The sequence below is a fragment of the Lentzea sokolovensis genome, assembly GCF_033949975.1.
Taxonomy (GTDB): Bacteria; Actinomycetota; Actinomycetes; order Mycobacteriales; family Pseudonocardiaceae; genus Lentzea; species Lentzea sokolovensis.
Genome location: NZ_JAXAVU010000001.1, coordinates 228,645 through 343,273, shown reverse-complemented (window position 1 = coordinate 343,273; position 114,629 = coordinate 228,645). Strand labels below are relative to the sequence as shown.

Below are 114,629 nucleotides of genomic sequence, written 5' to 3'. Positions count from 1 at the left end.
TGGTTCTTCCGCTTTGTACCGGATCGCGATGGCGTCGATCGTGGTCTTGAGCGCCGGGCCTTCCAGCAGTGCCGTTCCCGGCAGCCAGGACTCGTCCGGGCGGCCGACGTCGAGCGCGAAGAACGGGTTGATTCCGCGCACCCGGCGGAGTGCTTCGAGGACCTCGGCGAACTCAGACACAGAAGTTCACGCTACCGGGTGTCCATGCAGGACAGATCACGTCCAACGCCTGGGACAGATGCGACCGCGGTGTGGACGGGGGTCGCCGGGATGGGAGGATGTCGTGCCGTGAAGACCTTCGATTCCCTGTTCGCTGAACTGACCGAACGAGCCGCCACCAAGCCGGAAGGTTCCGGCACCGTCGCCGCGCTCGAGGCCGGGGTCCATGCGCAGGGCAAGAAGGTCCTGGAGGAGGCCGGCGAGGTCTGGATCGCCGCCGAGTACGAGTCCGACGAGAAGCTCTCCGAAGAGATCTCGCAGCTGCTCTACCGCCTCCAGGTGCTCATGCTGGGCCGTGGGCTCACCCTCGAAGACGTCTACAAGTACCTCTGACGGAAGACTTTCACATGCTGCGCGTTGCAGTCCCGAACAAGGGCGCGCTCGCCGAACGCGCCTCCGCCATGCTCACCGAGGCCGGCTACCGGCAGAGGCACGAGCCCCGCGACCTGACCGTGCTCGACAACAACAACGAAGTCGAGTTCTTCTTCCTTCGCCCCAAGGACATCGCGATCTACGTGGCGTCCGGCGACCTGGACCTCGGCATCACCGGCCGCGACCTGGCCGCCGACTCGGGCGCCGACGACAACGGCAACTCCGTCGAGGAGCTGCTGGCGCTGGGCTTCGGCTCGTCGACCTTCCGCTACGCGGGGCCTCGCGGCACCGACTGGAAGGTCTCCGACCTCGAAGGCAAGCGCCTCGCCACCGCGTACCCGAGGCTGGTGGGCCGTGACCTCAAGGCCCGAGGCATCACCGCGAAGGTGATCCGGCTCGACGGCGCCGTGGAGATCTCGATCCAGCTGGGCGTGGCCGACCTGATCGCCGACGTGGTGGGCTCCGGCCGCACCCTGCGCCAGCACGACCTGGTGCCGTTCGGCGAGCCGATCTGCGAGTCCGAGGCGGTCCTGATCCACCGCCACGGCTCGGAGCTCACGGCTGCCAAGAAGCAGCTGACGGCCCGCATCCAGGGTGTCGTGTTCGCGCAGCAGTACCTGATGCTCGACTACGACTGCCCGCGTTCGATCCTCGACGACGCGATCGCGCTGACTCCGGGTCTGGAGTCGCCGACCGTCGCGCCGCTGGCCAACCCCGACTGGGCGGCCGTGCGGGCGATGGTGTCGCGCAAGGAGGCGAACAAGGTGATGGACGAGCTGGCCGCAATCGGTGCCAAGGCCGTGCTGGCCTCGGACATCAGGTTCTGCCGGCTGTGATCACGGAGCACGCCCTGCTGGACGTGCTGCCGGGTTCGGCCGAGGAGTTCGAGTGGGCGTTCGGCGAGGCGCGGGAGCTGATCTCCGCCTCGCCGGGCTTCCGCGGTCTCGAACTGCTGCGGTGCCTGGAGACGCCGTCGCGCTACCTGCTGCTCGTGCGCTGGGACTCGGTCGAATCGCACACGGTCGGCTTCCGGCAGGGGCCTGACTACGCGAAGTGGTCGGCTCTGCTGCACCGCTTCTACTCGCCGTTCCCCGTGGTGGAGCACTACGAGAGCGCGCTGAGCACCTCTTCGTCCGTGGTCTGATCGAAGGTCTCGTACCAGCGGCTGACCGCGCCGAAGCGGCGCGGGAGAAGGATCGCGATCACCGGCGTCGTGAACGTGGCCAGCGATTCTCTGGCAGCCACCGGGACGGCGAGGGTCGTGGTCCGCGGTTCGTGCCGGGCGATCCAGTGCAGCGCCGCCCTGGCCGTGACGCCGGTGGCCAGGCCGTCGTCCACGAGGATCACGTCACGGTCCTTGAGGGTGAGCGACTTGTCCCCGCGGTAGAGGGCCGTGCGTCTTCTGGCTTCTTCGCGTTCCTCGTCGCAGGTGGGGCCCAGTTGCTCCTCGGTGAGGTTCAGGGCTCGCAGCACTCTCGGGTCGTAGATGGGCTCGCTGTCGGCGGTGACGGCGCCGACGCCGTATTCGGGGTGGCCCGGGGCGCCGATCTTGCGCGCCACGACGACGTCGAGTTCGGCGTTGAGGTGCTGGGCGACTTCTTTGGCGACCGGGACGCCGCCTCGGGGGAGGCCCAGGACCAGCGGGTCGTGCCACGGGAGGTCCGCGAGTCGCGCGGCAAGGGCGCGGCCCGCTTCCTGCCGGTTCGCGAACCTCTTCACAGTCCCGTTGACGCTACGCGACTCCGGACTCAGTCGAACAGACCGGCGACGTCGGTGGTCATCGAGATGAAGCCCGAGCAGGTGGCGACGATGGTGAGCCAGAACAGGACGTTGGCGTGTGCGGGCTCGGGGGCCGGGCGTTCGGCTCTCGACGCCGTGGTGCGGACCTGGAGGCGTTCGTGCCGGCCGAAGTGCGCCCAGAACTTGATCCAGGTGTGGCGGCTGCAGCCGAACAGGACGCCATTTGCCGTGTTGCGGCACGGCAAGCCCTGCCTCGTGGTCACCGCGCAACTGACCGGGTAGAGCACGGCGATGATCCAGCAGGCCGTCGCGATGGCGAACGAGCCGGTCCACACGGCTCGCCAGTAGTTCTCGTAGTGGATCGCGACCACGCAGCCGATCGCTAGAGCCGCGACGAGCAGAAGGTAGAAGGTCTTTCTCTGCCTGCGGGTCTTCTTCCCCATCGTGTTCCCTCCCCGCTCCTACCCTGGCTGCCCGCACGTGTGCGGCGGTAGAGCCCGGCAGAGGGACGAGGGATCGCGGGGCGTCGCGATCACTGGGGTTGCTGGTGACGCTGCGGCTCCCGTTGTGTCCTGTGAGGTATCAGCGCTCGCGCACGAACAGCGCCTGCGCCGTCGTGCCCACCGGCCCCTCCTCGTCGTGCACCACGCTGGTCGCGAGCCCTGCCCCGTCCGGCCCGATGGTCGTCCGCGCGTCCATGCCCACCCACTCGCCGACGGGACGGCGGTGCAGGTGGACCGTCAGGTCGGTGTTGATGGCATACCACTTGCGAATGTCCACACGGGACGAAACGCCGCTGGCCGAGTCCACGACGGAGAACAGCCGCTCTTCCGGTGAGGGTTCGAAGCCCTCGACCACGGCCACGCGGGGACGGGCCCACACCTGGGCGTCGCCCGGTGTGAAGATGCCGCCCGACACGGAAAGCCACTCGACGGCGGCGAGGTAGCCGCCGCCCCAGAAGTCCGGGATCTCCATCGGTGCGGCGGAAGCGGGCGGTGCCATCGCGGGGACGTCGCCTCCCGCTACGGCCGTGGTGTCCGAGTCGACGATGCGCCACGCACGCGCCGTCAGCACCGCACGGCCTTCGTGCGACAGCGAAGCCGCGTGCAGTTCTACCGAGCGACCCGGGCGTTCGACCGAAGTGGACACCGTGAGGTCGGCCACCGGGACCGGGCCGAGCACCTCGAACGTCACGCGGGCCAGCGAGGACGACGGGTTGCCCAGTGCGAGCAGCGAGCGCACCAGCAACGCCGAGGGTGGGCCGAGGTGCTGGCTGTCCGGGCCCCACGGGCCGACGGTGTGCTCGGTGGAGCGGAACGTGTCGTTGCCCAGCGGCTGGTAGAAGGCCGTCATCAGTCGCGGTCCTGGAGGGTCTCGGTGTCGTCGGGCTCCGGCCAGCCGGGGTAGGGCGGCGGGGTGCCGTCGAACGCCGGGCAGAAGGCCTTGTGGTCGCAGTAGTCGCACAGGCGGCTGGGGTTCGGGCGGAAGTCGCCCGTCGGGGCCGCGCGCATGATGGCCTGCCAGATCGCGTCGAGGGTGCGTTCGAAGCGGGCCAGTTCGGACTCGTCCGGGGTGTAGGCGAGGGCCTGGCGGTCGGCCAGGTACATCAGGCGCAGCTGGCGGGGGACGACGCCGCGCAGCTTCCACAGGACCAGCGCGTAGAACTTCATCTGGAACAACGCCTTCGCCTCGCCCACCTCGCGGGGGGCGGCGCCGGTCTTGTAGTCCACGACGCGGATCTCACCTGTCGGGGCCACGTCCACGCGGTCGATGTAGCCGCGCAGCAGCACGCCGGACGGCAGCTCGGACTCCACCAGGAGCTCGCGCGACTCCGGTTCCAGGCGCCGGGGGTCTTCGAGGCCGAAGTAGCCGTCGAGCAGCTTCGTGGCGGACGCCAGCCACTCCGCCTCCTCCTCGCTGCCCTCGACCTCGAACAGCGTCGAGAACTCCGGGCGCTCGGCCTTCACTCGCTCCCAGGCCGGCGTGATCATCGAACGCGCGCGGTCGGGCACGCGGTCGGCGGCGGGCAGGGCGAACAGGTCTTCCAGCACCGCGTGCACCACCGTGCCGCGCACCTGCGCCTTCGTCGGCCTCTCCGGCAGCCGGTCGACCGCGCGGAACCGGTAGAGCAGCGGGCACTGCTTGAAGTCCCCTGCCCGGGAAGGCGAGAGCGCGGGCCTGCGCAACGTGGTGCTCATGGTTCGCACCCTAGGACAGAGGTCTGACAATTCTGTTTTCGCCACCATGACACTCCCTTGCCCGAGGCCGGCGAGGGACGGGCTCGGGGAGGCTCCCACTCAGGCGTACCGCCCTCATCGACTTCGGGAGCACCACCGAACCGCGGGATCACACCCGGAGCCCTACAGTTCACCCGTGGCCGCGCGGATCAGTGAACGAGAGGGCGGCCTGCTGCTGTTCCGGGTGGCGGGCATCCCGGTGGTCCTCGCGCCGTCGTGGTGGATCGGCTCGGCGATCGTGGTGGCCTTCTACGCGCCGCTCGTCGACGATCTCGCCCCTGGCACGCCGCCGGGAATCGGCCTGCTGCTCGCAGCGCTCTTCGCGATCTTCCTCGGCCTGAGCGTGCTGGCTCACGAACTCGGCCACTGCGTCGCGGCACTGCGGCTCGGCCTGCCGGTCAGGAGACTGCGGCTGTACCTGCTGGGCGGCCTGTCCGAGATCATGCGCACGCCCGGCAAACCCAGCCACGAAGGCGTGGTGGCGGGTGCGGGCCCGATCGTGTCCGTGGCGCTGGCGGCGATCTTCGGCCTCGGCGCGCTGGTCATGGAGCCGGGCGACGTCGTGTGGGTGCTGGTCTTCCAGATCGCCGCCGCGAACGTCGCCGTCGCCGTCTTCAACCTCCTGCCCGGCCTGCCGCTCGACGGCGGCCGGATCGTGAGGGCCGGCGTGTGGGCCATGACGGGGCAACGGGCGATGGGCACGCGTGTCGCCGTGGTCGGTGGTTTCGCCGTGGCCATCGCATTGGTGGCGTGGGCGCTGTACGGCGTCGCGGAAGGCGCGGAAGACCGTTGGTTGCGTTTCGGCGTGTGCGTGCTGACGGCGTGGGTCGTCGTCGCCGGCGCGAGGAGTGAACTCGCGAGCGAACGCCGCCGCACGTGGCCCGCCGGTGTCACCCTCAGCGACCTGATCCTGCCGGTGCTCCAGCTGCCGGCCGAGAGCCCCGTCGCGGACGCGCTGAGCACGTCGGCGGGCCGGGGCGTGGTGCTGGTGCGGGCCGACGGCGTGGCGGCCGGTCTGCTCGACACCGAACTGGCGCGAAAGCTCGCCGCCGCAAGTCCTTTCGCACCCGCGGAGCAGGCCGCCGAGCCGATCCTGCCCGAGACCGTGCTGCTCGCGGACGAGCCCGGCGAGGAGATCGTCGAACGCGTCCAGGGCACCGCCGCGTGGCAGTTCCTGGTCGTCGACCTGGAGGGCCGCCCGGCGGGCGTGCTGCGCAGGGAGGACCTGCGTGCGGCCATTGAGAAGGGCGTTTGACACCATTGCGCGGTGATTAGCGCAAGTGGACCGTTCCAGCCGGGTGACCGGGTACAGCTGACCGACCCCAAGGGCCGGCACTACACGGTCGTTCTCGAACCCGGCAAGGAGTACCACACCCACCGCGGCGCCATCCCGCACGACAAGCTGATCGGCCAGCCCGAGGGCTCGGTCGTGGCGTCGGTGGGCGGCACGAACTTCCTGGCACTGCGGCCGCTGCTGCCCGACTACGTGCTGTCGATGCCGCGCGGCGCGCAGGTCATCTACCCGAAGGACGCCGCGCAGATCTGCATGTACGGCGACATCTTCCCGGGCGCGCGCGTCCTGGAGGCGGGCGCGGGCTCCGGCGCGTTGTCGTGCTCGCTGCTGCGCGCGGTGGGGGAGAAGGGCAGCGTCCAGTCCTACGAGGTGCGCGAGGACCACGCGGTGCACGCCATCCGCAACGTGGAGACGTTCTTCGGCGAGCGCCCCGGCAACTGGTCGATCACCGTCGACGACGTGAAGAACCACGAGGGCGAGGTCGACCGCGTCATCCTCGACATGCTCTCCCCGTGGGAGGTGCTGCCCACGATCTCGAAGAACCTCATCCCCGGCGGCGTTCTGGTCGTCTACGTCGCCACCACCACGCAGCTCTCCGTCGTCACCGAGGCGCTGCGCGAGATGACGTGCTTCACCGAGCCCCACGCGTGGGAGACGCTCGTCCGCCCGTGGCACGTCGTCGGCCTGGCCGTGCGGCCGGAGCACCGGATGATCGGGCACACGGCGTTCCTGCTGACCACGCGCAAGCTCGCGGACGGCGTGACGGCACCGCGGCCGCAGCGCCGCCCCAGCAAGGGCTGATCCTGTCCGCTTCCGGACAGAAGGCATCGTTCGGTCCTGTTGATGATCGCGGTGGTTTCTGCCGCCGTGGTGGTGTTGTCGGCGCACGTCGCGGAGGCCTCGCCGCCGCCGGGTTGTCAGGCGGCGTGCGAAAGCTACGACCAGGAGCGTCAGGCGGGTTACGGCCGGTCCGAGGGCAACTCGGGGATCCAGCGGCTCGTCTTGTCCTGCATCGATCCGTACACCCTGTTCACGTACGCGAGGTACGGCTCGTGGGTCGCGTCGTACCAGCAGCCCACCGCGTACTGCGCTGTCGGCCACAGTGCGTTCGGCGCTGACGTTCAGCGCTGATCCGGACACGGCGAGAGGCCCGCACTTCGGTGACGTGCGGGCCTCTCGTCATGTCGTACCGGTCGGCGACTACCGGGTCGGCGTCGGGATCTTGATGTCCTTGGCCAGCATGCAGACCTTCCACTTGCCCGACACCTTCTTGAACTTCGTGTCGGAGTCGATGGTCTGGGTCTGGCCGCCGTAGTCCGCGGTCACGGTGATCTTGACGTTCGCCTCGTTGCCGGAGACGGTCGCGCTCTTGTAGACCATCTTGGGCACCGGGAGCTTCTTCATCTCCTCGGCGAGCTTCTTCTGCTCGGGGGTGGCCTTCCTCTCGGCCTCCGCGGCCTCGTCGAGCATCTCCTGGCAGGCCATCGACTTGGCCTTGCTCTCGTTCTTCGAGGTCGCCGCCGCGATGTACTCCTCGGCGGCCTTCTTGACGTCGGCCTCGTCGGAGCTGCCGCTGTTGCCGTTGTCACTCGAACCGGAGTCCGGCGACGAACTGCTGGAGTTGCTGGAGCTGTTGCTCGTGAGCATGACGGCGGCGGTGATGCCGCCGCCGACGAGCACCAGCACGCCGATGACGACGCCGATGATCAGACCGGTGTTGCTCTTCTTGGGAGGCGGAGGGCCGCCGAACCCGCCGGGCTGGCCGTACGGCTGCTGACCGTAGGGCTGCTGGCCGTACTGACCGGGCTGGCCGTACTGGCCCTGCTGCTGGAAGCCGCCGCTGGGCGGTCCCTGCTGGCCGAACGGGTCCTGCTGCGGCTGGCCGTACTGACCCGGCTGCTGGCCGGGCTGCTGCCCGTATCCCGGTGGCGGCTGCTGGCCGTAGCCGGGCGGGGGCTGCTGGCCGTACCCCGGCTGCTGCGGCGGCTGCTGCCCGTACGGACCTCCGGGCGGCGGCGGCTGCTGCCCGTACGGGCCGGGCTGCTGCGGCGGGTAGGTCATGAAACTCCCCCGATGCGGATGAGGTGATCTTTCGTGGACATTGTCGTACTTCGCCGGACAACTCGCGGGCGAATGGGGTCTATCGACACGCACGAGTGGTTATGCACACGCCCTGTACCCGCGATCTGGCCGCGCAAAGGTCGTGTCTGATAACGATTGTGGCAACTCCACCGGGATTTGAGCGCGATGCTCTGCGCTGTCGGGGTGGTGCGCCGGTCGCGTCGGCGAAACCACCCGGTTGGCCGCACGCCCTCCGGAGGCATCGGAGCCTCGCTCGCGCGGGTGCTCCGACGGGCACGAACGGAGTGGGTTGCGGTGCGTGACCGCCGATCGGACCAACGGCTGGTCCACCTGGTGGGACGGTGGCGGATTGCCGCCCGTCGACGGGTCGTGGCCCATACCAGGTGTGCTCGTGATCGTCCGAGGGTGGTCGCAGACCGTAGGGGCCGGGTGCCCGCACAGGTGCTCCCATGACCCTCTCCTCGGACTTCTCGCAGGTCGTCTGGCGTGTCGCGGCGCGAAACGCCGGTAGTGGTTTCTGAGACGCACCGTAGCGGTTGGACGGTCGGACCGGACACCGAGATGGAGCAGTTGACCTCACTTGGAGGGTTCACCGTTGCACCACACGAGCGAAGATGATGTTGTGAGTACCCCATTTTGTCGGTGATCGCCGGTACCGTAATCGGTACGAACACGGGAGGAGGGTGCCGACATGCAGCACGGTCATCCCGGCAGCCAACCCGATGAGGGTGGCGAGCTGAACCAGGGCAACATTTCTGCTGAGCTGACTGCGCAGATCAGGTTCCTCGAGGACGAGATCGCGTCGTTGCGTCGCAAGCTGACCGAGTCGCCGCGGCACACGCGGTTGCTCGAGCAGCGCTTGGCTGAGGCGACAGAGCGCGTCAGCCAGCTGACCGAGCGAAACACGAAGCTCATAGACACCCTCCGCGAAGCACGAAGCCAGCTGCTCGCGCTGCGTGAGGAAGTCGACCGGCTGGCGCAACCGCCCAGCGGGTACGGCGTCTTCATGGCACGTTTCGACGACGGGACCGTGGACGTCTTCACGTCCGGCCGCAGGATGCGCGTAGCCGTGTCCCCCGCGGTCGAGCCGGAGAAGATCGCCTACGGCCAGTCCGTGCGTCTCAACGAGGCGCTGACGGTCGTCGAGGCCGGCGGGTTCGAGCGTTCCGGTGAGGTCTGCTCTCTGCGGGAGGTGCTGACCGACGACGACGGTCTGGACACCATTTCCCGCGCGCTGGTCGTCGGCCACGCGGACGAGGAGAGGGTGGTCTGGCTCGCCCAGCCACTGCTCGACTCGCCGCTGAAGCCCGGCGACTCGCTGCTGGTCGACTCGAAGGCGGGTTTCGCCTACGAACGGGTCCCCAAGGCCGAGGTCGAGGACCTCGTGCTCGAGGAGGTCCCGGACATCGACTACAGCGACATCGGTGGCCTCTCCCGGCAGATCGAGCAGATCCGCGACGCCGTGGAGTTGCCGTTCCTGCACGCCGACCTGTTCCGCGAGTACGAGCTGCGCCCGCCCAAGGGCGTGCTGCTCTACGGCCCTCCCGGTTGCGGCAAGACGCTCATCGCCAAGGCGGTGGCGAACTCCCTGGCCAAGAAGGTGCGGGAGATCCGCGGCGAGACCGACAAGCAGGCCAAGTCCTACTTCCTCAACATCAAGGGCCCCGAGCTCCTCAACAAGTTCGTCGGTGAGACCGAGCGGCACATCCGCCTGATCTTCCAGCGAGCTCGTGAGAAGGCGTCCGACGGCACCCCCGTGATCGTGTTCTTCGACGAGATGGACTCGATCTTCCGCACCCGTGGTTCGGGTGTGTCGTCCGACGTCGAGACGACGATCGTGCCCCAGCTCCTCGCCGAGATCGACGGCGTCGAGGGCCTGGAGAACGTCATCGTCATCGGCGCCTCCAACCGTGAAGACATGATCGACCCGGCGATCCTCCGCCCCGGCCGACTCGACGTGAAGATCAAGATCGAGCGACCGGACGCCGAGGGCGCGAAGGACATCTTCAACAAGTACCTGACGCCCAACCTCCCGCTGCACGCCGACGACCTCGCCGAGTTCGGCGGGGACCCGAAGGCCTGCATCGAGGGCATGGTGCAGCACACCGTGGAGCGCATGTACGAGGAGTCCGAGGACAACCGGTTCCTGGAGGTCACCTACGCCAACGGTGACAAGGAGGTCCTGTACTTCCGGGACTTCAACTCCGGCGCCATGATCCAGAACATCGTCGACAGGGCGAAGAAGGCGGCGATCAAGTCGCTGCTGGACACCAAGCAGCCCGGACTCTCCGTCCGGCACCTGCAGGCCGCCATCCTCGACGAGTTCGCCGAGAACGAGGACCTGCCGAACACGACGAACCCGGACGACTGGGCTCGCATCTCGGGCAAGAAGGGCGAGCGGATCGTCTACATCCGCACGCTCGTCACCGGGAAGAACCAGGACGCCGGCCGCGCGATCGACACGGCCACGAACACCGGCACGTACCTGTAGCACCGCTTCACCGAACCGCCCCGGTCGCTGCACGCGGCCGGGGCGGTTCGGCGTTTCAGACCAGGCCCGACTCGTAGGCCGCGATCACCAGCTGGGCGCGGTCGCGGGCGTGCAGCTTCGCCAGCAGGTTCCCGATGTGCGTCTTCACCGTGCCGGGGCTGACGTGCAGCTCGGCCATGATCTCCGCGTTGGACCGGCCGCGGGCGATCAGCAGCAGGACCTCCTTCTCCCGTTCGGTCACGCGGTCCAGCCCGCGCACCACGGGCGAGGCGGGCCGCCGGACGAACTCGGAGATCAGCCGGCGCGTGACCGTCGGCGACAGCAGCGACTCACCGGACGCCACGACCCTGACGGCCGCCAGCAGTTCGGCGGGCGGCGTGTCCTTGAGCAGGAATCCCGAGGCACCGGCCCGCAACGCGCCGAAGACGTACTCGTCCAGGTCGAACGTGGTCAGCACCAGCACGCGCGGGCCGTCCAGCAGCCGCGTGGCCTCGATGCCGTCCATCTCGGGCATGCGGATGTCCATCAGCACGACGTCCGGCTTCACCTCGGACGCCAGCGCGACGGCCTCGGCGCCGGTGCCGGCCTCGCCGACCACGGTCAGGTCCGGTTCGTTGTCGACGAGCATTCGGAAGCTGGCGCGCAGCAACGCCTGGTCGTCGGCGATCAGCACGCGGATCATCGGTGCGGCAGTTCCGCGACGACCCGGAAACCGCCGGACTCACCGGGGCCCGCGCTGAACGTGCCGCCGTACACGGCCACGCGTTCGCGCATGCCGATCAACCCGTGTCCCACTCCGAGCTCCCTCACCCCAGGCCCGTCGTCCGCCACGTCGACGCGGACGGCTTCCGGTGTCACCTCTACCAGCACCGTGCACGACGCGGGCGCCGCGTGCTTCACGACGTTCGTCAGCGCCTCCTGCACGATCCGGTACACCGACAGCCCGACCCCCTCCGGCACGACGGCATCGCCTCGCACGTCCAGCGTGACGCGCACGCCGGCCAGCGACGCGCGGTCGGCGAGGCCGGCCAGCCCGTCGAGGCCGGGAGAGGGCGCGAGATCGGCGTCGGACCGCAGCACGCCCAGCAGCCCGCGCATCTCGGTCAGCGCCGCGCGACTCGTCTCGGAGATCACTTCCAGCGCCTGGTAGGCGTGCTCGGGTGAGCGCACATGTGCGGCGTTACCGGCCTGCACGGCGATGAGAGACAGGTTGTGCGCCACCACGTCGTGCAGTTCGCGGGCGATGCGCAGGCGTTCGTCGGCCAGAGCCTGTTCGGCCAGCTGTGCCGTCTCCCGGTCGAGCATCGACCGGCGCAGCCGCGTGGTGTAGCCGATCACCCACACCGCGCCGAGCACTGCCAGGCCGACCAGCAGGGTCTCGGGTTCTCCGCCCGACACACCGGAGGTGGCGATGACGGTGGCCACGAGCCCGGCCAGCGACCAGGTCAGGGTGCGTTCGACCGCCACGGTGTAGAGCGCGAAGCAGATCGCGCCGACCGGGGCTCCGAGGGCCTGGACCGGCAGCAGCTGGCCGATCACCACCGCCACCGTCGCCAGCGTTGTGATCACCAGGGTGGTCACCGGCCACAGGCGGCGCACCGCGACCGGCAGCGCGACGAGCGCGGCGCCCGGCAGGACCAGCCACCACGGCTTGTCCTGGTTCTCCACCATGGCGTAGCCGACGAGCACACCGATGACGACGGCGGCGGCCAGGTCGACCAGGTAGAGGTGCAGTTTGGCGATCACGCCCTCGACGGTAACGAGCCAGGGGGAGGCACGCCTCGGACCACGGTCCGATTCCCGGGATCGGAGCACGGGCCGATCCGCGGAAGGCCTCCGGGAGCCACCCTCTTCCACATGATCGAGGTGCGGAACCTGACGAAGAGATATGGCGACACGACGGCGGTCGAGGACCTGTCGTTCACCGTCCATCCTGGACTGGTGACGGGCTTCCTCGGCCCGAACGGCGCCGGCAAGTCCACGGCGATGCGGATGATCCTCGGCCTGGACCGGCCCACGGGCGGCCAGGCCCTGATCGCCGGCAAGCGCTACCAGGACCTCGACGAGCCGCTGCGACACGTGGGCGCGTTGCTCGATCCCGCCGCCGTGCACCACGGCCGCAGGGCGCTCGACCACCTGCGCTGGATCGCCGCGAGCAACGGCATCGGTCAGAAGCGCGCGGTCGAACTGCTGGAGCAGGTCGGCCTGGGAGGCGTGCGGCACAAGCGGATCAGGGCGTTGTCGCTCGGCATGAAGCAACGGCTCGGCGTCGCGGCGGCGTTGCTGGGCGACCCCGGGGTGCTGATGTTCGACGAACCGGTCAACGGCCTCGACCCCGAGGGCGTGCGGTGGATCCGCGACCTGATGCGCGGGCTCGCGAAGGAGGGTCGCACGGTCTTCGTCTCCAGCCACCTGATGAGCGAGATGGCGCTGACCGCCGACCACGTGGTGATCGTCGCAAGAGGACAGCTGGTCAAGGAGACGCCGATGGAGGCGTTGACCCGCAACGGATCGCTGGAGGACGCCTACCTCGAACTCACCTCCGGGAGGGGGCTGTGAAGAACGCGCTCGTCGCGGAGTGGCTGAAGCTCCGCACCGTCCGCTCGTCGTACGGGCTGATCATCACCGTCGGCCTGATGGTGGTCGCGGGCGCGCTGCTGTCGTGGCTGATCGTCCAGGACTACGACACGTCGCCGGCCGCGGAACAGGCGAAGTTCGCCTCCGCCGACAGCAGTGTGGTGATCACCCCGGTCGTCCAGTTCCTCGTCGCCGCGCTCGGCGCCCTGGTCGCGACCTCCGACCCGAGGCTGACCGCGCTGACCGCCGTGCCGGACCGGAAACGCTTGCTGGCGGCCAAAAGCGTGCTCGTCGCCACCACGGCCGTGGTGGTCGGTGCCGTCGCACTCGCGCTGAGCGTCGGATCGAGCTGGCTGATCATGGGGGACCGGCCGCCGCCCATCGCGCCGTGGGACGGCATCGGCGACGTGCTGCCGTGGGCGGGCGCGGCCGTGCTGTCGATCCTGGTGACAGGACTGACCGGCCTCGGGATCGGTCTCGCGGTGAGGTCGACGGCCGTCACGATCGTGGTGGTGGGCGTGCTGCTGTGGGGTCTGCCCGCCATCACGCCGATGCTGCCGGAGCCCTGGAACATGGACGCGTCCGCGGTGATGGTGCCGTACCTGGTGTGGGAGGTCGCCGGGATCGTGAACGACGCGCCCCTGGGTCCATTGGCCGCCGTTGCAGTTTTGGTCATTTACGTACTGGTGACGCTGGGTGCCGGAACGGTGACTCTTCTGCGACGAGACGCTTGACTCGCTCTTGGGGCGGCCCTATGGTCATCTATACCTTTAACGGTAAGGAAACTTACCTAACTAATCCGCCGCCGGCATCCGAGAGGAGACCCCGTATGTCCTGGCAGAAGTCTGTGGTGGCGTTCGCCGCGGCAGTCGTGCTCCCGCTGACCGGTGCGATGGCGGGAAGTTCCGTCGCCGCTCCCGAGGGCACCTTCGCCGCTGCCGCGCTGCCGCCGGGTTCGCCCGCGGCGGTCAACGGTCAGCTCAAGGTGTGCGGCGTGAAGCTGTGCAACAAGAACGGCAAGCAGATCCAGTTGCGCGGCATGAGCACGCACGGCATCCAGTGGTACTCCCAGTGCGTCAAGACCGCGTCCCTGGACGCGCTCGCCAACGACTGGAAGGCGGACGTCCTCCGCATCTCGATGTACATCCAGGAAGGTGGCTACGAGACCAACCCTCGCAAGTTCACCGACATGGTGCACGGCTACATCGAGGAGGCCACGAAGCGCGGCCTGTACGCGCTGGTCGACTGGCACCAGCTCTCGCCGGGCGACCCGAACGCCAACACCACGCGCGCCAAGACCTTCTTCAAGGAGATCGCGCAGCGGCACAAGGACAAGACGAACATCATCTACGACATCGCCAACGAGCCGAACGGCGTGACGTGGGCGAAGGTCAAGTCCTACGCGGAGGCCGTCATCCCGACGATCCGCGCGGAGGACCCGGACAGCCTCGTGCTCGTCGGCACGCACGGCTGGTCGACGTTCGGCCTGTCCGACGGCCGCAACATCAACGAGGTCAGCCAGAACAAGGTCAACGCCTCGAACCTGATGTACACGTTCCACTTCTACGCGAAGGACCACAGGGACAGCTATCTCAACGCCCTGAAGACGGTCTCGAGCCAGGTGCCGGTCTTCGTCACCGAGTTCGGTTCGCAGGAGGCCTCCGGTGACGGTCCCAACGACTTCACCATGGCGAACAAGTTCATCACGTTCATGAAGGACGCGAAGATCTCCTGGACCAACTGGAACTTCTCCGACGACAACCGGACGGGCGCGGTGTTCAAGAGCGGCACGTGCTCCGGCAGCGGCTTCACCGGTGAAGGTCCCCTGAAGGACGCCGGCAAGTGGGTGCGCAACCACATCCGCACCGCCGACGACTTCTGATCCACCCGATCGACCGGCCCCGGCGGGTCACGTGAGCGGCGGTCCTCCGGGGCCGCCGTTTACCGTTGTCGGCATGGCTCAACTCGCGCTCGGTCTCGCCTCGCTCGGTCGTCCCGCCTACATCAACCTCGGCCGTGAGGACGCGTTGCCCGCCGTGCGCGACGTCGAGTCCATGCGCGCGCAGTGCCATCTCGTGCTCGACACGGCCTACGAACTGGGCATCCGGTGGGTCGACGCGGCCCGTTCGTACGGGCTGTCCGAGGACTTCCTGTCGTCGTGGCTGCCCGGTCATGACGACGTGACGGTCTCCAGCAAGTGGGGCTACGCCTACACCGCGGACTGGCGGCCCGACGCCGAGGTGCACGAGGTCAAGGAGCACTCGCTCGACCGTTTCACCCGGCAGTGGCAGGAGACCACGGCTCTGCTGCCCCGAGTCGATCTCTACCAGGTGCACTCGCTGACGGCCGACAGCCCGTTGTTCGACGATCGCGCGCTGCAGGACGCGATGGCCGGGATCGGGGCGCCCTTGGGTTTCTCGACGTCCGGGCCGCGGCAGGCCGACGCCATCCGCAAGGCACTGGAACTCGGCATCTTCCGGTCCGTCCAGTCCACCTGGAACGTTCTGGAGACCTCGGCGGGGGAGGCCCTGCGGGAGGCGCACGACGCCGGGTTGCGCGTGATCATCAAGGAGGGCGTGGCGAACGGACGGCTCGTCGTGGAGCCTCCGCAAGCGGTTGCGGCGCAGGCGAAAGAGCTCGGCGTCGGGCCGGACGCGGTCGCGCTGGCGGCGATCGCGCGCCAGCCGTGGGTGGACGTCGTGCTCTCCGGTGCGGCGAGCCCGGACCAGCTGCGGTCCAATGTGGACGCCCTGCGGATCGACGCGGACCTGCCGGACCTGGCCGAGCCCGCCGAGCAGTACTGGAAAATCCGTTCTCAGCTCAGCTGGAACTAGTTACGGTGGCGCCGTGAGCGATGCGCCCGTCGAGGCTTTCGAACCCCCTTACTACGCGGTCGTCTTCACCACCGTGCGGACGCAGGAGCAGAGCGGCTACCGCGACACCAACGCGCGCATGGAAGAACTGGTGAAGGACGTCCCCGGATATCTCGGGATGGACCACGCGCAGAACCCCGGCGGGCTCGGCATCACCGTCGCGTACTTCAGCGACGCCGAAGCCCTCACGCGGTGGCGCACCAACGCCGAGCATCAGGCGGCGCAGCGGCGCGGCCGCGCCGAGTGGTACGACAGCTACACGATCCACATCGCGAAGGTGGAGCGCAGCCACACCTTCAAGCGCGCCTAGAGCTTCAGCCACTCCCGGCCGATCGCGCGGCCGTCCGGCACGAGAGGCCAGCCGGGGTCCTCGATCTTGCCCCGCAGCTCGTCGGCGTTCATCCACCCGCCCCAGGCGACCTCCTCGGGCTGGTGGACGAACGGACCGTCGCTGCGCGTCTCGTAGACCCACGCGTGATAGCGCGTCAGCTCGTCGACGTAGGTGGTCCGGAATAGCGGCGTGAGCGGAGCCTCGACGCCGAGCTCCTCGCGCAGCTCGCGGACCGCCGCCTCGTCCGGCGTCTCGCCCGCGTCGATCACACCGCCCGCCGCGTAGTCGTACAGGCCGGGATAGATGTCCTTGGTGTCCGTGCGGCGGTGCACGTAGATCCGTTCGCCGTCGAGCGAGAACACGACGGTCAGGACGCAACCGTGCCAGAGGTTCTCGGCGCGCATGCGGGCGCGGGTCACCTCGCCGACCACGTTCGCGTCCTCGTCGTAGAGGTTGATCATCCCGGTGTCCTCCTGTGGTCGTACGCGAGCTTGCTACCCCAGTCCGACGCCCGCTGATCGCCTTCCTTCCTACCTTCGTGAACGTCAGACGTCACCGAGGAGGATTCGTGTCCACTTCCCTGCGGCTCGGCGTCGCCGAGTTCCGCGCCCGGCCGGGCCGCGCGCTGCTGCCCGGCGTCGCGCTCGTCGTCGGCGTCGCCTGCCTGCTGGCCGCCCTCGTGCTGAGCGACGCGCTCACCAGGTCGGTCGACGAGGGCGCGCCCCTCACACCGTCGTCGGTGAGCCACGTGGTGGACACCAAACCCGTCGAGTACGACGCGGCCGTCACCGAGGCGAACCGACCGACGCTCGACGACGCGTTGCTCGCGAAGCTCTCCTCCGTCGGCAGGGCCGTGCCGGTGCAGATCGCCCAGGCCGACCTCCTCGACGGCAACGGCCGGGCGGGGGAGCACCGCGCCGAGGTGCACGTCCAGCAGCCCGACCTGGTGCGCTGGCCGCTGGCCGAGGGGAAGGCCCCGGCGTCCGACGGCGAGGTCGCCGTCGACAAGATCACCGCGTACGAACGCGGCCTCAAGCCCGGCGACAGGATCGAGCTCGCCGCCGCGGACGGCAGGCCGGTCGAGGTGACCGTCAGCGGGGTCATGAAGAAGGGCGGGATGGACTCGCGGCCGATCCTGGTCGCGGGACCCGATCTCGCGAAGAAGCTCGACCCGCAGCCGTTCACCAAGGAGATCTGGGTGATCGGCGGGGCCAGGGACGCCGTCGCCAGCGCGGCGGGCGCCGCCTACGTCGTGTGGGATCCGGCGCCGGACGCGGACAGCATCGGCAACGAACTGACGTTCCTCCTGTTGCCGTTCAGCGTGCTCGCGCTGGCCACGGCGGTGTTCGTCGCGGCGGCCACGTTCCGGGCGGTCTACGCGCAGCGGCAGCGGCAGACGGCGTTGCTGCGGTGCATCGGAGCCCAGCGAGGGCCGTTGGTGCGCAGGAGCCTGTTCGAGGCGTTCGTGACGGGTGCGCTGGCGGGTGTCGCGGGTGCGTTGCTGGGCGGGCCGATGGCGTGGCTGCTGGCCAGGACGTTCGACGTCACCGGCATCTCCGTGTTGTTCGGCGCGGTGCAGCTCAGCCCGGAACTGCTGCCGTCGCTCGGGTACGTGATCCTCGGAGTCGTCGTCGCCGCGCTGTTGAGCGTGATGGCGGCTGTCCGTCCCGCGATCAACGCCGCGCGCGTCTCGCCGTTGGCCGCTCTGCGTGACGCGGAGAACGAGGTGCCACCTCGCGCCGTGCGTCGCCTTCGGTGGGTGTTCGGCGTGCTGTTCACTGGTGGTGCCGCGCTGCTCGCGATGGCGGCGATCGCCGCCAAGGGCACGTCCGCCGCGCCACTGGCCGTCACGTTCTCCGCGATCGCCGCGGTGACCGGCCTGTTCTGGATCCTCGGCCCGGTCACGGTCCCGCTCATCGCGAGGCTCTTCGGCAGGATCGGTGGCACGCAGTGGAAGCTCGCGGGCGCCGAGGTGCGCAGGATGCCGCAGCGGTCGGCCTCGGTGGCGCTGCCGTTGCTGCTGGCGAGCTCGATGGTGACCTTCTTCCTGGTCGTGCTGGGCGGGGCGGAGGAGCTGACGTTCCAGTACGCCAACGAGGAACGTCCGGACGCGACCGTGGTGGACGCGGGCGACCGGCCGCTGCCGGAGATCCCCGCCCAGCCGGGCGTGGCCGCGAGCGTCGTGCTGCACAAGACCGGTGACGGCGCCGCGAGCGTGGACCCCGAGCAGTTCAGGACCTGGCTCAGGGCGCAGAACGTGTCCGGTGCCGACCAGCTCGTCGCCGGCACCGCGATCGTGCCGCCGCACTGGGAGGACCGGCCGTTCGTCGAGGCCGACGGCAAGCAGTACGAGGTCGTCGGCACGATTCCGGGCAGCATCACCGGCTACACGCCGATCATCGCCGGTGCCACGTCGGGACCGGCGGAGAAGGTGCTGGTCGCGTTGAAACCCGGCGTCGACCCCGCGCAGTTCCGCTCGCAGCTGCAGTCCGCGCTGCCGAACAACCCGACCGTCATCGTGCGGACGGACGCGGACGAACGGGCCGAGGCGGCCCGGTACATGCACCTCGGCACCGTGCTGATGATGGTGCTGCTCGGACTGTCCGTGGCGGTCGCCGTGACCGGCATCGGCACCGCGCTGACCATCTCCGTCCAGGAACGCCGCAAGGAGCTCGCGCTCAGGCGCGCCTTGGGCGTCACTCAGGGCGGACTGCAGGGCGGAGTCATCGCTGAAGCGATCATGCTGGCCCTGGTCGGGGTGATCGGTGGAGGCGTGCTCGGGTTCGTCTACGCGGAGGTCGCGTTTCTCTCGATCGGCGTCCCGCTGACACTGCCCGCTCTCAAGGTGGTGTTGCCGCTGGTCACAGGCGCGGTGATCGTCGTTCTGCTCGCCGTGGCCGCCGCTTTCGGGCCTTCTCGCGGCGCGTCCCGCATTCGTCCTGCCGCCGGACTGGCGTCCGGGTGAATAGGGTGAGGGGAGCTTCAACGCGAAGCTCCCCTCACGCTTGGTGTCGGGGTGAGGTCATAAGGTGTGAGCTATGCGGCGGATCATGGGAACCGAGGTCGAGTACGGCATCGCGGTGCCGGGCGACGCGACCGCGAACCCGGTGCTCACTTCGACACAGGTGGTGCTCGCGTACGCGGCGGCGGCGGACATACCGCGCGCCAGGCGGGCGCGCTGGGACTACGAGGTGGAGTCGCCGTTGCGCGACGCGCGCGGGTTCGACCTGGGCAGCCCCGGTGGCCACCCCGCCGACTCCGACGTCGAGGACCTGGGCGCGGCGAACGTCATCCTCACCAACGGCGCGCGGCTCTACGTCGACCACGCGCACCCCGAGTACTCGGCTCCCGAGGTCACCAACGCGCGTGACGCGGTGATCTGGGACAAGGCGGGGGAGAGGGTGATGGAGGAGGCCGCGATCAAGGCCGCCTCCGTGCCCGGCCAGCCCCGTCTGCAGCTGTACAAGAACAACGTCGACGGCAAGGGCGCGTCGTACGGCACGCACGAGAACTACCTGATGCAGCGCTCGACGCCGTTCACGGCCGTCATCGCGGGCCTCACGCCGTTCTTCGCGTCGCGCCAGGTCATCACGGGGTCGGGCCGCGTGGGCATCGGGCAGTCCGGCGAGGAGGCCGGCTACCAGCTCTCGCAGCGCTCCGACTACATCGAGGTCGAGGTCGGCCTGGAGACGACGCTCAAGCGCGGCATCATCAACACGCGCGACGAGCCGCACGCGGACGCGGACAAGTACCGCCGCCTGCACGTCATCATCGGCGACGCGAACCTGGCCGAGTACTCCACGTTCCTCAAGGTCGGCACCACGTCCCTGGTGCTCGACATGATCGAGGCCGGGCAGCGGTTCGACGACCTGCGCATGGTCGACCCGGTGCGCGCGGTGCACCAGATCAGCCACGACCCGACCCTGAAGTTCAAGGTCGAGATGACCGGTGGCCGCAAGTTCACCGGCCTCGACGTGCAGTTCGCCTACCACGAGCGCGCGATGGCGTTCGTCGAGAAGGAGGGCGTCGGCGACCGCGACGTCCTGCGGATCTGGGGCGAGGTGCTCGACGCGCTGGCCCGCGACCCGTCCGAGTGCGCGGACCGGCTCGACTGGGTCGCCAAGCTGCGGCTGCTGGAGGGCTACCGCCAGCGTGACGGCCTGGAGTGGGGTGCGGCCAGGCTGAACCTGGTCGACCTGCAGTACTCCGACGTCCGCCTGGACAAGGGCCTCTACAACCGCCTCGTCGCGCGTGGCTCGATGAAGCGCCTGGTGAGCGAGGAGGAGGTCCGCGCGGCCATCACCTCGCCGCCCGAGGACACGCGTGCGTACTTCCGCGGCCGGTGCCTGGAGCGCTACCCGACCTCGGTCGCGGCCGCCTCGTGGGACTCGGTGATCTTTGATCTCGGTCGAGAATCCCTCGTGCGAATTCCCACCCTGGAACCGCTTCGCGGGACGAAAGCGCACGTCGGAGCCCTTCTGGAGGCCTCGGACACCGCCGAGCAACTGGTGGACGCACTGACTCGCGGGTGATCGTCTACCCGAGTGGCTCAGGATTTTTGTCGGTGCCGCTGGGTAGTGTTCTTGTCAGGCGAGTGAGCGGGAGGCCGAGATGTCCCAGGAACAGAAGCAGCGCCAGGGTGGTGGCGACGGCGACGACGGTGGCGACGACGCCGCAGGAGCCGGTCAGGAACGCCGCGAGAAGCTCGGCGAGGACGTGGACGCGATCCTCGACGAGATCGACGACGTGCTTGAGGAGAACGCGGAGGACTTCGTCCGCGCCTACGTGCAGAAGGGCGGTCAGTAGGCCTTCGGGGGCCTGTTGACCACCTCGGGGACGGGAGAACAACCAACACATGGACCACAGCTCGACCGGGCGTTACCCGGCCGCGGCGCTGCCCTCTGCGTACCTCACGCCGGGCTCGTCGTCGTTCACGGACTTCCTGCGGGCCCAGGCACCCGACATGCTGCCTAACGCCCGGAAGCTCCCGGAAGGGACCGTCCAGGCCCCGCACGGGACGACGATCGTCGCGGCCACCTACAAGGGTGGGGTCGTGATCGCCGGCGACCGGCGCGCGACGATGGGCAACGTCATCGCCCAGCGCGACATGAAGAAGGTCTTCGTCACCGACGACCACTCGGCCGTCGGCATCGCGGGCACGGCGGGCATCGCCATCGAGATCGTGCGCCTGTACACGGTGGAGCTGCGCCACTACGAGAAGATCGAGGGCGTGCCGCTGTCGCTCGACGGCAAGGCGAACCGCCTCTCGGCGATGATCAGGGGCAACCTCGACGCGGCCATGGCCGGCCTCGCCGTGGTGCCTCTGTTCGCCGGGTACGACACCTCGGCCACCGACTCGGAGCGTGCGGGCCGCATCGTGTCCTACGACGTCACCGGCGGCCGTTACGAGGAGTCGCAGGGCTACCAGGCCGTCGGCTCGGGCTCGCTGTTCGCGAAGTCGGCGCTCAAGAAGCTCTACGACCCGGACGCGGACGTCGAAGCCGCGATCCGCTCCGTCGTCGAGGCGCTCTACGACGCGGCGGACGACGACTCGGCGACAGGTGGCCCGGACCCGGTCCGCCGCCTCTACCCGATCGTCGTCACGATCAACGGCGCCGACGGTGCCGTCGAGGTACCGGAACCGCAGGTCGCCACGATCGCGAACGCGGTCGTCGAAGGCCGCCGGTCCCGCCCCTCAGGCTGAGTCCCCCACAGGTTCGACGTCAGGAGCACCACCCATGACGATGCCGCTGTACGCATCGGCGGAGCAGGTGATGCGCGACCGCTCGGAGTACGCCCGCAAGGGCATCGCCAGGGGTCGCAGCGTCATCGTGCTCAAGTACGCCGACGGCATTCTCTTCGTCGCGGAGAACCCTTCCAGCACGCTGCACAAGGTCTCGGAGATCTACGACCGCATCGGCTTCGCCGCCGTCGGCCGCTACAGTGAGTTCGAGAACCTCCGCCAGGCCGGCATCCGGTTCGCCGACGTGCGCGGGTACCAGAACGATCCGCGCGACGTGACGTCCCGGTCTCTCGCGAACGTCTACGCCACCACGCTCGGCACCTACTTCACCGAGCAGATCAAGCCGTTCGAGGTGGAGATCGCCGTGGCCGAGGTCGGTGACACCGCCGCGTCGGACACGCTGTACCGCTTGACGTACGACGGGTCCATCGTGGACGAACCTCAGTTCATCGTGATGGGCGGCACCGTCGACGCCGCCAACACGGCGCTGAAGGAGTCCTTCGCGGACGGTCTCACGCTGGCCGAGGCCGTTCCGGTCGCGGTGAAGGCGTTGTCCGCCGGGTCGTCGTCCACCGCGAACAGCACCTCCGAGATCCTTCCGGCCGCCAAGCTGGAGGTCGCGGTGCTGGAGAGGGCTCGGCCCCGCAGGGCGTTCCGGCGGATCGCCGGTGCCGCGCTGGACGGACTGATGCCCGCGCCCACCAAGGACGGCAAGTCCGTCGAGGACGTCGAGTTGCCGTCGGACGACGAGTCCAAGTAGGTCTGCTTGCCGCGAAGGCCCCCGGTTCGCCGGGGGCCTTCTGCTGTGCGGAGGTCAGCTCGCGCAGGCCATCAGCAGGTCGGCCAGCTCGTTCGGCTTGCTCAGCGACGCGCAGTGGCCCGCCGCCAGTTCCACCGGCTCGACGCCCAGCCGGTCCGCGACCACCTCGCGCATGAAGTCCGGGGTGAAGAACCGGTCCTCCGTGCACAGGACGAAGTGCGTCGGCACGTCCGGCATCGCGTCCAACGGCCACGGCTTCGCCATCGAGTTCTCGGACATGCCACGTTCCCGCTTCCGCGCCTCCGCGACCAGGTGGGCGGGGACGTCGTGGAAGAACTGGTCCTCCAGACCCGAACCGGTGTAACCGGTGTTGGCCCACCAGTCGCCCGGTGTCTCACCAGGACTCGGCACCATCGCCGTCACCAGGACCAGGGCCCTGGCGTTGACGCGCGCGGCGACCAGGGGAGCGACGAAGCCGCCGAACGAGTGGCCCACCGCCACCACGTCCGAAGTGGACGGGAGGGCGTCGACGATCGTCGACGCCCAGTCCGTCAGGTCCTTCGACTCGTCCTCGATGGGGAGGTCCGGTGCGACGACGGTGTGGCCCTTGGCCCGCAAGGCTTCTGCGACCAGGTGCCACGACCAGCCGACGTCGCCCCCGCCGTGCGCTATCGCGAAGGTCGTCATGGCCGCAGCCTATTCGCGGCGCTCGATCGGCAGGCGGGAACGGGTGAAGAGGGCCGCGCCCAGCATCGCCACGGCCGGGACCACCAGCAGTGAGATCCCGATGGTGGGCCAGGGGACGGTGAGCGGGTTCGGTTCCGGCTGCGGCCAGAAGCCGGAGTAGCCGACGTTGAGCGCCGCCAGCAGGGCCAGGGCCGAGCCCGCGCCCGCCGCCGTGCCCAGGAAGCCGCCGATTCCGGCGATCACGCCCGCCTGGCTCAGGGACAGGAGTTTGCGCAACGCCGGGGTCGCCCCCACCGCGGCCAGCGTGGTGAGGTCACGACGGCCGTCCGCGGCCGCCAGGCCCGTGGCGAGAGCGGCGGCCGCGAGGGTGATGATGCCCGCCACCAGGCCGAGGACGGTGAGGGCCTGCCGCACGTCGGACTCCGTCGGCCGGTCGACGTTCACCTCGTACTCGCCGCCCAGCGCCGCGGTCAGGGCTTCCTGTTCCGCCTCGGTGGGCATGCGGGTCGTGGTGGCGTACATGGTGAAGGTCGTGACGTCGTAGCCCAGTGACCGGGCGGTCTCCTCGGTCATCACGGCCAGAGGCGCCGGATGCCGTTGCGGCGAGGCGAAACCCGGGACCGGGGTGGTCGTGGCCCCGGTCCCGGTGGCCAGGAGGACCTGGTCGCCGGACACGAGATCCGGGTCGTTGACGACGATCTTGCCTGCGCGCAGGGCCGTCTGGGCCACCGCCACGTCGCCGGAACTCAGGTGCAGCAAGGACTGGACGGCCTCCGGTGTGGCCACCACCAGGAAGCCGTTCGAGGTGGTGTAGGTGCCGAAGTAGCGGTGGGTCCGTCCCACGCCGGTGCAGCGGTCGTCGGCCAGCGCGGACTGTTGTTCGGCCTCAGTGGGATCTCGGTGCAGGACGTCGAGGGTGTACGGGCATTCGCGGTCCGCCGGCGGGCGGATGTGGGCGAAGCAGGGGCCGCCGTCGCACGAGAGCAGCTTGAGCTCGTGGGTTTCCGCCACCGGCACGGCGTTCCGGATGGCGGTCGCCACCGAGGGCGGGATGGGGGCGGTGCTGGACTTGGTGAGGTCGTCCAGGCGGTAGACGGTGACGTCGCCCATGCTGCCCGCGAGCTGGCCCGCCTCCTGCTGGGACTGCGAGGTGAGCATGACGCTCACGGCCACCGCGCCGATCACCGCGGCCATCACGGCCGAGATCGCGGGGGCCGCGGCGGTGCGGTTGCGGGAGGCGTCGCGCAGGGCGATCCGCAGCGCCACCGGCAGCCACCGGCCGGCGCGTGCCAGCAGGCCCAGCAGTGACGGGGTGCAGAGGACCAGGCCCACCTCGGTGAGGACCAGGGCCGCCAGGATGCCGACGAACTGCATCCGGATCGCGCTGAAGACGCCCACGGCGACACCGGCGGCCACGAGCGTCAGGCCCAGCACCAGCCAGCGGCGGCGCGAGCGGGTGATGCCCCGCCTGCCCGCCAGCGCCGTGACCACGTCCTGCCGGGACGAGATCCACGCGGGAACGAGAGCCGCGAGGACGCCGGTGACGATCGCCAGCAGGGCCAGTGCGGCCAGCGCGGACGGGTAGAAGCGCTGGGCGGCGAACCGTTCGGCCAGCAGCCATTCGATCAGTGGACGGCTTGCCACCGCCGCCAGGACGCCCAGGATCACGCCGCTCACCGCCGCGATCGTGCCCATGACGACGCCGTCCGCCAGGACGATGCGGCGGACGTGCGCGGGGGAGCCACCGACCGCGGCCACGAGCGCGAGGTCGCGTTTGCGGCGGCGGGCGCCGACGGCCAGGGCGGAGCCCGCCAGCAACGACATCTCCAGCACGGCCAGGCCCGCCACCAGGACGAGGACGTCGGCGGTGAGCTCGTGCGAGCCCGGGAGCTCCGGATAGCGCTCGGAGGCGGGCGGCAGGTTGTTCAGCACGGTGCGGGACAGCGCCGCGATGCCGACCTCGTTGAGCTCCTTGACCTTCGACCACGACAGCGGCGTGGTCACCAGCCAGGAGCGGTCGGTCCGCTCGAACGTGCCGGGCAGCGCCACCAGGGTCGTGTTGTCGAGCCGGTCAGGTTCCTCGATGACGCCCACGACGGTGAACCTGCGGCCGTCCTCGGTCGTGAGGGTGCCGCCGAGCGCGGCGCCGGTGCGGTCCATCGCCTTGCGGGACACCGTGATTTCGTCGGCGTTCGCGGCCGCCCTGCCCTCCAGCACCGTGATCATGCCGTGGGTGAGCGGGTTGGTCAGGTCGAGCATGCGGACGCCCGCGCGGCCGACACCCGCCGTCGTGCGGATGCTGGCTCCGCCGCGGTCGACGGGGACGAGTTCGGTGCCGGGAATCAGGGCCTTCAGGCGTTCCTCCGACGGGTCCTGGCCCTCGGCGTTCGTGGTCGGGATCGCGAAGTCCCTGGTCGGTTCCTGGATGACGGGACCGCGGTAGGGCCAGCTGACCAGGGCCTGCGCGGCGCCCATGCGGCGGTCGGCGTCCTCGTCCGGGGTGGGGCTGGTGGAGTCGTGGACGATCGCGGTGAACGACAGCGCGGCGACCGGGACCGCGATGAGGGCGATGACGAGGGCCGAGCGGCCGGCGGACTTGCGGGCCTCCCGCCAGGCGATGCGCAGTGCCGCGCGCCACCCGTTCACGGCGTGCTCAGCAGTTCTTCTGGCTGGTCGCGGGACGAGACGTCGACCACGACGCCGTCGCGCAGGAACACGACGCGGTCGGCCCAGGCGGCGTGGCGGGCGTCGTGCGTGACGAGGACGGCGGCGGCTCCGGCGTCCACTTTGGAGCGCAGCAGCCGGAGCACGGTCTCGCCGGTGCGGGAGTCGAGGGCGCCGGTGGGTTCGTCGGCGAGCACCAGGCGGCGTTCGCCGATCAGGGCGCGGGCGATGGCGACGCGTTGCTGCTGGCCGCCGGACATCTCGTCGGGGAACCGGTCGGCGTACCCGTCGAGGTCCACCTCGGACAGCGCCTGCTCGGCCTGCTGCCGGGACCTGCGGACACCGTCGAGGTCGAGGGGGAGCGCGACGTTCTCGGCGGCGGTGAGGCTCGCGATGAGGTTGAGGTCCTGGAAGACGTACCCGATCCGCTTGCGGCGCCAGGCGGCGAGCTGCTTGCGGGACAACGACTGCAGGCTCGTGCCGTCGACCAGCACCTGGCCGCTGGTGGGGCTGTCGAGGCCGCCGCAGAGGTTCAGCAACGTCGACTTGCCGGAGCCGGACGGCCCCATCACGGCGACGAGCTCACCCGGTTCGACGGTGAGGGACATGCCGTTGAGAGCGTTGACCGCCGTCTCTCCCGTGCCGTGGACGCGATGCACGTCGCGCAGTTCGAGGACGGTCATCTCGGCACCTCGACGTCGGTCGTCGCGGGGACGGCCTTGGGTTCGTAGCGCAGCAGGCTCGCCTCGCAGTGGTCGAGCCAGCGCAGTTCGGCCTCGGCCTGGAAGATCATCGCGTCGAGCACGAGCAGCCACGGCAGGTCGCCTGGCTGGGTCTTGAGCCTCGTGTACTCCTGCAACGTGCGCATCGTGGCCGTGCGCTGGGTCATCACGACCTTGGCCACGTCGACGCCCGGTGTGGTGATGGCGAGGGCGAGCTTGATCGCCACCTCGTCACGCGGCCGGTCGCCGCGCTGGACGGGCGTCGCGAACCACTTCTTCAGCTCGTCACGGCCCTGCGCGGTGATCTCGTAGGGCCGCTGGCCCTCGTTCTCGGGCAGCGCGGCGACCAGATCGTCGCGCTCCAGGCGCGACAACGTCGTGTAGACCTGCCCGATGTTCAACGGCCACGTGCCGCCGGTGGCCGAGTCGAACGCCACCCGCAGCTGGTAGCCGTACATGGGCCCGCGCTGCAACAACGCGAGCAGACCGTGTTTGACCGACATACCTACTGAGTATGCATACTGAGTATGTTCCTGGCAAACGGTGACGCGGAAACAGGAGTGCGAGCGGTCCCGGCATCAGGAACCCTGGACCGTGCCGGAGACGTCCGGCGGGAAGTGGACTGGGGGACGAGTGGTGGACGCCGCACCGGGGCGAACCGGGGAAGCGCGCCGGCTTGGGGCGTCGGGCAGGTCCAGGGGCGGGCCGGTGGAGATCAGGAGCTACGAACCGGCGGACGAGGCGTCCTGGCTGAGGTGCCGGGTGCTCGGATTCCTCGCGACGAGCTACTTCGACGACGTCTGGCAGGCCAGGCGCCGCACCGACCTGGAGCTCGTCGCGCTCGACGGCGACGTGGTGGCCGGAATCCTGGACGTGTCGATGCCCGGCGCGGAGGCGACCATCGAGACTGTGGTGGTGCACCCCGACCGTCAGGGCGAGGGGATCGCGACGGCACTGCTCGCGGAGGCCGTGCCGCGACTGGAGCGGTGCGGGGCGCGCACGCTCGACGCCTGGACCCGTGAGGACGGACCCGCGCTGAACTGGTACGCGCGCAACGGTTTCACGGAGTCGGAGCACTACCTGCACGTGCACGCGTCCGCCGACGAACTGGCCACGGTGCTCGCCGCGAAGCACGGGCTGGTGCCGGCCGGGGCGTTCCTGCACGCCAGGATCGAGCGGGAAGCCGAGATGCGCCAACGGTTCGAGCGCGTCCACGTGTGCCGCAGGATGGTGCGCGAACTCAGACCGTGATGCCGGTCAGCCGCGGGATCGTCGCGGTGCGCCCGGCGAGCAGCATCACGAGCGCCTCGATCGGCCCGCTGATCTCGGCGCCCTCCCCGACGGCCCAGTCGGCGTCGGTGGCGACGAGCCGATGCCCGGCCAGCCTGCGCCGCGCGTGGAACGGGAACCCGATCCGCCACAGGTCGTCCGCCGCGACCACGGCGGCGTCGAGGGGCATGTGGCGTTCGATCCCCAGCGGCAGCGCGATGTCCTGGGTGTGGACCATGGTGTCCATCAGCGCGTTCTTGAGCGTCTGGCCGGGTGCGAGCCGGTGGAGCCCGACGGCGCCGCGCAGTTCCGCGACGAGTTCGGCGGCCGGTCTGCGCGCTTCGTCGCGGGCGGTCTGGTCGACCATGCGGTTGAAGCTCCCGCGAGCCCGGACGAACGCCTTGAACGTCGTGCCGACGCGGATCCGATGCGCGAGCGACAGGTGGGCGGCGACCTCGCGCACCGTCCAGCCCGCGCACAGCGACGGGTAGGTCCACTCGACGTCGGTGAGGCCCGCGAGCAGGTCCGCGGTCGCCGCGCGCTCGGAGTCGATCGTCTGCCAGATCTGCTTCTCGTCCATCGCCCTCTCCTCTTGATTTAGTTCGAGAGGCTGACTACTTTAATCAGAGTCTCTGACCAAAAGCAACGGGAGTTCGTGTGAACATCGGGCTGCTGCTCTTCATCCCGAACCGCGACGTGGAGAACCGCGTCCTGGCGGCGGTCACCGCGGCGGGCTTCGACGTCACGCAGGCGCAGGCGCGGGTGCTCATGCGGATCGACCAGGAGGGGACGCGGCTGACCACGCTCGCGGAGGCGGCCCAGGTGACCAAGCAGACCGCGGGGTTCCTGGTCGATCAGCTGGAGAAGGCCGGGTACGTCGAACGCGTGCCAGACCCGGCGGACGGCAGGGCGCGGCTGGTCAAGGTCACCCGGAAGGCGCTGGGCGCGGTGCCCGTCGCGAACGAGGAACTGGCCAGGATCGAGGCGGAATGGGAACAGCACATCGGCAAGCGCCGCATGGCCCAGCTGCGCGAGGCGCTGGAGTTGCTCGGCGAGATCACCGATCCGTACCGCTGACCCGCGTGGTCCCGGTGCCGTTCGACCCGGTCGCACCGACCACGGCGGCGGTCTACCGAGTGCTGTCGGCGGGGGAGCCGGCGTTCGTGAAGGTCCTGCGGCGGCCGCACGTCCCGGACGAGTTCAAGGACGTGGTGGGCGATTTCCCGTGGCGCGACGAGGTGGAGTTCCTGCTGTCGGACTTCGTGCTGCCACCGGGGATGCGCCGTCCGCGCGTGCTGCGGGTGGACGACTTCGGCGATCGGATCGCGTTGTGGCTGGAGGACGTGCGCTGCGCGCACGTGGAGTGGGACCTGCCCCGCTTCCGGCGGGCCGCGCTGGCGCTCGGGCGCTGGGCCGGTCGCCGCTACGGTGGCGCGCCGGGCAGGGCGTTGCGGGTGCTGTACGAGGGAATGCTCGTGCGGGACGCGTTCCGGCGGCCGCACTGCTCGGCCCTCGCGCAACGGTTACCGGGGCTCCTGGCACGGCTCGAAGCGCTGCCCCAGGCGAACGGGCACAACGACGCGTGCCCCCAGAACCTGCTGGTACCACTGGACGATCCGGAGTCGTTCGTGGTGATCGACGTGACCTGGCAGTGCCCGAACCCGGTCGGCGCGGACCTCGGTCAGCTGCTCGTGGGGCTCGCCCAGGCCGGACGGATGGCGGTCGCGGACCTGCCGCCCGTGCGCGAGGCGATCATCGACGCCTACCTCGACGGACTGCGGCTCGAACACCGTGCGGTGTCTAGGGAAGAGGTCGTGCTGGGGTGCGACGGGACGCTGGCGGTGCGCAGCGCGTTCCACTCGGAACCCGAACTGGCCGAGTACCTCGTGGAACGCGCCATGGCTCTCTAGGAAGCGAGCAGCTCCGACACCCGCGAACGGACCTCGGGGGAGTCGAGGCCGCGGACCATCACGGTGGTGCGGCGGCGCAGCACGTCGTCCACTTCGGACGCCCACTCGGTGCGGCGGGCGTGCTCCACCTGCGCCCAGATGTCCGGGCCGTCCGGGTGAACGCGCTCCAGCAGCGCCGGGTTCTCCAGTCCGAGCGCGACGACCTCGTGCGACGTCGTGCCGTAGTGGGTGGCGAGGTGGCGGACCACGTCGTCGGGCAGCGCGTCGAACGCGTGGCCCAGCACGGAACCCACGGTGTCGGGCGATGCCGAGCCGGGGAGCGCGACGCCGTCCAACGGGCCGTCGAAGGTGCGGCCCAGTTCGGAGTTCACGCGGGCCAGGACGGTGGCGCCGATCTTGCGGAACGTCGTCCACTTGCCGCCGGCCACGCTGATCATGCCGCCGGACCCCGCGGTGATCACCGTTTCGCGCTTGGCGTGCGAGGTGTCGCCGGGGCCGCCGGGCAGCACCCTCAGGCCCGCGAACGTGTACGCGATCCGTGAACGGTCCAGACCGGACACCGCAACGCCCGCCTCGTCCAGGATCTGGTCGATGTCGGCGTCGGTGCACGCGACCGCGGCCGGGTCGCCCTCGTAGGCCTCGTCGGTGGTGCCGAGCAGGAGGTGGCCCTCCCACGGGATCGCGAACGACACGCGCACGTCGTCGACCGGGATCGTCAGCGCGGCCTTCCACTCCGAGGCCGTCTTGAGCACCAGGTGCGAGCCCTTGGACAGGCGGATCGACGGGTCGGCGGCGGAATCCTCCATGCGCCGCAGCACGTCGAGCCACGGGCCGGTCGCGTTCACGACGACCTTCGCGTCCACGCCGAACTCGCCGAGCGAGTCGCGCAGGTCGACACCCGTGACCTTCGCACCGGTCTTGCGCAGGCCCACGACCGAGATGTGGTTGAGCAGCACGGCACCGGCCTCGGCGGCGGCGCGGGCGGCGGTGATCGCCACACGGCTGTCGTTCATCTGGTGGTCGTAGTACATCGCGGCACCGCGCAGACCGTCGGCGCGCAGGTCAGGCACCCACTCCACAGCCCTGCGCGCCGACAGGACCTTCCCCATGCCGTCGCCGAAGCCCGACAGCGCGGAGTACAACGTGACGCCCGCGCCCAGCACGAACCGGCTGTGCGGGCCGCCCTTGTAGACGGGGACGAGGAACGGCAGCGGCCGCACCAGGTGCGGGGCCAGGTGGTCGCCCAGCGCGCGGCGTTCCTTGTGGTTCTCGTGCACCATCGGCACCGCCGACGGGCCCATCGCGAGGTAGCGCAGGCCGCCGTGCACGAGTTTCGACGACGCGGACGACGTGGCGCCCGCGAAGTCGCCGCTCTCCACCAGCGCCACCCGCAGTCCCGACCGCGCCGCGGCCCACGTGGTCGCGATGCCCAGGATGCCGCCGCCGATCACGACGACGTCGAACTTGCCGTGCTGCAGCTCTTCGCGAGCCCTCGTGCGTTGCGTTGAGAAGTCAGTCATCGTCCTCGTCCATCCACCCGACGGTCCGCTCGACCGCCTTCTTCCACTTCCGGTAGCCGCGAGCCCGCGCCGCCGGTTCCATCGACGGCTCCCACTCGGCCGCCTTGTGCCAGTTGGCTTTCAGCTCGTCGGTGGTGCTCCAGTAGCCCACCGCGAGACCCGCCGCGTACGCCGCGCCCAGGCACGTCGTCTCGGCCACGATCGGGCGCACCACCGGCACGTCCAGCACGTCCGACAGGAACTGCATGAGCAGGTTGTTCGCTGTCATGCCGCCGTCGACGCGCAACGTCGTGAGGTCCGCGGCCGAGTGGGCATTCACAGCGTCGGCGTTCATCGCGTCCACGACCTCACGCGTCTGCCACGCCGATGCCTCCAGCACGGCTCGTGCGAGGTGCCCGCGCGAGATGTAGCCCGTCAGGCCGGCGATCACGCCACGTGCGTCGCTGCGCCAGTGCGGTGCGAAGAGTCCGGAGAACGCGGGCACGAAGTACGCACCGCCGTTGTCGTCCACGGTCCGTGCGAGCGTTTCGATCTCCGCCGCCGACGAGATCAGCCCGACCTTGTCGCGGAACCACTGCACCAGGGCGCCCGTCACCGCGACCGCGCCCTCCAGCGCGTACGCCGCCGGCTCGTCGCCGATCTGGTAGCCCACGGTGGTGAGCAGGCCGTTCTGCGAGCGCACCGGCTTGCCACCGGTGTTGATCAGCAGGAACGCGCCGGTGCCGTAGGTGCACTTGCCCTCGCCGGGCTCGAAGCAGGTCTGGCCGAACAGCGCGGCCTGCTGGTCGCCCAGCGCCGACGCGACGGGCACGCCCTCGTAGGTGCCGTACACCTCGGAGGAGGACCGGATCTCGGGGAGCATCTCGCGCGGCACGTCCATCGCGGCGACGAGTTCCGGGTCCCAGTCGAGGGTCTCCAGGTTCATCAGCATGGTGCGCGACGCGTTCGTGACGTCGGTGACGTGGCGGCCGGTCAGGTTCCAGATCAGCCAGGTGTCCATGGTGCCGAACAGGACCTCGCCGCGCTCGGCCTTCTCGCGCAGTCCGTCGACGTCGTCGAGCAGCCACCGCAGCTTCGGGCCGGAGAAGTAGGTGGCCAGGGGGAGGCCGGAGCGTTCGCGGAACCGGTCCTGGTCACCGAGCTGTTTGATCAACGCGTCGGTGCGCGTGTCCTGCCAGACGATCGCGTTGTGCACGGGTTCGCCGGTCGCCTTGTCCCACACGACGGTCGTCTCGCGCTGGTTCGTGATGCCGAACGCGGCGATGTCGGCGTACGTCAGAGACGCGTGAGAGAGGGCGTCGCGCACGACGGCTTGCACGTTCGTCCAGATCTCGGTCGCGTCGTGCTCCACCCAGCCCGGTTTCGGGAAGATCTGGCGGTGCTCGCGCTGAGCGACCGACACGATCCCGCCGGACTGGTCGAACACGATGCACCGGGACGACGTGGTGCCCTGGTCGATCGCCGCGATGTAAGCCACGTGCACACTCCCTTGTGCGAACCATTCGACATTGTCGAACGATTCCACAGTACTACCAGGAGAGCCCGCCCAGCTCCCTCGAAACGCTGCGAGCTGCCTCACGTACGTAGGACACGAGTTCGAGGCGCGGCGGCTGGTCGGGTGAGTCGCACAGCCGCTCGACGGGCCCGGAGATGCCGACCGCGCCCACGACCACACCGCGCCTGTCCCGGATCGGCGCCGCCACCGACGCCTCGCCCTCGACGAGTTCGTGCAGGTCGTAGGCCCAGTCGCGGTCGCGGACCTCGTTCATGGAGTCGGCGAGTTCCTCGGGGTTGAGGGTGTGTCGCGTGAACCGCTGCAGGTCGCCGTCCGGCCACTCGCCGAACGCGACCAGCGCCTTGCCCAGGGCCGTCGCGTTCCACGGCAGCAGGGCGCCGGTGTCGAGCGTCTGCCGGCTGTTGTCCGGGCGGAACACGTGATGCACGACGAGCACGTGCTTGCCGTGCATCACGCCGATGCGCACCGCCTCGCGCGCACGCATCGCCAACGTGTCCGACCAGTTCAACGCCTTGGCGCGCAACTCGTTGCCGTCCAGGTAGGACGTGCCGATCTGGAACAGCGCGGCACCCAGGCGGTACTTGCCGCCCTCGACCTCCTGCTCGACGAACCCGACCTCCTGCAACGTCCGCAGGATGCCGTGCACCGTCGGTTTCGCGAGGTCCAGGGCGCGCGCGATCTCGCCGACGCTCAGCTGGTGCGCACCGCCGTGGGCGAGCAGCTTCAGGACCTCGGCCGCTCGCTGAATGGACTGAATGGGTCCGGGCACGCACCCCACTCTAGCTGCGTGTGTTCGACAATGTCGAACGCTTACGGACGATAGATTCCCAGCGCGGCCGCCCGCGAACGGAACTTGAAGTGGTTGGCCTTCTCGCGGACCTCGCCGTCCGTCGCGATCGAGATGGGCGCACCGTGCACCTCGACGTTCAACGAGGCCACCTCGAAGTGCTTGTACATGCGCGAGTGCTCCAACGCCCCGAGAAGGGCACCGAAGAAGAACCTCGTCCGCGAGTACTTCCGGTCCGCACGGACGAACCGCACGTCGAGCAGCCCGTCGTCCAGCCGGGGCCGCATGGTCGGCGCGAAGCCCTTCGGCCGGTAGGGCCCGTTGCCCACGAACAGCATCCACACGAGGTGCTTGTCACCGTCGATGGTCATGTGCAACGGCTTCGCGCGCTGCAGGACGCGGAACATCGCGATCCCGGCCGCGGGCCACTTGCCCCAGCGCTTCTCCAGCTTCTCCCGGATCCGCACCATGTCCGGGTAGCCGCCGAGCGACGCCGTGTTGACGAACCACTGGTCGTTGACCTGCGCCAGGTCCACCCGCACGCCCACGCCGTCGGCGACCGCCTGCGCCGTGTCGTGCAGCCCCATGATGCCCACGTCCCGCGCGAAGTGGTTCAACGTGCCGGAGGGGATGAGGACCATCGGCAGGTCGCGCTCGGCCGCGACGGCCGCCACGGCGGCCACGGTCCCGTCGCCACCGGCCACACCCAGCGCCTTCGCGTCGGGCAGGTCATCGAGCTCCTCGACCGAGACGACCTGCGCCTTCGGCCACTCCTCGGTGATCTGCGGCGTCGGGTCCGGCCCGATGCCCGAGAACGGGTTCACCACCACGACCAGGCCGTCGCCGTCCTGCAGCGACGTCAGGTCGGCGTGTTCGTAGGCCGACGCGGGCTCGTTCAACCCGAGCGGCCACCAGCGGCGCGTGAGCAACGCGGCGCCGACACCGACCGCCGCGCCGGCCGCGACATCTGTCGGCCAATGAACGCCCGTGTGAACGCGTGAATAGGCCACCGCGGCCGCGATCGGCGCCACCGCAGCGCCCGCTTTGGGGGATTCCATGGCGACCGCCGTGGCGAAAGCGGCCGCTGACGCGGAGTGACCGGACGGGAATGACGACGACGTCGGCCGCTTGGACAGCCTGCGGTCCATCGCGAGCAGATCCGCAGCGGGCCGCCGCCGCGGGAAAAGTGACTTCCCGACGAGGTTCGCGCTGGCAGAGGCCCCGGCGATGGCCGCTAGACCCCGCATCGCACCACGCCGGTACGGGCCTTTCCTGGTCGCCAGAATCGCCGCGACGACGAACCACAGCAGGCTGTGGTTGGCGGCTTTCGAAAGTCTCTTCAAACCACTGTCGAGCCTGCTCGGACGCAGTCCGGCCGAGGAGCTCATGAGCTTCTTGTCGAGAGCACTGACCCGTTTCCACACCCCTCCGACACTAAACCGCAACCGGCGTGCCGCCCGAACGGATCACCCTGCTCCGCCTGAGAGTCGCCTACTGTTGAGGCATGCAGCGGCGGATCTTCGGCATTGAGACAGAATTCGGGGTGACCTGCACCTTCCACGGGCAGCGTCGTCTGTCCCCGGACGAGGTCGCGCGGTACTTGTTCCGCCGCGTCGTCTCGTGGGGACGTTCTTCCAACGTCTTCTTGCGCAACGGCTCCCGGCTCTACCTCGACGTCGGCTCCCACCCGGAGTACGCCACGGCCGAGTGCGACGACCTGGCGCAGCTCGTCACGCACGACAAGGCTGGTGAGCGGATCCTCGAGGACCTGCTCGTCGACGCCGAGCGCAGGCTCGCCGACGAGGGCATCGGCGGCGACATCTTCCTGTTCAAGAACAACACCGACTCGGCGGGCAACTCCTACGGCTGCCACGAGAACTACCTGGTCGCACGGGCCGGCGAGTTCTCGCGCATCGCGGACGTGCTGCTGCCGTTCCTGGTGACCAGGCAGCTGATCTGCGGCGCCGGCAAAGTCCTGCAGACCCCGCGCGGCGCCGTGTACTGCCTCTCGCAGCGCGCCGAGCACATCTGGGAGGGCGTGTCGTCCGCGACCACCCGCTCCCGCCCGATCATCAACACCCGCGACGAGCCGCACGCCGACGCCGAGCGCTACCGGCGCCTGCACGTCATCGTCGGCGACTCGAACATGTCCGAGGTGACGACGCTGCTGAAGGTCGGCAGCGCGAACCTCGTGCTCGAGATGATCGAGCAGGGCGTCCAGTTCCGCGACTTCTCGCTGGACAACCCGATCCGCGCCATCCGCGAGATCTCCCACGACCTGACCGGCCGCCGCACCGTCCGCCTCGCGGGCGGCAAGGAGGCCTCCGCGCTCGACATCCAGCGCGAGTACTTCGAGAAGGCCGTCGAGCACTGCGCCAAGCGCTCACCGGACCCGATGGCGGACCGCGTCCTCGAACTCTGGGGCCGCACGCTCGACGCCGTCGAGGCCCAGGACCTGACGAAGATCGACCGCGAGATCGACTGGGCCATCAAGAACCGCCTGATGAACCGGTACATGGAAAAGCACAACATGGACCTGTCCAACCCGCGCATCGCCCAGATCGACCTCGCCTACCACGACATCCGCCGCGGCCGCGGCGTGTTCGACCTGCTGCAGCGCAAGGGCCAGGTCGAGCGAGTGACCGACGACGGCGAGATCGAGGCCGCCAAGGACACCCCGCCGCAGACCACGCGGGCCAAGCTGCGCGGTGACTTCATCGCCGCCGCCCAGGCCGCCGGTCGCGACTTCACCGTCGACTGGGTGCACCTGAAGCTGAACGACCAGGCGCAGCGCACCGTGCTGTGCAAGGACCCGTTCCGCGCGGTGGACGAGCGCGTCGAAAGGCTCATCTCGTCGCTGTAGCGAGGCCGTGGACGACAGCGGCGGGTTCCTTCCGGGACCCGCCGCTTTTCATTCGCCGATCTCGAGGCCGAGGCGTTCCAGCCGTTCGAGCACCTTGCGCGGCGAGAGGCCTGTGCTGCTCACCGCACGCAATACCTGGCTACGCGGTAACGGCTCGTGGAGCGCGCGGTACGACAGCCCGTACAGGATGTCGCTGCCGAGCAGCAGCAGTTTCTCGTCGACTTCGTCGATCGACGACGGCAGGTCCTTCGCTTCGGGGACCTGGAAACCGAGCGCCGCCAGTCTCGAGGTGACCTCTGCCGGCGCGAGCCCGCTGGTCCTCGACTTGAACAGTGTGTGGCGCGTGTTCGCGGGCCAGTCCAAGCCGAGCCAGCCGAACTCCCAGAGCCTGGGGAGATTCATCATGTCCTTGGGAAACACCAGAGCCATCAGCTCGGCGTCCTGGCGTGCGACCTTCGCGGGCAGCGCCGTGGTCTCGCTCCGCAGTCCCACCTGAGAGAGTCGCGCGGCCACCTCGGCGGGCGGTCTTCCCAGCTTGGCCGACGCCGCGAGCACATGACCGAGTGGCACCGTCATGTCCGATCGTGCCAGCGCCGCATGGTCACTGCTGAGCCAAGGGGCCTCCCCGTCCAGGTTGACACTCAGCAGCACGAGATCCTCCAGCCGCACGGTGAGACTGGGATCGACCGCAGGCGTGCGGAAACCGAACCGCGCCAGGCGTGAGGCCACGGACGAGGGGGTCATGGCCCGTTTCGCCGCCACTATCACCACGTGCGGCAGGCACACCTCCTGGCCGGTGCGCAACCAGTGCCGGATCCGCTCTCCCCTCGTGATCGATTGCGTGGTGCTGACGAGTTCGAGGTCGTCGGAGTCCACGTCGTCCGGGAGCCACTCGAGGGGAGGGCACTCGTAACCGAGCTCGGCCAGCCGCTCGGCCACGACGGCGGGAGAACTCTTGGTGTCGAGGGCCGCGGTGATCACGTGCCCCACGGGGACGGTCAGGCTGCGAAGCGGGCCTGATTCGCTCGGCCTGTTCAAGATCGCCACACGAGTGATCGCACGATCGAACGACGTGAGGTGCTGGGGCAGCTTTCCGGGCGTCTGGACGGGGTATCCCGCTACCGCGAGCCTTGAGGCGATCTGAGCCGGCGATCCGCCCGGAGGGAACGCCGCGACGAGAACGACGTGCAGCCGTGAGACCTGGCCGTGGACGTACCGTTTCGGAGAAGACAGCTGATCGACGAAGGCCAGGACGTCGAGTGGATCGGTGTTCTCCGGGAGCGTGCCGGGATCCGGTGTGGTGTAGCCGAGTTCGGTGAGCCGCCGCGCCACCTGCGCTGGTGTCTGCCGGGTTTCGGCCGCAGCGACCATGACGTGCGCGACCGGCACGACGTCGTCCGGCACGAGCGGCTCGCGCTTCGCGTCGGTCACCAGCAGGCCGATGTCGGCGGTGCCGACGTGCGCGGGGAGCCGCCCCGTCCGGACGATGTCGTGGCCGAGCTCGGTCAGCCGCTTGACCACGGCGCTGGGCGGCAGCCCGGTTTCGGCAGCCGCTCTGAGCACCTCGAAGTGCCGCACCGGCCGGTGGTGGTTCAGCCACCTCTCGTCCCGATCTGTGTGGTTGCGGAGCAGATCCGGGTCCGTCGTCCTGACCTCGGCGGGCATCGTGTCGACGGCTGGGGTCTGCACACCGAGCGACTTGAGCCGTGCGAGGACTTCCTCGGGCGGACGGCGCGTGGTGAGTGATGCTTGAACGACGTGTCCCAGCGACGCCGTGTCCGACAGCAGGTCGAGGAGGGCCGCGTCTGACGGGCGTGCCGGTACCACCGCGTCCTGGGACGGCTTGTCCGGCTCTTCCGCCTGGAGCCAGGCCGCCAGCCGCCACCTGCTGACGTGCTCGTTCCAGTGCGGAAGCAGCTTGCCCCGCGTCAGCACGTTCGCGTCGCTGGGAAAACATCCCACGATCTCGATCGGCATCTCCGTCGTTCCGACGCGCCACGGCCGGTACCTGACGCCGATCGCGTGGTCGCAGATGTCGTCGGCCAGTCTCGGCATCGTCTCGGCCAGTTTCGACAGCCAGGAGTGCGACAGCGGTGATCCCGCCGAGGTCACCAGTTCCGGAACGCGCCTCGTGAGCCTCGCCTCGACCACCGCGGCGTCGAGCTCGATGATCTTTTCCCGGTCCACGGTCAGTCTGGGCTGGTCGTGACCGGCGAGGTCGAGCACGGCGCCGAACGTGGTAGCACCAGCCCAGAGCCCGTCGGCCAGGACCGCGCCGGTGCCGTCGCACCACCACACCCGTCCGTCGCCGGTGGGCAGCACGGTCTGGACCGTCCGGCCGGCCTGCGCCGCCAGCGGGGCGTCCGAACCCACCGGTGCCGACTCGGACAACCGCCGGGGCTCCCAGGACTGCCGGCCGCCGGGGTCCTGCGAGGTCACCGCGAAGTCGCTCAGCCACAGGATCCGGCGCAGCACGTCGGTGCAGCTCACCGGCTTGGAAGCCGGCCGCAGCCGAAGCCGCACCACGGTACCGGCGTCCTCACCGGGGCCGAGGTCGCGGACGCGGAACAACGCGTCCGGTCCAGCGATGTGGACCTCCAGGCGCTGACCGGGACTTCCGGAGCGGCTGAGCCGGCACGTGGTCACGGTGATCTCGTCGGCCAGCATGAAGTAGCTCAGCACGCCGATGCCGAACCGGCTGTTGGGGAACGACTCGACGCCGGCGCGGGCCCAGTCGGCCTGTTCCTCGACGTACTCGGGCATGTCGGTGAACCGCACGCCGGCGTGGGCGAACACGTCGACCAGCTCGCGGTCGCCCATCCCGATGCCGTTGTCCGAGCACTCGAGGAACGGCCGTCCCTGCTCGTCCACGCCCTGGCGGAAGGCGATCCGGCCCTGCCACGGTGGCAGCGGGGTGCCGGTCCTGGTCAGGTAGGCGGTCCGGGCCTGGCGGTACCGGCAGGCGTCGAGAGCGTTCTGGTACAGCTCGCGGACGGCGAGTTCCGGTGTGCCGTAGAGCTGTTCGCCCATGAGCAGGGACTGGATCTGGTCGTCGGCCAGGCGGAAGCGGTGGCCCGCCGACGCGACCGGGGTCGTGCCGTCCGCGGTGGCGTGGACGGGCAGGTGCTCGAGCGGTGCCAGCGCGGGCGAGTCCTCGGCGGCGCGGACGATCTCCGTCAGCACCGCGTCGACGGCTGCCGCGCGGTCGTGCAGGGCGAGCGCGGTCGCGGGGTGCAGGCAGTCGGTCGTGAGCACACGGGTGCGGTCGCCGTCCCACGTCGCCGCGCGGATCGACGTGAGCACCTCGCCGGGTTCGACACCGTCGTCGATGCCGAGGTGGTCGGCGATCACGCGGGGTAGCACGGTGGGGTCGATGGCGGTGCGGTGGGCGACGACGAGGAGGTAGCCGAGCAGTTGTTCGCGCAGGTCCTGTTCCTGCTCGGTGCCGCCCGCGATGCGTGCGACCGGCTTCAGCGTGCCCTGGCGGTCGACCCGGCGCAGGTACGCGGGATCGAGCTGGACGGCGCGCACCAGTTCCATCAGCCGCGGCGCCGTGAGCACCGCGTTCAGCGGCCAGCCCGTCGAACCGGGCAGCAACGGCGGGATGGAGTTCGAGTCGTAGCACTCGGGTTGCCGGACGAGCCACTGGTGGAAGAGCCACCACCCGATGCCGGTCGCGGCGGGGTCGCCGGTCTCGGCGGCACGGGTTCCCCTGCGGTGCAGGGCGCCGTACCCGGCCGCGAACGCGCTGAACTTCGGCGGGCCGGCTCCGTGCGAGAAGGCCGCCGCGACCGGGTCCGCGCCGCGCAGCACCGTCATCGCCTGCCGGGCCCAGAACGTCTGGTGCAGGTACGGGAACGTGATCAGGAGGGCGGCCTCGGCGTCGGACAGGCGAAGCGCCTCCGCAGGCAGGACCTGCCTCGTCAGCCAGCGCAACCGCCGGGTGAAGCGGTCCGCGAACTCGGCGTCGAGCCAGGGATCACGTGCCAGCGCGCCGAGAGAACCGTCGTGCTCGGCGGCGAGGTGTGACACCACCGCGACGCAGCCCGCGACCAGTGTGTTCGAGGAGCCGAGGTGCTCGCGCGCCGCGATCGCCCACGGGTGCGGCGCGGCGACCTCTGCCAGGGAGCGCGCCGGGGCGGTCGCTCCGATCATCAGGCGCGGGTCGTGCTCTTGCATGCCGGAGATCTTCTGTCGCTGCCGGAGGGAAGTGCGGCAGCGACGCGACAAGTCACCCGTTCAGCCGTGTCCGGCCGATCAGCGGGTAGGAAGTGGACACCGGCTCGACCAGAGTGGGCGCATGAGGATCATCGCGGCGGCACTCGCTGCTTTCCTGATACTTCCCGGGGTGGCTTCGGCATCGGACGACACCTTCTGGGACCTGAAACCCACCGGCACCGACGCGCGCTTCAGAGGACTGTCCGCGGTCAACGGGCAGGTCGCGTGGGTCAGCGGCTCCAAGGGCACCGTCCTGCGCACCACGAACGGCGGCCGGTCCTGGGACTCCGTGGGGCCGCCCGGCACCGAGGCGCTGGAGTTCCGCGACATCGAGGCCTTCGACGCGCGCAACGCCGTGGCGTTGTCGATCGGCGAGGGCGAGGCGTCGCGGATCTACCGCACGTCCGACGGCGGCAAGAGCTGGCAGGAGGAGTTCCGCAACACCGATCCGAAGGCGTTCTACGACTGCGTGGCGTTCTTCGACCGGTTCCGCGGGCTGGCGCTGAGCGACCCCGTCGACGGCAGGTTCCGGGTCCTCAGGACGTGGGACGGCGGTAGGTCGTGGCACGTCAACGACACCAAGGGCATGCCGGACGCGTTGCCGGGCGAGTTCGCGTTCGCGGCGTCCGGGCAGTGCGTGACGACCAGTGGCAACCACGCGTGGATCGCGACCGGCGGCGGCGCGAAGGCACGGGTGCTGGAGTCGCGGGACGGCGGGCGCTCGTGGAAGGCCTCCGAAACACCGCTGCCGAGTGGTGAGGCGGCCGGGGTGTTCGCGGTGGCGTTCAAGACGCCGTGGCGGGGTGTGGCGATCGGCGGGGATTACCTGAAGCCGACCGACCCGACGCCCGCGTTCGCCACCAACGACGGTCGCGGGTGGACGGCGGGCAAGCAGGCGCCCGTCGGTTATCGGTCCGGCATCGCTTACCGGGGTGACGGGCTGGTCGCGGTCGGTCCGTCCGGGACGGACACCAGCAGGGACGGCAAGTCCTGGAAGGTCGCGGACACCGGAAGTTTCGACACTGTGGACTGCGTCGGTTCCACCTGCTGGGCGGCAGGGGAGAAGGGGCGGGTCGGCAGGACCTGAGAGCGTGCGTCTGCATCCGGGTGAGACCGAAGCGGCGGGGTGGCGGGTCGTGCGGCTGGCCGACGTCGTGCGGCGACTGCGGGAGGAGGCGCCCACAGGGCGTCCTCTTCTCGTCGCGGTCGACGGGCGTGGTGGTGCCGGGAAGTCCACGCTCGTCGAACGGCTGCGGAGGATCGTCGCGCGGTCCGAAGTGGTGCACACCGACGACATCGCTTGGAACCACGCGTACTTCGACTGGGGAGATCTGCTGGTCGAGAACGTCCTGGCGCCCCTGCACCGGGGTGAGCCGGTGACGTACCGGCCGGCGGCCTGGGTCGAACACGACCGGCCCGGCGCGATCCAGGTCGGGTCCGGGTTGGACGTCGTGTGGATCGAGGGCACCGGGATCATCCGGGAGCAGTGCGCTCCGTGGATCGACGCCTCGATCTGGATCCAGGGTGACCTGGACGAGCAGGAACGACGACTGGTCGTCCGCGACGGTGACTCCGCCGAGCAACGACGGCACGTCGCCGCGTGGCTGGCCGAGGAGTTGCCGTTCCTGTCGCGCGAACGGCCGTGGCGCCGGGCGACCGTCGTCGTGGCGGGTACGACCACGCTCGACCACGATCCCGAGTCCGAGATCGTCGTGGCGGTGTAACGCCTGCGGGGCGTCCGGCGAAAAAGGACGTGTCGGCCGCTCCCGAGCGGGGTAGCCGATGCAGGTGTTCGACGGATTCTCGTTGCGTTGCAGGGACGTTGGCGAGGCCAATCTGCGAGTGAGGACCGGCGGTGCAGGGCCGCCGGTCCTCCTCTTGCACGGCCATCCGCGCACCCACACGACGTGGCACCGCGTCGCACCGTTGCTCGCTGACGATTACACGGTCGTGTGCCCGGATCTTCGCGGTTATGGCGAGTCCAGCAAACCCGGTGACTACTCGAAACGCGCCATGGCGCGCGACTTCGTGAACCTGATGAGCCAGCTCGGCCACGAGAAGTTCGCCGTCGCCGGTCACGACCGGGGCGCCGCCGCGGCCATCCGGCTCGCGCTCGACCACCCGGAGAGGGTCACGCGACTCGCCGTGCTCGACGGGCTGCCGATCGGTGCCCACCTCAGTCGCTGCGACGCCCGGTTCGCGCAGGACTGGTACCACTGGTTCTTCCTGGCGCAGCAGGAACTCGCGGCCGAGATGATCAACCAGAATCCCGGCCTCTGGTACGGCCGCCGCTACCACGACACCCCGCTGGCCATGGGCGTGGAGAACTGGGCCGACTTCCAGCGGGCGATCCACGACCCGCAGACCGTGCTGGCGATGTGCGGCGACTACCGCGCCGGTCTGGAGGTCGACCGTCGGCACGACGACGAGGACCGCGCCGCCGGGCGGAGGATCTCGTGCCCGGTGCTGGCGTTGTGGTCCGCCGGGGACGACCTCGGCGACCTGTACGACGACCTGCCGGGGATCTGGGCCGAGTGGGCGGATGACGTGCGGGTACGTGCCCTCGACTGCGGGCACCACATGGCCGAGGAAGCACCTGCCGAACTGGTCCGGGAACTGCGGACCCTGTTCTGAACGGACCGTTGACGACAGGTGGTGATGAGGTTTCGGTGCGCGCACGCGTTAGGGTCTCTCCGTGGCCATCGCACGCGCCGAACGCCTTGTCAACCTGGTGCTGTGCCTGCTGTCGACCCGTCAGTACCTGACAGCGGAGCGCATCCGCGCCATCGTCCCCGGCTATCACGAAGCGCCGACGGACGAGGCGTTCTTCCGCATGTTCGAAAGGGACAAGTCCGAGCTGCGGGATCTCGGCGTGCCGCTCGAGACCGGGCGGCAGTCCAACGCCGAGGGCGCGGAGGACGGGTACCGGATCGCGCGGCGTGACTACGAACTCGGCGACATCGACCTCGAACCCGACGAGGCCGCCGCCGTGGCGCTGGCCGCCCGGCTCTGGGACTCGCCGCAGCTCACGGGCGCGGTGCACGGGGCGTTGATCAAGCTGCGGGCCGCCGGCGTGGACGTCGACCAGGACACCCCCGCGGCCGTCGAACCCAAGGTGCGCGCGAACGAGCCCGCGTTCCCGCCGTTGCTGCAGGCGGTGCAGGCGGGGCAGGTCGTCACGTTCGAGTACCGCAAGCCGCCACCCGGCGGGTACAAGGAACGCACGGTCGAGCCGTGGGGCGTGGTCGCCTGGCGCGGCAAGTGGTACCTCGTCGGCTGGGACCGCGATCGCAACGACACGCGCTGCTTCCGGCTCTCACGCGTCGTGGGACAGGTACGGCCCGTGGGCAAGCCCGGCGTGGTCACGGTGCCCGAGGGCACGGACCTGATGAGCCTCATCGCGCGCACGGAGGTCGCTCCGCACCACACGGCGCCCGCCAAGATCTGGGTGGCCAAGAACCGGGCGCAGGGGCTGCGGCGGCACGCGAAGGTCGTCGAGGAACGCGACGGCGGCGACGTCGTCGAGATCGACCTGAAGTTCCCCGACTCGGCGGCCAAGTGGCTCGCCGGGTTCGGGCCCGACGTCGTGGTGCTGGAACCCGAGGTCCTGGCCAAGTCGGTCCGCGACCGCCTGCAGGGCGCACTGGAAGGAGCGCGGTGACCGCGTCGAACGAACGGCTGCCACGCCTGCTCGCACTCGTGCCCTACCTGCTCACCCGCCCCGCCATCACCATCAAGGAGGCCGCGGCCGACTTCGGCATCACGCCCAAGCAGCTGCGCAAGGACCTCGAACTGCTGTGGATGTGCGGCCTGCCCGGCTACGGGCCGGGCGACCTGATCGACCTGTCGTTCGAGGGCGAGACGATCACCGTCTCGTTCGACGCGGGCCTCGACCGGCCGTTGCGCCTCACCGCGGCCGAGGCGGCGTCGCTGCTGGTCGCGCTGCGGGCGCTGGCCGACACACCCGGTGTGGTCGACACGGACGCCGTGCAGCGGGCGCTGGCGAAGATCGAGGCGGCGGTCGGCAAGGCGCAGCCCGCGGGCATGGTGGTCGGGCTCGGCGCGTTCGAACGCGGGGAGACCGCGGAGGTTCGCGCCGCCGTGCAGGACGCCGTGAAGCGCGAACGGGCCGTGCGCATCCGTTACTACTCGCAGTCGCACGACGCGATGAGCGACCGAGTGGTCGATCCGATGCGTCTGCTGCTCGTGGAGGGGCGCGGTTACCTCGAAGGATGGTGCCGTTCGGCGCTCGGCGTGCGGTTGTTCCGGCTCGACCGCATCGACGAGGTCGAGGTGCTCGACGAGCCGTCGTCGCCTCCGCCGCACGCCCAGCTGACCGATACGTCGGAGGGGTTGTTCCACCCCAGGGACGACCAGAAGGTCGCCGTGCTGCTGCTCGAACCGGACGCGCACTGGGTCGCCGAGTACTACCCGGTTGATCACTCCGCCGAGCTCTCGGACGGCCGCACGCGTGTCCTCATGCGCTACGACGACCCGTCCTGGATGGTCCGCCTGCTCCTCGGGCTGGGCGGCGACGTGCACGTAGAGCAGCCGGCGGAACTGGCGGACGAGGTGGTGCGCCAGGCGCGGGAAGCATTGCGCCGGGCAGATCACCTGCTGTCCACCTAAGGCGTATAGGTTGTGGTTGTGCCGTCGACACCGACCCTGGCGCTGATCGCGCTCGGCCTGATCGTGCTCGTCGCGATCATGGTCCGAGTCCTCCGATCCTTGCGTCGATTCGCCCGTGCCCGCACTCTGGTGGGGGACAGGGTCGGGGACGGCGTGGGCATGCTCAAGGCGCGATCGGCCGCGCTGAAGGTGGCCTTCGCACAACGACGCCCCAAGGAACAGGCCCGCACCAGGGCAAACCCCGCGTACGATCGTCGTGACGGGGGAGACAGGAGGATCACCAATGGGTAACCTCGGACCCACCGAGCTGATCATCATCGCAGTGGTGATCATTCTGCTGTTCGGTGCGAAGAAGCTTCCTGACATGGCGCGTTCGCTCGGCAAGTCGGCGAAGATCTTCAAGGCTGAGACCAAGGGCCTGCGCGACAACCAGGACGCGGACGACGCGCCGGTGCAGCAGCAGCCCGTGCAGCAGCCGGTCCAGCAGCTCCCTCCGGCCCAGCCGCAGGTGCAGCAGCAGCCCGTGGTCGCGCCTCCCATCGAGCAGACCACCCAGAACAAGGCCGCGAACAACTGACCCTTCCGGTCTCCTGACTTGTAAGGACGGTCAACGCGGTGGCAAGTCCGTTCCGGTGGGTGGCTGAACGCCGGGAACGCGGCAGGCGCCGTCGGGGAAGCGCCGACGGCACGATGTCGCTCAAAGAGCACCTCTACGAGCTGAGGTACCGGCTCGGCCTGGCGATGCTGGTCATCGCCGTCGGTGCCATCTTCGGCTTCATCTGGTTCCAGGTGCGGCTCGGCCCGATCCCGTCGCTGGGCGACATCCTCACGGGGCCGTACTGCCAGCCCGACCTGGAGAAGTACCGGGCCAAGATCACCAACGACGGCACCTGCGCGTTGTTGCAGACCGAGCCGTTCGAGATCTTCCTCGTGCAGTTGCAGGTCGGTACGGCGGCGGGTGCGGTGCTGCTCAGCCCGTTGTGGCTGTACCAGATCTGGGCGTTCATCACGCCCGGCCTCTACCAGAAGGAACGCAAGTTCGCGCGCATGTTCGTCAGCGCGGGCGCGCTGCTGTTCGTGGCCGGCGCGGTGCTCGCGTACCTGGTGGTACCGCAGGGCTTGAAGGTGCTGCTCGGGTTCGGTGGCGACAACTGGGTCACGGCGCTCACCGGTAGCAAGTACATCAACTTCGTCATCACGATGCTGTTCATCTTCGGGGTGAGCTTCCTGCTCCCCCTGGTCGTGGTGATGCTCAACCGCGCGGGCGTGCTGTCCTACGAGCGGCTGTCGAAGTGGCGGCGCGGCCTGCTGATGGGCCTGTTCGTGTTCGCCGCGATCGCGACGCCGGGCACCGACCCGATCTCGATGGTCGTGCTGGCCCTCGCGTTGTCGGTGCTGTTCGAGATGGCGATCCAGATCTCCCGCGTGCACGACAAGCGCAAGGCCAAGCTCCGCGCGGCCGAGGGCCTGGACGAGCTGGACGACGACGAGGCGGCGCCGTTCAACTACGTGGCGTCCGACGCCGACGGCAACGATCCCGGTGAGAAGGCCATCGCTTCGGAGCCCTCGAAGCGCGTGAACTACGACGACGCCACGTGACACGGGCCGCCTTACTCGTCGTCCCCGCGTCGGGCAAGGGGCGGGCGGCCCGGATGGCCGGGTCGACCGCCGCCGCGTTGCGTCCGCACGTCTCGTCGCTGCGGCAACTCGTCGCGCACGACGCCGAGGGCACGCTCGCGATGGCCCGCGAGGCCGTCGCGGACGGTGTCGACCTGCTGGTCGTCCTCGGCGGTGACGGTGCCGCCCACCTGGGTCTTCAGGCGGTCGCGGGCACATCCACGGCGCTGGGCATCGTCCCTGCCGGCACCGGGAACGACCTGGCCGTGGCCGTGGGGTCGCAGTCGGTCGAGGACGTCGTGCACGGCACGAAGAAGACCCTGGACCTGGGCCGGTTGTCGACGGGCCAGTGGTTCGCGACGGTGCTGTGCGCCGGGTTCGACTCCGCGGTCAACGAGCGGGCGAACGCGATGCGCTGGCCCGCCGGTCCGCGCCGCTACGACCTCGCGATCGTGGCCGAGCTCGCGTCGCTGAAGTCGGCGCCTCTGGTCGTGACGACCGAGGACCAGACGTTCGAACTGGACGCGACGCTCGTGGCGATCGGCAACACGCCGAGCTACGGCGGCGGGATCCCGGTGTGCCCCGGTGCGGACGCCAACGACGGTCTGTTCGACGTGACGGTCGTGGAGCACGGCAGCCGCACGATGCTGATGCGGATGCTGCCGACGTTGCGCACGGGCAAGCACACCGAGCACCCGGCCGTGCGGACGTTCCGCGCGCGTGAGGTCTCGCTGTCCGGTGGCAACGGCTGGATCGCTTACGCCGACGGCGAACGCCAGGAGGCGTTGCCCGTGTCAGTTCGGACGGTTCCAGGCGCTCTCACAGTCTTGGGTCGCTAAGTTATAGGGCTGTTCGGTTCGTTTTCGTTCTTCGGTAGGGATTCATGGAGACGCTGGAGTTTCAGTCCGAGGCGCGTCAGCTGCTGCAGCTGATGATCCACTCGATCTACTCGAACAAGGACACGTTCCTGCGCGAGCTGGTCTCGAACGCCTCCGACGCGCTGGACAAGCTGCGGCTGGAGTCGTTCCGCGACAAGGACATGGTCGTCGACGTCGACGACCTGCACGTCGTGATCGAGTCCGACCCCGCCGAGCGCACGCTGACCGTGCGCGACAACGGCATCGGCATGACCCGCGAGGACGTCGTGCGGCTCATCGGCACGATCGCGAAGTCCGGCACCGCGGAGTTCCTGAAGCAGCTCAAGGACCAGCAGTCCGGCAGCGCGTCGGACCTGATCGGCCAGTTCGGCATCGGCTTCTACTCGTCGTTCATGGTGGCGGACAAGGTCACCCTGGTGACGAAGTACCCGCACGCCGAGAAGGGTGTGCGCTGGGAGTCGACCGGCGAGGCCACGTACACGATCGACGACGTGGACGACGCGCCGCAGGGCACCTCGGTCACGTTGCACCTCAAGCCGTCCGACGACGAGGACCGCCTGCCCGACTACACCGAGCCGGCGAAGATCCGCGAGATCGTCAAGCGCTACTCGGACTTCATCACCTGGCCGGTGCGCCTGGGCGGCGAGGAGATCAACTCCCGCAAGGCCCTGTGGGCGCGCCCGGCCTCCGAGGTGACGGAGGAGGAGTACGCCGAGTTCTACCGCCACATCAGCCACGACTGGAACGCGCCGCTCGAGACCATCCGCATGCAGGCGGAGGGCACGTTCGAGTACCAGGCCCTGCTGTTCCTGCCCGCGCAGGCGCCGATGGACCTGTTCATGCGCGACGGCAAGCGCGGTGTGCAGCTCTACGTGAAGCGCGTCTTCATCATGGAGGACTGCGCCGAGCTGATGCCGGAGTACCTGCGGTTCGTGAAGGGTGTCGTCGACGCGGCGGACCTCTCGCTGAACGTGTCGCGCGAGATCCTGCAGCAGGACCGCCAGATCCAGCTGATGCGCCGCCGTCTGGTGAAGAAGGTGCTGTCCTCGATCAAGTCGCTGCAGTCCTCGCGTCCCGACGACTACGCGAAGCTGTGGGGCGAGGTCGGCGCGGCGCTGAAGGAGGGCCTGCTCTCCGACTCGGACAACCGCGACGCGATCCTGGAGGTCTGCTCCTTCGCCTCGACGAACTCCGCGGACTCGATGACGACGCTCGCCGAGTACGTCTCGCGGATGAAGGACGGTCAGGAGCACATCTACTACATGACCGGCGACTCGCGGACGTCCGTCGAGAACTCGCCGCACATGGAAGCCTTGCGCGCCAAGGGCTTCGAGGTGCTGATCCTCACCGACACGATCGACGAGATGTGGGTCGACTCCGTTCCCGCGTTCGACGGCAAGACGCTCCAGTCCGTCGCCAAGGGGCAGGTGGACCTGGAGACCGACGAGGAGAAGACGGCCAACGAGGCCAAGGCCGCGGAGTTCGGCGACCTGCTGACGTGGCTGAAGGAGCAGTTGGAGAACGACGTCAAGGACGTGCGTCTGTCCACGCGCCTGACGACCTCACCGGCGTGCGTCGTCGGTGACTCCTACGACATCACTCCGACGCTGGAGAAGATGTACAAGGCGATGGGGCAGGAGCTGCCGAAGATCAAGCGGATCCTGGAGCTCAACCCGTCGCACCCGCTGGTCGAGGGGCTGCACGGGGCGTTCGCGGCGGGCGAACGCGAGTCGCTGACCGACACCGCCGAGCTCGTCTACGGGCTGGCGTTGCTGGCCGAGGGCGGCGAGCTCGCGGACCCGTCCCGTTTCGTGAAGCTGGTGGCGGACCGGGTGCAGCGCACGTTCTGACAAAACCGCAGGTGGAGGGCGATGTCCGAGGGACATCGCCCTCTGTCGTTTCAGTGTTAATTGAAGTTAATCTATCTCGGCGGCGATTGTCGGTGTGATGTGAAAGCCTGATGGAGTGTCAAGTGCTTCGCGGTCCCCGGCCGAGGCCTACGCCGACTCCCGGCGTCGTGCCGAACGGCCCAAGCTGACCGATTTCCTGTCCGTGATCTCGTTCGAGCTGGACCCGTTCCAGCGCCAGGCCTGCGAGGCCCTGGAGGACGGTCACGGAGTGCTCGTCTGCGCCCCCACCGGTGCCGGCAAGACGGTGGTGGGCGAGTTCGCCGTGCACCTGGCCCTGACCGGCGGCCGCAAGTGCTTCTACACCACGCCGATCAAGGCCCTGAGCAACCAGAAGTTCGCCGACCTCACCGCGCGGTACGGGGCGGACAAGATCGGCCTGCTCACCGGTGACACGAGCATCAACGGCGGTGCGCCGGTGGTCGTCATGACCACCGAGGTGCTGCGGAACATGCTCTACTCGGGTTCGTCCACTCTGGACGGACTCGCGTACGTCGTGATGGACGAGGTGCACTACCTGGCGGACAGGTTCCGCGGCCCCGTGTGGGAAGAGGTCATCCTGCACCTGCCGGAGCACGTGCAGGTGGTCGGCCTGTCCGCGACGGTCAGCAACGCCGAGGAGTTCGGCGAGTGGCTGGTCGAGGTGCGCGGCGACACCTCCGTCGTCGTCGACGAGCACCGGCCGGTGCCGCTGTGGCAGCACATGCTGGTGGGCAACCAGATGCTCGACCTGTTCGAGGGCGACCAGACGCACGCGCGGATCAACTCGCAGGTGCTGCGCAAGACCGAGGAACTCACGCGCTACCACGTGCCGTTCAGTCGTGGGCGCAACCGCGGCGGTGGTGGCGGCCCAGGCCGTCCGGCGCGCAATAGCGGGTTCAAGCCGACGTCGCGCACCGACATGATCCAGCGGCTCGACGCGGCCTCCTTGCTGCCCGCGATCGTGTTCGTGTTCAGCCGTGCGGGCTGTGACGCGGCGGTCGCGCAGACGGCCCGTGCGGGGCTGCGGCTCAACTCGCCGGAGGAGACCGAGCAGGTTCGCCGGATCGTCGACGAGAAGACGCGCGACCTGCCGGAGGCCGACCTGGCCGTGCTCGGCTACTGGGAGTGGCGTGAGGCCCTGGAACGGGGCATCGCGTCGCACCACGCCGGGTTGCTGCCCGCGTTCAAGGAGACGGTCGAGGAGCTGTTCGTCCGCGGGCTGGTCAAGGTCGTGTTCGCGACCGAGACGCTCGCGCTGGGCATCAACATGCCCGCGCGGACGGTCGTGCTCGAAAAGCTCGTGAAGTACAACGGCGAGGCGCACGTCGACCTCACGCCGGGCGAGTACACGCAGCTCACGGGCCGCGCGGGGCGTCGTGGCATCGACGTCGAGGGGCACGCGGTCGTCGTCTGGCAGCCGGGGATCGATCCCAAGGCGGTCGGCGGGCTCGCGTCCACGCGCACCTACCCGCTGCGGTCGTCGTTCCGGCCCGGCTACAACATGGCCGTCAACCTCGTGGCCCAGCTCGGCGCCTCGGCCGCGCGCGCGATCCTGGAGCAGTCGCTCGCGCAGTTCCAGGCGGACAGGTCGGTGGTCGGGCTCGCCCGCCGCATCGACCGCAACAAGGAGGCGCTCGCCGGCTACACCGAGGCGATGACGTGCCACCTCGGCGACTTCAGCGAGTACGCGGGGCTGCGCCGCCGCATCGGCGACCGGGAGAAGCAGCTCTCGAAGCAGAACACGAACTCGCGTCGCATCGAGACGGCCAAGTCGCTCGAACGGCTGCGCAAGGGTGACGTGATCGCCGTGCCGTCCGGGCGTCGCAGCGGTCTCGCGGTCGTCGTCGACCCCGGCCTCGAACCGATGGGCGAGGCGAAGCCGCTGGTGGTCACCGAGGACCGCTGGTCCGGCCGCCTGACCTCGGCGGACTTCCCGTCGCCGGTCGAGGTGCTCGGACACATCCGGCTGCCCAAGCAGGTCGACGTGCGTTCGCCCAAGTCGCGGCGCGACCTCGCGTCCACGATCCGCAACACCGGCATCACCGTGCCGTCGCGGGGCCGCAGGCAGACCACCGCGGACGACGACCCCGAACTCGCGACGCTGCGCCGGGCCCTGCGCGCGCACCCGTGCCACGGCTGCGACCAGCGCGAGGACCACGCCCGGTGGGGCGAGCGGTACCACCGTCTGCTGGCCGAGAACCAGCAGCTGGAGCGCAAGGTCGCGGCGACGACGCACTCGCTGGCGCGTCAGTTCGACCGCATCCGGGCGTTGCTGCGCGAACGCGGCTACCTCAGCGAGGCCGAGGAGATCACGGCCGACGGCAAGCGCCTGACCAGGCTCTACAGCGAGTCGGACCTGCTCGCCGCCGAGTGCATCCGCAACGGCGTGTGGAAGGGCCTCAAGCCGGAAGAGCTCGCCGCCGTCGTGTCGTCGCTGGTCTACGAGGCGCGCCGGGACGGTCCGGTCGAGGCGCGGCTGCCGCAGGGCCCGGTCGCCGACGCGATGCTCAAGACCGTGCGGCTGTGGGCGGAGATCGAGGACGACGAGCGCCGCCACAAGCTCGAACGCATCACCCGCCAGCCGGACCCAGGCTTCGCCTGGCCGGTGTACCGCTGGGCGCGCGGCGAGTCGCTGGAGAAGGTGCTGAGCGCCGCCGAGGCCGGTGGCAACGAGCTCGGCGCCGGTGACTTCGTGCGCTGGTGCCGGCAGGTGATCGACCTTTTGGACCAGATCCGTGAGGTGGTCGGCCGCCAGGACCCGGTCGGAGCGGCCGCGGCCAAGGCCGTCGACGCGCTGCGGCGCGGAGTTGTGGCGATGATGTGACATGGGCCTGACGAAGGTTTTGCGAGTCGGAGTAAAGACTGACGTCAACGGTGTGATTGGATTTCGCCGCAACGTCGTACACGTGGAGGTCGACAGATGAGCAGCCCGTACGGACCGTCCGGAGGGAACGATCCGCAGCAGCCATGGGGCCAGCAGCCGCAGCCGCCGCAGCAGCAGCCCTATGGAGGCGGTTTCCCTCCCGGCACGCCGTCCGGCGGCTTCCCGGCCCAGAACCCGGGGCAGCAGAACCCCTACGGCCCGCCGCAGGGCCAGCCCCAGCCGGGCCAGCAGCAGCCGTACCCGGGTTTCGACCCGTCGCAGCAGCAGACGCAGCAGTACGGCGTGCCCGGCCAGCAGCCGCAGTCGAACCCCTACGGCACTCCTGCCCAGGACCCGTACGGCCAGCAGACGCAGCAGTACGGCATGCCGGGCCAGCAGCAGCCCAACCCGTACGGCCAGCAGCCGGGTTACGGCCCGCCGGTGCCGCCGAAGAAGAAGTCCAGCGCGGCCATCTGGGTCGCCGCTGTGGTCGTCGTCCTGCTCGTCGGTGGCGTGCTGTTCACCGGGTTCGTGTCGCCGGCGTTCTTCAAGAAGAAGATCTTCGACAACACCGCCGTGCAGAGCGGCATCGTCCAGATCCTGAAGGACGAGTACAAGATCTCCGACGTCGGCGCCGCGACCTGCTCCGGTGAGAACGAGGTCAAGCCCAACACCTCGTTCGAGTGCAAGGTGCAGGTCGGCGGCAAGGACAAGAAGGTCAAGATCGTCGTCAAGACCGAGGACGGCGAGTACGAGGTCGGCCAGCCCACCGGCTGATCCTCCGCTTTCGCGTCAGCCTTCCCCCAGGAGTTTCTGGGGGAAGGCTTTCTTTTGCGCTACTTCGTGCTTCCAGCCGTGGAACCTTCGAGCCGACTCGGTTCGGCGCTGGAAGAGGTGGACGAGCGCACCGCGCTGTGGTGAGTCGCCGGCGTGATCGAACGCGGCGCGGCGCGGTGGGCGGGCGTACCGGACGCTCAGGAAACTGAGGTGCGTTCGCGGTCGTGCTGAGCCAGGATCGCGGGCGTGACCGAGATCCGCGTTCTCACCGACGAAGCGCAGTGTCGCGCCCACCACGGGCTCTTCCGCCGTGCGATGCACTGGAGTCCGGCCGAGGACGACAAGTGGGAGATCATCCGGCAGACCTACGAGCCCGGCCGGACGCACGCCGCGTTCGAGGGCGACGAGATGGTCGGCACGACGCAGACCTTCGGCTGCTCGATGGTGGTGCCCGGTGGCGCCGTCGTACCGCACGCTGCCGTGTCGCGCGTGGGGGTCCGTGCGGACTACACACGCCGTGGCGTGCTGAGCGCCCTGATGCGCGAGCAACTCTCCACGCTGTCGGAACCTGTCGCGACGTTGCGCGCGTCGGAGGGCCGCATCTACGGCCGTTTCGGTTACGGGCTCGCCGGGCGGGTGCGGTTCCTGCGGATCGACGCGCGCAAGGCCGTGATCCCGGGTTCGCCGGTCGGACGGGTGCGGATGGTGGACCCCGACACCTCGGACAAGCTCCTGCCGGAGTTGCACACCGCGATCGGTCTCGACCGGCCCGGGCAGATCTCCCGCTGGCCCGGCTGGTGGGCGATCCACCAGGAGCGCAAGGGCGCGGCCGAGAACCTGGTCACCGTCGTCCACAGCGGACCGGACGGCGACGACGGCTTCGTGTCCTACAAGGTGTCCGAGGACAAGGACTTCAAGCACACCATGGAGATCGAGGACTTCGCGTGGGCCAACGCCGACGCGTGGCGCGACCTCTGGATCTACCTGACGCGCCTGGACCTGGTCGACGAGATCCACGTCGACGCGGCGCTCGACGACCCGCTGAACTGGCTGTTCGAGGACCCGCGCGTCGTGTACACGAAGGACGTCTACGACCAGATCTGGCTGCGGCTGGTGGACGTGCCCCGCATGCTCACCGCCCGCACCTACGGCGTCGCCGAGCCCGTCGTCATCGAGGTGCGCGACGAACTGCTGCCCGCCAACGACGGCTGCTATCGCGTGTCGCCGGACGGTGCCGAACGCGTCGAGGGTCCCGCCGACATCACGATCTCCGTCGAACTGCTCGGAGCCGTCTACCTCGGCGACACGAAGTTCTCGGACCTCGCGGCCGCCAAGCGGATCGAGGGCTCTCGGTTCGACGAGGCCGACGCGTTGTTCGCCGTCCCCGTCGCGCCGCTCTGCTCGACCTTCTTCTAGGAGCGCCGTTCCATCGCGTTCACCAGGCGCGGCACCGAACTGCCGAGGCCCCAGCGCTGCGTGAGCTCACGCAGCCGCTCGGGGTCGGCGGGCACGCGCGGCACCTCGTCGGAGCGGTCCAGCACGACCGGGGCGTCCAGGGCGGTGCGGACGACCACGGGCGCCACCGCGAGGTAGTCCTCGGCGGCGATGAGCGCGTTGCGGGCCTTGGTGGTGAGCTTGCGGTCCATCGGGTCGGTCACGGCCTTGAGCACGGCGTCGAGCGAGCCGAACTCGGTGATGAGCTTCGCCGCGGTCTTCTCGCCGATGCCCGCGACGCCCGGCAGGCCGTCGGACGGGTCGCCGCGCAGCACGGACATGTCGGCGTACGCGGAACCCGCGTTCTCGACGGGCAGCGAGTACTTGGTGGCCAGTTCCTCCGGGCCGAGGACCTCGGCCTTGTTCCAGCCGCGGCCGACGTAGACGACGTGCACGGGCGTGGGTTCGAAGCGCACGACCTGGAACATGTCGCGGTCGCCCGTCACCACCTCGACGCGTGACTTCTTCTCGTGGTGGGCGAGCGCGCCGATCACGTCGTCGGCTTCGTACCCGGCCGCCTCGCCGGTGCAGATGCCGGCGGCGTCGAGCACGTCGAGGATGATCGGGATCTGCGGCGTCAGCGTGTCCGGGACCTCCTCGGACCCGTCCGCGGCGTTCTCGGCGACGCGATGCGCCTTGTAGGACGGCAGCGCCTTGACCCGGAACTCGGGCCGCCAGTCGGCGTCGAGGCAGGCGACCAGCCGGGCCGCGCCGCGTTCGGTGATGACGCGGGCGATCGTGTCGACGAACCCGCGCACGGCGTTCACCGGCGTGCCGTCGGGCGCCGTCATCGAGTCCGGCAGCGCGTAGTACGACCGGAAGTAGAGGCTCGCGGAGTCGAGCAGCACCAGGGGAGAGCTCACGTTGAGACAAGCTACTAGTGCAGGGGCCGTTGACGCTTGCCGGGCGCGTCGCCGTTGCCGCGAGGTGTCTTGCTGAGTGCGCAATGCGCCCGGCAAGCATTGCGGTCCACGCACTAGGCTTTCGGCCATGGCAACGATCACCGGGCCCATCGACGTGTCCGCGCTGCGTGCGCGGCTTGACCGTGCGACCGCCGCCGCCGAGCAGGCGGGCGTCGACGCCCTCCTCATCTCGCCCGGCTCGGACCTGCGGTACCTGATCGGTGCCGGTGGCGACTCGTTCGAGCGCCTCACCTGCCTCGCGCTGCCGGTGGGCGGCACGCCGAGGCTGGTCGTGCCGAAGCTGGAGCAGCCGGGTTACGCGGCCATCCCCACCGACGCGCTCGGCGTCGAGGTCGTCACCTGGGTCGACGGCGAGGACCCGTACGCGCTGGTCAAGGACGCGCTGAAGGGCACCCGCACGGCGGTCGCGGACATGATGCCCGCGCTGCACACCATCAAGCTCGGCCACGCGATCGGCGGCGAGCAGTCGCTGGCCGGGCCGATCATCCGCGAGCTGCGCATGCGCAAGGACACCGCCGAGATCGACGCCCTGCGCAAGGCCGGTGCCGCGATCGACCGCGTGCACGCGCGCATGGGCGAGTTCCTTCGTGTGGGCCGCACCGAGCGTGAGGTCGCCAAGGACATCGCCGCCGCGATCGTCGAGGAAGGCCACACGGTCGCCGACTTCGTGATCGTCGGCTCCGGGCCCAACGGCGCGTCCCCGCACCACCGCGACTCCGACCGCGTGGTGCAGGTGGGCGAGGTCGTGGTCATCGACATCGGCGGCCCGGTCGCCGAGGGCTACAACTCCGACTCGACCCGCACCTACGTGATGGGCGAGCCCACTTACGACGACGTCCGGGACACCTACGCGGTCCTGCAGGCGGCGCAGCAGGCCGCGGTCGACGCCGTGAAGCCCGGCGTGACCTGCGAGGAGATCGACGCCGTCGCCCGCAAGGTCATCACCGACGCGGGCTTCGGCGAGTACTTCGTGCACCGCACCGGCCACGGCATCGGCCTGGACGTGCACGAGGAGCCCTACATCGTCAGCGGCAACTCCCTGCCGCTCGAAGCGGGCATGGCCTTCAGCGTGGAGCCCGGCATCTACCTGCCCGGCCGCTGGGGCGCGCGCATCGAGGACATCGTGGTCGCCACCCCGGACGGCGTCGAGTCCTTCAACAACCGACCTCACGACCTGGTGGTGCTTTGACCCTCGAGCAGATCGACAGAGCGATACTGAAGGAACTCGCCTCGGACGGCCGGTGCAGCTTCACCGACCTCGCCGAGCGCGTGGGCCTGTCCGTGTCGGCCGTGCACCAACGCGTGAAGCGCCTCGAACAGCGCGGCATCGTGAAGGGCTACGCGGCCCGGCTGGACGGCGCCGAGATCGGCCTGCCGATGTCCGCGTTCATCTCGCTGTTCCCGATCAACCCGGCCGAGCCGGACGACTACCCGAAGCGCCTCGAGCACCTCACGGAGATCGAGGCCTGCTACTCGGTGGCGGGCGACGCCTCGTACGTCCTGCGCGTCCGCGTCGGCTCGCCGGTCGCGCTGGAGGAACTCCTCCAGAAGATCCGGGAGTCGGCGAACGTCTCGACGCGGACGACGGTCGTGCTGTCCACGCCTTACGAGGACAGGCCACCGGCCGTCTGAACCTGCCCGTCGGCCAGCAGCAGCACACGGTCGGCGACGGCGTGCACGGCGTCGTGGTGCGTGGCGATCAGCACCGCGGCGCCTTCGTCGGCGACCCGCCGCAGCAGTCCCACGGCCGCCACGGCGCTCACGGCGTCCAGGTGCGCGGTGGGTTCGTCCGCGAGCAACGCCGACGGCCGCGCCACGACAGCGCGGGCCAGCGCCGCTCGTTGCTGCTGCCCGAACGACACCTGCCCCGGATACCGGGCTCCCAGCCCGGAGATCCCCAGCTCCGCCAGCAGTTCGGACACCCCGGCCACCTCGCGCCCCGCCAACCGCAACGGCAGAGCGACGTTCTCCTCCAGCGTGAGCTCGGAGGCCAGCCCGAGCGACTGCGGCAGCACGGCACAGGCGGACCACGAGGCCAGTCCGGGCGACACCGAGCCGCTGTCCGGGAAGTCGAACCCGCACAACAGGGACAGCAAAGCGGTCTTCCCGGACCCGGACGGGCCGCTCAGGGTGACCAGCTCACCGGCCGCGACGGCCAGGTCCACGCCGCGCAGCACGGACACACCGCCGAAGGCCCGGTGCACCCCGTCGGCCCGGATCACGACGCGGCCAGCGGGATGCACAGGTCCGCCAGCGACACGAGCCGCGGGTCGTGCGACGCCACCACAGCGGGGACAGGCAAGGACTCCAGCGTCTCCAGCACGAGGTCGGCGGACCGCACGTCGAGCTGCGAGGTCGGTTCGTCGGCGATCACGACGGACGCGCCGCGGGCCAGCGCGCACCCGAACGCCAGACGTTGTTGCTGCCCACCGGACAGTGCGCCGATCCGCCAGGTCGCGGACCCGCCCAGCCCGAGCTGATCGAGCAACGAATGATCCGCGGCACCGGCCGCGCGGAGGTTCTCACCGACGGTCAGGTGCGAGATCAGGTTGTCGGCCGGGTTCTGGAAGACCACGGCGATCTCCTTGCGCCGCACCGCCCGCAGCTCAGCCCACGACAGGGACGAGGTGGCCACGTCGTGCACGAACACCTCGCCCAGGGACGGGCGTTCGATCAGCGAGAGGACGCGCAGCAGGGTCGACTTGCCGGATCCGGAAGGGCCGGACAGGACGGTGAGGCCGGGCGCGATCGACAACGACATGTCCGCGACGGCGCGCACGGAACCGTAGGACACTCCTACGCCACAAGCGCGGATCACCTGAGCAGTTCTCCCATCCGCGCGGTTCGCACACCGCGCAACGCGAGCCAGGCCGCCACGACGACCACCAGAGCGCCGCACGTCACCATCGAACCCAGCAACGGCAGCAGGTCCGGCAGCATCGGGGCCGGGTTCAGCCACGGCGCGGGATCCAGCCGCGGTACGGCCGCCCCGGCACTCATGAACGAGGCCACCGAGCCTATCCCCAGTGCCAGCAACGCCAACGCGCCCACCTCCAGGAGATGGCTCGACCACAGCACGGACGGGCGCATGCCCATGCGGGTCGACAACGCGCCGGAGACGGCGTTCTGGCGGCGACGGACCTCGACGGCCAGCAGCAGCGCCACGGCGGCGACCACGGCCAGGACCACGCCGATCGCCGCAACGAAACCGAAGGTCCATTCGACGGTCAGGAACGGCAGGCCGTCCAGGACGCGGCCGCGGTCGGCGACGTTCGTGTAGTGGATGCCCTCGGCTTGCAGAGCGGAAGTCAAGGCGGACAACGGAAGTGACGACCACAGGTGCCACGAGCCGACCTGTTCGGCGGCGGGCACCGAGTCGCGGGCCACCACGTAGCCGCGCGTGCCGAGCTTCGGGAACGACGGCAGCGACGCCACGGGCTTGAGCAACGGCAGGCCGGGGACCCGGATCTCCTGGTTCGCCGAACGGCCGATGCGCACGGCCTGCGCCATCTCGCCGTCCCGCCGCAGCCCCGAGAGCAGCGAACGCACCGCGGGAGCGTCGCTCAGGACGGCGGCGTCGGTGAACGTCACAGGGTCCACGACCAGCGCGCCCGTGCTCACGCCGACGAGAGTGGTGTTGCCCCGCAACGACGAAGGCAGCGCGACCCGGCCGAGCGCGATGTCCTGCGACACCTGGACCGTGCTGTTGGCACCGACGAACACGCCGGACTTCGAGTCCAGCGCCGACTGCTGCGCGCCCGCCACCGCGCTGCCGACGGCGATGGTGCCGACCGCCAGGACGCCCACGAGCAGCACCCCGGTCACGGGACCGGCGGCCGCGGCCAGGCGGCGCACCGCGAGCTGGGCGGCCGGAACCCGCCACCACCGCACGTGGTGCGACCAGGCCAGCGACCAGCGCAGCAGCCGCGTCGCGAGCAACGCCGCCGCCAGTACCACGAGCAGCGGGAACGCCAGCGCGGCCACGTCGACACGGGGCAGCGAACCCGGCTTCAACGCCGTGCCCAACCCGTTGTGGGACAGGCGAACCCAGGCCACCACGGCCAGTCCGGCGACGACCAGCTCCCACGGCACCAGCGAAAGCCGTCGCGTCCGGGCCTGAGTCTGGAACGTCCGGTGCGCCCGCCAGGCCGCCACCAGCACGGTCACCGCCAGGCTCAGCACGACCACGGCCAGCACGAAACCCAGCGCCACCCACAGCGTTCCGGCAGCCAGCACGACCCCGGGCGCGTACAACGGCAACAGCAGCCGTGCGGCCACCAGTCCGAGCAGACCGCCCAGGACCAGCGGCAACCCCAGCTCCAGCACACCGCGGAAGCCCAGCGACAACGGGCTCGCCCCGCGCACCCACAGCAGCCGCAGTTCGGAATGCCGGCGTTGCGCCCACTGCACGGTCACGGTGCCCACGCCCGCGAGCCCGACCAGCACGCTGATGATCACCAGCGGCAGCAGCGCGGACGAGACGTTGCGCTCCGCGGTCCGTGCCGCCGTGATCGCACCGGACAGCAGATCGGTCCGCGTCAACGACAGCCCGAGCGACGTCAGCCGCGCGTTGCCCTTGTCCCGCAACGCCTCCGCCTCGGCGAGCGTCGCCGGCGGCTCGACCGGGAAACGCAGCGACACCGTGGCGTACCCCGTGAACTCCGGTGGTAGCAGGGCGAGGTCCGAAGAGGAGGCCACCCAGATCACCGACGTGCTGGCGCCGTCACCGCCCAACGGGTTCGGCACCACGGTCTTCGCCTCGGAACACCACCACCCGGACACGGGTTGTGCGAGGTCGGCGTAGATCGCGGTCACCACCAGCGAGGACCCGGTCAGCCGATCGCCGATCTGCACGCGAGCGGCGGTGGCGATCGTCTGCGGCACCCACAACCCGGTGCCACCGCCCTGCACCACGGTCAGGTGCGACAGGGCGTCCGGCCGATGGCCGAAGCGGCCGTAGGTCGCGAGCCCGTTGAAGTCGGGCCGGCCGATGGGCGTGTAGGCGGCGCCCAGGTCGCTGCGCGCCGCCATCTCGACGGCGGCGGCCAGCGGCATCCCGTCCCCGTCCAGCGACGGATGCACGGAATGCGGGCACATCCGGCTCTGCTGGTAGGCGAGAGCGGCACTGCCCGCGGAGGAGGAATGCAGTGCGGCCGCGGCCACCACGAAGCCCAGCAGCAACGTCGTCGCGATGCTCACCAGCAACGTGAGCGGACTCGACAGCGCGGCCCTGGGCGCGGCTCTCCACGGCAACTGCACCTGCGCACGCTAACCGGCGACTCAGGAATTTGGGAGGCTTTCGACGGTAACGGAACGCATGACCCCGAACCGGGCTCCGAACGGGTCGACGAGCACCGCGATCCGGCCGACCCCGTCCAGGTCGTGGGGTGCGAGGAGCACCGGTGCGGAGGCCGCGGCCTGATCCACATCGGCCACCTCGAAGTACGGCAGCCAGAAGGCTTGAGCGTCCGCGACGATCGCGCCGAACATCCGGCCCGCGCCCGTGCCCGCCGGCCGCAGGAACTGGCCAGGCGCACCCGGAATCAGCTCGATCTCCCACGAGAACAGCGACCGGTAGAAGGTCGCCGACGCGCTGGGCGCGGGGGAGTGGAGTTCGAGCCACGTCAGCGATCCCGGGATCGACACCGCGCCGATCCCGGGGCGTTCTCCCGCCTGCCACACGCCGAACTCGCCGCCGTGCGGATCGGTCAGCCGGACGTCGGCCGCCGGTTCCGCGCCGGACGCGGCGAAGTGGACGGTCCACGAACCGGACTGCGAGGGCACCTGCCCGGCGACCGTCCGACCGGCGTGGGTGAACACGCCGGTGCCGGGGGTCTCGAGCGGCTGGTACCCCCAGCCGAGCACGCGCCCGTAGAACTCCGCCGCGGCGGCCTCGTCGGACGTGCCCAGATCGATCCAGGCAGGCGCTCCGGGCACGAAGTCGGTAGTGATCATCTACGCCCACCTCCAGCGGATACCTACCCAGTTCACCGACACATCAGTCTCGAAGTGGTGCACGGAGTTCGTGTGGTCCAGTTCCAGGTCGATCGTCCGGTGCGGTTCCGGCTCCTCCCAGTCCTGCAGGTAGACGTGCGGGTCGACGGGCGGAGCGGCCGGGTCGAAGTGCACCTCGATCAGGCTCTGCGCGAGGAAGCACCGCACGCCGTGCGCGTACTCGATGCTGTCCAGCCGTGTCGGGTCGTGCGCGACGAACTCGAAGACCCAGGTCTCGCCTTCCAGCAACGGCTTGTCGAACAGCAACTCGTCGACGACCACGTGCTCGGTCTCGTCGCGGGTGGACCGGCCGAGACGGCAGTTGCGCACGGGCTCCTGGCGCAGCTCCGCCGTCTCCACCGAGTCGTCGCAGAAGTAGTGCGCGTAGAAGCGGTCGACGCCGTCGCGGCGGGCCCGCACGACCATCCGCACGTCGACGCGGGACGCGTGCCGGGCGGCGTCCACGAACACCCTGTCGTGCCGGGAGAGGATCTCCAGGTCGTTGGCGTTGAAGCCGGGCATCATGCCGGGCACGACGTCCGGCCAGCCGCTCGGGCCGGTGTGCTCCAGCAGGGTCCGCAGCGCGCGGGGCGGCACCTCCAGCAGCTCTTCCAGCACCGACACGGCCCGGAGCGACTTCGGGGAGATCGGCCGCACCCGGCCCTGCTGCCAGTCGCTCAGCGTCGACAACGCCACCGCCACGTCCTGTTGCGCGAGGCGTAGCCGGAGCCGTTCGAGCGTCAGGCCACGCCGGCGGATGGCCGCGCGCAGCGCCGAGTGGAACGGTCCGATGCGCAGCAGCGCTTCCAGACTGGGCGTCGTTGTCACGCGCATGACTCTAGTGACTACAACGCGAATCCCTCAGGAAACGGATCGGTCTCGTCCAGAAGATACTGACCCATGCCGGTGATCCACGCGCGTCCGGCCACTGTGGGCACGACGGCCGTGCGATCGCCGAGCGGGACCTCTTCCAGCAGCCGGCCGATGAACCTCGTCCCGATGAACGACTCGTTCACGAAGTCCTCGCCGATGCCGAGCTCGCCGCGGGCGTGCAGCTGGGCCATCCGGGCGCAAGTGCCTGTGCCGCAGGGCGATCGGTCGAACCAGCCGGGGTGGATCGCCATCGCGTTGCGCGAGTCGGCGCCCTCCTGGCCGGGCGCGGTGAACTGGACGTGCTTGCAGCCGCTGATCGCCGCGTCGACGGGGTGCACCGGCCGGTTCACCGCGTTGATTTCGTCCATGATGGACAGACCGGCGGCCAGAATTCGTTCCTTTTCCACGCGATCGAACGGGATGCCGAGGTCCGCGAGGGGAACGATCGCGTAGAAGTTGCCGCCGTACGCCATGTCGTAGCGCACTTCGCCGAGTCCGGGCACGGTGACGACGGCGTCCAGCTCGTGCGCGTACGCCGGGACGTTGCGGATCGTCACGAGCTTCGTGCGGGTGTCGTAGTCGGCCAGCACCAGCCCGGCCGGGGTGTCCAGGCGCACGGTCGTGACAGGTTCTGTCAACTCGACCATGCCGGTCTCGACCAGCACCGTCGCGACGCCGATCGTGCCGTGCCCGCACATCGGCAGCAGGCCGGAGACCTCGATGAACAGCACGCCCCAGTCCGCGTCCTGACGGGTCGGCGGCTGCAGGATCGCGCCGCTCATGGCCGCGTGCCCGCGCGGCTCGTTGACCAGCAGCCTGCGGATGTGGTCGTGGTTCTTGATGAAGTTCAGGCGCTTCTCGGCCATGGTCTCGCCGGGGATCACCCCGACCCCGCCCGTGATGACGCGCGTCGGCATGCCCTCGGTGTGCGAGTCGACGGCGCTGAAGTATTTGGCGAACCTCACGACGTCGCCAGCTTCATGTCCGCGTCGACCTGGGCGAGCTGTTCGGGGCTCAGCGGGCCGCGCGGCGGACGGCACGGACCGCCGTAGCGGCCGACGAAGTCCATGGAGCGCTTGATGGCCTGCACGAACTCGGTGCGCGAGTCCCAGCGGAACGCCGGGACGAGCTTCTCGTACAGCGCCCGCGCCTCGTCGAGCCTGCCCTCCAGCGCCAGGTCGAACAGCTGCTTGCTCTCGGCCGGGAACACGTTGGGGTAACCCGCGAACCAGCCCGTCGCGCCCATCAGCAGGCTCTCCAGCACGACGTCGTCGGCGCCCGCCACGACGGTGAGGTGAGGGGCGGCCGCGCGGATCTCCAGCACGCGCCGGACGTCGCCGGAGAACTCCTTGACCGCCACGACGTTCTCGATCTGGCCCAGTTCGGCGAGCAGATCGGGCGTCAGGTCGACCTTGGTGTCGATCGGGTTGTTGTAGACCATGATCGGCAGGCCGGCCTTCGCGACCTCGCGGAAGTGGTGCACGACCTCGCCGCGGTTGGCCCGGTACATCGTCGGCGGCAGGCACAGCACGCCGTCCGCGCCGTCCTCCGCCGCCAGTTCGGCCCAGTGCCGGGCCTGGTGCGCGCCCACGCCGTGCACGCCGATGACGGCGATTCCCTTGTCCTTGACCGCCGCGATGGCGGTCTGGGCGACCTCGCGGCGTTCCGCGTCGGTCAGCGACGAGTACTCGCCCAGCGAGCCGTTCGGGCCGACGCCGCGGCAGCCGTTCTCGACGACCCACCGGCAGTGCTCGGCGAACTTGTCGAGGTCCGGGCGCAGCCCCGCCGGAGCACCGGCGTCCTCGGCGTAGGGGAGTGCGGTGGCGACGATGACGCCGTCGAGGCGTTCGGACATGACTACTTCTCCTCCGGGAGTGCGGCGAGTTCGCCGAGGGGGATCGGGACCGCGATCACGCGGCGTTGTCCGTCGAACGGGACGCCGGTCAGTTCGGCGACGTTGCGGGCGCAGACGCGGCCCTGGCAGCGGCCCATCGCGACGCGGCTGGTGAGCTTGAGTTCGCGCATGCTGGTCGCGTCGGTCAGGTCTTCGAGCCTGACCTTCTCGCAGCGGCACACGGTGGTGTCCGGGGCCGGCCACGTCCGCCAGCCCGGTTGCACGGCGTGCGCTCTGGCCAGGGCCTGGGCGAACAACCGGCCCTTGCGCACGGCTTCCACGGCTTTCCGCGGTGGCTCCTGCCCGGCCGCGGCGGCTCCGGCGATGACGCCTTCGGCTTCGGCGAGGTCGGCGCCGCCGATGCCGGTGACCTCGCCTGCCGCGTAGACGTGCTCGACCGACGTCCGCTGGTGGTCGTCGACGTCGTAGAAGTCGTTGGTGCGGCTCGCGTTCGGCAGGAGATCGGTGCGGGGCAGGAAGCCGTAGCCGATGCAGACGAGATCGGCCTGCACGGTGCGGTGGCTGACCGGTCGCCACTGGCCGTCGAGCTTCGCCACGGTCACGCGGTCGCCGTGCTTGGCGATCACGGCCGTGCGGGTCTCCAGCCGTGGCAACACTTTCCGGTAGCTCGCGAGCTCGCCGATCTTGTGCCGGTTCGCGGTGATCGCCTTGGCTTCGCGGAGCCATCGGGCGGGGGAGGACGCCTCGTAGACGCCGACGAGCGTGGCGCCGAGGTCCTGCAACGCCGTCGCCACCGGCAGCAGGAACGGGCCGGTGCCCGCGACGATCACGCGTTCGGCCAGCGTGACGCCCTGCTTGGCGAGGGCCTGGGCGGCACCCGCGGTGATGACGCCGGGGCCGTCCCAGCCGGGGAAGGGGAGCGGCCGGTCGTAGGCGCCGGTGGCGACGACCAGCGCGTCGAACCGCAGGAGGCGCGGATCTGACGCGAGACGAGACGTCTCGTCTCGTCTGATGTGGAGCGCGTTCCCCTCCACCAGCCAGGCCTCAGTGTTCTTGAGGTGCGTGACCCCGGCGTGGCCGAACTTGGTCCTGCCGCGCAGGTACTGGCCGCCGGCCTCCGGTTCCGAGTCGACCATCACGACCTCGGCGCCCGCGTCGGCCGCGGTTCTGGCGGCGGCCATCCCGGCCGGTCCCGCTCCTACGACGACGACCTTCACGACGTCGTCCTGATCACGTCGCCGTCGCGCAGCGGGTGGCGGCACGCGCGGACCTCGGGCACGCCGTTGATCTCCGCGACGCAGCCGAAGCACACGCCGATGCCGCAGAAGAACCTGCCGGGCAACAACTCCGCGACGTGCGCGACCTCGTGCTCCAGGCCGTTGAACGTCACCTTCACACCATCACCTCCGGCCGGTCCACGCGGAACGGGTGGGGATCGACCAGCGGGGACTCGCCGGTGAGCAGTTGCGCGAGCAGGCGCCCGGTCGCCGGGGCGAGACCGACGCCCGCGCCCTCGTGACCCGTGGCGTGCCACAGACCGGGTGTGCGCGGGTCCTCGCCGATGATCGGCAGATGGTCCGGGGCGTACGGGCGGAAACCGCCGTACGCGCGCATGACCGGGACGTTCGTCAGCATCGGGAAGAGCGCGATCGCCTTGAGCGCCAGCGCTTTCAGCACCCTGCTCTCGATCGTGTCGTCGAAGCCCTTGCGCTGGCGGCTCGACCCGATCAGCACCGTGCCCGCCTGGGTCGACTCGACCACGCCGGACGTCTGCAGGTCCGCGTCACCGCTCGCGACCGCGCCGACGTAGTCCGCGTCGTAGACCTTGTGCCGGATCGTGCCGGGGATCGGGGTGGTCACGAGCACCACGCCGCGCCGGGGCAGCACGTTGACGCCGAAGTTGCGCGCCCACGGGCCGGTGGCGTTCACGACCGCGCCGCAGCTGATCACGCCATCCTTGGTCGTCACGCTGCGGCCGTCCGTTGTGGACACCTCGGCGCGTCTGACCTCGATGCCGCGCAGCAGGGTGCGGGTGGCCTTGACCGGGTTGAGCTGGGCGTCCTGGAGGTAGTGGACGGCGGCGGTGATCTCCGGGTTGAGGTGCGGCTCGTGGGTCAGCGCGTCGGCGGTGGTGATCTCGCAGGCGTCGATGCCCGCGGCCCGTTGCTTCGCGGCGAAGGCCTGGAGCGGGGCGACGGCCTCGGGAGTCGTGGCGACGACCAGTCCGCCCTTCTCCTCCCATTCGGCGTCTTCGGCCAGTTCCGGCCACAGGTCGCGACTCGCCCGGGCCAGGTCGAGTTCGGGGCCGGGCTCCTTGTCGCTGACCAGGACGTTGCCCTCACCGGCCGCGCTGGTGCCCGACGCCGGTCCGTGCCGGTCGACGACGACAACGCGGAGCCCTCGCGCTCGCAGGGCCTGCGCGCACGCCGCCCCGATGATGCCCGCGCCCATGACCACGACGTCCGGCTGCATCGCCACCTCCGTTCAATAGAATGAACGTTAGTGCTTCGGGTACTCCAGCACCAGTACCGAGCTGACCTCACCGTCGACGGTCTCGTACGAATGCGGCATCGAGCCGGGGAAGCAGACGTAGTCGCCGGGTCCCAGTTCGTACGGTTCGTCCGCAGGCCCCACGCGCAGCTGACCGCTCGTGACCAGCACGTGTTCCTTGCCGGGGTGTCCTTCGCTGGTCTGGGTGGCGCCGGGTCTGATCCGCTGGTCGTAGATCTCCAGCACGGTGTCCCCGATGTCCATCCGCCGCATCAGCCGCAGGTCGACGGCGTTGCTGCTGAGCACCTCGACGTCGCGGGCGCGCACCAGCACGACCTCCGGCGGCGTCCGCGCGGTCACCAGCTCCGACACGGGCACGTCCAAAGCGTTCGACAAACTGAACACTGTCTCGATCGTCGGGTTGCCCGCGCCGCTCTCCAGCTGGGACAGCGTGCCCTTGGCGATGGACGACCGCCGGGCGAGCTCCGACAGCGACAGCCCGCGCTGCTCCCGGAACGCCCTGATGTTGGCGCCAAGCACCTGACCCGCACTCATAGTCACTGATCGTTGCATAGGCTTGCGCCCATGACTGCGTACACGGAGGCGGAGGGGCAGACCCTCCGCACGGCCGTTTTCGGTGCCATGGTGCTGGTGTCCACTGCGGACCCCGGCTCGGTCGACGAGGAGAGCCAGGCCGGCGTCAGGGCGATCACCCTGCTCACGGACGACCTGCGCGCCATCATCGCGGCCGCGCCGCCCTCGCTGCCGAAGGGCTCGGCGTCCGATGTGGAGTCCGGCGTCCTGGCCGCGCTGCGGGACTCCGTGGCGATCATCAACGCCCACGAACCGCGCGACGTCGCGATCTTCCGCGCCGCCGTGTCGGAGATGTGCCGCTCGGTGGCGGGCGCCGACGGCGAGGTCGCCGCGGCGGAACGGGCGATGGTCACCAAGGTCGTCGAAGCGCTGAGCTGAGGGCGTCCGCCTGGCTCAGGTCGCGCTGGGCCGCGCCGCGAGCCAGGCGGCGTGCTCCTTGCCGATCACGGCCTCGGTCTCGGCGACCACGGCGGCCCAATCGCTCTCCCGCACGTGGGGGAGCCGGTGGTCGATGTCCGCGAGCTCGCCGGCCGCGGCCGCGTAGGTGACCCTGAGGTTCTCGTACTGCCGCAGGCCGATCCAGGCCGCGCCGCCCGCGACGGCCGCGGCCATCACGCCGGACAGGTCGACGTCCCAGACTCCGTTGATGCGCAGGATGGCGAAGACGATCGCGACTAGCTCGCCGACGATCATCAGGACGCGGAACGCGTTCGCGCGGGTCTCGTTCATCGCCGCCCGGTCGCGGTACCACCGCACCTGCGGTTGGACGCGGGCCTCGCGGTAGGCGGTCCTGCGCTCGTCGAACGGCGCGGCGCGCAGCTCGGTCATGACCTGCTCGCCGGTGTCGTTCGCGCTGGTGAGCATGACCTCCCTGCGGTGTTCCCGCACCGCGTCGGCGATGGCGAGCTCCAGTTCCTTGCGCGGGTTCTGGGTGATGCCGTGGAACGGATCGCCTGCCACGGCGTAGCGCCAGGCCAGCGACTTCACGCGTTCGGCGACGGTCCGGCCCGCGTTCCACTTCAGCTCCGGATGCATCACCCACAGCAGGAGCTCGCCGAACAGCGCGATGAGGAACCCGCCCAGCGCCACCCACGCCCAGGCGTCGACGCCGCCGCCGATCTGCCACTTGAACGCACCGCCGACGGCCGCGACCACCGCGCCGATCAGCCGCACCCGGCTGAACAGCAGGGTGAGCCGCTGTCCGAGCCGGGAGACCGCCTCCGCGTCGTGGTAGAAGCCGGGCAGGTGCTCGTCGTTCATCCAGTTCCGTCCTCGGTGGCCGAAGTTGATCGTGCGCAGCCAAACGCCTGATTATCACGGCGGCGCCTGACGACGCGCTGGATCACGGATTGCTCCGATGAGTGCTCGGATTCTGATGTGCTTTGGCCTTGACCCAGCTGGTTCCGGTTGCAATCATCGGATCTTCTCGCCGCCGCCCCGGACGAGAAGGCGATGGTCATGGGACTACGTCGTTGGTGCGCGGCTGTGGTGGCCGCGTTGCTCACAGGTCTGCTCACCCCAGGCGCTGCTCAGGCCGAGGTGCAGCACCCGAGACAGGAGTGGTTGCGGCAGTCGACCGCCGGCTTGTTCCTGCACTGGGGCATGTTCACCGCCCCGAAGCACCTGAACTGCGCCGAGTGGGAGCGCGACGTCACCGGCGGCGGGTGGACCCCCGACTACTGGATCGACGAGGCCCGCAAGCTCGGCGCCTCCTACGTCGTGCTTGCGACTTTCCACTCGCGGCTGGGCTACGCGCGCCCGTGGCCGTCGAAGATCCCCGGCAGCTGCGCGACCGAACGGGACCTGCTCGGCGAGCTCGTCCGCGCGGGCAAGGCCAAGGGCGTCAAGGTCGTCCTCTACATGACCGACGACCCGCAGTGGCACAGCGAGCAGGGTGTGCAGATGCTCGACTCGGCCGCGTACTCGGCTCACCGCGGCGAGCAGGTCGACCTGACCACGCGTGAAGGCTTCGGCAAGTACAGCTACGAACTGTTCTTCGAGGTGATGAAGAACTACGACGACCTCGCCGGCTTCTGGATCGACAACGACAACGAGTACTGGGAGCGCAACAAGCTCTACGAGCAGATCCGGCAGCTGCGGCCCACCTGGTTGCTGAGCAACAACAACGAGGACACGCCGATCATGGACACGGTCTCGAACGAGCAGAAGACCGGCATGTTCCCGTCCTACGACTACCCGGCGGCGACGTTCACGCCGATGCCCCGCCTGTCCGAGGCCTGCTACAAGCTGCCCACCACGGGGGACTGGTGGTACGACGGCGGGAACCACGCCGTCGACACGCGCCTGAACACCGGCCGCTACATCACCAACGCGGGCTCGTCGATCAAGTCGCTGATGGCCGAGACGCCGATGGTGAACGGCAGGATGCCCGCGCAACAGGAGGCCTACAACAACTTCATGGCCTCGTGGGTGCCGCCGATCCGCGAGTCGATCCAGGGCGTCGAGGGCGCCGGGTACATGTACGGCGGCATGCAACCGGGTTTCTGGAACGACGGCGCGCACGGTGCGATCACCATCAACCCCCGTACCGGCAAGCAGTACGTCCACGTCATCACCCGCCCGCGTGCCGACTTCGTTCGCCTGCGGGACAACGGATATCGGGTCACTTCTGTTCGTGATCTGCGCACCGGTGAACGGATGCGGTTCTCGCAGTCGGCCGGGTTCCTGACCATCCAGGGCATCACGGCGTGGGACGAGTACGACACGGTGTTCGCCGTGGAAACCGCTGGGCAGCAAGGCTTCTACACCGGCGTGAAGGCTTCGGCGACGTCTTCCTCGAACGGTTTCCCGGCTTCGCATCTGACGGATGGCAGCTATGAGACGTACTGGGACGCCGGCGCCGCGCAGCCTGTCTCGATCTCGTTGGACCTCGGGCGTCGTCGTGCGGCCGCGTTTCTCGCGATCAACCAGCGCGAGTCGTCACCTACGCACGCCCGTGTGTCGTTCGGGCGGCCGGAGGATTCCTCGCGCATCAAGGATTATCAGCTGACCGCGTCCGTTGACGGCCGCAGCTGGTGGCACGTGCGCAGCGGGGCGTTGCCTTCCGCGCGCGGGACGCAGTTCATCGACATCGGCTCGCAGGAGGCCCGGTTCCTCAAGCTGACCGTGCTGAACACCTGGGGCGGACCGCAGGCTCCCGTCTACTTCAAGCAGCTGAAGGTCGACGAGATCCGGGTCGGCCACAGCTATCCGCGTGGTGCCGGTGGTGGTGTGCTGGAAGCCGAGGACGCGTCGCGGTCGGGTTCGGTGCGCGGCGAGTCCTGCGCGGCCTGTTCCGGCACGCGGCAGGTGACCGGGTTCGGGGGCGAGCGCGACGCCGTGACGTTCCGCGATGTTTCCGTTGGTACGGCTGGTACTCACAGCCTGAAGCTCGACCTGACGTCCGCCGAGCCCTCCGTCGTCTCGGTCTCCGTGAACGGCGCGCCACCGGTTTCCGTTGCGGTGCCGCGTGATCGGCCCGACGTGCCGGCCCCGACGTCGGTGGCGGTGCCGTTGAACGCGGGCCGCAACACGGTGAAGGTGTCCGGCACCGGCAAGCTCGGCCTGGACCGGATCTCGGTGGGCGGACTGCCACCGTCGACCTACACGCCGAAGACGACGCTGACCGTGCAACCCCATGGCGTGCAATGGGTCGCGCCCGGTCAGCAGTCCGTGAAGATCACCGCACGACTGCGGCTCGACGCCGACGACCAGATCGACAAGGTGTCCCTCGCCCCGGTTCTCCCCGCGGGCTGGACGCTGACCGGTGCGCCGGCCACACGTGCGTCCATGCGCCTGGCCGGTCTGCTCGAAGGAACCTGGACCGCGACCTCGCCCGCCGGTACCGACGTGGGTTCGGTGAGCATTCCCGTCGCTGCCTCGTTTCAGCTGCTCGGCTCCGACCGCAAGGTCTCGGGCACGGTGCCGGTCCGCACCAGGCCCGCCGACCGCGTGTTCGTGCGCGAGGCCGAGGACTCGGCGAACCAGTTCGGCAGCACCGGGCTGACGGGCTGCGGGTCGTGCTCGGGCGCGGAGAAGGTGCGCAACATCGGCGGCAGCGCGGACGCGTCGGTCACCTTCCCGAACGTGACGGTGCCGGAGACACGCGCCTACAAGCTGTTCATCCAGTTCACGGTGAACGGGCCGCGGTCGTACTTCGTGACGGTCAACGGTGGTGCGCCGGTCGAGGTCAAGCTCGACGGGGTCGGCAACAACACCCCTTACGTGGCCGAGATTCCGGTGACGCTGAACGCCGGTGCCAACACCATCAGGTTCGGCAACGACGGTGCGGGCGCCCCCGATCTGGATCAGATCGCGCTCGCCTGATCGGCCCGCGTGGAACGGCACCCCGCCTCGGTAGGGGTGCCGTTCCACGGGGGATGACTGGCTTGCCGAGTTGCACTGGGCCGCGGAGTCCGAGTCGCCGCAGGAGGTCGCGGCGCTGATCGCTCGGGCGGACGACGTCGATGCGATGAGGAGCGCACCGCGTTGTGGCGCGCGGTGCACGCGAGCCGGCCTGAGAACGTCCAGGGGTCCTGCTCGCCGCGTGTGTGGCGTGATCGGAACAGTCCGTTGTAGACGGTGCCGCGAGAGCACGCTCGGTGTCACGCAAGCGCTTCTGACAGCTGGTGCACGCCCCGTTCGGTGCTTGTTGCGGACTCGTCTTGGCTCTGGCGAATTCGGGCTGTGGAGGGCAGGGCCCCGCCCTCCCAGGGGGCTGACCACCTGACCCCTTCAGCGTATTCGCGAAGCCGTCCTGTCAAGCCGCCGTTCGGCGATCTGTGGACAACGCGCGCGGGACAGCGACTTGTCCACAGATCGCCGAACGAGGGCTTGACAGGGTGTTTCCGCAGATAAAGTGAAGTTGTGGGGCCTTGGTGGTCAGCCCCCGGGAGGGTGGGGCCCTGCCTTCCGCACGATTGCGCGCGGCATGTTCGCCAACCCCAAGCGTGGCAACCACGGCGAGATCCACCGTGACGGCGAATGCGAAGCGTCGGACCTGAACACCGGCGGTGGAGTCGACGAGGAGGACACAGCGGCCGATGTGCTGCTGGCGCACCTCTACCAGGGTGAACCGGCCGCTTACTGCCTCGCGTTCGCGGAGTTGCGGCCGACAGACAACCGCGCGTTCACCGCACCTGATCTGTGGCTGCGCCTCCCCGAACGCGACTACTGGCACTCCTGACCTGTTTTCTCAGCTACCGGCGCGCATCATGGAGTGATGCTGGATGCACTGCGGCGGCAGCTGAGCGAGCGACTCTTCGAGAAGGTCGCGGGTCCGGAGCGGGCGAAACACGCACGCCGGATTCACGACTCGCCCGGTCCGCGCCTGTTCGCCGACGACCGGCCGATCCGGCACGTGCACGCTGATCACGCCATGTTCATCGGCGGGCTGCGGGCGTTGCTGCTGCAGTCGTTGCACCCGCTGGCGATGGCGGCGGTCGCGCAGCACTCCGACTACCTCACCGATCCGTGGGGCCGGTTGCAGCGCACGAGCCTCTTCGTCGGCGTCACCACGTACGGCACGACCCAGGACGCGCTCAAGGCCGTCGAACGGCTCGGGCGCGTGCATCGGCACATCCACGGCACCGCGCCGGACGGCCGGCAGTACCGTGCTGACGACCCGCACCTGCTCGGCTGGGTGCACGTGGCCGAGGTGGACAGCTTCCTGTGCTGCCACCGGCGTTACGGCGAGAAGCCGCTCGACGACTACGACGAGTACGTCGCCGACATGGCCGTCATCGCCGACGCCATGGGCATCCCGGACCCGCCGCGCACGGTCGCCGAGCTCGACGCGAAGCTCGACTCGTACCGGCCTGAGCTGAAAGGCACGCCCGAGGCGCGCGAAGCGGCCAGGTTCCTGCTGCTCAAGGCGCCCTTGCCGATGCTGGTCCGTGGGCCGTACGCGATCTTGAGCTCTACGGCGGTCGCCACCTTGCCGGTGTGGGCGCGGATGCCGTTGCGGCTGCCCTACCTGCCGATCGCGGAGGCCACCGGGGTGCGGTTCGCGGGCCACGCGTTGATGCGCGGCCTGCGGTGGGTGACCGGTTAGCGGAAGTCCGCGACGCGGAACGCGGAGATCATGTCGTCGTTGCGGTTGTTCTGCGGGCTGAAGGAGGCTTCGACGCCCACCCAGCCGTGGAACTGGCCGTTGTCGTCGAGGATCTGCAGCATCGGCTTCACGTGGGAGTTGCCCTTGTAGCAGAACTCCTCCTTGCCGGCTGAGTTGATGCTCAGGCAGCTGCACCAGTGCCAGTGCGTGTCGCGGCGGTCGGTGTTGGAGACGCGCACGACGTGGTTCTGGATCGAGGTGTCGCCGCCCTGCTTGCAGCCGCTTCCGCCCTGGCAGGAGTTGGCCGACTCGGGCTGGCGGTAGGTGAGGCACCACGAGGTGGTGGTGCAGGTGCGGTACAGGCCGATGTCGAACCCGCTGCCGTTGCTGACCGGGTCGCCCTTGTCCCAGCCGTGGAACTCCAGCCGCAGGTTGCCGGGGAACGACTGCACGCTCGACATCTGGCGGCGGGTGGTGAGCGGGGTGTTGCTGCCGTAGCCGTACCCGGCGGTGGCCAGGGCGTTGGACCGGAAGTCGAGCCTGGCGAGCGTGCCGTCGGGACTCGGGACGACGGCCCACTGCTCGTTCCACCCCGGCACGTCCCAGGTGATGTGCAGCTGGTCGCCGTCGAGCCGGTAGTTGCCCGGCGTCGACTCGTTCGGAGACGAGGTGAAGCCGCCGGCGGTCAGGACCTGACACGAGCGGACCAGGGTCTGCGGGGGAGTCGACGACGAGGTCGAGCACGAGCTGTCGGGCGTGGTACCGGTGCCCTGGCGTGCGACCGGTTTCGCTTGCTGCCACAGGTACGTGCGCGCTCGCACCTTGCCGTCGGTCGTGAACGTGTAGTCGCTCAGGCGCATCCAGTTCGTCGTGCCCGTCTTGAACGAGCCGCGCGAGACGACGAAGTAAGCCTTGCCACCGGGCAGATCGGTGGCCGCGGTGGCGGGAGCGGGCAGGAAGGCGAAGAACGACAGCACGAGAAGAACGAGAGGCGCTTTCCGCATACATCCCCCAGAGCTAGGCCTCCAGGAAGTCGAGCACGAGTGGCGTCGCCTCGCTCGCGAACTCCTCGAAGTAACCGTGTCGGGCTCCCTCGATCAGGTGCATGACCGCGCCGGGAATCCGCTCCGTGATCAGGGGAGCGTTGGCCGTGGGGTTGAAGATGTCCTCGGTGCCGTGCACGACCAATGTCGGTGCGGCGATCGACGGCAGCACGTCCCACGCGTCGTGCTCGGCGCTCGCGAAGAGGTGTCGCTTGCGCGCGTGCGGTGGCATCTGCGGGTCGCCCAGCGTGTTGTACGGGCCTCGGTAGGCCGGTGTGTACATGAGCGCTTCCAACGCCCTGCGCGCCTTCATCGGGTCGACCTGCGCCAGCGACTTGCGGACCTCGGCGCTGCGCTCGATGCCGTGCGGGCCGCCGGGGGAGGTGCAGCCGAGTACGAGCCGGTCGACGTGCTCGCCGTGTGCGGCCGCGAGCCACTGCGCGATCCGGCCGCCCATCGACGTGCCGTAGACGTGTGCTCTGTCGATGCCCGCGTCGGCCAGGATCGCGACGCAGTCCTCGGCGAACGTTCTGGTGCTGTACGGGACGTCGGGCTTGTCGCTGGAACCGGTTCCGCGGTGGTCGGTGACGATCGTCGTGAACCGCGCGGAGAAGTCCCCGCGGACCTGTGACCACCACTTCGACGAGTTCGCCTGGCCCGCGATGAGCAGCAGCGGAGGCCCGGAGCCCTCGACCGAGTAGAAGAGCCTGGTTCCGTCGGCGGCGCGAGCGTGGGGCACGGCCGGAAGTCTAGAACCTTGACTTCTCGATAGATGGTCTAGTCCAATTCGGGGTGACCCCCTGCCGGCCGCCAACGCGTGAGGGATGGAACCCATGCTGTTGTTCGCTCGAATATCCGCGGTGGCCGCACTGGTGCTCGGCACCGTGATCGTGAGCCTCGCCCCCGCCAGTGCCGCCGGAGTCACGGCGACGTTCTCCAAGCAGGCCTGGAGCACCGGCTACACCGCGACGGTGACGATCAAGAACGAGACCAGCGCGGCGATCAGCTCCTGGAAGGTCGAGTTCGACTACCCGGCCTCGACCTCCGTCGGTGCCTACTGGGACTCGCTGCTCACCAAGAGCGGCAACCACAACACGTTCGTCAACCGGGAGTACAACGGCTCGGTCGCGCCCGGCGCCAGCGTGTCGTTCGGCTTCAACGCCGCCGGCACCGCGGACCCGTCGAACTGCACGATCAACGGTGCGGCGTGCACGGGCGGGACCGGCCCGACGACCAGTTCGACCACCACGACCACGACGACAACAACGACCACGACCACCACCACAACGACCGGTCAGCCGCCCACGGGGCAGTTGCCGCGCAAGGTGCTCGTCGGCTACCTGCACGCCAGCTTCGCCAACGGCTCCGGCTACATCCGCATGAAGGACGTGCCGGACGAGTGGGATGTCATCAACCTGTCGTTCGCCGAACCCACCAGCGCGACGAGCGGTGATCTGCGGTTCAGCCAGTGCCCGGTCGCGGAGTGCCCGAACGTCGAGTCCGAGGCCGAGTTCATCGCCGGCATCCGCGCCCAGCAGGCCAAGGGCAAGAAGGTCAACATCTCCATCGGCGGCCAGAACGGCCAGGTGCGGCTCGAGACCACGGCGGCGCGCGACGCGTTCGTGCGCACGGTCGGCGGCATCATCGACAAGTACGGCCTGAACGGTCTCGACGTCGACTTCGAGGGCCACTCGCTGTCGCTGAACCCCGGTGACCTCGACTTCAAGAACCCGACCACGCCCGTGGTCGTGAACCTGATCTCGGCACTGCGGTCGCTGAAGTCCAAGTACGGAGCCAACTTCGTGCTCACCATGGCACCGGAGACGTTCTTCGTGCAGGTCGGCTACCAGTTCTACGGCGGCACGGGCACCGGCGACGCGCGCACGGGCGCGTACCTGCCGGTGATCGAGGCCATGCGCAACGACCTGACGTTGCTGCACGTGCAGGACTACAACTCGGGACCCGTGATGGGGCTGGACAACCAGTACCACAACATGGGTGGCGCGGACTTCCACGTGGCGATGACCGACATGGTTCTCGCCGGCTTCCCGGTGCGCGGTGACGCGTCGAAGTTCTTCGCGGGCCTGCGCCAGGACCAGGTCGCCATCGGCCTGCCCGCCGCGCAGTACGCGGGCAACGGGTTCACGTCCGTCGCGGACGTCCAGACCGCACTGGACTGCCTCACCAAGGGCACGCGGTGCGGCAGCTACAAGCCGAAGGGCGTCTACCCGAACCTGCGCGGCCTCATGACGTGGTCGATCAACTGGGACAAGTACAACAACTACGAGTTCTCCAAGGCCCACCGGGCTTATCTGCCCCGATAGCGGTGGTGGGGGCGGCTTTTTCGTGAGCCGCCCCCGTTTCCCTCTACGCCAGCGTGGACCAGAACTGCAGTTCGTACGCCTGCAGCAGGCGGCCGTAGCGCCACGCGTGCTTCGGCTGCCAGCCGGCGTCGAGGGATGCCTGGATCGCGGCGACCGCACGGTCTTCCAGCTGCGGCGCGGGCGTGGCGAAGAAGTCGACGAACCCGCACGCCTCGTCGCTGAACCCGTAGTGCTCGCGCAGCCCCTTCGCCATGCGCGCGCAGTAGCCGCCCCACGCCGTGAAGTTCGCCAGGATCGCGAGGATCACGTCCGTCGTCTCGCCGTTGAGCGCCATCCACGCCTGGTAGGCGGGGTAGGACTGGCAGCCGGGGAACGGCTCGTAGCCGTGGAAGTCCTTGGCGGACATGCCCGCCGCCTTCGCCAGCGGCTCCAGCATCGGAAGCACCAGCTCCTCGCCACCCGCGAGCAACGTGAAGAACGCCCGCGCGTTCGGCTCCTCCGCCTTCGCCGCCAGCGCCAGGAATGTTCGCCAGTCCGACGACACGATGTGGTTCTCCTCGGCGGCGAACGTGGCGATCACAGCGCGTGGAGCTTGTCCGGTTTCGATCAGTTTGACCACGAGGTTGTCGTGCTCACCGGGGTGCAGCTCCGTCCGGATGCGCGTGACCAGCTCTTTTGCGTTCATGGTCCCGATTCTTTCGCACTCGGGAAATCGTTCGCCAGACCGCGGGCCCTTCGGGGAGCATCTTCGCTCGTGGCTGAACACACCTACCGAGTACTCGTCCGCGGCCGGTTCGCCGACCTGACCTCCGAGCAGCGCGTCTCGTTGCAGGACCGCCTCAAGGGCTTCGACTTCCTGCGCGACGGCGGGTTCAGCGAAGAAGGTGCGCTGATGTTCGACGAGAAGCTCGACTTCTTCAGCTACCGCGTGATCCTGACCGCCGCCGAGAAGCCGGACGAGGCGGGGCTGCGGCGCGCGGCCACGGCCCTCGACTCGCTCGGCGTCGACTTCCAGGGGTTGAAGGCCAAGGTCACCGACATGGACGAGATGAAGGTCAACCGGCCGAAACGGCTGGGCTGAGAGGGACTTCGACGGCTGCGGCGGCGTCCAGGGCCAGGTCCTCCCGGTACAGCCGGGAGATCACCTGGACGCCGGTCGGCAGCCCGTCCCGCTGCCCCGTCGGCACCGCCACCGACGGCACGCCGGCGAAGCTGCTCGCCTCGCACAGCTTCAGCGCGCAGACGCCGTTCAGGAACGCCGGCAGCCGCAGCGAGCCGCCGCTGTCGTTGCCGATCCCGAGGTGCACCATGCCCGTGGCCACCGCGACCGCGTCACCGCCGGAGCTCCCACCAGGTGACTTCGTGCTGTCCCACGGGCGTTCAAGGTCGGCATGTTGGCGTGCCCGATCGGTGTCGCCCCGGCCGCTCTCAGCCGCGCTACGATCGGCGCGTCCGCGGATTTCACGTTGTAGACCGGGTTCAAAGCCTCGATGACGCGCAACTGCTCAGAAAGAATCCCCATGCTCCAGTCTATGCGGACCGGAGCATGGGGATCTGCAACTCAAAACCACTCAGCGGAACATCACGGATAGTTCGCCAGGTAGGCCTCGGTAGAACCGGCGGTCACCCGTCCACCCGAGTTGTTGATGATGCGCTCGATGGTTCCCTTGCCGCCCAACGAGATCGTCACCATGCTGTGGAACTTGACGCCCGGCGTGTTCGGCACCTCGAACGCCCGGTCGGCCACCACGCTCGGGTTGGCGTTGGCGAAGATGTAACTGCCCAGGCCCCACGCCTCGTGCGTCGTGACGTTGTTGGCGACCTTGTACGCCGCGTAGCCGCGGGTCGAGCCGTTCATCCACGCCGCCTGGTTGGGCACCTCGTACGGCATCTCGTTCTGGTAGAAGTACGTCCGGCCGCCCTGGCCGTTCCAGATGGTCTGGTACTTCTGGTAGTGCTCGACGAACAGGCCGTACATCGTCACGTTGTTGCCGTTGACGATCAGGCCGGTGTCCGCCCGGTTCACGTCCCAGCCGACGCCGATGGAGTGGTCGCCTCGCCACAGCCAGAGGTGGTCGCCGATCACGTTGTGGCTGTTGACCACCAACGAGGTCGTGGCCCGCCCGATCGCCGAACCGCCGATGCGCACGTAGAAGTCGTGCAGCGACGTCGGGTTGGCCGAGTGGTTGGCGTTGCTGCCCGGCGCGCCGATCTGCGCCAGCAGCGGCGAGTTGGTCGGGGCCGCGTCGAGGAGCAGGCCGGCGATCTTCACACCGTCCACATCGGCCACGTCGAGTGCCATGTTGCCGTTGGTGGGCATGACGGTCGCGAGACCGAGGCCCATCACCACGGTGTCGGGGCGGGTGACTCGGATGGGCTCCGAGACCTGGTGGACGCCCGGCGTGAGCAGCAGGTGCTTGCCGGCCGCGAGCTGTGCGTTCATCGTCGCCGCCGAGGTGCCCGGCTTCGCGATGTAGAACTGGGACAGCGGGATGTTCGTGCCCTGCTGGTTGCCGGAGGCCCAGGTGGTGCCGCTGGTGTTGGAGCGCAGCGCCGGGACGAACACGTTGTAGTTGCCGCTGCCGTCGACGTTCAGGAACGGCTTCTCCCGCACGACAGGGGTCTGCGCGACGGTCGTGTACGGCGGTTCCGGGAACGTGTTCTGCGGTGCGTTGCGGGCACCGACGAACACCATGTTCCAGTTCTCGCCCGTCCACGAACCCCACTCGGTGTTGCGCGACAGCCACTGCTGCTGCGAACCGGAGCGGACCTGGCCCGTGACCACGGAGTCGGCGAGGAAACCACCGCTCGACCAGCCGTTGTCGTCGAGCTGCATGTTGCCGTAGACCTTCGTGCGGCGCATCGCGGACGCCTGCGAGACGGCCCACGTGTTGGTGCCCGAGGGCGGCCGCACCGCGAGGTTCTCCGCGCCACGCCAGAAGTTGTGCGTCGCGTTGCCCTCGAACCAGTCGGCCTCGACGTGCACCTGGCCGTTGATCGTCACGCCGTCCGGCAGCAGGCCCAGGCCGAGGACCTGGGTGAAGAAGCCGATGTTGACGTCGACGTTGTAGTTGCCCGGCTTGAACATGATCGCGAACCGGCGCGCGTCGTACTGACCCTCCTCCTGCTGACGGAAGACGTCGTCGAGCCGCGCCTGGATCGTCGCGGAGGACATCGACGGGTCGAAGATCAGCACGTTCGGGCCGAAGTCGGGCTGGCCGGGCTGCTGCGTGCCGCCGGTGAGGCGGAAGGTCTGCGCGTTGGTCCCGTTGCAGGTGTACTGGACCAACTGGACGTCACCGGTCGAGGCGCCCGGCACGTCGAGGCACTTGGCGCTGTTGCGGTTCACGAACCGGTAGGTGTCCGTGCCGACCGCTTCGGCGCGCCATTGCTGGTTGTTCGCGTTGAACGACTGCCACATGTGGACAGCCGCGTTGTCCGCGACGGAGACGTTCGAGACGTCCCAGACCTGACCCTGGCCGACGGTGAAGTACCCGTCGCTCGTGGGCGTGAAGGTCCAGGTCTGTCCGGAGCATCCTTGTTGGCGGAGCTGTGCGCCGTTGGCCGTTCCCAGCGACTCCACGCACTTTCCGCTGCCGACGTTCGTCACTTGATAAGCGGTTCCGGGCACCACGTCGGCCTGCGCCGCGACCGTCCACACAGGAACGATCGCTGCTGCCGCCAACGCTGCCACCAGCAGGGGGGTTCTCACGGTCACAGGGTGGGGTGGTTTGTTGCAACCGTCAACGAACCTAACTGTTTCCGGTCCCGTTCCGGTATTGACAAATGATTTTGTCAAATGGGACCGTGCTGGGCGTGGAGCTGTCGCCGTTGCGCAGATCGCTGCTGGAGCTGCTGAGATCGCCCGCCTCGGCGACACAGCTCGCGGCGGTCCTCGACCTGCCCCGGCAGCGCGTCAACTACCACGTGCGAGCCCTGGAACAGGCAGGACTGGTCGAGCTGGTCGAACAACGCCAGCGGCGCGGCTGCGTCGAACGCGTGCTGCGCGCGAAGCCCGGGCGCGAGATCGCCGCCGACGTTCAAGATCAGTTCGCCGCCACGCACCTGGTGTCCGTCGCGGAGGACACGGCTCGCGACGTCGAGCGGATGTCGACCGCCGCGGCCGATGCGGGAAAGCGCTTGCTCACGTTCACGGTGGAGACGACGGTCCGCTTCGGCGCGCCCGGCGACGTCCACGAGTTCACCAGCGACCTGGCCGAAGCGGTGCGGCAGATCGCGCTGAAGTACGACACCGAGTCAGGCCGCCCGTACCGGGTGGTCGCCCTGGGCCACCCCGGAGTAGCAGATGAGTGACGAAGGCGTCCAGATCGAGATCACCGTGGCCGCGCCGGTCGACGAGGTGTGGCAGTCGTTCCGCGACAAGGAGAAGCTGCGCCACTGGCACGGCTGGGACCTCCCGGAGCTCGACGCCGAGATCGACCACATCTACTTCCAGAACGCGCAGGAGGACGGCACGACGCTGATCGTGCACGGCCACGACACGTTCGCACTGAGCGCCGTTCCCGAGGGCACGCGCGTCGTGCTGACCCGCGCGCCCAAGGGCACCTCGCCCGAGTGGGACGACTACTACGAGGACATCACCGAAGGCTGGATCACGTTCCTGCACCAGCTCAAGTTCGCGCACGAGTTCCACCCCGGCGAGAAGCGCCGCACGCTGTTCTGGCCGTCCGAGGTCGATCTCGGCGTGGACGGCAAGCCGTTCTTCGAGTCGGCGAACCAGCGCGGCGTCGTGGTCGAGGAGTTCGGCCCTGGGCTCGTCGTCACCAGCGCGAAGATGACCGTCGTGACGACCTACGGGTTCTCCGACGCCGAGCTGGAGGCGCTGCGGGGCAAGGTGCCTCAGCTGGAAGCGGACCCGAAGTAGGTCGTCAGGAAGTCGTTGCGGAAGACGCCTTTCGGGTCGTGCTCGCGCAGCAACGCCCGGAAGGCGTCCCACTGCGGGTAGCGGGCGGCCAGCAGCGCCGGCGGCACGGTGAAGAGCTTGCCCCAGTGCGGCCGCGGCGCGATGGCCTCCTCCAGCCTGGGCAGGATCCGCAGCACGGCCGGGGTGTTCGGCACCCAGGTGAAGTGGATCGCCAGGCTGTCGCGGTCGTAGGCGGGGCTGAGCCACTGCGGTTCGCCGTTGATGGTGCGGATCTCGCAGGTCTGCACCAGCGGTGAGATCACCGTGGACATCTCGGCCAGCGCCCGCAACGCCGTCACCGCGCGGGTGCGGGGGACGAAGTACTCGGTCTGGAGCTCCTCGCCGACCGACGGGGTGAACTCGGCGCGGAAGTGGGGCAGCCGCTCGTGCCACGGTCCGGGCACGCCGCCCTGGACCGTGCAGTGGGCCGCGGGCTGGCCGGGCACCGGGTGGGCCGGCTCGGACGCGGGACGGCCGGGGTAGCGGAACTCCTCGTCGCCGACGCGGTGCTTGACCCACAGGGTCGCGCCGCCCTGCCAGTCGACGAACGCGCTCACGCTGTACGCGCCGTCGAAGATCTGCTCGAGCTGGACGAGCAGGGTCGTCCACGCGACGTCCTGGTAGACCGTCTGCGCCACCTGGAACGACGGCACCACGTCCAGCGTCACCGTGGTGATGACGCCCAGTCCGCCCAGCGACACGGCCGCGCCGCGGGAAGCGAGCTCGACGACCGAACCGTCGCCGCGCAGCACCTCGACGGACCGCACGGCGCCCGCCAGGGAGCGCGACCCCGAGCCGTGGGTCGCGGTCGCGACCGCGCCGGCCACGGTGATGTGCGGCAACGACGGCAGCGTGTGCAGGGCCAGGCCCACCGCCTCCAGCCGGACGGACAGGTCGGCGAGCGTCATGCCCGCGCTGACCTGGACCGTCTGGCCGGACACCTCGAAGATCTCCGGCATGGCCGACAACGACACCAGGGTGCCGGTCGTGTCGGCGATCGTGCTGAACGAGTGCCCCGAACCGACGACGTGCACGGCCGACGAACCGCGCACGAGCGCACGCAGGTCTTCGGCCGAGGTGGGGGTCACGGCCTGGGCCGCGGTGAACGTGACGTTGCCAGCCCAGTTGGTCCTCATACAGACACGGTAAGCGCCGACGCCAGCAATCGTCGGGTGTAGGGATCCTGCGGCGCGGCGAAGACCGACGTGCCTTCCTCGACCACGCGCCCCTGATGCAGCACCGCGACCCGGTCCGCGAGGTGCTGCACGACGGCCAGGTCGTGGCTGATGAACAGGCACGCGAACCGCAGGTCGCGCTGCAGCGAGCGGACCAGGTCCAGCACGCGCGCCTGCACCGTCACGTCCAGCGCGGACGTCGGTTCGTCGGCGATCAGCAGGTCGGGGTCCAGCGCGATGGCACGGGCGATGCCGACCCGCTGGCGTTGCCCGCCGGACAGTTCGTGCGGGTAGCGGTCGCGCAGGGTCGGCGAGAGCTGCACGGCGTCGAGCAATGAGTCGACCTTCGCGGCCAGCTCGTCGCCCCGCAACGAGGTGTGCAGCTGGAGTGGCCGCGCGATCGACCGGGCGATCGTGGCGCGCGGGTTCAGCGACGACAGCGGGTCCTGGAACACCAGCCCGATGCGGCCGCGGCCGGCCTTGCGGAGGGTGGCGGCCTCCTGACCGGCCACGGTGATGTGGCCGGTGTAGCGGGTGAGGCCGGTGATGGCGCCGGCGAGAGAGGACTTGCCGGACCCCGACTCGCCCACGAGACCCAGGGTTTCGCCCTGGCCGATGGTGAGGGAGACCTCGGAGACGGCGCGGAACTTGCCGTAGGTGACGGACGCGCCGGAGAGGACGAGGACCGGTTCTGTGGTGGAGCGGGGTGGGGCGGCGGGGGCGGAGTCCAGCGCCGGCACCGGTTCCGCCGCGTCGCGCGCCCCCAGCTCCCGCGAGTCCAGTCGCAGCACCGAATCCAGCAACGTCCGCGTGTACTGCTCCGCTGGCGCCTCGAAGACCTGCTTCACCGAACCGGTCTCCACGACCCGTCCGGCGTTCATCACGACGACCCGGTCCGCCAGGTCCGCGACCACGCCCATGTCGTGCGTGATCAGCAGGATCGCGACCCCGAGCCGGTCGCGCAGGTCCCGCAGCAGCCCGAGGATCTCGGCCTGCACGGTCACGTCCAGCGCGGTCGTCGGTTCGTCGGCGATCAGCAGCGACGGCTCGTTCGCCACCGCCATCGCGATCACCACGCGCTGCAGCTGCCCGCCGGACATCTCGTGCGGATAGGCCTTGAACCGCTCCTCGGGCAACCCGACGAGCCGCAGCAGTTCCACCGCTCGTGCGCGAGCCTCGGCACGCGAGACCGCGCGGTGCACCCGCACGGCCTCGACGATCTGGTTGCCGATGGTGAAGACCGGGTTGAGGGCGCTCATGGGTTCCTGGAACACCATGCCGACCGCGTTGCCGCGCACCTCACGCAGTTCGGTGGCGTTCAACGAGTACAGGTCGCGGCCGCCCAGCAGGGCCCTGCCCGACACCGTTGCGGTGCCGGGCAGCAGGCCCAGCAACGACATCGCGGTCACGGTCTTGCCGGAACCGGACTCGCCGACGACGGCGAGGACCTCCCCTGCGGTCAGCGAGAACGAGACCTCGCTGACCGCAGGGGAGCCCGAGCCGAAGTCCACCGAGACGTTCTCGACGGACAGCAGCGCACTCACTTCGAGATACCCACCTGGAGGTAGTTCGGGTAGGCGGGGAAGTCGGCGATGTAGAAGTTGCCGACCTTCGAGCCGCGAATGAACGAGTTGCGGGTGTAGATCAGCGGCACGACCGGCGAGTCCTGCAGGATCTTCTTGTCGATCGCGGCCCACTTCTTCCCGGCCTCCGCCGGGTCCACGGTGGACTGCGCCTCCTCGATGAGCTTGTCCACCTCGGAGTTGGAGTAACGCGAGGTGTTGTACCCGCCCTTGCCGATCTCCGAGGTCGCGAACAGCGGCTGGATGTTCGAGTTCGCGCTGGGGAAGTCCGGCTGCCACGACGACAGGATCAGGTCGTACGTGGGGTTGTCCGAGAGGTTCGTCTCGGTCTCGAACGCGTCTGCCTCCAGCGACCGGATGGTCACCTTGATGTTCGCGCGGGCCAGCGCGGCCTGGATCGCCTCCGCCTTGTCCGTCTGGTTGTTGGACTTGTTCAGCACCAGCTGGAGTCCGTCGACGCCGTTCGCGAAACCGGCCTCGGCGAGCAGCGCCTTGGCCTTGTCCGGGTCGCCCTCGGGCTTCGAGGGGTAGAGGTCGAACTGCTCGCGGCCCTCGATGCCCTGCGTGATCAGCGTGGAGGCGGTGTCACCGGCCAGCGCGGCCGTGCCCGCCGAGGCGACCTGGTAGGCGGCCTTGTTGACCGCGTACTGGAACGCCTGGCGCACCTTGACGTTGTTCAGCGGCGCCTTCTGCGTGTTGAGCGCGAGGAACGCCACCGCGCCCGACTTCGACGTCACCACGCGGGACTTCGCGGACGGGTTGCCCTGCAGCTGCGCGAGCTGGGCGGGGGAGACGAACGACGAGGCGAACGCCGTCTGGTCGTCGCCGGAGTCGGCGGCGAGGCGCTGCGAGACGACGGAGGCCTCCTGGCCGAGCTGGAACACGATGCCGTCGGGCAGACCGGCGCGGACCTGGTCCTTCGCGGGGTCCCAGTTCGCGTTGCGCTTGAGCTTGACCTCGACGCCCTTGGTGTAGGTCTCGACCTGGTACGGGCCGGATGCGACGGCGCGCTCGTGGTAGTCGGCCTCGGCGCCCTTGCCCTTCGGCACCGGCGCGAACGCGGGGGTGGAGGCGATCCACGGCCAGTCGCCGTACGGGCGGGTCAGCGTGAAGACGATGGTCTTCTCGTCCGGGGTCTTGATGGAGTCGAGTTCCTTGCCCTCGAACGGGCCCTTGTAGTCGCCGCCGCCCAGCAGGTCCTTGTGGTAGCCGAGACCGCCGCCGAACGCCGGTGCGAACGAGCGCTCGACGCCCCACTTCACGTCCGCGGACGTGATCGGCGTGCCGTCGCTGAACTTCAGGCCGTCCTGCAGCACGAACGTCCAGGTCTTGCCGCCGTCGGAGGTCTTGCCCGTGTCGGAGAGGTCGGGCACGACCTTCGCGGGCTGGCCGACGGCGTTCTGCCAGCCGGTCAGCCTGCGGTGCACCAGGCCGAGCGTCGTGATCGCGAGGCTCTGCGACTTGGCGGGGTCGAGGTTGAGCGTGCGCGACTCGGACAGGATGCGCAGCGTGCCGCCCTTCTCGGGCTTGACCGCGGCGTCACCGGAGGGCTTCTGATCGTTCGCGCCACACGCCGAGACCCCCAGGGCACCGGCGAGCACGATCGCAAGAAGTTTCTTGCTGGACAACGGACTTTCCTCCCTCAGGTGAGCCGTGCTCGCGGATCGAGCACGCCGTAGGACAGGTCGACGACGGCGTTGGCGACGACTACGAGAAAACCTGCGAACAGGGTGCAGCCGAGCAGGGTCGGCAGGTCGCGGGCGTGCACCGCCTCGATGAGCAGGCCGCCCAGGCCCGGCAGGCTGAACACCCGTTCGGTGATGACGGCGCCGCCGAGCAGCGACCCGAACTCGATGCCGGTCAGCGTCACGACGGGCAGCAACACGTTGCGCAGCGCGTGTTTGCCGACGACGGTCCGTTCCGGCACGCCCTTGGCCCGTGCGGTGCGGATGAAGTCCTCGCTCATCGTTTCGAGCATCTGCGAGCGGGTGAGCTTCACGTAGTGGGCGCCGTGCGCGAACGCCAGCACGCACCACGGCAGCACCAGCCCCCACGCCCAGCGCACCGGGTCCTCGCTGAACGCGGTGTAGTTGCCGACCGGCACCACGTTGAGCTGGAAGCCGAGCACGAGAATCCCGAGCAGCCCCACCAGGTACACCGGCGCGGACACGCCGATCACCGACCCGGCCAGCGCGGCGCGGTCGAACCAGGAGTCCTTGCGCAGCGCGGCGTACACGCCGATCGCCACGCCCACGCCGACCCACAGCACGGCGGCGCCGATCGCGAGCGAGAACGTCACCGGCAGCCGGTCGCCGATCAGCTCCAGCACGTCGGCGTTCTGCCGGAACGAGTAGCCGAAGCACGGTGCGGCGCAGTGGATCGCGGTCGCGCCGGTGCCGAACGTGCGGCCGGTGAAGATGCCGCCGAGGAACGTGAGGAACTGCTGCCACCACGGCTCGTCGAAGCCCATGAACTCCCGCGCCAGCGCGAGGTTCTCCGGCGTGCACGGCTTGCCGCACGCCAGCAGCGCCGGATCCGACGGCACCAGGTAGAACACGACGAACGTGCAGAAAGCGACGATCAGCAGCACGAGCACCATGCCGCCGAGCCGTGCCAGGGCGTACCTGAGCGTTTTCATCGGCGGGTCACCGACCTGGGGTCGAGCGCGTCCCGCAGCCCGTCACCGGCCGCGTTGAACCCCCACGTGACCGCGAACAGCGCGAGGCCGGGGAACAGCAGGTAGGCGGGGTCGACGCGGACCCAGTCGATCGCGGCGCTGATGGACCGGCCCCAGCTCGGCGTCGGCGGCAGCACCCCGACGCCGAGGAACGACAGCGCGGCCTCCAGCCCGATCTTGCCCGGCACCGACAACGTTGCCATGACCAGCACCGGTCCCCAGAGGTTCGGCAGCAGCTCGGTGCGGAACACCTGCCACGGCGACGCGCCGAGCACCCGTGCGGCCTTCACGAAGTTGCGTTCCTTCAACGTGAGCACCTGCGCCCGCACGATCCGCGCGGTCGACGGCCAGCCGAAGAACCCGATCACCACTATCAGCAGCAGCGCCCGCGGGAACTCGACCGGCACCACCGCGCCGATCGCGATCATGAAAACCAGGTACGGGAACCCCAGGAAGACGTCGGCGCTCCAGGTGATCACCCGGTCGATCCAGCCGCCCAGGTATCCGGCGGCCGCGCCGATCAGCACTCCGAGCCCGATGGACACCAGGGTGGCCGCGAGCCCGATCAGGAACGACGTCCGCGCGCCGTGCACGACGATGGCGAACAGGTCGCGCCCGGTCAGCGGCTCAACGCCGAACCAGTGCTCGCCGCTCACCCCGCCGAACGACCCGGCGGGCAGACCGCTTTCCGGGTCCAGCGCGGTCGCGTCGTAGGTGTACGGGTCGTGGCCCTCGATGGCGGTGAGGACGTCCGCGAAGATCGCGACCAGACCGATCACCACGACGGTGACGGTGCCGGCGAGCGCCCAGCGATCGCGGGCGAGCACCGATCTGATCGCGGCGGGCACGGACCGCGCGACGGGAGTGGACAACGGCGTGACCTGCTTCTCGGGCGTGATGATCTGTCGCGGCGCAACTTAATCCGATCGAGTGACGCCGTCGTCCACGTCCACTGGCTGAGAATGGGTTAACACTATTGCTTCAGTGTTGACCGAAATTAAGTTGCGCGTGGTGGCAGGGTGAATCCACGTGGACACCGACGTACAACGGCTTCGACAGATGTCCGGGCTGGTCACGCCGATGGCTCTCCGGGTCGCCGTGACCCTGGGGCTGCCGGACCGCCTGCGGGACAACCCGGCCACCGCCCACGAACTCGCGCCCGAACTCGAGGTCGACCCGCTCGCCCTCGACCTGCTCCTGGGCCACCTGACGACTCTCGGTGTGGCCGAGCTGACAGACGACGGCTACCGCACGACCGATCTCGGCGCGTTGCTCGGCGCCGATGCGGGCAACGGCCTGAACAACCAGTTGCACCAGGACACCGCCGCCGGACGCGCCGATCTGGCGTTCATCGACCTGATCCACAGCATCCGCACCGGTGAGCCCGCCTACCCGGTGCGTTATGGCCAGGGCTTCTGGACCGACCTGGCCGAGCAGCCGCACCTGCGAGACGCCTTCGACCGGCAGATGAACAACCGCGTGCGCGACTCGATTCCGCGGATCGTGGCGGGTTTCGACTGGGCGCGGTTCGGCACCGTCGTGGACGTCGGTGGCGGGCACGGCAGCCTGCTCGCCGCGGTCCTGGCCGCCAACCCGGGCATGCGCGGGCACCTGGTCGACCTGGAGGAGTCGGCGGCGGGCGCACGTGCGTTGTTCCGCGAGCACGGTCTCGCCGATCGCGCAGAGGTGACCGGTGGCAGCTTCTTCGATCCGCTGCCGTCCGGCGGTGACGCGTACCTGCTGTTCGACATCCTGCACAACTGGGATGACGAGCGGGCGCACCGGATTCTGGCGCGCTGTGTCGAGGCCCTGCCCGCGGGCGGACGGGTGCTCGTCGTGGAGACTCTCGGCGGGAACAGCGAGTTCGACCTCGTCATGCTCGTGCACTTCGGTGGGCGGGACCGAGAGCTCCACGACTTCGAACGGTTGGCGGCGGCGCACGGACTCCGGGTGGAGTCCGTGACTCAGGTGGCCGGCGGGCGCAGCCTGATCGAGTTCACTCGCTGAGCGCGGCGATCCGTTCCTGGGCCTCGGTGAGGTCGCCGGAGGTCGGGGCGTCGTCCTGGGTGAGCGCCCGCCGCCAGTAGCCGCCGAACTCGATGTCCTTCTTGGACACTCCGAGGCCGACGAAGTGTCTGCGCAGCACGCGAACCGCGGAGGTCTCGCCGCCGAGCCACACCCACACCGGCGACGGCACCTCGGCCGCCGTCACCACCGAGACCAGGTTCTCCCCGGCACTGCGGTGAATCCACCGCACGCCGGGGATGTCCTGTTCCTCCAACCGATCCGCGACCTCGACGAACACCAGCCGTTCCTGCGATTCGGGCAGCAGCTCCAGCAGCGAGCCGATCGCGGGCAACGCCGTTTCGTCGCCCGCGAACACCAGCAGGTCCGCGGTGCCGAGCGGACGGGCGTACTCCGGCGACGGCCCGAAACGGCCGATGACGTCGCCCACGCGTGCGTTGGCCGCCCACCTCGACGCGGGGCCGTTGTCGCCGTGCAGCACGAAGTCGATGGTCAGCACGCCGTCGGCCAGCGACCGGACGGTGAAGCTGCGCATCCAGGGCCGTTCGGACTCGGGCATGGCCAGGTAGGCCTGGTACCAGCTGCCGACGTCCGGGGCGTCCGACACGTGCGCCGATCCGCCCGGTCGCGGGAAGAGCAGCTTGAGCTGCTGGTCCGGCCAGGTGCCGATCTCGTGCAGGCCAGGTCCGGTGAACGTCATCCGCGTCATGCGCGGGGTGACCGGCCGGACGGAGGTGACGGTCAGCAGGCTCACGACAGGTACTCCTTCAGGTGCCGGGCGGTCAGGGTGTCCGAAGTGGACACGAGCTCGCCGGGCGTGCCGGAGAAGACGACCTGGCCGCCGTCGTGGCCCGCGCCGGGGCCCATGTCGACGATCCAGTCGGCGTGCGCCATCACGGCGAGGTGGTGCTCGATCACGATCACCGTGTTGCCGACGTCGATCAGCTGGTCCAGCAGCCCGAGCAGCTGGTCGACGTCCGCGAGGTGCAGGCCGGACGTGGGTTCGTCCAGCACGTACGTCGAGGCCTTCTCCGCCATGTGGATCGCGAGCTTCAGTCGTTGCCGCTCACCGCCGGACAGCGTGGTCAGCGGCTGGCCGAGTGACAGGTACGACAGGCCGACGTCGTGCAGGCGGCTCAGCACCGCGTGGGCCTGGCCGGACGGGAAGAAGTCGCGGGCGTCGGCGACGGACATGCCGAGCACCTCGCTGATGTTCTTGCCCCGCAACGTGTAGCGCAGCACCTCGGGCGTGAACCGCTTGCCCTCGCACTTCTCGCAGACCGTGGCGACGCCGGCCATCATCGCGAGGTCGGTGTAGACGAGCCCGATGCCCTTGCAGTTCTCGCACGCGCCTTCGGAGTTCGCGCTGAACAACGCGGCCTTGACGCCGTTGGCCTTGGCGAAGGCGGTCCGGACCGAGTCGAGGAGACCGGTGTAGGTGGCGGGGTTGGACCGCCGTGAGCCGCGGATCGGCGACTGGTCGACCGTCACGACGTCCGGGCCCTTGCGCAGCGAGCCGTGGATGAGCGACGACTTGCCGGACCCCGCGACGCCGGTGACGACGGTCAGCACCCCGAGCGGCAGGTCGACCGAGACGTCCTTGAGGTTGTTGGTGCGGGCGCCGTTGATCGTCAGGAAACCCTTGGGGGAGCGGAACTCCGACCGCAGCTTGGCCCGGTGGTCGAGGTGGCGGCCGGTCAGCGTGCCGGACGCGCGCAGGCCGGCCACGTCGCCGGAGTAGCAGAGGTGGCCGCCGTTGACGCCCGCGCCGGGGCCGAGGTCGACGACGTGGTCGGCGATCTCGATGGTCTCCGGCTTGTGCTCCACGACGAGGACGGTGTTGCCCTTGTCCCGCAGGCGCAGCAGGAGGTCGTTCATCCGCCGGATGTCGTGCGGGTGCAGGCCGACGGTCGGTTCGTCGAACACGTAGGTGATGTCGGTGAGCGAGGAACCCAGGTGCCGCACCATCTTCACGCGTTGCGACTCGCCGCCGGACAGCGTGCCGGACTCGCGGTCGAGCGACAGGTAGCCGAGGCCGATCTCGACCAGGGAGTCGAGCGTGTCGCGCAGGGTGGCGAGCAGTGGCGCGACGGACGGGTCGTCGATGGCGTGCACGAACTTCGCGAGGTCGCTGATCTGCATGGCGCAGCAGTCCGCGATGTTCACGCCGCGGATCTTCGAGTTCAACGCCGCCTGGTTGATGCGCGCGCCGTCGCAGTCCTGGCAGGTCGCGAAGGTGACGGCCTTGTCGACGAACGCGCGGATGTGCGGCTGCATGGACTCGCGGTCCTTGCTGAGGATCGTGCGCTGCAGCTTCGCGATCAGGCCGTCGTAGGTGACGTTGGTGCCGTTGACGTTCAGCTTCGTCGTCGGCTTGTAGAGGAAGTCGTCGAGCTGCTGCTCGGTGAACGTCGAGATCGGTCGATCGGCGGGGTAGAGCCCGGAGTTCGCGAGCACCTGCCAGTACCAGGTGCCGACGCCGTAGTTGGGGGCGTCGATCGCGCCGTCGTTGAGGGACTTGGTCCGGTCGACGATGGCGTCCACGTCGATGGTGGTGACCTTGCCCAGGCCCTCGCAGGCCGGGCACATGCCTTCGGGCAGGTTGAAGCTGAACGCGCCGGACGTGCCGACGTGCGGCTCCCCGAGCCGGCTGAACACGATCCGGAGCATGGTGTGGGCGTCGGTGGCGGTGCCGACGGTGGAGCGGGAGTTCGCGCCCATGCGTTCCTGGTCGACGATGATCGCCGCGCTCAGGTTGTGCAGCGCGTCGACGTCCGGGCGGCCGATCGACGGCATGAACGACTGCAGGAACGCGGTGTAGGTCTCGTTGATCATGCGCTGGGACTCGGCCGCGATCGTGCCGAAGACCAGCGAGGACTTGCCGGAACCGGACACGCCGGTGAAGACGGTCAGGCGCCGCTTGGGGACGTCGAGCGACACGTCCGCGAGGTTGTTCTCTCTCGCTCCGCGGACCTGGATCACGTCATGGCTGTCTGCGACAGCGTTCAAGGCTGCTTCCCCCGTGTTTGGTTTCAAAACTGATTCTTTATGCAGTAAAGTATCGACCGGCAAGGTTACTTTACGTTGTAAGGAGTCGCAACCGTGGTCGTCTACGCAGGTCAGGGCGACCCGCGCCGTTCCATCGAGCTGCTCTGGCGGGCGTCGGTCGCGGAGAAGCGTTCCGGTCCGAAGCCCGGACTGAGCGTGGACGCGATCGTCGACGCGGCCATCGCGGTCGCCGACGAGCACGGCATGGCGTTCTCGATGCGTGCGGTGGGGGAGCGGCTCGGGCGCACCGCCATGGCGCTCTACACGTACGTGCCGGGCAAGAACGAGCTGGTCGACCTGATGTACGACCGGGCGATGGCCGAGCTGCCGACGTCGTACGAGCTGGACGACGGCTGGCGCGCCGCCGTCACGCGGTGGGCGACGGACATGTGGGAGTTCTACGGCCGACACCCGTGGGTGCTGCAGGTGTCGCAGGCCCGCCCGGTGCTCGGCCCGCACGAGTTCGCGGTGATCGAGGCGCTGGCCGCGATCCTGGTGCCGACCGGGCTGCCCGGCCGGGAGTTGCGCGGCATCGTCGGTGCCGTCAACTACTTCGTGCGCGGCGCGGCCCAGACCGTCGCGGAGGCCCGCGCGGCCGGTGGCGCGACCGGGGAGGCCGACGAGGAGTGGTGGTACGCGCGGTCCGCCGTGCTGCTGGAGATCGAGCCTGACCTGGCGAAGAAGTTCCCCATGCTGCATTTGCTGGAGAACGATAGAGAGCCTATCGATCCGGAACTGCCGTATCTGGAGAACGACGCCGTGGAGAACTTCCGCGGCGGATTGAAAGTGTTGCTCGACGGCGTAGAAGGCGCTGTAGCAAAACCGTGACATAGTCCGGACGTTCAGTGCACACGGACTCGATGAGATCGTGCTCATGGTTTTCGGCAGAGTCCTTGTTGCCGTTGCGTGCGCCCTGGTGCTGACGGCGCAGAGCACGGCGGCCGCACCCTCGCAGGACGACGACTACCGCCCCGCGACCACGTCCACGCGCTACGAGGCCGGTTCGCTGACCGGTGTCGTGCACGCGCCGCGCACGCTCGTCGGTGTGCGGCCGGTGGTGTTCCACTTCCGCGGGTCCGATGTGTACGCGCAGGAACTGGCGCGGCAGGGGTTCGTGGTGGTGCTGGTGGACGACCGGTTCTCGCTCGACGGGCACCGTGAGCTGTGGCGCGAGGTCGTCGCGGGCACGGGACCGCTGGCGGAGCGGTTCGCCAGGTTCGCCGGCCATCTCGCTGTGGCAGAACCGTGACAGCCCCCTCACAGGACGACCACAAGTTCCGGGTGAGATCAGCGCATGGCAATCGGAAAAGCCGCGGCCGCCGTCGTGATGGCGATGGTGCTGGCCGCGCCGACCACCTCCGCGGCCCCCGGCCTCGGTGTCAGGAAGGTCGAGCACTCGCTCGGTGATCGGGCCTTTCAAATGCCCGGCTTCACACCGAACCGGATGGACCCGTCGCGGATCTCGAACTCACCTCGGTCGTGCACGCGCCACGCACGCTCGTCGGTGAACACCCGTTGGTGTTGCTCGCGCACGGTTGCTGGAAGCCGGGCGCCCACGACCAGTGGCCGTGTCCTGCCGGGGACGCGTTCCCGAGCCACCGCGGGTACGACTACCTCGCAGAGGAGTTGGCACGGCAGGGTTTCGTGGTCGTGCCGGTGAGCGTGAACGGCGTCGACGTCGTGACACATCAACCGATCGGCTAATTTCCACCAGACCTTCTTTGGGTGTTTCCCCCTTCCTCCGCTGCCAGGGTTGGTGGTGGAAGGGGGAAACTCATGCTCAAGACCACAGCGCTGCTCACGACGGCGCTAGTAGTGCTGACCGCGTCACCCGCGACGGCGCACGCCAACGGCGACTGGGCGGGGTGGCAGAAGGACCTCAACGGATCCCGGCACAACGCCGCGGAGTGGAGGCTCCACGCGGGCAACGCCGGAAAGCTCAAGCTCAAGTGGGCGTTCGCCTATCCGAAGAGCGAGCTCAACGGCGTCCGCAGCCAGCCCGCTGTCGTAGGGGACACCATCTACTTCGGTGGCCCGGACCGGAAGTTCTACGCCAGGGACGCGCGCACCGGCAAGGCGAAGTGGGAGTTCGCGCTCCCGTCGGCCGACCGGTACGCGTACAACTCCGACGGTCCGACGGTCGCCGAGGGCAAGGTCTTCTTCGGTGACAACGCCAGCCGCCTCTACGCGCTCGACCAGCGCACCGGCCGGCTCAGGTGGCAGGTGCAGATGGACGACGGCATCGCCTCGACCACCACCAGTTCGCCGATCGTCCACAACGGACTGCTGTACGTGGGCACGTCCAGTGCGGAGAACACGCTGCCCATCACGCACGCCTGCTGCACGTTCCGGGGTCACATCGACGCCTACGACATCGACACCGGCGCGCTGGTGTGGCGCCACTACACGGTGCCGGAACCGGTCGAGGTCGGCACGTGGCCCAACGGCGCCAAGCGGTTCGAGCCTTCGGGCGCCGGGGTGTGGAGCTCGCCGGTGATCGACCGCAGGACCGGCACCCTGTACGTCGGCACCGGCCAGAACTACACCGGCAAGGGCGGCGAGTTCGACTCGCTGCTCGCGCTCAACGCCCGCACCGGCGCGGTGAAGTGGACCAACCAGGTCACCGACGCCGACACCTGGCGCGACGCGTGCAACACCCCCGACGCCGAGGGGTACTGCCCGGGACTCAAGGACGGCACCAACCTCGACTACGACATCGGGGCCACGCCGAACCTGTTCGTGGTCAACGGCCGTCAGCTCGTCGGCGTCGGCCAGAAGTCCGGTGTGTACCACGTGTTCGACGCCTCGACGGGACAGGTCGTGTGGCGTCGTCAGCTCGGCGTGCCGCTGCCCAGCGGTGGCGTCTCCGGCATCCAGTGGGGATCGAGCTACGACGGCAAGCGGCTCTACATCGCGACCTACTACGCCGAGCCCGGCAAGCTCTTCGCGGTCGACCCGGCCACCGGCCAGGTGCTGTGGGAGACCCCGGCGCCCGAGGACGGCTGCACGACGGGCGGGGCCGCGGGCCAGCCGAGCTGTGCGCGGGCGCACGGCCTGCCGGTGTCCAGCACGCCGGGCGTGGTCTGGCTCGGCGCCGCGGACGGCAAGTTCCGCGCGTACGAAGCGAAGACCGGCAGGATCATCTGGACCTACGACACCGTGCAGGACGTTCGCGGTGTCAACGGGCTGACCGGGCGTGGCGGCACGATGTCCGGTCCCGGCACGGGTGCGGTGGTGTCGGACGGCATGGTGTACGTGCAGTCCGGCTACTACCCGGAGTTCACGAATCCGAACGGCAGCGTGCTACTCGCCTTCGGCCTGTAGTTTCGCGCGCACGAGGTCGGTCGGAAGGCCGGCCTCCGTGCGCAGTTCGACGGCCTTCCGCCAGGCCTCCCGAGCCGGCTCGGCGTCACCCGCGGCCGCGTGGGTGTCGCCGAGCTGTTCGTGCGCACCGGCTTCGTGTGCCAGGTCGCCGCCGAGCCGGAACATCTCGGACGACCGGGTGAACGCCTCGGCGGCCTTCGCGTGCTCGCCCAGCCCGAGGTGGCCCATGCCCAGGTTGTCCCACGCCTCGGCCTGGCCGATCAGGTGGTCCATCGCCCGCCACATCCGCATCGCGCGCTCCGCGTACTCCACGGTCCTGGCGTACTCGCCGAGCTTGGCGTGGCCCCACGCGAGCCCGGTCAGCGCGTTGGCCTGCCCGTAGGAGTCGCCGCACTCCTCGAACAACGCGAGACCGCGCCGCGTGTGCTCCAGCGCCTCGGCGATCCGGTCGTCCGGGGTCAGCATCGCGATGTTCAGCAGCACCCCGGCCTGGCCCGCCGGGTCGCCCTCGTAGACGTCGAACGCGCGGTGCAGTGCGGCCGTGGCCTCGTCGGGCCTGCGCATGCGGCTCAGGCTGCGGCCGAGGTTGATCAGCGTGCGGCCCAGGCCGTCGGCGTCGTCGAGCTGCTCGACCGCGGCGACCGCGAGTTGTTGGGACGTCAGCAGATCCCGGTAGCGGGCCTGGCGGTCCAGCGCGTCGGCGAGCGACCAGCCCATGAGCCACGTCTGGGTCGCGGTGCCGTGGGGCATCGCCGCCATCAGCGCCGGGTGCTCGGCCATGAGCCACGCCAGCGCTTCCTCGTGCGTGCCGAACCGGTGGACCACCACGCCCGCGGCCGGTTCCGGGGTCGCCGGGCGACGGCGGCTGGGCGTGTACGCGACGGCCGCCTCGACGCTCGTCAGCGCGAGGTGGTCGAGCAACCGGTGCAGCGCCTCGTCCCGTTCGCCGGCGAGGGCGAGCTCGGCCGCGTAGTCGCGGAGCAGGTCGTGGCAGGTGAACCGGCCCGGTTCCGGTTCGTCGAGCAGGTTCGCCCGTGCCAGTTCGGCGAGCAGCGTGCCGGTCTCCCGCTCGTCGAGCCCGGCGAGCGACGCGGCGCCGGCGAGGCTGATGTCCGAGCCCGGCATGAGCCCGAGCAGCCGGAACAGCCGCAGCGCCGCGGGGCTCAACGCCTTGCAGGAGTGGGAGAACACCGAACGCAGGTCCGCCGTGACGTCATCGTCGTCGGCGAACGCGTCGAGGTCGGCCAGCTCGTCCGCGAGCGTCGCCAGCGGGAACTCCGGCTGCGTCGCCGCGCGCGCCCCGGCCACCGCGAGCGCCAGCGGCAGACGGGCGCAGCGGCGCACCACCGTGTCGACCGCGTCCGGTTCCGCACGCGCGCGGTCGTGCCCGATGCGGGCGGCCAGCAGTTCGCGGGCGTCGTCGGGCGGCAGCAGTCCCAACGGCAACGCGTGGGAGTGCGCGGGGTGCAGCGTCGTACGACTCGTGATCACCACGTGCGCGTTCGGCGTGCGCGGCAGCAACGGCTCGATCTGGTCGGCGTCCGTCGCGTTGTCCAGCAGCATGAGCACGCGCTTGTCGGCGAGCGCGTCCCGCAGCAACGCCGACTGCCCGGCGAGGTCGTGCGGCACCTGGGCGCGCGGCACGTCGAGCGCGGAGAGGAACCGCAGCAACGCGTCACCGGGGCTCACCGCCGCGCCGCTCGGCCCGAACCCGTGCAGGTTCACGTAGAGCTGGCCGTCCGGGAACCGGGCCGCCACGCGGTGCGCCCAGTGCACGGCGAGCGAGGTCTTGCCGACGCCGCCGGTGCCGGTGATCACCACGACGCCGTTCGGTTCCCGGTCGAGCTCCGCGAGCTCCAGCGCCCGGCCGGTGAACGGCTTGGGCGCGGCCGGCAACTGCCTGGGCGCGGAGGCGGTCTGCAGCCGGCGGTGCAGGGTCGCGAGGTGCCGGGACGGTTCGGCGCCCAGCTCGGCGGCGAGCCGGGCGCGCACGATCTCGAAGTGCCGCAACGCCTCCGCCGCGCGTCCGCTGCCGTGCAACGCCTCGATCAGCTGGGCCGCGATCCGTTCGTCCAGCGGGCGTTCCGCCGCGAGGGCCTGCAACTCGGGAACCAGCGCCGAGTGCTCGTCCTGGGCCAGCCGGGCGTCGACGTGGTCGAGCCGGGCGGCGAGCAGCTCGTCCGCGAAGCCCGCGCGTTGCTGCCGGGCCCACGGAGTGTCCAGTGTGGACAGAAGAGGTCTGCCGGCGAGAGCGAGCGCCTCGGTGGTGCGGCCGGTGCGCACGAGGTGCCGGAACAGGTGCAGGTCGATCTCCAGCGGATCGACCCGCACCCGGTAGCCGGCTCCGTCGCGTTCGACCAGGCCGGGCAACGAGTGCCGCAGCCTGGTCAGCCACGTCTGCATCATCGCGCGGGCACGGGGTGGCGGCGCGTCGCCCAGGACGCGTTCGACCAGTTCGTCGGCGCTCACCACCCGGCCCGCGTCGACGAGCAGGACGCCGAGCAGAGCCCCCAGCCGGGTCGGGCCGAACTCGGTCGTGCGGTCGCCCGTTCGTGCCGAGACCCCGCCGAAGACCGTGAACCGCACGGTGATCACCGTAGTCGGTCCAGCGGAGACCTCACAAAAGAAACGCCTCTCTCAGTTCCGCGACCATCAGCTCCGGCACCTCCAACGCCGCGAAGTGCCCGCCGCGCGCCATCTCCGTCCACCGCACGACGGTGTGGTTGCGCTCGGCCATCCGCCGGATCGGCACGCCCACGTCGTGCGGGAACACCGCGACCGAGGTCGGTGTCGCCGACGGCGGTTCCAGCTCGCCCCACGTCTCGTCGCCCTCCTGGTAGTAGCGCGCCGACGAGCCCGCGGTCCGGGTGAACCAGAAGATCGAGACGTTGGTCAGCAGCGCGTCGAGGGGTACCCCGATCTCCGGGTCGCTCCACGTGTGGAACGCCCATTCGATCCACTCCAGCTGCGCGACCGGCGAGTCGGTGAGCGCGTGGGCGACCGACTGCGGCCGCGTGCTCTGCATCGACACGTAGCCGAACTGTTCGTACTCGTACCGGAAAGCCTTCTCCACGGACCTGCGCTCGGCCTCGACCTCCACGTCCGCCGTCTCCTGGGTGACGCCGGCGGAGAAGATCTGGTTGACGTGGACGGCTTTCACCTCGTCGCGCATGCCGAGTTCGCGCGTGAGCTTGGCGCCGAAGTCGTAGCCGTGCGCGAGATAGCTCTGGTAGCCCAGGCGCCGCATGAGTTCCGCGAACACGTCGGCCACGCGGGGGATGGTCCAGCCGAGCTCCTGGGTGGGTCCGGAGAAACCGAAGCCGGGCACCGACGGGATCACCAGGTGGAAGTCGCGGGCCAGCGGTTCGATCATCTCCTCGAACGCGAAACCCGTCGCCGGCCAGCCGTGGGTGAGCAGCAGCGGTTCGGCGTTCTCCTTGGCGCTGCGGACGTGCAGGAAGTGCACCTGTGCGCCGTCGATCTCGGTGAGGAACTGCGGGATCTTGTTGAGCCGCCGTTCCTGTTCGCGCCAGTCGAAGTTCCGCCAGTGGTCCACGAGTTCCCGCAGGCGTCGTTGTGGCGTGCCCTGGGCCCAGCTCGCGCCCGCGGGGTCGTTCGGCCAGCGGGTCTGGTCGAGGCGGTGGTGCAGGTCGTCGAGGTCGGACTGGGGGATGGAGATCTCGAACGGCTTCATGCCGTCGACGCTATTTCCCCTGTAGGACAGTTACGGTCCTACAGTGGCCTCTGCTCGTTTGTTGAAGTTGCTCGGTCTGCTGCAGTCCCGCCGTGAGTGGTCCGGCGCGGAGCTCGCGGACCGGTTGGGCGTCACCACGCGCACGGTCCGGCGTGACGTCGACCGGCTTCGTTCGCTCGACTACCCGGTGCACGCGTCCATGGGCACGTCCGGTGGCGGTTACCGGCTCGGGTCGGGCGCGCAGTTGCCGCCGTTGCTGCTGGACGACGACGAGGCCGTGGCCGTGGCGGTCGGGCTGCGCACCGCGAGTGGCATCGAGAACATCGGTGAGACGGCCGTGCGCGCGTTGCTGAAGGTCGAGCAGGTGCTGCCGTCCGCGTTGCGGCATCGGGTCGCGGCACTGGAGATCGCGACGGTGCCGCACACCTCGGCGCCTCCGTCGGTCGACGCCGGGTTGCTGACGCTGGTCGGGACGGCCTGCCGCGACCGGCAACGGATCCGGTTCGGCTATGTCGGGCACGCGGGGGAGGAGTCGCAGCGGGAGGCCGAGCCGCATCGGCTCGTGACGTGGGGCCGGCGCTGGTATCTGGTCGCGTGGGATCTCGCGCGGGAGGACTGGCGGACTTTTCGGCTCGATCGGATGAGCGTGCGGACCCCGTTCGGCGCCCGCTTCACACCCCGTGAGATTCCGGGCGGCGACGCGGGGGCGTTCGTGGCGGCACGCGTCGCCGACCGGTGGCCCGTGCAGGGCGTCGTGCGACTGAGCGTGCCCGCGTCGGAGGCCGTGGAGTGGCGCAGCTACGGCGAGGTTTTGGCTGTGGACGAAACGTCGTGCCATGTCCGGGTCGGAGGCGAGACCATGGACGACGTGGTGTTCATGCTCGCGAGCATCACGGTCGAGTTCGAAGTCGTCTCCCCGCCGGAACTGGCCACGGCACTGCTCCGAGCCGCGGACCGGTTTCGCAGGGCGGCGAAGTTCTAGAGAATTTCTCAGGGTCCTGACAGCAGACTCCTAGCTGCACGCGGCTTAGTGGAGGTCAGGGAGGTCCGCCATGCTGATCGATCGCACCATGCCACTGGCCACCGCGCCGTTGGGCACCGCGCTCACCGTGACCCACGCGTCGGAGCGCGGGCCGCGCAAGTACAACGCCGACGCCTTCGCCCAGCACCGCCGTACGTTCGTGGTGGCCGATGGCGTGGGCGACTCCGCGTCCGCCGCCGAAGCCGCGTGGGCGGCCGCCCGAGCCGCCGCCCTGCTCGCCGACCCGGTCACCGCGATCCTCGCCGCCCACGATGCCCTGCAGGTGCACGCCGGTGACGCGGTGATCGTCGTCGCCACGGCCCGTCCCGGCGGCGGCTTCGACGTGGCGTGGGCAGGCGACTCCCGCGCGTACGCCTCGAACGGCTCGGACCTGGTTCAGCTCACCACGGACCACACGGTCGCCGAGTACTTCCGCGAGCGCGGCATCAAGGCCGAACCGCGGATGGAACACGTCGTCACGAACACCGTCCGCCACGCGACACCCGATAACATCGGCCGTGCGACGACTCGCGCACCGCGCCTCGCCCTCGTGTCCGATGGTGTCTACGGGCCGTTGGGGCACAACGGGATCGAGGCGATCATGTCCGGGCACGCCTCAGCAGAACGTTTGGTGCGTGCGGCTCTCTATGCGCGCGGCACCGACAACGCGACAGCGCTCGTGGTCAGCTGACCTTCCGCTTCTTCTTGCTGGCCTCGACGCTGCGCTGCAACGCCTCCATGAGGTCCACGACCCCGGTGGCCTCGGCGGGCTCGTCCTCGACCTTGACCTTGCGGCCCTTCTGCTTGGCCTTGATCAGCTTGGTGACGCGCTCGGTGTAGGTGTCGCGGTAGTTCTTGGGCCGCCACTCGTCGGCCATGGACTCGACCAGCGACACCGCCATGTCGAGCTCCTTGCCGCGCGGCGCCCGGCCCTCCGGCGTCACGTCCAGCACGTCCTTCGGCTTGCGGATCTCGTCCGCGAAGAACAGCGTGTGCACCGCGAGAATGCCCTTGTCCTCCGTCAACGCCGTCAGGTACTGCTTGCCGCGCATGACGAACATGGCGATGCCTGCCCGGTTCGTCTTCTTCATCGCCTGCGCGAGAAGCAGGTACGGGCGGGAGAACTCGGGCTTGGCCGGCCCGAGCCAGTAGGTCTTCTGGAAGTGCACCGGGTCGATCTCGTCGATGTCCACGAACGCCTCGATGTCGAGCGTGCGGCTGCGGCCCGGCGCGATCTCGTCCAGTTCCTCCGGCTCCACGACCACGTACTCGCCGCTGTCGACCTCGTGCCCCTTCACGATCTTGTCGTAGGGCACCTCGCGGCCGGTGCGCTCGTTCACGCGCTTGTAGCGGATGCGGTCGGACGTGCCGCGCTGGAACTGGTTGAAGTGCACGGTGTGGTCCACGGTGGCGCTGTACAGCTCCACCGGGATGCTCACGAGTCCAAAACTGACCGAACCGCTCCAGATCGCCCTCGCCATGCAGGTCAGGTACCCAGCGGAGCGCGCGGTTACTCGTCGAGTAGCCGAAGAGCCGCGTGCGGCCGGGGTTGTTACGGTCGCAACCGTGAGAGTCGTCGTGCTGTCCGACACGCACGCGCCGCGGTTCTGGAAGCGGTGCCCTGCCTCGGTGGCGTCACACCTGCGGTCGGCGGACCTGATCCTGCACGGCGGAGACGTCTGCGTGGCGCCGGTGCTGGACGAGCTGGCGCAGTACGCGCCCGTCATCGCGGTGTGCGGCAACAACGACGGGCCCGACGTGGTGGCCTGGGGCGCGCCGGACGTGGTCGAGGCCGAGATCGGCGGGCTGCCGTTCGCGATGATCCACGACAGCGGCCAGAAGGCCGGCCGGATGGCGAGGATGCGTCGCCGGTTCCCCGCAGCCAAGCTCGTCGTGTTCGGACACTCGCACATCCCGTGGGACGAGCAGGAGGACGGCGTCCGGGTGTTCAACCCCGGCTCGCCCACGGACAAGCGTCGTCAGCCGCAGGGCACCATCGGGTTGCTGGACGTCGAGGACGGCGTGCTGCTGGACGCCCGGATCGTGCCGGTCACGCGGTGACTTCGACGTCCTTCCGCGCCCAGGCCGCGAGTCGCGGGCCGAGTGCCTCGTAGACCTGCGGGTCGAACCCCATGCCGGTGTGCGTGCTGCGCACCTCGACGCATTCCGCGCACGGGTCCTGGCACAGCTCCCACGGCACAATGCCGTCCAGCCGCGAGAAGATGGAGATCGCGGGGACCTTCAACGGCTCGGCGAGCGCCTTGATGTGGTCGTCGTAGCAAGGCCCGCGCATGCAGTCGTCGTCGAGCAGCCCGGGCACACCCGCGGCGGCCAGGCGGGTCAGGAACCGGGCGACGCGCAGGACGTTGGGATGCGCGCCCATCGGGTCGAGCACGGGGCTGCCCAGCATCACCAGGCCGTGCACGAGGTCGGGACGCCGGGCGGCGGCGAGTCGCGCGAGCCAGCCGCCGCGGCTCTGGCCGAGCAGCACCACCGGACGGCCGGTGAGCTCGACGTGCTTCTCGGTGCTGTGCAGGAGCTTCGTCAGCAGTTCCGCGGTGCAGCCGATGGTGAACCCGACTCCGGAGCGGCCAGGGTGGTAGCCGCGAGCGCGCAACCACGACCCCGCGGGGGACAGGCTGGCCTCACCGGCGCCGAAACCCGGCACGAGCACGACGCCGAGCCCGTTGCCCTCGTGTGGATCCGTGCTGCGCCACACCGGGTGGCGCAGCAACCTCGGCACGTCCCACACCGCCCTGACCACGCTCTCGCGGGAGGCGGATCGCAATCCGTCGAACATGACTGTGGATTGCCGACTGTTCGGTGACTAAACCATCATGTTCGCACCACGATGGAGCGAAGAGAAGCATGCCCTGGTCGCCAGCCGGTCGACACGGCGACGTACCGCGCGGTGGCGTCGGTGCCGTAGGTCTTGCCGTCCACGCTGTACGTGACGGTGTGCGGTGGCGCCGGCCCGACCGTCCACTGCAGATCGACCTCGCCGATCGCGCGGGTCGTGCCGAGGTCGACGACCATGCGGCCGTTCGGTCCCGGCTTCCACGCGGTGTGCTGCTCGCCGTCGACCGCCGCGGCCGGATCGCTCATGCCGGGTGGCAGCACGGAGTTCGGGAACGTGACGCGGCCCAGCGCCAGGTCGTTGATCGGGAACGGCGTGGCCGGCGGCATGCTCACCGTGCGCTCGGCCCTGCCCAGCACGACCGGGAGGCTGCGGCCGTCGCGGTGGGTCAGCACGAACATGGCCGGGCCCCCGCGAAAAGTGACCCGCTGCCCGTCGTGCACGACGGCGGTGATGCCCGGCGGGATGCCGCGGGCGGTGAACCAGGGAGCCTCGATCCGCGCGGTGGCGGAGGGCAGGGTCAGCGCGTAGTCGGTGCCGTCGCGGGTGGTGACCTGCGTGCCGCGGTACAGGCGGGTGCCGCGCAGCCGGACGGTTCCGGTGACGTCGGCGCCGGACAGGTTGAACAGGCTGAGGAACCCGTCCGCGGTGCTCGCCCGCACTCCTGGAGGGCACTGCGGGGCCTGCTCCGCCGCGATCTTGCGCAGATCGGCTCGGACGTACCCCTCGACGAGTCCCGCGGGCACGGTGATCGTGTCGCCCTGCACCGTGATCGGCTCCGAGGACCGTGAGACGAACCCCGCCCGGCCGTCCACGTCGAGCCAGCCCGGCGTGCTGAGATCCGGTCGCGGGTATTCGGCCACCGTCGTCCACACGGCGCCGTCCAGCGACGTCTCGACGCGGTACGCGCCCGCGGCCGCTGTCTCCCAACGCAAGCGCACGCGGTGCACGGTCGTGGCGGCGCCGAGGTCGACGGAGATCCAGCTGTCCGCGCGGCCGCGTTCGGCACGTGCGACGGCCCAGCGCGTGCCCGGATCGCCGTCGGTCGCCTTCGCCGGTTCGTAGCCGGGATCGAACGACGACGCCGTCACCGTTCCCCGGCCCACCTCGAACTCGAACAACGAGTAGCCGTAGGTCGGGTGCGGGGTGATGCCGACCATGCGGACGTGACGCGCGGACGTCTCCGGCAACGTCAGCTCGTCGACCCGGAACCCTTCTCGCGCCTGGACCGTGACGCGGCCCGCCGATCCCGTGTAGGTGCGGGAACCGGTGAGGCCGGGCATCCCGGCCATCGCGAGGTTGTGCACGTCGACACGGCCGGGGCGGGGGAGTGCGCACACGATCGTGCCGGTCGGCAGGGTGGCGGTGCCGGCGAACCCGTCCGCGAACCGCAGGACACTCGCGGTCGCGTCGAAACCGTCTCGTATCCGTTGGTAGGCAACGGTGTTGCGTCCGGTGACGGCCGCCGGTGGCAGCAGCATCGGGGTCGCGCCGCTGATCTTGAACAGCCAGTCGTCGTGCGCGGGCTGCCAGGCGAGCTTCGTGAACCCCGGCTTGGTCACCGTGCCCGCCCACGCGGCCGCCGACTGGTGCGTCAGCAGACCGGGGTCGGCGCCGTGGTCGATCGTGATCGCGGCGCGGGTGAAGAAGTCCGTTGCCGGGGCCACCGGTGGGCGCAGTTCGTGCAGCAGATAGCTGATCGCGAGCTCCGCGCGTGCCTCCGGCTCGTACTTGGCCTCGCCGGAGAACTTCGCCAACCGGTACACGGGCGGATGTGCCTGGTAGGCGAGCAGCCGCGACGCGAGGGCTGACTCGGCCCACGCCGCCATCGGGTCGCGCAGCACCGTGGAGCGGAAGGCGAGCGGGATGACGTCACGGCCGTAGAGGTGTTCCCGGTCGTTGACCATCGGCATCAACGGCTCGCCGGCGTCGCTCATCGTGGCGAGGATGGTGCGCCACAACAGCTCCCCGTTGGGCTGCTTGGTCAGCACCTCGGGCAGCGGCCTTCCGGCGAGCAGGAAGTGCACGGAGTTGCGGCCGGAGGTGCGCCAGAGTTCTTCCTGGTAGTGCGGGCCGAACGAGCCGTGGTTCTCGACGATGAACGTGTCGTGCAGGTTCGTCGCGGTGTTGGCCGAGATCGGCGTTCCGTCCACTGTGGAGGGATTGGCCAGGTCGGCGGCGGGCAGTCCCGCCTCGTTGCGGCTCCAGCGGCCGAACGCCTCGCGCCAGCCAGGCCCGTCGCCGTGCCAGGCCAGTCCGGGCGCGAGCGACTGGGCGTAGACGCCCATCTCCTCCAGCTTGGTGTCGCCGCGATGACCGCCGGTGAGACCGTTCGGCGTCCAGCTGCCGGAACGCGGGTCGTTCGCGGTGCCGAGTGAGGTCGTGTAGTCGGCCTGGCCGCGTGCGATCGTCTCCACGTTCGCTCGGGTCTGCGCGTCGAGGTCCGGCCAGAGCAGCCGGGCGGCCAGGACGAAGTAGGACTGGAACGTGGTGTCCCAGAACAGGGTCTTGCCCCACTCGGTGCCGCCCGCCAGCACGTTGCTCGCCGCGAAGTGCTTGATCGTGGCGAGCGTGTGGTCGCGCAGGACGTCCTTCTCGACGCCCGCCAGGGACGCGTCGTAGGTGCCTCTGGTGAGCAGGACGGCGTTGCCGAGCACGACCGCGAACCCGAAGTCCGTGCGCCGATACCGTCCGGCCGTGGCGTCGTACTGCGTCTCGGCCCACCTCGTGTGTCTGAGCAGCACCTCGTAGTAGGTGTCCCTGAGCTGTGCGAACGAGACTTTCGGCGCGACCGCCAGCACACCCGTGGCGTAGAGGAACGTTCTGCGGTTGATCAGCACGTCAGCGCCGCCTCCGCCCAGTCGGCGTGGTCGAAGTTGCGGCCGTCGCCGCCGTCGGTGACGCGCAGGCTGAGCATCCGGACGTCGCTGACGTCGACGTCGATCGGCACCGCCGCGCCCTTACCTGCTATGACTCCGCTGTCGTACAACGGTTTGTCGTCGCCGTAGACCTGGAACGAGACCGAGCCCGGTTGTCCGGTCTCGTCGTCGAGGCCGATCTTCGCGGTGAAGTGCTCGCAGCCGCGTCCGAGGTAGACCGAGACCTCGGACGGCGCGTGCGTGCCGAGTCCCTTGGCGTAGGTGACGCCACCGACGGTCAGCACGTTGCCGTCGCCCCCGGTGTTCTCGCCGTTGGACCTGTCGCGTTCCACCGGGCCCCAGCCGTTGGTCTCGCTCATGAACGGCAGATCGCTGACCTGGGCCCCGTTCGCCGGCGTCGGGGGCGGCACGAACGCCTTGACCGCCTGCTCGACGTGCACGCCGCCGAAGGTGGCGACGATCGGCACGTCCACCGGGCCGACCCGCGTGCCGGCTCGGAGCTGCCAGCTACCGCTGATCGACTCGCCCGGCGCGAGCCTGCGGCGTTGCACGGCCGGTCCGCTGACGGACCAGCCCTCGGGTGCGGTCGCGGTCAGCTTGACGTCGCGGATCTCCTTGTCGCCGTTGGTGAACGTGCCGGCCACCTCGACGGTCGACCCCGCCGGGGTGTCGACCTGTCCGGAAGGCGCGACGGTCAACGTGGTCTTCGGGACCTGCCGGATCGGCTGGTCGCAGGTCTGCAAGCCCGGCCGGTACCGGCAGATGACCGCCGCGAAGCCGCCGTTGCGCTTGACCGGTACGCCGAGGGTGTCGGAACCGCGCAGGATCTGGCCGTCGCGGACGACGTCGGCCCTGATGGCGGGGTCGCGGACGGTCTCGACCAGCCACTGCCCGCCGCCGAGGAACCCGAGCGGCGCCTGGAGAGTGAGGTCCTGGGTGGCGATGCCGCCGACGAACCACTTGTCGCCGTTGCGGCGCGCGACCACGGCGTGCGAGTCCGGGTCGCCGTTGAGCAGCCTGGTCTCGTCCCAGATCGTCGGGATCTGGTCGAGGTAGCGCAACGCCTGCGGATGCCGTTCGTAGGCCTCGGGTTTGTCCGCGAAGTGCGTCCAGCCCGACTCGTAGACGACCGGCAGCGCCACCTCGTGCGCGATCGACGCCTCCTTCGTGCCGACTTCGAGCGACACGGGCGTGTAGTCCATCGAGCCGGCGACGTTGCGGGTGAAGAACTGCACGGGGTTGTTGGCGGCGGGCGGGTAGTTCTCGGCGCCGCGCACGGCCTCCATCGTGAGCACGTGCGGCCACGTGCGCGCGAGGCCGTGCGGGATGGTGGAGCCGTGGAAGTTGACCATCAGCTTGAGGTCGGCCGTCTTCTGCAACACCGCGTCGTACCAGCGATAACGGTCCTGCGAGTCGGACTCCATGAAGTCGAGTTTCACGCCCTTGGCGCCCCACTGCTTGATCCTGGGCAGCACGGTGTCGCGTTCCTGCTGTGTGTCGAGGTCGCTCCAGTGCAGCCACAGCAGGATCTCCACGCCCTGCGCGCGGGCGTACCGGATGAGCTCCGGCACCCACGCGGCGCTCCAGCCCTCGTCGACCAGCGCGTACTCCCAGCCGTTGCGGGCGGCGAAGTCCACGTACTGCTTCTGCCGCGCGAAGTCACTCGGGCTAGAGTGCTCGCTCAGCCACGACCAGGCGACCTTGCCCGGCCTGATCCAGCTCTGGTCGGCGAACTTCGCGGGACTGGCCAGGTCGTCCACGAGAGTGGAGGTGCTGACCGTGCCGAGATCGCCGACGATCGCGGTGCGCCAGGGCGTGGTTCCGGTCGACGCGACCTGGGCGTCGGCGAGCACGACCTGGAATGCGTTGCCGCTCTTGCGCAACCTGCTGCCCGCGTACCGGCCGTCCACATCGGATTCGGTGAGCAGCGCGAAGTCCTGTCCCGTCTGGAAGAGCGACGGGTAGCCGAAGTCCCCGGTGGCCTCGCCCGCGGTCGTGCGCACGCGGTTGGCCTCGTACCAGGCGTTGTAGGGGAGCAGCCACGCCTTCGAGTCCGCGGGAACGCTGAAGCTCGACGCCTCTCCGGTGATCGTCGCGGGGGCGGGCAGCACGTAGCGGTAGGCCACGCCGTCCGCCGAGGCGCGCACGACCAGGTCGAAGCTGCCGCTCGCGTTGCGGAAGCCGAACCTGGCCTCGTTCATCCGGGTGGCGCGCTGCAGCCGTTTGCCGGTCGGCATGGTGTAGCGGTCGATGACAACGCGGTCACTGCGGCCGGTGGACGTCAGGTCCTTCGTGAGGTCCGCGGTGGTCGTCGTGAGGCCGATCGCGGCGGGCTGGAGCACCGTTCTGCCCTGCCGTCGTACGGCTATCGTCAGGTTTCCGCTGTTCAGAGCTACTTCCGCGACGACTTGGCCAGGGCCTGTCACCGTCTGGTCGGCAGGTGCGGCGACGGCGGGCGCGGCGGGCAACAGCAGGGCGAGCACGAGTACGAGCAGTCGTGACATCGTTGTCAGCTCCCGGTGTGAGACCGCTCCCATCGTGTGGGGCCGTTCGTTCCCGGTCAAGAGGCTGATAGTTATCAGTCGATTTGCGGACAGATGAAGAGATCTTCATCTTGGTCTCATGCGGGACTACTCCGGCTGGGGCATCGTCAGTCGCATGCTGCCGTCCGCCCGCACCGGCACGGTCCTCGTGGCCGTGCTCAGCGTGGTGTGCGCGCTCGCGGCCGTGCTGCTCGTGCTCACCGTGGCGCGACCGGTTCCGCCCGACGTGCGAGCACCGGAGGTCCAGATAGGACGATCGGCTCCGCCCGCCCCGTCCTCCTCCGCGGTGCCCACGACCACACCCGGCTCCGTGCTGCCCCCGCCACCGCCGGTCGAAGACGACGACGATGGCGAGGACGACTGACGTGCCCGCACGCGTGAAGATCATGTGCTGGCTCCTCGGCCTCATGACGCTCGTCCTCGGGACCGTCGTGGTCGTGGTGTGGCGCTTCCTGCTCGTCGACGTCGACGACCGCGTCAACCGCGCCCTGGAACAGGAGACCGGCGAGTTCAGCACGTACGCCGAGACGCACGCCGGCGACGCCCGCGCCGTCGCCGAGGCCCACCTGCGCCTGCAGTACCCCGACGAGCACGAGATCCACCTCGCCGTTCTCCCCGGCGGTGTGCTCGTCCAGCGTGCCGAGATGACCTACGCGCTGGAGAACGACCGTGCGGTGCTGGGCGTGATCACCTCCTCAAGCGCGTCGTGGGGAGTCGTGTCCACTCCGGCCGGTCCGTTCCGCTGGGCGAAGGTGCACGCGGCGGCTCCCGCGGAGATGTGGTTCGTCACCGGCTACTTCGAGGACGGCGTGCACGCCCCGGTGCACTCGACAGTGCGCGTGCTGGTGCTGGTGTCGCTGGCGGGGCTGCTGATCGCCGCCCTGATCGCCTGGTTCGTGGCCGGGGTGATCCTCGCGCCGATCCGCGTGGTCCGCCAGGCGGCGGCCGAGATCACCGAGTACGACCTCACCCGCCGCATCCCGGTCTCCGGCAACGACGACGTCGCCGCGCTCGCCCAGCAGTTCAACTCGATGCTGGACCGCCTCGACCGCTCGTTCCGGCTGCAACGCCAGTTCCTCGACGACGCCTCCCACGAACTGCGCACGCCGATCACCATCGTCCGCGGCCACCTGGAACTGCTGGGCGACTCACCGGAGGAACGCGCCGCCGTCGTGCGGCTGTGCACCGACGAGCTCGACCGCATGGCCCGCCTGGTCGAGGACCTGCTGCTGCTGGTCAAGTCCGAACGCCCGGACTTCCTGCGTCCCGTCGTGGTGAGCCTGCCCGAACTCACCAGCGACATCGACGCCAAGCTGCGCGCCCTGGGCGACCGCCGCTGGGTGCTCGAGTCGATCGCCGAGGGCGAGGCCGTGCTGGACCCGCAACGCGTGACCCAGGCCGTCCTGCAACTCGCCTCGAACGCGGTCCGGCACACGACCGACGGCTCCACGATCCGGTTCGGATCCTCAGTGGACACCGCGGTCTCGTTCTGGATAGCCGACTCCGGCCCCGGCGTGAGTGACGAGTCGTTGCTCTTCTCCCGCTCCACGGGCCTCGGCCTGCCGATCGTCAAGGCCATCGCCGACGCGCACGGCGGTGCCGTGCGGGTACGTTCGGTGGCGGGGCAGGGAGCGACTTTTGTGGTGGAGGTACCGCGATGACCGGCCGGATCCTGATCGTCGAGGACGAGGCCCGCATCGCCTCCTTCGTGGAGAAAGGACTGCGCGCCAACGGCTTCAGCACGTCCGTGGTCGCCTCCGGCGCGGACGCGTTGTCGTGGGCTGCGTCCTTCGACCTGGTGGTGCTCGACCTCGGACTGCCGGACCTGGACGGCTTCTCCGTGCTGCGCTCGCTGCGCGCCCAGGGCGTGCAGACCCCGGTGATCATCCTGACCGCGCGTGACTCCGTGCACGACACCGTCGCAGGTCTGTCCGGCGGCGCCGACGACTACATGACCAAGCCGTTCCGCTTCGAGGAACTGCTGGCCCGCGTGCGACTCCGGCTGCGCCCACCCGGCGTGCCCGAGTCCACCGTGCTGTCCGCCGGGACGTTGTCGCTGGACCTGCGCACCCGCCAGGCCGTGCTGCCGTCCGGTTCGGTGGACCTCACCGCCCGCGAGTTCGCTCTGCTGGAGCTGTTCCTGCGCCACCCCGGCCAGGTGCTGGTGCGCGAGCAGATCCTGTCGCACGTCTGGGGCTACGACTTCGACCCCGGGTCCAATGTGGTCGACGTGTACGTGCGCTCACTGCGCCGCAAGATCGGGGCGGAGCGCGTGGAGACCGTGCGCGGCATGGGCTACCGCCTGGTCTAGTGCGAGCCTCGGGTCACCAGGTCCAGGAGGGGGTGATGGCGAGGAAGAAGATCAGCAGGGCGACGAGGCAGACGATCACCATCACCACCATGCCCACGTCGAGGTGCTGACGCCGGAGTCCTTCTTCGCTGTCCGCGCGCCTCTTCGCTCTCTCGCGCTCTCTTTGCGCTCTGGCCTGGAATTCGTTGAAGGGGTCTGGACGCATCGGGAACTCCCTCTCACGTCACCTGTGCCTCGTATCAGGATGACTCCGTCCGACGGCTGAAGAACCCGCTGAACGTGTGACGGCGGCACGTCAGATGAAGGCTCCTTCATCCGGGCTTCACCGCTGGATCAGCACGGCGCCGCAGGATCGTTCTCGTGATGCTGACGCTGGTGGTCTTCGCGGTGGCGGTGGTGCTCTGGACGTGCACACCGCTCGACGACACGTTCGTCGCCCTCGCCGCCGTGGTCGTCCTGCTGCTGTTCGGAGTGCTGCCGGCCTCGGCCCTGGCGGTGCTGGGCGGCTCGACGACCTGGCTGCTGATCGCGGCCTTCGTGCTCGCGTCCGGCGTCTCGGCATCGGGGCTGCCGGCCCGCCTCGCGACGTCGCTGGCAGGCCGTGCGCGTTCAGTGCGCGGGCTGCTGCACCTGACGGCGTTCGCCTTGCTGCTCACCGCTTTCCTCGTGCCCTCGACCTCGGGCCGTGCCGCGCTCGCGTTGCCCGTGCACGGTGCCTTGCGGGAGCGCGTGAACTCGCGGGTGTCGCGTGCCCTCGGGGTGCTGTTCCCGTCGGTGATCCTGCTGACCGCGGTGGCGACCCTGGTGGGCGCGGGAGCGCACCTGATCACCAGCGCGCTGCTGGAGCAGGCGACGGGGGAGGGCATCGGGTTCGGGCAGTGGCTGGTGCTGGGGCTGCCGCTCGCCCTGGTCAGCGCGCACCTGACGGCCGAGGTGGTGCTGTGGCTCTTCACGACCCGCGCGGATCGGGCGGAGCGTCTCGGCGCGGAACCGCTCGGCGTGGACGAGTCCGCGCTGGTCACGGCAGCGCGGAGCGAGGGTCCCCTCCCGGGGGTCCCCTGTTCTAATTCTCCCAGACAGCACCGACAATTCCGGGCGCTCTCGGGATCGCTGACCATCCCGCTGCCCGCGGAGGGCCGCCGCGCTGAGGGCCGCTGCACCGAGGCTGGCCCCACCTCAGCCCATGCCACCTCAGCCCATGCCACGGCAGGCCACGCCACCTCAGGCCACGCCGCGGCAGGCCACCCCTCTGCGGCCCACCCCACTGCGGCCCACCCCACTGCGGCCCGTCCCGCCTCGACCCGTCCCACCGCGACCCTCACCCGCGTGGTCGCCCCACTGGCACCACCGGCCGCACCCAAGACCATCCGCGCGGTGATCGCCGGCCTGACCAGGCCCGAACTCACCGCCGTAGCGATCCTCGCCGTCGTCTCCGCGGCCTGGCTCACCGAACCCTGGCACCACGTCCCACCCGAGGTCACCGCGTTGGCCGGAGCCATCGCCATCACGACCCCACGCCTCGGCCTCACCACGCTCAAGCAGGCGATGGCCGAGATCCCGTGGTCCCTCCTCCTGTTCATGGCCGCCACCACCATGCTCGGCACCGCCCTGGTCGGCTCCGGCGCGGCAGCGAGCATCGCGACCCTGATCAGTCCGTCCCACCTGCTTCCGACCGTGATCGCGGTGAGCCTCCTCGCGCACCTCGTCGTCCAGTCCCGCTCGGCCCGGTCCTCGGTGCTGATCCCGATCGTCATCCCGCTCGCGGTCGCCGCCGGACTCAACCCCGCGGCCCTGGCCTTCGCCTCCACCGCGGCCGCCGGCTTCTGCCACACCTTCACGTCGTCCGCGAAACCGGTCGCCCTCTTCGCCGACGCCTACCGCCCCAAGGATCTGCTCAAGCTCTCCGCGGTCCTCGCCCCGATCACCGGCGCGTTCGTTCTCGCCTGCGCCGTCCTCCTGTGGCCGCACCTCGGCCTCCCACTGAAATGAGGTCACCGATGCGTTTTCTGGTAGCTCCCAGCGGTTTCAAGGAATCTCTCGACGCGTGCGAGGTCGCCGACGCGATCGAGCAGGGCATCTACCGGGTGGTTCCCGGTGCGGTCGTGGACAAGGCGCCGCTCGTCGACGGCGGTGAGGGCTCGGCCAAAGCTCTCGCGGAGGCGACCGGCGGCCGGCTCGTCCCCGTCCTGGTCACCGGGCCGGTCGGCGAGCGGATCCCGTCCAGCTTCGCGTTGCTCGGCGGGCCTGGACCCCGCACCGCCGTGGTCGAGATGGCGGCCGCGGCAGGCTTGCGCCTCGTCCCGAACGGCCACCGCGACCCGGCCACGACCACCACGTACGGCGTCGGCGAACTCGTCCTCGCCGCGCTGGACCTCGGTGTCGACCGGATCCTGGTCGGGTGCGGCGACTCCGGCACGTCCGACGGCGGCGCCGGCGCGTTGCAGGCACTGGGCGCGCGGATCACCGACGCACAGGGCCGCGAGATCGAACGCGGGGGAGCGGCCCTGCTCGGCGCCAGGGCGCTCGACCTGTCCGAAGTGGACCCCAGACTGGACAAGGTCGAGATCACCGTGGCCTGCAACCAGCACAACGTGCTGTGCGGCGACCGAGGCGTGGCGAGGGTGTTCGGGCCGCAGAAGGGCGCGACGCCGGCGCAGGTCGACCTGCTCGGCGCCGCGCTGGACAACTGGGCGGACCTGCTCGGCCCGGAGGCCCGCACCATTCCCGGTGGCGGCGCGTCGGGCGGGCTCGGCGCCGGCCTGCACGCGCTCAACGCCACCCTCGTGCCGCGCTTCGAGGTGATGCTGGAGCACTCCGACCTCGACGCCCGCCTGCCGCACGCCGACCTCGTCATCACCGCGGAAGGCGCCATCGACGGCCAGACCCCGCACGGCAAGGTGCCCGCGGAGGTGGCGCGCCGGGCCAAGAAGCACGGCAAGCCCGTCATCGCGCTCGCCGGCACGATCGGGGAGAACGCCCGCGCCACCCACGACGTCGGCATCGACGCCTACGCCAGCATCATCGCCGCCCCGGTCGCGCTGGACGTCGCGATGGCCACCGCCGCGGAACTGCTCACCGACGCCACGGAACGGACGCTGCGGCTGGTCCTGGTCGGCGCGGCCCTCACATGACGACGATCTCGATCTCCCTGCCGAGCTTCGCGCCGTTCAGCAGTTCGAGGTCGTCGCCGCTCCAGAACTTGCCGGGGTCGTACCAGTTGGGCCTGCGCTTGGGCAGCAAACCCATCTCCTCGTACGTCACGGCCACGATCTCCGCGCAGAACGCGCTTTCGATGGTCGCGTCCCCCTTGGGCCGCAACGGAATCCGTCCGCGCGCCCACCGCGAGGCGAGCTTGGCGGTGGACGGGAACGGCGTGCCGTCCAGCCGCGCCACCGTCC

At 69.7% G+C, this 114,629-nt stretch carries 107 protein-coding genes and 2 pseudogenes (2 of these 109 cut by a window edge); 57 read left to right on the top strand and 52 right to left on the bottom strand.

From position 1 onward, the window contains the following. Positions 1 to 180, bottom strand: the beginning of a protein-coding gene (locus tag SK854_RS01630) for a (2Fe-2S)-binding protein (protein ID WP_319973139.1). 471 nt of this gene lie to the left of the window's left edge; only the first 180 of its 651 coding nucleotides appear in the window; its start codon is at positions 178 to 180; its stop codon lies off the left edge, out of view. A 108-nt stretch (positions 181 to 288) separates the two neighbouring features. On the opposite strand from SK854_RS01630, the gene SK854_RS01625 reads away from it, so the two are divergent. Genes SK854_RS01625 through SK854_RS01615 form a run of 3 tightly spaced genes read left to right on the top strand, consistent with a single transcriptional unit; the run spans position 289 to position 1,735 of the window. Next, positions 289 to 552: a phosphoribosyl-ATP diphosphatase gene (locus SK854_RS01625; protein ID WP_089912086.1), complete on the top strand. Its 264-nt coding sequence runs from the start codon at positions 289 to 291 to the stop codon at positions 550 to 552. Between the two features lie 14 nt (positions 553 to 566). Continuing rightward, the gene (gene hisG / locus SK854_RS01620; protein ID WP_319973138.1) at positions 567 to 1,427 is read left to right on the top strand and encodes an ATP phosphoribosyltransferase; all 861 of its coding nucleotides are present in this window, start codon (positions 567 to 569) and stop codon (positions 1,425 to 1,427) included. After that, complete coding sequence (locus SK854_RS01615; RefSeq protein ID WP_319973137.1) at positions 1,424 to 1,735, top strand: antibiotic biosynthesis monooxygenase family protein; 312 nt, start codon at positions 1,424 to 1,426, stop codon at positions 1,733 to 1,735. Before hisG ends, SK854_RS01615 begins: the two co-directional genes overlap by 4 nt. Here SK854_RS01615 and SK854_RS01610 read toward each other — a convergent pair. From SK854_RS01610 to SK854_RS01595, 4 genes are all read right to left on the bottom strand, one after another. Continuing rightward, the gene (locus SK854_RS01610) at positions 1,696 to 2,310 is read right to left on the bottom strand and encodes a phosphoribosyltransferase (RefSeq protein WP_319973136.1); all 615 of its coding nucleotides are present in this window, start codon (positions 2,308 to 2,310) and stop codon (positions 1,696 to 1,698) included. The two genes, SK854_RS01615 and SK854_RS01610, sit on opposite strands and share 40 nt — an antisense overlap. A 29-nt stretch (positions 2,311 to 2,339) precedes the next feature. Then, positions 2,340 to 2,774 (bottom strand): hypothetical protein, encoded by a 435-nt coding sequence (locus SK854_RS01605; protein WP_319973135.1) that lies wholly within the window; start codon positions 2,772 to 2,774, stop codon positions 2,340 to 2,342. 139 nt (positions 2,775 to 2,913) lie between these two features. After that, a complete protein-coding gene (locus SK854_RS01600; protein ID WP_319973134.1) occupies positions 2,914 to 3,684 on the bottom strand; it encodes a thioesterase family protein in 771 nt (256 codons plus the stop codon). Continuing rightward, positions 3,684 to 4,529, bottom strand: coding sequence for a RecB family exonuclease (locus tag SK854_RS01595; RefSeq protein ID WP_319973133.1), 846 nt, complete (start codon positions 4,527 to 4,529; stop codon positions 3,684 to 3,686). The genes SK854_RS01600 and SK854_RS01595 overlap by 1 nt, the downstream gene beginning before the upstream one ends. Positions 4,530 to 4,704: 175 nt before the next feature. Here SK854_RS01595 and SK854_RS01590 point away from each other — a divergent pair, with 175 nt between their 5' ends. Genes SK854_RS01590 through SK854_RS01580 form a run of 3 tightly spaced genes read left to right on the top strand, consistent with a single transcriptional unit; the run spans position 4,705 to position 6,993 of the window. Further along, positions 4,705 to 5,823 (top strand): site-2 protease family protein, encoded by a 1,119-nt coding sequence (locus tag SK854_RS01590; protein ID WP_319973132.1) that lies wholly within the window; start codon positions 4,705 to 4,707, stop codon positions 5,821 to 5,823. 12 nt (positions 5,824 to 5,835) lie between these two features. Then, positions 5,836 to 6,663 carry a tRNA (adenine-N1)-methyltransferase gene (locus SK854_RS01585; protein WP_319973131.1) on the top strand — a complete coding sequence of 276 codons (828 nt, stop codon included), beginning with the start codon at positions 5,836 to 5,838 and terminating at the stop codon, positions 6,661 to 6,663. A 42-nt stretch (positions 6,664 to 6,705) separates the two neighbouring features. Then, positions 6,706 to 6,993, top strand: coding sequence for a hypothetical protein (locus SK854_RS01580; RefSeq protein WP_319973130.1), 288 nt, complete (start codon positions 6,706 to 6,708; stop codon positions 6,991 to 6,993). 69 nt (positions 6,994 to 7,062) lie between these two features. On the opposite strand, the gene SK854_RS01575 is transcribed toward SK854_RS01580, so the two are convergent. After that, positions 7,063 to 7,923 carry an Rv0361 family membrane protein gene (locus SK854_RS01575; protein ID WP_319973129.1) on the bottom strand — a complete coding sequence of 287 codons (861 nt, stop codon included), beginning with the start codon at positions 7,921 to 7,923 and terminating at the stop codon, positions 7,063 to 7,065. 712 nt (positions 7,924 to 8,635) lie between these two features. Here SK854_RS01575 and arc point away from each other — a divergent pair. Then, the gene (arc, locus tag SK854_RS01570) at positions 8,636 to 10,435 is read left to right on the top strand and encodes a proteasome ATPase (RefSeq protein WP_090070210.1); all 1,800 of its coding nucleotides are present in this window, start codon (positions 8,636 to 8,638) and stop codon (positions 10,433 to 10,435) included. Positions 10,436 to 10,490: 55 nt separating this feature from the next. Here arc and SK854_RS01565 read toward each other — a convergent pair whose 3' ends face one another. Continuing rightward, positions 10,491 to 11,117, bottom strand: coding sequence for a response regulator transcription factor (locus tag SK854_RS01565; protein ID WP_319973128.1), 627 nt, complete (start codon positions 11,115 to 11,117; stop codon positions 10,491 to 10,493). Beyond that, complete coding sequence (locus SK854_RS01560) at positions 11,114 to 12,181, bottom strand: sensor histidine kinase (RefSeq protein WP_319973127.1); 1,068 nt, start codon at positions 12,179 to 12,181, stop codon at positions 11,114 to 11,116. The genes SK854_RS01565 and SK854_RS01560 overlap by 4 nt, the downstream gene beginning before the upstream one ends. Positions 12,182 to 12,292: 111 nt before the next feature. On the opposite strand from SK854_RS01560, the pseudogene SK854_RS01555 reads away from it, so the two are divergent. The 5 genes and pseudogenes from SK854_RS01555 to SK854_RS01535 form a co-directional block, all read left to right on the top strand. Continuing rightward, positions 12,293 to 12,934, top strand: a pseudogene (locus SK854_RS01555) (ABC transporter ATP-binding protein); the annotation flags it as partial. Between the two features lie 56 nt (positions 12,935 to 12,990). Next, positions 12,991 to 13,746: an ABC transporter permease gene (locus SK854_RS01550; RefSeq protein ID WP_319973126.1), complete on the top strand. Its 756-nt coding sequence runs from the start codon at positions 12,991 to 12,993 to the stop codon at positions 13,744 to 13,746. 95 nt (positions 13,747 to 13,841) lie between these two features. Continuing rightward, positions 13,842 to 14,894, top strand: coding sequence for a glycoside hydrolase family 5 protein (locus SK854_RS01545; RefSeq protein WP_319973125.1), 1,053 nt, complete (start codon positions 13,842 to 13,844; stop codon positions 14,892 to 14,894). A gap of 73 nt (positions 14,895 to 14,967) precedes the next feature. Further along, entirely contained in the window at positions 14,968 to 15,846 is an 879-nt protein-coding gene (locus SK854_RS01540) for an aldo/keto reductase (protein WP_319973124.1), read from the top strand. Positions 15,847 to 15,859: 13 nt separating this feature from the next. Beyond that, positions 15,860 to 16,195, top strand: coding sequence for an antibiotic biosynthesis monooxygenase family protein (locus SK854_RS01535; RefSeq protein ID WP_319973123.1), 336 nt, complete (start codon positions 15,860 to 15,862; stop codon positions 16,193 to 16,195). On the opposite strand, the gene SK854_RS01530 is transcribed toward SK854_RS01535, so the two are convergent. After that, a complete protein-coding gene (locus tag SK854_RS01530) occupies positions 16,192 to 16,677 on the bottom strand; it encodes an NUDIX hydrolase (protein ID WP_319973122.1) in 486 nt (161 codons plus the stop codon). The genes SK854_RS01535 and SK854_RS01530 overlap by 4 nt on opposite strands. Before the next feature lie 107 nt (positions 16,678 to 16,784). On the opposite strand from SK854_RS01530, the gene SK854_RS01525 reads away from it, so the two are divergent. From SK854_RS01525 to prcA, 5 genes are all read left to right on the top strand, one after another. Beyond that, entirely contained in the window at positions 16,785 to 19,181 is a 2,397-nt protein-coding gene (locus tag SK854_RS01525) for an FtsX-like permease family protein (protein ID WP_319973121.1), read from the top strand. Between the two features lie 73 nt (positions 19,182 to 19,254). After that, entirely contained in the window at positions 19,255 to 20,748 is a 1,494-nt protein-coding gene (dop, locus tag SK854_RS01520) for a depupylase/deamidase Dop (RefSeq protein WP_319973120.1), read from the top strand. Between the two features lie 79 nt (positions 20,749 to 20,827). Continuing rightward, the gene (locus SK854_RS01515; protein ID WP_319973119.1) at positions 20,828 to 21,022 is read left to right on the top strand and encodes a ubiquitin-like protein Pup; all 195 of its coding nucleotides are present in this window, start codon (positions 20,828 to 20,830) and stop codon (positions 21,020 to 21,022) included. A 49-nt stretch (positions 21,023 to 21,071) separates the two neighbouring features. After that, positions 21,072 to 21,920: a proteasome subunit beta gene (gene prcB, locus SK854_RS01510; RefSeq protein ID WP_319973118.1), complete on the top strand. Its 849-nt coding sequence runs from the start codon at positions 21,072 to 21,074 to the stop codon at positions 21,918 to 21,920. A 34-nt stretch (positions 21,921 to 21,954) separates the two neighbouring features. Continuing rightward, the gene (gene prcA / locus SK854_RS01505) at positions 21,955 to 22,719 is read left to right on the top strand and encodes a proteasome subunit alpha (protein ID WP_319973117.1); all 765 of its coding nucleotides are present in this window, start codon (positions 21,955 to 21,957) and stop codon (positions 22,717 to 22,719) included. 54 nt (positions 22,720 to 22,773) lie between these two features. Here prcA and SK854_RS01500 read toward each other — a convergent pair whose 3' ends face one another. Genes SK854_RS01500 through SK854_RS01485 form a run of 4 tightly spaced genes read right to left on the bottom strand, consistent with a single transcriptional unit; the run spans position 22,774 to position 27,295 of the window. After that, positions 22,774 to 23,406 carry an alpha/beta fold hydrolase gene (locus SK854_RS01500; protein WP_319973116.1) on the bottom strand — a complete coding sequence of 211 codons (633 nt, stop codon included), beginning with the start codon at positions 23,404 to 23,406 and terminating at the stop codon, positions 22,774 to 22,776. 9 nt (positions 23,407 to 23,415) lie between these two features. Next, on the bottom strand, positions 23,416 to 26,052 hold the full coding sequence (locus tag SK854_RS01495) for an FtsX-like permease family protein (protein ID WP_319973115.1): 2,637 nt from the start codon (positions 26,050 to 26,052) through the stop codon (positions 23,416 to 23,418). Further along, a complete protein-coding gene (locus tag SK854_RS01490) occupies positions 26,049 to 26,753 on the bottom strand; it encodes an ABC transporter ATP-binding protein (protein WP_319973114.1) in 705 nt (234 codons plus the stop codon). The genes SK854_RS01495 and SK854_RS01490 overlap by 4 nt, the downstream gene beginning before the upstream one ends. Continuing rightward, positions 26,750 to 27,295, bottom strand: coding sequence for a PadR family transcriptional regulator (locus SK854_RS01485; protein WP_319973113.1), 546 nt, complete (start codon positions 27,293 to 27,295; stop codon positions 26,750 to 26,752). The genes SK854_RS01490 and SK854_RS01485 overlap by 4 nt, the downstream gene beginning before the upstream one ends. A gap of 205 nt (positions 27,296 to 27,500) precedes the next feature. On the opposite strand from SK854_RS01485, the gene SK854_RS01480 reads away from it, so the two are divergent. Next, positions 27,501 to 28,043, top strand: a complete 543-nt coding sequence (locus tag SK854_RS01480; RefSeq protein WP_319973112.1) for a GNAT family N-acetyltransferase — start codon at positions 27,501 to 27,503, stop codon at positions 28,041 to 28,043. On the opposite strand, the gene SK854_RS01475 is transcribed toward SK854_RS01480, so the two are convergent. Then, complete coding sequence (locus SK854_RS01475; protein ID WP_319973111.1) at positions 28,033 to 28,641, bottom strand: maleylpyruvate isomerase family mycothiol-dependent enzyme; 609 nt, start codon at positions 28,639 to 28,641, stop codon at positions 28,033 to 28,035. The two genes, SK854_RS01480 and SK854_RS01475, sit on opposite strands and share 11 nt — an antisense overlap. Before the next feature lie 77 nt (positions 28,642 to 28,718). Between SK854_RS01475 and SK854_RS01470 the strand changes: the two genes are divergently transcribed. Together SK854_RS01470 and SK854_RS01465 are read left to right on the top strand one after the other, a co-directional pair. Continuing rightward, complete coding sequence (locus tag SK854_RS01470) at positions 28,719 to 29,138, top strand: MarR family winged helix-turn-helix transcriptional regulator (protein ID WP_319973110.1); 420 nt, start codon at positions 28,719 to 28,721, stop codon at positions 29,136 to 29,138. Between the two features lie 5 nt (positions 29,139 to 29,143). Continuing rightward, positions 29,144 to 29,971, top strand: a complete 828-nt coding sequence (locus tag SK854_RS01465; protein ID WP_319973109.1) for a hypothetical protein — start codon at positions 29,144 to 29,146, stop codon at positions 29,969 to 29,971. On the opposite strand, the gene SK854_RS01460 is transcribed toward SK854_RS01465, so the two are convergent. The 4 genes from SK854_RS01460 to SK854_RS01445 are packed head-to-tail and all read right to left on the bottom strand — an operon-like array spanning position 29,968 to position 35,182. Next, entirely contained in the window at positions 29,968 to 31,491 is a 1,524-nt protein-coding gene (locus tag SK854_RS01460; RefSeq protein ID WP_319973108.1) for a glycerol-3-phosphate dehydrogenase/oxidase, read from the bottom strand. The genes SK854_RS01465 and SK854_RS01460 overlap by 4 nt on opposite strands. Further along, a complete protein-coding gene (glpK, locus tag SK854_RS01455; protein ID WP_319973107.1) occupies positions 31,484 to 32,974 on the bottom strand; it encodes a glycerol kinase GlpK in 1,491 nt (496 codons plus the stop codon). Before glpK ends, SK854_RS01460 begins: the two co-directional genes overlap by 8 nt. A gap of 46 nt (positions 32,975 to 33,020) precedes the next feature. Further along, on the bottom strand, positions 33,021 to 33,776 hold the full coding sequence (locus SK854_RS01450) for an IclR family transcriptional regulator (RefSeq protein ID WP_319973106.1): 756 nt from the start codon (positions 33,774 to 33,776) through the stop codon (positions 33,021 to 33,023). A 41-nt stretch (positions 33,777 to 33,817) separates the two neighbouring features. Next, positions 33,818 to 35,182, bottom strand: coding sequence for a bifunctional phosphatase PAP2/diacylglycerol kinase family protein (locus tag SK854_RS01445; RefSeq protein ID WP_319973698.1), 1,365 nt, complete (start codon positions 35,180 to 35,182; stop codon positions 33,818 to 33,820). Between the two features lie 116 nt (positions 35,183 to 35,298). On the opposite strand from SK854_RS01445, the gene pafA reads away from it, so the two are divergent. Next, positions 35,299 to 36,657 (top strand): Pup--protein ligase, encoded by a 1,359-nt coding sequence (gene pafA / locus SK854_RS01440; RefSeq protein WP_319973105.1) that lies wholly within the window; start codon positions 35,299 to 35,301, stop codon positions 36,655 to 36,657. 48 nt (positions 36,658 to 36,705) lie between these two features. Here pafA and SK854_RS01435 read toward each other — a convergent pair whose 3' ends face one another. Beyond that, positions 36,706 to 40,836, bottom strand: coding sequence for a wHTH domain-containing protein (locus SK854_RS01435; protein WP_319973104.1), 4,131 nt, complete (start codon positions 40,834 to 40,836; stop codon positions 36,706 to 36,708). A 121-nt stretch (positions 40,837 to 40,957) separates the two neighbouring features. Between SK854_RS01435 and SK854_RS01430 the strand changes: the two genes are divergently transcribed. The 13 genes from SK854_RS01430 (at position 40,958) to SK854_RS01370 (ending at position 54,944) form a co-directional block, all read left to right on the top strand. After that, complete coding sequence (locus SK854_RS01430; protein WP_319973103.1) at positions 40,958 to 41,962, top strand: beta propeller repeat protein; 1,005 nt, start codon at positions 40,958 to 40,960, stop codon at positions 41,960 to 41,962. 4 nt (positions 41,963 to 41,966) lie between these two features. Beyond that, positions 41,967 to 42,599 carry a uridine kinase family protein gene (locus SK854_RS01425; RefSeq protein ID WP_319973102.1) on the top strand — a complete coding sequence of 211 codons (633 nt, stop codon included), beginning with the start codon at positions 41,967 to 41,969 and terminating at the stop codon, positions 42,597 to 42,599. A 58-nt stretch (positions 42,600 to 42,657) separates the two neighbouring features. Further along, positions 42,658 to 43,509, top strand: a complete 852-nt coding sequence (locus SK854_RS01420) for an alpha/beta fold hydrolase (protein WP_406601687.1) — start codon at positions 42,658 to 42,660, stop codon at positions 43,507 to 43,509. Between the two features lie 61 nt (positions 43,510 to 43,570). Further along, a complete protein-coding gene (locus tag SK854_RS01415; protein ID WP_319973101.1) occupies positions 43,571 to 44,536 on the top strand; it encodes a helix-turn-helix transcriptional regulator in 966 nt (321 codons plus the stop codon). Then, positions 44,533 to 45,504, top strand: a complete 972-nt coding sequence (locus tag SK854_RS01410; RefSeq protein ID WP_319973100.1) for a helix-turn-helix transcriptional regulator — start codon at positions 44,533 to 44,535, stop codon at positions 45,502 to 45,504. The genes SK854_RS01415 and SK854_RS01410 overlap by 4 nt, the downstream gene beginning before the upstream one ends. An 18-nt stretch (positions 45,505 to 45,522) precedes the next feature. Continuing rightward, positions 45,523 to 45,795 carry a bacteriophage holin gene (locus tag SK854_RS01405; RefSeq protein WP_319973099.1) on the top strand — a complete coding sequence of 91 codons (273 nt, stop codon included), beginning with the start codon at positions 45,523 to 45,525 and terminating at the stop codon, positions 45,793 to 45,795. Further along, a complete protein-coding gene (gene tatA, locus SK854_RS01400; RefSeq protein ID WP_319973098.1) occupies positions 45,788 to 46,081 on the top strand; it encodes a Sec-independent protein translocase subunit TatA in 294 nt (97 codons plus the stop codon). The genes SK854_RS01405 and tatA overlap by 8 nt, the downstream gene beginning before the upstream one ends. A gap of 113 nt (positions 46,082 to 46,194) precedes the next feature. Then, entirely contained in the window at positions 46,195 to 47,103 is a 909-nt protein-coding gene (tatC, locus tag SK854_RS01395; protein WP_319973696.1) for a twin-arginine translocase subunit TatC, read from the top strand. After that, complete coding sequence (locus tag SK854_RS01390; protein ID WP_319973097.1) at positions 47,100 to 47,960, top strand: YegS/Rv2252/BmrU family lipid kinase; 861 nt, start codon at positions 47,100 to 47,102, stop codon at positions 47,958 to 47,960. The genes tatC and SK854_RS01390 overlap by 4 nt, the downstream gene beginning before the upstream one ends. 44 nt (positions 47,961 to 48,004) lie before the next feature. Then, positions 48,005 to 49,849 carry a molecular chaperone HtpG gene (htpG, locus tag SK854_RS01385; protein ID WP_319973096.1) on the top strand — a complete coding sequence of 615 codons (1,845 nt, stop codon included), beginning with the start codon at positions 48,005 to 48,007 and terminating at the stop codon, positions 49,847 to 49,849. Positions 49,850 to 49,964: 115 nt separating this feature from the next. After that, positions 49,965 to 52,712: a DEAD/DEAH box helicase gene (locus SK854_RS01380; RefSeq protein WP_319973095.1), complete on the top strand. Its 2,748-nt coding sequence runs from the start codon at positions 49,965 to 49,967 to the stop codon at positions 52,710 to 52,712. 96 nt (positions 52,713 to 52,808) lie between these two features. Beyond that, positions 52,809 to 53,528: a DUF4333 domain-containing protein gene (locus SK854_RS01375; protein ID WP_319973094.1), complete on the top strand. Its 720-nt coding sequence runs from the start codon at positions 52,809 to 52,811 to the stop codon at positions 53,526 to 53,528. A 246-nt stretch (positions 53,529 to 53,774) separates the two neighbouring features. Continuing rightward, the gene (locus tag SK854_RS01370) at positions 53,775 to 54,944 is read left to right on the top strand and encodes a GNAT family N-acetyltransferase (protein ID WP_319973093.1); all 1,170 of its coding nucleotides are present in this window, start codon (positions 53,775 to 53,777) and stop codon (positions 54,942 to 54,944) included. Here the strand turns inward: SK854_RS01370 and SK854_RS01365 are convergent. Next, positions 54,941 to 55,885, bottom strand: coding sequence for a 5'-3' exonuclease (locus SK854_RS01365; protein WP_319973092.1), 945 nt, complete (start codon positions 55,883 to 55,885; stop codon positions 54,941 to 54,943). The two genes, SK854_RS01370 and SK854_RS01365, sit on opposite strands and share 4 nt — an antisense overlap. A 127-nt stretch (positions 55,886 to 56,012) precedes the next feature. Between SK854_RS01365 and SK854_RS01360 the strand changes: the two genes are divergently transcribed. Then, entirely contained in the window at positions 56,013 to 57,134 is a 1,122-nt protein-coding gene (locus SK854_RS01360; protein WP_319973091.1) for a M24 family metallopeptidase, read from the top strand. Next, positions 57,131 to 57,577: an Lrp/AsnC family transcriptional regulator gene (locus tag SK854_RS01355; RefSeq protein ID WP_319973090.1), complete on the top strand. Its 447-nt coding sequence runs from the start codon at positions 57,131 to 57,133 to the stop codon at positions 57,575 to 57,577. The genes SK854_RS01360 and SK854_RS01355 overlap by 4 nt, the downstream gene beginning before the upstream one ends. Here the strand turns inward: SK854_RS01355 and SK854_RS01350 are convergent. The 11 genes from SK854_RS01350 to SK854_RS01300 are packed head-to-tail and all read right to left on the bottom strand — an operon-like array spanning position 57,550 to position 67,712. Further along, positions 57,550 to 58,188 carry an ATP-binding cassette domain-containing protein gene (locus tag SK854_RS01350; RefSeq protein WP_319973089.1) on the bottom strand — a complete coding sequence of 213 codons (639 nt, stop codon included), beginning with the start codon at positions 58,186 to 58,188 and terminating at the stop codon, positions 57,550 to 57,552. The two genes, SK854_RS01355 and SK854_RS01350, sit on opposite strands and share 28 nt — an antisense overlap. Continuing rightward, complete coding sequence (locus tag SK854_RS01345; protein WP_319973088.1) at positions 58,164 to 58,724, bottom strand: ATP-binding cassette domain-containing protein; 561 nt, start codon at positions 58,722 to 58,724, stop codon at positions 58,164 to 58,166. The genes SK854_RS01350 and SK854_RS01345 overlap by 25 nt, the downstream gene beginning before the upstream one ends. 35 nt (positions 58,725 to 58,759) lie before the next feature. Then, positions 58,760 to 61,204: an ABC transporter permease gene (locus SK854_RS01340; RefSeq protein ID WP_319973087.1), complete on the bottom strand. Its 2,445-nt coding sequence runs from the start codon at positions 61,202 to 61,204 to the stop codon at positions 58,760 to 58,762. 21 nt (positions 61,205 to 61,225) lie between these two features. Continuing rightward, a complete protein-coding gene (locus SK854_RS01335; RefSeq protein WP_319973086.1) occupies positions 61,226 to 61,900 on the bottom strand; it encodes a hypothetical protein in 675 nt (224 codons plus the stop codon). Further along, complete coding sequence (locus SK854_RS01330) at positions 61,901 to 62,767, bottom strand: hypothetical protein (protein WP_319973085.1); 867 nt, start codon at positions 62,765 to 62,767, stop codon at positions 61,901 to 61,903. A gap of 17 nt (positions 62,768 to 62,784) precedes the next feature. Then, on the bottom strand, positions 62,785 to 63,777 hold the full coding sequence (locus tag SK854_RS01325) for a proline racemase family protein (RefSeq protein ID WP_319973084.1): 993 nt from the start codon (positions 63,775 to 63,777) through the stop codon (positions 62,785 to 62,787). Continuing rightward, a complete protein-coding gene (locus SK854_RS01320; protein WP_319973083.1) occupies positions 63,774 to 64,667 on the bottom strand; it encodes a dihydrodipicolinate synthase family protein in 894 nt (297 codons plus the stop codon). Before SK854_RS01320 ends, SK854_RS01325 begins: the two co-directional genes overlap by 4 nt. Positions 64,668 to 64,669: 2 nt before the next feature. Beyond that, complete coding sequence (locus tag SK854_RS01315; protein WP_319973082.1) at positions 64,670 to 65,884, bottom strand: FAD/NAD(P)-binding oxidoreductase; 1,215 nt, start codon at positions 65,882 to 65,884, stop codon at positions 64,670 to 64,672. After that, a complete protein-coding gene (locus SK854_RS01310; RefSeq protein WP_319973081.1) occupies positions 65,881 to 66,063 on the bottom strand; it encodes a 2Fe-2S iron-sulfur cluster-binding protein in 183 nt (60 codons plus the stop codon). The genes SK854_RS01315 and SK854_RS01310 overlap by 4 nt, the downstream gene beginning before the upstream one ends. Next, positions 66,060 to 67,139: an NAD(P)/FAD-dependent oxidoreductase gene (locus SK854_RS01305; RefSeq protein ID WP_319973080.1), complete on the bottom strand. Its 1,080-nt coding sequence runs from the start codon at positions 67,137 to 67,139 to the stop codon at positions 66,060 to 66,062. The genes SK854_RS01310 and SK854_RS01305 overlap by 4 nt, the downstream gene beginning before the upstream one ends. Positions 67,140 to 67,166: 27 nt before the next feature. Beyond that, entirely contained in the window at positions 67,167 to 67,712 is a 546-nt protein-coding gene (locus SK854_RS01300; protein WP_319973079.1) for a helix-turn-helix domain-containing protein, read from the bottom strand. A gap of 30 nt (positions 67,713 to 67,742) precedes the next feature. On the opposite strand from SK854_RS01300, the gene SK854_RS01295 reads away from it, so the two are divergent. Continuing rightward, positions 67,743 to 68,129, top strand: a complete 387-nt coding sequence (locus SK854_RS01295) for a hypothetical protein (RefSeq protein ID WP_319973078.1) — start codon at positions 67,743 to 67,745, stop codon at positions 68,127 to 68,129. A gap of 15 nt (positions 68,130 to 68,144) precedes the next feature. Here the strand turns inward: SK854_RS01295 and SK854_RS01290 are convergent, their stop codons facing one another. Then, positions 68,145 to 69,011, bottom strand: a complete 867-nt coding sequence (locus SK854_RS01290; protein ID WP_319973077.1) for a DUF4231 domain-containing protein — start codon at positions 69,009 to 69,011, stop codon at positions 68,145 to 68,147. A 192-nt stretch (positions 69,012 to 69,203) separates the two neighbouring features. Between SK854_RS01290 and SK854_RS01285 the strand changes: the two genes are divergently transcribed. The 3 genes from SK854_RS01285 (at position 69,204) to SK854_RS01275 (ending at position 73,803) form a co-directional block, all read left to right on the top strand. Beyond that, complete coding sequence (locus tag SK854_RS01285) at positions 69,204 to 72,077, top strand: alpha-L-fucosidase (protein WP_319973695.1); 2,874 nt, start codon at positions 69,204 to 69,206, stop codon at positions 72,075 to 72,077. 604 nt (positions 72,078 to 72,681) lie between these two features. Further along, on the top strand, positions 72,682 to 72,936 hold the full coding sequence (locus SK854_RS01280; protein WP_319973076.1) for a hypothetical protein: 255 nt from the start codon (positions 72,682 to 72,684) through the stop codon (positions 72,934 to 72,936). Positions 72,937 to 72,972: 36 nt separating this feature from the next. Then, on the top strand, positions 72,973 to 73,803 hold the full coding sequence (locus tag SK854_RS01275) for an oxygenase MpaB family protein (RefSeq protein ID WP_319973075.1): 831 nt from the start codon (positions 72,973 to 72,975) through the stop codon (positions 73,801 to 73,803). Here the strand turns inward: SK854_RS01275 and SK854_RS01270 are convergent. Continuing rightward, the gene (locus tag SK854_RS01270) at positions 73,800 to 74,807 is read right to left on the bottom strand and encodes a hypothetical protein (RefSeq protein WP_319973074.1); all 1,008 of its coding nucleotides are present in this window, start codon (positions 74,805 to 74,807) and stop codon (positions 73,800 to 73,802) included. The genes SK854_RS01275 and SK854_RS01270 overlap by 4 nt on opposite strands. A gap of 13 nt (positions 74,808 to 74,820) precedes the next feature. Then, a complete protein-coding gene (locus SK854_RS01265) occupies positions 74,821 to 75,585 on the bottom strand; it encodes an alpha/beta fold hydrolase (RefSeq protein WP_319973073.1) in 765 nt (254 codons plus the stop codon). Between the two features lie 94 nt (positions 75,586 to 75,679). On the opposite strand from SK854_RS01265, the gene SK854_RS01260 reads away from it, so the two are divergent. Then, a complete protein-coding gene (locus SK854_RS01260) occupies positions 75,680 to 77,170 on the top strand; it encodes a chitinase (protein ID WP_319973072.1) in 1,491 nt (496 codons plus the stop codon). A 43-nt stretch (positions 77,171 to 77,213) separates the two neighbouring features. On the opposite strand, the gene SK854_RS01255 is transcribed toward SK854_RS01260, so the two are convergent. Then, complete coding sequence (locus SK854_RS01255) at positions 77,214 to 77,855, bottom strand: thiaminase II/PqqC family protein (protein WP_319973071.1); 642 nt, start codon at positions 77,853 to 77,855, stop codon at positions 77,214 to 77,216. A 69-nt stretch (positions 77,856 to 77,924) separates the two neighbouring features. On the opposite strand from SK854_RS01255, the gene SK854_RS01250 reads away from it, so the two are divergent. Next, positions 77,925 to 78,251: a DUF6204 family protein gene (locus SK854_RS01250; protein WP_093587908.1), complete on the top strand. Its 327-nt coding sequence runs from the start codon at positions 77,925 to 77,927 to the stop codon at positions 78,249 to 78,251. Here SK854_RS01250 and SK854_RS01245 read toward each other — a convergent pair. Together SK854_RS01245 and SK854_RS01240 are read right to left on the bottom strand one after the other, a co-directional pair. Continuing rightward, positions 78,226 to 78,492 carry a hypothetical protein gene (locus SK854_RS01245; protein ID WP_319973070.1) on the bottom strand — a complete coding sequence of 89 codons (267 nt, stop codon included), beginning with the start codon at positions 78,490 to 78,492 and terminating at the stop codon, positions 78,226 to 78,228. The two genes, SK854_RS01250 and SK854_RS01245, sit on opposite strands and share 26 nt — an antisense overlap. A 260-nt stretch (positions 78,493 to 78,752) precedes the next feature. Next, on the bottom strand, positions 78,753 to 80,882 hold the full coding sequence (locus tag SK854_RS01240; protein ID WP_319973069.1) for an RICIN domain-containing protein: 2,130 nt from the start codon (positions 80,880 to 80,882) through the stop codon (positions 78,753 to 78,755). Positions 80,883 to 80,977: 95 nt separating this feature from the next. Between SK854_RS01240 and SK854_RS01235 the strand changes: the two genes are divergently transcribed. Together SK854_RS01235 and SK854_RS01230 are read left to right on the top strand one after the other, a co-directional pair. Beyond that, entirely contained in the window at positions 80,978 to 81,484 is a 507-nt protein-coding gene (locus SK854_RS01235; RefSeq protein WP_319973068.1) for a helix-turn-helix domain-containing protein, read from the top strand. Then, positions 81,477 to 82,055, top strand: a complete 579-nt coding sequence (locus SK854_RS01230) for an SRPBCC family protein (protein ID WP_319973067.1) — start codon at positions 81,477 to 81,479, stop codon at positions 82,053 to 82,055. The genes SK854_RS01235 and SK854_RS01230 overlap by 8 nt, the downstream gene beginning before the upstream one ends. Here SK854_RS01230 and SK854_RS01225 read toward each other — a convergent pair. From SK854_RS01225 to SK854_RS01205, 5 genes are read right to left on the bottom strand one after another with little or no spacing between them, the layout of a single operon-like run. Further along, positions 82,031 to 83,230 (bottom strand): FAD-binding protein, encoded by a 1,200-nt coding sequence (locus SK854_RS01225; RefSeq protein ID WP_319973066.1) that lies wholly within the window; start codon positions 83,228 to 83,230, stop codon positions 82,031 to 82,033. The two genes, SK854_RS01230 and SK854_RS01225, sit on opposite strands and share 25 nt — an antisense overlap. Next, positions 83,227 to 84,813, bottom strand: coding sequence for an ABC transporter ATP-binding protein (locus SK854_RS01220; protein ID WP_319973065.1), 1,587 nt, complete (start codon positions 84,811 to 84,813; stop codon positions 83,227 to 83,229). The genes SK854_RS01225 and SK854_RS01220 overlap by 4 nt, the downstream gene beginning before the upstream one ends. After that, on the bottom strand, positions 84,810 to 86,480 hold the full coding sequence (locus SK854_RS01215; protein WP_319973064.1) for an ABC transporter substrate-binding protein: 1,671 nt from the start codon (positions 86,478 to 86,480) through the stop codon (positions 84,810 to 84,812). The genes SK854_RS01220 and SK854_RS01215 overlap by 4 nt, the downstream gene beginning before the upstream one ends. A gap of 14 nt (positions 86,481 to 86,494) precedes the next feature. Further along, entirely contained in the window at positions 86,495 to 87,490 is a 996-nt protein-coding gene (locus tag SK854_RS01210) for an ABC transporter permease (protein ID WP_319973063.1), read from the bottom strand. Further along, a complete protein-coding gene (locus SK854_RS01205; RefSeq protein WP_319973062.1) occupies positions 87,487 to 88,401 on the bottom strand; it encodes an ABC transporter permease in 915 nt (304 codons plus the stop codon). Before SK854_RS01205 ends, SK854_RS01210 begins: the two co-directional genes overlap by 4 nt. Positions 88,402 to 88,558: 157 nt before the next feature. Between SK854_RS01205 and SK854_RS01200 the strand changes: the two genes are divergently transcribed. Next, on the top strand, positions 88,559 to 89,536 hold the full coding sequence (locus SK854_RS01200) for a methyltransferase (protein ID WP_319973061.1): 978 nt from the start codon (positions 88,559 to 88,561) through the stop codon (positions 89,534 to 89,536). On the opposite strand, the gene SK854_RS01195 is transcribed toward SK854_RS01200, so the two are convergent. Together SK854_RS01195 and SK854_RS01190 are read right to left on the bottom strand one after the other, a co-directional pair. Next, positions 89,526 to 90,308 (bottom strand): siderophore-interacting protein, encoded by a 783-nt coding sequence (locus SK854_RS01195; protein WP_319973060.1) that lies wholly within the window; start codon positions 90,306 to 90,308, stop codon positions 89,526 to 89,528. The genes SK854_RS01200 and SK854_RS01195 overlap by 11 nt on opposite strands. Further along, positions 90,305 to 92,563, bottom strand: a complete 2,259-nt coding sequence (locus SK854_RS01190) for an excinuclease ABC subunit UvrA (protein ID WP_319973059.1) — start codon at positions 92,561 to 92,563, stop codon at positions 90,305 to 90,307. The genes SK854_RS01195 and SK854_RS01190 overlap by 4 nt, the downstream gene beginning before the upstream one ends. Before the next feature lie 93 nt (positions 92,564 to 92,656). Here SK854_RS01190 and SK854_RS01185 point away from each other — a divergent pair, with 93 nt between their 5' ends. The 4 genes from SK854_RS01185 to SK854_RS01170 all read left to right on the top strand — a co-directional run bounded on the left by SK854_RS01185 (position 92,657) and on the right by SK854_RS01170 (position 95,926). Next, the gene (locus tag SK854_RS01185) at positions 92,657 to 93,430 is read left to right on the top strand and encodes a TetR/AcrR family transcriptional regulator C-terminal domain-containing protein (protein WP_319973058.1); all 774 of its coding nucleotides are present in this window, start codon (positions 92,657 to 92,659) and stop codon (positions 93,428 to 93,430) included. A 46-nt stretch (positions 93,431 to 93,476) separates the two neighbouring features. Continuing rightward, positions 93,477 to 93,851 carry a hypothetical protein gene (locus SK854_RS01180; RefSeq protein WP_319973057.1) on the top strand — a complete coding sequence of 125 codons (375 nt, stop codon included), beginning with the start codon at positions 93,477 to 93,479 and terminating at the stop codon, positions 93,849 to 93,851. A 230-nt stretch (positions 93,852 to 94,081) separates the two neighbouring features. Then, positions 94,082 to 94,306, top strand: coding sequence for a hypothetical protein (locus tag SK854_RS01175; RefSeq protein WP_319973056.1), 225 nt, complete (start codon positions 94,082 to 94,084; stop codon positions 94,304 to 94,306). Positions 94,307 to 94,378: 72 nt separating this feature from the next. Then, on the top strand, positions 94,379 to 95,926 hold the full coding sequence (locus tag SK854_RS01170; RefSeq protein ID WP_319973055.1) for an outer membrane protein assembly factor BamB family protein: 1,548 nt from the start codon (positions 94,379 to 94,381) through the stop codon (positions 95,924 to 95,926). Here SK854_RS01170 and SK854_RS01165 read toward each other — a convergent pair. Together SK854_RS01165 and SK854_RS01160 are read right to left on the bottom strand one after the other, a co-directional pair. After that, positions 95,906 to 98,512: an AfsR/SARP family transcriptional regulator gene (locus SK854_RS01165; RefSeq protein WP_319973054.1), complete on the bottom strand. Its 2,607-nt coding sequence runs from the start codon at positions 98,510 to 98,512 to the stop codon at positions 95,906 to 95,908. The two genes, SK854_RS01170 and SK854_RS01165, sit on opposite strands and share 21 nt — an antisense overlap. 31 nt (positions 98,513 to 98,543) lie before the next feature. Then, a complete protein-coding gene (locus SK854_RS01160) occupies positions 98,544 to 99,620 on the bottom strand; it encodes an epoxide hydrolase family protein (protein ID WP_319973053.1) in 1,077 nt (358 codons plus the stop codon). A gap of 43 nt (positions 99,621 to 99,663) precedes the next feature. On the opposite strand from SK854_RS01160, the gene SK854_RS01155 reads away from it, so the two are divergent. Continuing rightward, a complete protein-coding gene (locus SK854_RS01155; protein WP_319973052.1) occupies positions 99,664 to 100,602 on the top strand; it encodes a helix-turn-helix transcriptional regulator in 939 nt (312 codons plus the stop codon). A 70-nt stretch (positions 100,603 to 100,672) separates the two neighbouring features. Continuing rightward, positions 100,673 to 101,332, top strand: coding sequence for a PP2C family protein-serine/threonine phosphatase (locus SK854_RS01150; RefSeq protein ID WP_319973051.1), 660 nt, complete (start codon positions 100,673 to 100,675; stop codon positions 101,330 to 101,332). A gap of 10 nt (positions 101,333 to 101,342) precedes the next feature. On the opposite strand, the pseudogene ku reads toward SK854_RS01150, so the two are convergent. After that, positions 101,343 to 102,122, bottom strand: a pseudogene (ku, locus tag SK854_RS01145) (non-homologous end joining protein Ku); the annotation flags it as partial. 85 nt (positions 102,123 to 102,207) lie between these two features. Here ku and SK854_RS01140 point away from each other — a divergent pair. Continuing rightward, complete coding sequence (locus SK854_RS01140; RefSeq protein ID WP_319973050.1) at positions 102,208 to 102,702, top strand: metallophosphoesterase family protein; 495 nt, start codon at positions 102,208 to 102,210, stop codon at positions 102,700 to 102,702. On the opposite strand, the gene SK854_RS01135 is transcribed toward SK854_RS01140, so the two are convergent. From SK854_RS01135 to SK854_RS01125, 3 genes are read right to left on the bottom strand one after another with little or no spacing between them, the layout of a single operon-like run. After that, positions 102,692 to 103,429 (bottom strand): alpha/beta fold hydrolase, encoded by a 738-nt coding sequence (locus tag SK854_RS01135; RefSeq protein WP_319973049.1) that lies wholly within the window; start codon positions 103,427 to 103,429, stop codon positions 102,692 to 102,694. The genes SK854_RS01140 and SK854_RS01135 overlap by 11 nt on opposite strands. Before the next feature lie 47 nt (positions 103,430 to 103,476). Further along, positions 103,477 to 106,338 (bottom strand): discoidin domain-containing protein, encoded by a 2,862-nt coding sequence (locus SK854_RS01130; protein ID WP_319973048.1) that lies wholly within the window; start codon positions 106,336 to 106,338, stop codon positions 103,477 to 103,479. After that, a complete protein-coding gene (locus SK854_RS01125; RefSeq protein WP_319973047.1) occupies positions 106,332 to 108,881 on the bottom strand; it encodes a glycoside hydrolase family 97 catalytic domain-containing protein in 2,550 nt (849 codons plus the stop codon). The genes SK854_RS01130 and SK854_RS01125 overlap by 7 nt, the downstream gene beginning before the upstream one ends. A gap of 118 nt (positions 108,882 to 108,999) precedes the next feature. Here SK854_RS01125 and SK854_RS01120 point away from each other — a divergent pair, with 118 nt between their 5' ends. From SK854_RS01120 to SK854_RS01110, 3 genes are read left to right on the top strand one after another with little or no spacing between them, the layout of a single operon-like run. Then, on the top strand, positions 109,000 to 109,284 hold the full coding sequence (locus SK854_RS01120; protein WP_319973046.1) for a hypothetical protein: 285 nt from the start codon (positions 109,000 to 109,002) through the stop codon (positions 109,282 to 109,284). A 1-nt stretch (position 109,285) separates the two neighbouring features. Next, positions 109,286 to 110,581, top strand: coding sequence for a sensor histidine kinase (locus SK854_RS01115; protein ID WP_319973045.1), 1,296 nt, complete (start codon positions 109,286 to 109,288; stop codon positions 110,579 to 110,581). Then, positions 110,578 to 111,231: a response regulator transcription factor gene (locus SK854_RS01110; protein ID WP_093587879.1), complete on the top strand. Its 654-nt coding sequence runs from the start codon at positions 110,578 to 110,580 to the stop codon at positions 111,229 to 111,231. The genes SK854_RS01115 and SK854_RS01110 overlap by 4 nt, the downstream gene beginning before the upstream one ends. Positions 111,232 to 111,244: 13 nt before the next feature. Here SK854_RS01110 and SK854_RS01105 read toward each other — a convergent pair whose 3' ends face one another. Next, entirely contained in the window at positions 111,245 to 111,436 is a 192-nt protein-coding gene (locus SK854_RS01105) for a hypothetical protein (RefSeq protein WP_319973044.1), read from the bottom strand. 158 nt (positions 111,437 to 111,594) lie between these two features. Here SK854_RS01105 and SK854_RS01100 point away from each other — a divergent pair, with 158 nt between their 5' ends. Beyond that, positions 111,595 to 113,220, top strand: coding sequence for an SLC13 family permease (locus SK854_RS01100; protein WP_319973043.1), 1,626 nt, complete (start codon positions 111,595 to 111,597; stop codon positions 113,218 to 113,220). 8 nt (positions 113,221 to 113,228) lie between these two features. After that, positions 113,229 to 114,362 carry a glycerate kinase family protein gene (locus SK854_RS01095; RefSeq protein ID WP_319973042.1) on the top strand — a complete coding sequence of 378 codons (1,134 nt, stop codon included), beginning with the start codon at positions 113,229 to 113,231 and terminating at the stop codon, positions 114,360 to 114,362. On the opposite strand, the gene SK854_RS01090 is transcribed toward SK854_RS01095, so the two are convergent. Then, positions 114,355 to 114,629, bottom strand: the end of a protein-coding gene (locus SK854_RS01090; RefSeq protein WP_319973041.1) for a hypothetical protein. The gene runs 340 nt beyond the window's last position; only the last 275 of its 615 coding nucleotides appear in the window; its start codon lies off the right edge, out of view; its stop codon occupies positions 114,355 to 114,357. The two genes, SK854_RS01095 and SK854_RS01090, sit on opposite strands and share 8 nt — an antisense overlap.

What these genes read in the sequence shown, in the direction of transcription:
- prcA (WP_319973117.1), top strand. Translation starts at nt 21,955, where the DNA reads ATGACGATGCCGCTGTACGCATCGGCGGAGCAGGTGATGCGCGACCGC.
- SK854_RS01375 (WP_319973094.1), top strand. Translation starts at nt 52,809, where the DNA reads ATGAGCAGCCCGTACGGACCGTCCGGAGGGAACGATCCGCAGCAGCCA.
- SK854_RS01295 (WP_319973078.1), top strand. Translation starts at nt 67,743, where the DNA reads ATGACTGCGTACACGGAGGCGGAGGGGCAGACCCTCCGCACGGCCGTT.
- SK854_RS01580 (WP_319973130.1), top strand. Translation starts at nt 6,706, where the DNA reads ATGATCGCGGTGGTTTCTGCCGCCGTGGTGGTGTTGTCGGCGCACGTC.
- dop (WP_319973120.1), top strand. Translation starts at nt 19,255, where the DNA reads ATGCGGCGGATCATGGGAACCGAGGTCGAGTACGGCATCGCGGTGCCG.
- SK854_RS01160 (WP_319973053.1), bottom strand. Translation starts at nt 99,620, where the DNA reads ATGAAGCCGTTCGAGATCTCCATCCCCCAGTCCGACCTCGACGACCTG.
- SK854_RS01305 (WP_319973080.1), bottom strand. Translation starts at nt 67,139, where the DNA reads ATGCAGCCGGACGTCGTGGTCATGGGCGCGGGCATCATCGGGGCGGCG.
- SK854_RS01445 (WP_319973698.1), bottom strand. Translation starts at nt 35,182, where the DNA reads ATGAGCTCCTCGGCCGGACTGCGTCCGAGCAGGCTCGACAGTGGTTTG.
- SK854_RS01095 (WP_319973042.1), top strand. Translation starts at nt 113,229, where the DNA reads ATGCGTTTTCTGGTAGCTCCCAGCGGTTTCAAGGAATCTCTCGACGCG.
- SK854_RS01150 (WP_319973051.1), top strand. Translation starts at nt 100,673, where the DNA reads ATGCTGATCGATCGCACCATGCCACTGGCCACCGCGCCGTTGGGCACC.
- SK854_RS01120 (WP_319973046.1), top strand. Translation starts at nt 109,000, where the DNA reads ATGCGGGACTACTCCGGCTGGGGCATCGTCAGTCGCATGCTGCCGTCC.
- SK854_RS01225 (WP_319973066.1), bottom strand. Translation starts at nt 83,230, where the DNA reads ATGAGGACCAACTGGGCTGGCAACGTCACGTTCACCGCGGCCCAGGCC.
- SK854_RS01545 (WP_319973125.1), top strand. Translation starts at nt 13,842, where the DNA reads ATGTCCTGGCAGAAGTCTGTGGTGGCGTTCGCCGCGGCAGTCGTGCTC.
- SK854_RS01260 (WP_319973072.1), top strand. Translation starts at nt 75,680, where the DNA reads ATGCTGTTGTTCGCTCGAATATCCGCGGTGGCCGCACTGGTGCTCGGC.
- SK854_RS01490 (WP_319973114.1), bottom strand. Translation starts at nt 26,753, where the DNA reads ATGACCGTCCTCGAACTGCGCGACGTGCATCGCGTCCACGGCACGGGA.
- SK854_RS01110 (WP_093587879.1), top strand. Translation starts at nt 110,578, where the DNA reads ATGACCGGCCGGATCCTGATCGTCGAGGACGAGGCCCGCATCGCCTCC.
- SK854_RS01485 (WP_319973113.1), bottom strand. Translation starts at nt 27,295, where the DNA reads ATGTCGGTCAAACACGGTCTGCTCGCGTTGTTGCAGCGCGGGCCCATG.
- SK854_RS01285 (WP_319973695.1), top strand. Translation starts at nt 69,204, where the DNA reads ATGGTCATGGGACTACGTCGTTGGTGCGCGGCTGTGGTGGCCGCGTTG.
- SK854_RS01600 (WP_319973134.1), bottom strand. Translation starts at nt 3,684, where the DNA reads ATGACGGCCTTCTACCAGCCGCTGGGCAACGACACGTTCCGCTCCACC.
- SK854_RS01595 (WP_319973133.1), bottom strand. Translation starts at nt 4,529, where the DNA reads ATGAGCACCACGTTGCGCAGGCCCGCGCTCTCGCCTTCCCGGGCAGGG.
- SK854_RS01360 (WP_319973091.1), top strand. Translation starts at nt 56,013, where the DNA reads ATGGCAACGATCACCGGGCCCATCGACGTGTCCGCGCTGCGTGCGCGG.
- SK854_RS01460 (WP_319973108.1), bottom strand. Translation starts at nt 31,491, where the DNA reads ATGACTGACTTCTCAACGCAACGCACGAGGGCTCGCGAAGAGCTGCAG.
- SK854_RS01575 (WP_319973129.1), bottom strand. Translation starts at nt 7,923, where the DNA reads ATGACCTACCCGCCGCAGCAGCCCGGCCCGTACGGGCAGCAGCCGCCG.
- SK854_RS01100 (WP_319973043.1), top strand. Translation starts at nt 111,595, where the DNA reads ATGCTGACGCTGGTGGTCTTCGCGGTGGCGGTGGTGCTCTGGACGTGC.
- SK854_RS01270 (WP_319973074.1), bottom strand. Translation starts at nt 74,807, where the DNA reads ATGCGGAAAGCGCCTCTCGTTCTTCTCGTGCTGTCGTTCTTCGCCTTC.
- SK854_RS01230 (WP_319973067.1), top strand. Translation starts at nt 81,477, where the DNA reads ATGAGTGACGAAGGCGTCCAGATCGAGATCACCGTGGCCGCGCCGGTC.
- SK854_RS01255 (WP_319973071.1), bottom strand. Translation starts at nt 77,855, where the DNA reads ATGAACGCAAAAGAGCTGGTCACGCGCATCCGGACGGAGCTGCACCCC.
- SK854_RS01435 (WP_319973104.1), bottom strand. Translation starts at nt 40,836, where the DNA reads ATGCAAGAGCACGACCCGCGCCTGATGATCGGAGCGACCGCCCCGGCG.
- pafA (WP_319973105.1), top strand. Translation starts at nt 35,299, where the DNA reads ATGCAGCGGCGGATCTTCGGCATTGAGACAGAATTCGGGGTGACCTGC.
- SK854_RS01475 (WP_319973111.1), bottom strand. Translation starts at nt 28,641, where the DNA reads ATGGACGAGAAGCAGATCTGGCAGACGATCGACTCCGAGCGCGCGGCG.
- SK854_RS01430 (WP_319973103.1), top strand. Translation starts at nt 40,958, where the DNA reads ATGAGGATCATCGCGGCGGCACTCGCTGCTTTCCTGATACTTCCCGGG.
- htpG (WP_319973096.1), top strand. Translation starts at nt 48,005, where the DNA reads ATGGAGACGCTGGAGTTTCAGTCCGAGGCGCGTCAGCTGCTGCAGCTG.
- SK854_RS01500 (WP_319973116.1), bottom strand. Translation starts at nt 23,406, where the DNA reads ATGACGACCTTCGCGATAGCGCACGGCGGGGGCGACGTCGGCTGGTCG.
- SK854_RS01540 (WP_319973124.1), top strand. Translation starts at nt 14,968, where the DNA reads ATGGCTCAACTCGCGCTCGGTCTCGCCTCGCTCGGTCGTCCCGCCTAC.
- SK854_RS01125 (WP_319973047.1), bottom strand. Translation starts at nt 108,881, where the DNA reads ATGTCACGACTGCTCGTACTCGTGCTCGCCCTGCTGTTGCCCGCCGCG.
- SK854_RS01530 (WP_319973122.1), bottom strand. Translation starts at nt 16,677, where the DNA reads ATGATCAACCTCTACGACGAGGACGCGAACGTGGTCGGCGAGGTGACC.
- SK854_RS01515 (WP_319973119.1), top strand. Translation starts at nt 20,828, where the DNA reads ATGTCCCAGGAACAGAAGCAGCGCCAGGGTGGTGGCGACGGCGACGAC.
- hisG (WP_319973138.1), top strand. Translation starts at nt 567, where the DNA reads ATGCTGCGCGTTGCAGTCCCGAACAAGGGCGCGCTCGCCGAACGCGCC.
- tatC (WP_319973696.1), top strand. Translation starts at nt 46,195, where the DNA reads ATGTCGCTCAAAGAGCACCTCTACGAGCTGAGGTACCGGCTCGGCCTG.
- SK854_RS01180 (WP_319973057.1), top strand. Translation starts at nt 93,477, where the DNA reads ATGGTTTTCGGCAGAGTCCTTGTTGCCGTTGCGTGCGCCCTGGTGCTG.
- SK854_RS01210 (WP_319973063.1), bottom strand. Translation starts at nt 87,490, where the DNA reads ATGAAAACGCTCAGGTACGCCCTGGCACGGCTCGGCGGCATGGTGCTC.
- prcB (WP_319973118.1), top strand. Translation starts at nt 21,072, where the DNA reads ATGGACCACAGCTCGACCGGGCGTTACCCGGCCGCGGCGCTGCCCTCT.
- SK854_RS01335 (WP_319973086.1), bottom strand. Translation starts at nt 61,900, where the DNA reads ATGATCACTACCGACTTCGTGCCCGGAGCGCCTGCCTGGATCGATCTG.
- SK854_RS01605 (WP_319973135.1), bottom strand. Translation starts at nt 2,774, where the DNA reads ATGGGGAAGAAGACCCGCAGGCAGAGAAAGACCTTCTACCTTCTGCTC.
- SK854_RS01170 (WP_319973055.1), top strand. Translation starts at nt 94,379, where the DNA reads ATGCTCAAGACCACAGCGCTGCTCACGACGGCGCTAGTAGTGCTGACC.
- SK854_RS01320 (WP_319973083.1), bottom strand. Translation starts at nt 64,667, where the DNA reads ATGTCCGAACGCCTCGACGGCGTCATCGTCGCCACCGCACTCCCCTAC.
- SK854_RS01105 (WP_319973044.1), bottom strand. Translation starts at nt 111,436, where the DNA reads ATGCGTCCAGACCCCTTCAACGAATTCCAGGCCAGAGCGCAAAGAGAG.
- SK854_RS01565 (WP_319973128.1), bottom strand. Translation starts at nt 11,117, where the DNA reads ATGATCCGCGTGCTGATCGCCGACGACCAGGCGTTGCTGCGCGCCAGC.
- SK854_RS01420 (WP_406601687.1), top strand. Translation starts at nt 42,658, where the DNA reads ATGCAGGTGTTCGACGGATTCTCGTTGCGTTGCAGGGACGTTGGCGAG.
- SK854_RS01300 (WP_319973079.1), bottom strand. Translation starts at nt 67,712, where the DNA reads ATGAGTGCGGGTCAGGTGCTTGGCGCCAACATCAGGGCGTTCCGGGAG.
- arc (WP_090070210.1), top strand. Translation starts at nt 8,636, where the DNA reads ATGCAGCACGGTCATCCCGGCAGCCAACCCGATGAGGGTGGCGAGCTG.
- SK854_RS01290 (WP_319973077.1), bottom strand. Translation starts at nt 69,011, where the DNA reads ATGAACGACGAGCACCTGCCCGGCTTCTACCACGACGCGGAGGCGGTC.
- tatA (WP_319973098.1), top strand. Translation starts at nt 45,788, where the DNA reads ATGGGTAACCTCGGACCCACCGAGCTGATCATCATCGCAGTGGTGATC.
- SK854_RS01275 (WP_319973075.1), top strand. Translation starts at nt 72,973, where the DNA reads ATGCTGGATGCACTGCGGCGGCAGCTGAGCGAGCGACTCTTCGAGAAG.
- SK854_RS01280 (WP_319973076.1), top strand. Translation starts at nt 72,682, where the DNA reads ATGTTCGCCAACCCCAAGCGTGGCAACCACGGCGAGATCCACCGTGAC.